This is a genomic window from Pseudomonas cremoris, from assembly GCF_014230465.1.
The window spans coordinates 283,382-398,724 of record NZ_JAAXCY010000007.1; the positions used below are offsets into that span (position 1 = coordinate 283,382).

Genomic DNA, 115,343 nt, shown 5'->3' on the forward strand with positions numbered 1-115,343 from the left:
TGGTGTTGATGGACGTGATGATGCCGGAGATGGATGGATACGAGGCTACCGCCTTGATTCGACAGGACCCGCGCTGGAAAAAACTGCCGATCATCGCTGTGACGGCCAAGGCCATGAAGGACGATCAGGAGCGCTGCCTCGCGGCGGGTTCCAACGATTACCTGGCCAAGCCGATTGATCTGGACCGTCTGTTTTCACTGATTCGTGTCTGGCTACCGAAGATGGAACGCATTTAAGTGGAGCGAAGTTTTTTGGAAAAAAGCAGCGATATTGAGCTGCGCCTGTTGATCGAGGCGATTTACCTCAAGTACAGCTACGACTTTCGCGACTACTCCGGTGCGTCGGTCAAGCGCCGCGTGGCCCATGCCCTGCGCCAGTTTGACTGCGCGACCATCTCGGCGCTGCAGGAGCGCGTGCTGCACGATCCGGCGGCATTCATGCAGTTGCTGCAGTTTCTCACCATTCCAGTGAGCGAGATGTTCCGCGACCCCTCGCACTTCCTTGCGATCCGCCAGGAAGTCGTGCCGCTGCTCAAGACCTACCCGTCGATCAAGATCTGGATCGCCGGGTGCAGCACGGGAGAGGAGGTGTACTCCATGGCCATCCTGCTGCGTGAAGAAGGCTTGCTGGAGCGCACCATCATCTACGCCACCGACATCAACCCGGCGTCGTTGGACAAGGCCAAGCAGGGCATCTTTTCCCTGGAAAACGTACGAGCCTACACCGCCAATTACCAGCAGGCCGGCGGCCAACGTTCATTTGCCGACTACTACACTGCGGCTTACGATTACGCGATCTTCGACAAGACGCTGCGCGAGAACGTGACCTTTGCCGATCACAGCCTGGCGACGGATAGCGTGTTCTCAGAAACTCAATTAATTTCGTGTCGTAACGTACTGATTTATTTCAACAAAAAATTGCAAGACCGTGCATTTGGATTGTTTCATGAGTCGCTGTGTCATCGCGGCTTCCTGGTGCTGGGCAGCAAGGAAACCCTGGATTTTTCCGCTTACGGCAAACAGTTCGAACCCTTGGTTAAACAGGAACGGATCTACCGAAAACTATGAATGAAGCGGCTGCCAACCCGGCATCGGTTCCGGGCATAGAGGCTATCGTGATCGGCGCATCCGCAGGCGGCGTCGAGGCTTTGCTGTCGGTGTTTGGCGAGCTGCCCATGGGTTTCGGTTTGCCGATCATTACGGTGTTGCACCTGCCCGATGAACGCCGCAGCCAATTGGCGGAGGTGTTTGACCGCCGCGTGAACATGCCGGTGGTAGAGGCGCGCGACAAGGAAGTGATCACGCCTGGCACGCTGTACTTTGCCGGGCCCGGTTATCACCTGTCGGTGGAACATGACCGTAGCCTGTCCCTGAGCCAGGAAGACCGGGTGCACCATTCACGACCTGCGATCGACTTCCTGTTTGCATCCGCCGCCGATACCTATGGCAAGGGCCTGCTGGCCATTTTGCTGACGGGCGCCAACCAGGATGGCGCGCGCGGCCTGGCCCATGTCAAACAACAAGGTGGAACCACCGTGGTGCAAGACCCCAATGAGGCCCGTGTGGCCGTCATGCCACGCGCAGCCCTGGCGCTGCAGACACCTGACCACATTCTTACGTTGAGCCGGATTGGCTCATTGCTGGCTTCCCTGGAATATTCCCCATGTTAAGTACTGTCCAGGCCAAACTGCTGATCGTCGACGATCTGCCGGAAAACCTGCTGGCCCTCGAAGCGCTGATCAAGCGCGAGGACCGCCAGGTGTTCAAGGCATTGAGCGCCGACGAAGCCTTGTCCCTGTTGCTGGAGCACGAGTTCGCCATGGCGATTCTGGACGTGCAGATGCCCGGCATGAATGGTTTCGAGCTGGCCGAATTGATGCGCGGTACCGAGAAAACCAAGAACATCCCGATTGTGTTCGTCAGCGCCGCGGGCCGTGAACTCAACTACGCCTTCAAAGGCTATGAAAGCGGCGCCGTCGACTTCCTGCACAAGCCGCTGGATATTCACGCGGTCAAGAGCAAGGTCAATGTGTTTGTCGACCTGTACCGCCAGAGCAAGGCGATGAAGCAGCAAGTCGAAGCGCTGGAGCGTAGCCGCCGCGAGCAGGAGCTGTTGCTGACGCGCCTGCAAGCGACCCAGGCCGAGCTGGAACAGGCCGTGCGCATGCGTGATGACTTCATGTCCATTGTCGCCCACGAAGTGCGGACGCCCCTCAACGGGCTGATCCTGGAAACTCAATTGCGCAAGATGCACCTGGCCCGGGACAACGCCGCTGCGTTCACCCTGGACAAGATGCACGCCATGGTCGACCGCGATGAACGGCAGATCCAGAGCCTGATCCGCTTGATTGAAGACATGCTCGATGTGTCGCGTATCCGCACCGGCAAGTTGTCGATCCGCCCGGCGCGGTTTGACCTGGCCACGTTGGTCCGCAACCTGGTGGAGAACTTTGCACCACAAGTGGCGGCGGCGGACTCTTCCATGCACCTGGTGGCCGAAGGCTCGGTGGAAGGTAATTGGGATGAGTTTCGCATTGAGCAGGTGGTCACCAATCTGTTGACCAACGCCTTGCGTTACGGGGCCAAGAGCCCGGTGGATGTGCGGGTGTATACCGAGCACGGAGAGGCGCGGGTCGAAGTGCGTGACCGTGGCATCGGGATCAGCGAAGAGAACCAGAAGCGTATTTTCCAGCAGTTCGAGCGCGTCTCCGCCAGCCATGTAGCGGCTGGCCTGGGCCTTGGGCTGTTTATTTCCGAGCAGATCGTGGCGGCCCACGGCGGCACCATCGAGGTCGAGAGCCAGATAGGCGAGGGCGCCTTGTTCCGGGTGTGCCTGCCCCTTGAGGTGTCGGCATGAAATCAATCGTCACCTCGACGCAACCTCTGCGTGACCCCATGGTCGTAATTGCAGCAATTGACCGGACAAAGGCTTCCCATGAGTGAAGATGCACAAGATGTCGTTCTGATCGTCGAGGACGACGAATCCATTATGTTTGTGCTGGGTGAATACCTGGCAGGCCTGGGCTATCGGGTATTGAAGGCGATCGATGGGGAGCAGGCTTTCGAAATCCTCGCGACCAAGCCGCACCTGGACCTGATGGTCACTGATTACCGCTTGCCGGGTGGCATTTCGGGGGTTCAGATTGCAGAGCCTGCGATCAAACTGCGGCCGGAATTGAAGGTTATTTTTATCAGCGGCTACCCGCAGGAAATTCTCGACTGCAATAGCCCGATCACGCGCAACGCACCGATCCTGGCCAAGCCGTTTGACCTGGACACGCTCCAGGAGCACATCCAACGCCTACTGGCGTAGTGAGCGGGCTTTCCCCGCGCTGGGTGGCGAAGCCGCCCTAGACCCTGCCTCACCGACCTTGCAGAAATAATGCGGCGGCTTTATTGGGGCGGCTTCGCCACCCAGCGCGGGCAAGCCCGCTCACTACACGCTGCGGATCATTTCGCGGACTTTGGCCGTGAGCAGGTCGAAGGTGAAGGGCTTGGTGATCAGTTGCATACCCGGGTCCAGGAAACCACCGCGTACCGCCGCATGTTCGGCGTACCCGGTGATGAACAACACCTTCAGCTCCGGGCGAATCTGCCTCCCGATCTCTGCCAGTTGCCGACCGTTCATGCCAGGCAGGCCGACATCGCTGATCAACAGGTCGATACGTTGGTCGGACTCGATGATCGGTACCGCCGTATCGGCGTCACCAGCTTCAACAAAGGCATACCCCAATTCCTTGAGCACCGCACTGACCAGCACACGCACTGCGGGGTCGTCCTCGACGATCAGCACGGTTTCACCGGCGTTGGCGAATGGCAGCAGTGCGGGATCAGCGATTTCGTTTGCAGTGACTTCACCCATAAAGCGCGGCAGAAACAGGCTCACGGTGGTGCCTTTGCCCACTTCACTGTGTAGCGACACATGTCCGTGGGACTGGCGCGCAAAGCCGTAGATCATCGACAGGCCCAAGCCGGTGCCTTGACCAATGGGTTTGGTGGTAAAGAACGGATCGAACACGCGGCTCATCACGCTTTCGGGGATACCGCAGCCGGTGTCGCTGACGCTCAGCTCCACATAGTCACCCGGCTTCAACGTGCCATACGCGGCAGTGAATACGCTGTCCAGATGACGGTTGGTGGTTTCCACCACCAGTTGCCCCCCGCTGGGCATGGCGTCGCGCGCGTTGATCACCAGGTTGAGCAGGGCGCTTTCCAGTTGATTGGGGTCGGCCTCGGCGGTCCAGAGTTCGCCGCTCAGGCGCATCTCCAGCTTGATGCTTTCATTGATGCTGCGTTGCAGCAACTCCCCCATGGCCGTCACCAGCTGATTGATTTCCACGGGTTTGGAGTCGAGCGATTGCCGACGGGAAAACGCTAGCAATCGGTGAGTGAGGCCAGCCGCTCGGTTCGCCGAGGTGACGCCCAGGTCGATCAGGCTGTCGAGATCGTCCAATTTGCCACGTGACACGCGCCTGCGTAGCAGTTCCAGGCTGCCGATGATGCCGGTGAGCATGTTGTTGAAGTCGTGGGCGATGCCGCCAGTCAATTGGCCAACGGCTTCCATCTTCTGTGATTGGCGCAGGGCATCTTCGTTATGGCGCAACTGCGCGGTGCGCTCCTCGACCTGTTGCTCGAGGGTTTCCAGCGTGCGCTGCAGGCGCAGTTCGCTCTCGCTCAGGTCGATCAAGCGGTCCCGTGCTTCGTATTGCCGGCGGCGGCCGCGCAGGGCGGCGCTGACCAGGCTAATCAGAGTTACCGGGTGAAACGGCCGCTCCAGGAAGGTCACGTTGCCCAGCAAGGCGCTCAGGTGAGATGAACTACTTTGCTCACTGCCGCCGTGGTGGGTCATCAGCACGATAGGCAGGTCCGACCAGGCGGGTTGCTGGTGCAGGTGGTGGAGCAAGGGCTCCAGATCAACCCCACGCAGCGCTTCGGCCGCAATGATCAGCACGCCACAGCCGTACTCCAACGTGTCGCAGAGCATGTATAAATCGGTCGCGACGACGCCACTGTAACCCGCCTCGTTGAGCATCATCAGCGCCAGCGAGCCGTCACGCCCCAGGGGCGCGAGAATAATCGCACGCTCGGAGACGGGAGTCAGCATGGTCACTATCCCAGGTCCTTGAGCAGTGGCGATCCGGCGCCCATGTAAGTGGGAATACCGCGCAGCACTCCTTGGAAATTGTTCAGCGGTTCACCGACAGTCATGCCGCGGCTGCCGATACGGTATTCACGAATGGTCGATTCATGGGAGCCAGTGCGCTTCTTGATGATCGAAATGGCACGGCGAACTTCACCGATCGCTTCAAAGTAGCGCAGCAGGATCACCGTGTCGGCCAAATAGGTAATGTCCACCGGCGCCTGCATATCCCCCACCAGACCGTGTTGGGCAACGGTCATGAAGGTGGCCGCGCCACGACGATTGAGGTACAGCAGCAACTCGTGCATGTGCAGGATCAGCGCGTTTTCTTCGGGCATGGCTGCGGTATAGCCGTTGATGCTGTCGATCACCACGGTTTTGATCCCAGCCTCATCCACGCAACGGCGCACACGGTGAGAGAACTCCCCAGGCGACAGCTCGGCGGCGTCAACTTGCTCAATCAGCAGGTTGCCCGTGGCTTGCAATGCCTCCAGGTCAATCCCCATGTTCTTCATGCGTTCAAACAGCAGGCCCAATTCTTCATCGAAGATAAACAACGCAGCTTTTTCGCCACGGGCAACGGCAGAGGCGGCGAAGATCATTGAGATCAGCGACTTGCCCGTACCGGCAGGCCCCAGGATCAGGCTACTGGAGCCGGTCTCGATACCGCCGCCCAGCAACGAATCAAGTTCCTTGATGCCACTGGTCAGCGTTTGGCGGTTGTAGCCGCCGCGGTGTTCGGCCGCGACCAAACGTGGGAACACATGCACGCCGTCTTGCAAGATGGTGAAGTCATGGAAACCACCCCGGTATTTCTGGCCACGGTATTTCACCACCCGCACCCGGCGACGTTCCGCGCCGTAGTTAGGGGTAAGTTCTTCCAGGCGAATTACGCCGTGGGCCACGCTGTGCACGGTTTTGTCGAGGGATTCGGTGGTGAGGTCGTCCAGCAGCAATACGGTGGCGTCATAGCGCACAAAGTAGTGCTTGATCGCTAGGATTTGCCGGCGATAGCGCAGGGAGCTTTGCGCCAGCAGGCGGATTTCGGAGAGGCTGTCCACCACTACGCGAGTGGGTTTTACCCGTTCGACCACTTCGAAGATCTGCCGCGTGGCTTCGCCCAGCTCAAGGTCCGAGGAGTACAGCAAACTTTGCTGGTGCTCAGCGTTGAGCAGACTCTCCGGCGGTGTGAGTTCGAAGATATGGATATTGTCATCCAGGTCCCAGCCGTGGGACTTGGCGCCCTGGCGCAATTCGCGCTCGGTCTCGGACAGGGTGATGTAGAGCGATCGTTCGCCATTTTTGGCGCCGGCTTGCAGGAAGTGCAGGGCGACCGTGGTTTTACCGGTGCCAGGCTCACCTTCCAGCAGGAACAGGTGGCTGCGCGATAGCCCGCCGGAAAGAATGTCGTCCAGACCTTCGATACCGGTGGCTGCTTTTTCACTGAACAGCTCATTGGATGTAGACAAGGAGTGCCCTCGGGTCACGTACGAATAGAAAAGCGCGCCGCCCTGGGCGCGCCATATTCACTTGACCTTAGTGGCACCTAGCCTTTCCGCAATTCGTAAAATTTGTACAACACCCCGGCGGCTGTCAAAGACCTTGTTGCAACGCCGGGTCATCCGGATTTTGCTGCTCAAGCTGCGCCAGCAGTACCTGGACGTTTTGCAACTGGCCGCTTTCGGTCCAGTAATTGACCAGCAGCACTCGCGCCTTACGGTTGGCTGGGTGGCGCTGAATGATTTCTTCCAGCTGGCGCTGCGCGGCTTCCAGTTCCTGCTGGGCGTGCAGGGTGGTAGCCAGGTCGTAGCGGTAATCTTGGTTGTCCGGCTCCAGCTCCACGGCTTTTGACAGGCCAAGCAAGGCATACGGACGCTCGCCATGGTGCAGCAACCACATGCCCAAGGCGTGTTGGAGATAAGCAGATTCGGGATGGGCGGCCAACTGGCGTGCCAGCAATTGGCGCGATTCTTCGGACTTGCCTTGTTTGTCCAGCAATTCGATCTTCGCAACCACGGCCTGGAGATTGTCCGGCTCCAGGCGCATGGCTTGCTCCAGGGCGTTTTGCGCATCCGGCAGCAGGGCACTGTGGATGTACAGGCGCGCCAGTTGAATCCAGTTTTCGGCGGTTTCGGGCTGGGCCTTGATTTTCTTCACGAACTCATCGAGTACTTGCTGCAACGGCCCGAAGTACAGCCCCAGGGTGTCCGGGGACAAGCCGAGCAAGGCATTGGCAGCGGCAAACCGTACGCTTTGTTCAGGGTCATCCAGTGCCGGGCCCAGCAACAGGGTGCGCTGGCCGGAAGGCACCAGGCCAGCGATGCTGTGGATCGCGGCTTCGCGCACCATCGGCGAGTCGCTGGTCAGGTCTTTGTCGGCAAGCTTCAAGGCTTGGGGGCTGGGGTAGTTAGGCAGTTCGGCATGCAGTGCGGCGCGGCGCTCCGGTGACAGGTCCGGGCGCCCCAGTTGCTGGTACAGCACCCGTGCTGCCCCTGGCTCGCCGTTACGCGCTTGTTTCAGGGCTTTGGAGTAACCATGGGCTATCGCGGGTGGCACCGCGACCTGGGTGGACCGGTTGAAATGCCAGGTGAGCAACACAACAAACAACAGGGCGCACAGGCCGATGATGGAGTAACGGCGTGACTTTGACATGCAGGCGTCCGAGCGATCACAAAGCCGCCAGCTTCGACCAGACCACGGCGAGTGTCAAACCTGCGTCAGGTGAGTACGTATTCCACCGGCTCCAGCACCGGGGGCAGGTCGGTTTCACCGAGGGCGGCGAGCACCTCTCGTTCCACAGTGCGCACAATGGCATTGCAGGGGAGGTCGTTTTCGTCGAACCCGAACGGGTCTTCGAGGTCATCGCCAATTTCATCGAGGCCAAAGAACGTGTAGCTGACGATCGCGGTAAAGACCGGCGTAAGCCAACCCAGCGGCTCGGCCATGGCAAACGGCAGCAGGATGCAGAACAGGTAAATGGTGCGATGCAGCAGCAAGGTGTAGGGGAAGGGCAGCGGCGTGCTTTTGATGCGTTCGCACGAGGCTTGCACCTGGCTAAGGCTCACCAACCGCGCTTCAAGTTGGGTGTAGCGCCATTCGCTGATCACACCTTGCTCTGCCAGCGCGGAAAACCGAGCCCCGACTTTTTGCAGCACGTTGTCCGGGAGGTTTGGGTGGTTGGTATCCACCTCAAGCCAAGGCTTTATCGCCTGGGCTTCATCTTCAACGCGCAAACGTGCGATCAAGCCATGGGCAAAACCACATAGACCGCGCAGCAAGCCTGCGCGCTCTGCCGGATCGCTGAGCACCTGGGTTTCGCGAATCAGCGAGCGTACATCGATGATCATCTGCCCCAGTTGCTTACGACCCTCCCACCAACGGTCATAGCAGGCGTTGTTGCGAAAACTCATGAAGATTGACAGCGACAGCCCCAGCAGCGTGAACGGCGTGGCGTTGACCTTGGAGAAGTATGCGGGGTGCAGGGTTTCCACCAGCACGATCACGGAGGCCAACAGCGTAACCAACAGGCTGCGCAGGGCGATGCGCTTGGCGATCGACCCTTTGAGGGAAAACAGGATACCCAGGAGGTTGGGTTTGGGGCGGACAATCATCGCAGGAAGGGCTTCTTCGGTGGCGCAGGCCATCAGGTTAGAAGCCTGCGCGCAGGGCGTCCAATCGCTTGGGCTGACTAACTGATCAGCGGGATCGATGACTGGCCAAAGCAGTCAGGCATATTGAAGGCTTTGACCATTGCTGCGCTGGCGTGCCGGGGCGAGTATTTGGCGATTCGGACAGTCCAAGGACATAACAATAATGCAGATTGAAAACAAGGTCTTCCTGGTCAGCGGCGGCGCTTCGGGCCTCGGTGCGGCCACTGCTGAAATGCTCGTCGCGGCAGGTGCCAAGGTGATGCTGGTGGACTTGAACGCCGACGCAGTAGCGGCCAAGGCCAAGCAGCTGGGGGAAAACGCCCGCAGTGCGGTGGCAGATATCAGTCAGGAAGCCGCTGCCGAAGCCGCAGTGCAGGCGACCGTCGCAGCCTTTGGTGGCCTGCATGGCCTGGTGAACTGCGCTGGCGTGGTGCGCGGCGAGAAGATCCTCGGCAAGAACGGCCCGCATGCATTGGCAAGCTTTGCCCAAGTCATCAACGTCAACTTGATCGGCAGCTTCAACCTGCTGCGCCTGGCGGCTGCGGCCATCGCCGAAACCGAAGCGAATACCGATGGCGAACGTGGCGTGATCATCAACACCGCCTCGGTGGCAGCGTTTGACGGGCAGATCGGCCAGGCAGCGTATGCCGCCTCCAAAGGCGCGATTGCCAGCCTAACGTTGCCCGCCGCCCGCGAACTGGCGCGTTTCGGTATCCGCGTGATGACCATCGCTCCCGGCATTTTCGAAACCCCGATGATGGCGGGCATGACCCCGGAAGTCCGCGATTCCCTGGCCGCCGGCGTTCCATTCCCGCCGCGCCTGGGTAAACCTGCCGAATACGCTGCACTGGTGCGGCATATCATTGAAAACAGCATGCTCAATGGCGAGGTGATCCGTCTCGACGGCGCCTTGCGCATGGCGGCCAAGTAAGGAGTATTTGCCATGACTGATCCCATCGTAATTGTCAGCGCCGTGCGTACGCCTATGGGCGGGTTCCAGGGCGACCTCAAGGGCCTGACGGCGCCACAGCTGGGCGCTGCCGCGATTCGTGCGGCTGTTGAACGCGCCGGTATTGCCACCGATGTCGTGGATGAAGTGTTGTTTGGCTGCGTGCTGCCCGCCGGTCTCGGCCAGGCGCCAGCACGGCAAGCCGCTTTGGGCGCAGGGCTGGACAAGTCCACCCGTTGCACCACCCTCAACAAAATGTGCGGTTCGGGCATGGAAGCGGCGATTCTCGCGCATGACTCTCTACTGGCTGGCAGCGCCGAGGTGGTGATCGCCGGTGGCATGGAAAGCATGTCCAACGCGCCGTACCTGCTGGACCGCGCTCGCAGCGGTTACCGCATGGGTCATGGCCGTGTGCTCGATCACATGTTCCTCGACGGCCTTGAAGACGCCTACGACAAGGGGCGCCTTATGGGCACATTTGCCGAGGATTGCGCCGAACACAACGGCTTTACCCGTGAGGCCCAGGACGCCTTCGCCATCGCCTCCCTGACCCGTGCGCAGGAAGCCATTGCCCACGGCAGCTTCGCGGCCGAAATTGTCCCGGTGCAGGTCACCGTGGGCAAAGAGCAGAAAACCATCCTGCACGACGAGCAGCCGCCTAAAGCCAAGCTGGACAAGATCGCCAGCCTGAAACCGGCGTTCCGCGAAGGGGGGACGGTCACTGCGGCCAACTCCAGCTCGATTTCCGACGGTGCGGCAGCGCTGCTGTTGATGCGCCAGTCCGAGGCCGCCAGGCGCGGGCTCAAGCCACTGGCGGTGATCCATGGTCACGCAGCGTTCGCCGATGAACCGGGACTATTCCCAGTAGCGCCGGTCGGCGCGATCCGCAAGCTGATGACCAAGACCGGCTGGAACCTTGACCAAGTGGACTTGTTCGAGATCAATGAAGCCTTCGCTGTGGTGAGCCTGGTGACCATGAGCAAACTGGAAATCCCCCACGACAAGGTGAATATCCACGGCGGCGCTTGCGCCTTGGGCCATCCGATTGGCGCGTCGGGTGCTCGGATCCTGGTGACCTTGCTCTCGGCCCTGCGCCAGAAAGGCCTCACGCGTGGCGTTGCGGCCATCTGTATCGGCGGTGGTGAAGCCACGGCCATGGCTGTCGAATGCCTGTACTAAGGACTGATCACCATGCTGCCCAATGACGAACAACTGCAAATCAGCGACGCCGCCCGGCAATTCGCCCAAGAGCGCCTGAAGCCTTTCGCCGCCGAATGGGATCGCGAGCATCGCTTTCCCAAGGAAGCCATCGGCGAAATGGCCGAACTGGGCTTTTTCGGCATGTTGGTGCCCGAACAGTGGGGCGGTTGCGACACCGGCTACCTGGCCTACGCCATGGCCTTGGAAGAAATCGCCGCCGGCGACGGCGCCTGCTCCACCATCATGAGCGTGCACAACTCGGTGGGTTGCGTGCCGATCCTCAAGTTCGGCAACGACCACCAGAAAGAGCAGTTCCTCAAGCCCCTGGCCAGCGGCGCCATGCTCGGCGCCTTTGCCTTGACCGAACCCCAGGCCGGCTCCGACGCCAGCAGCCTGAAAACCCGCGCACGCCTAGAGGGCGACCACTACGTGCTCAATGGCTGCAAGCAGTTCATTACCTCCGGGCAAAACGCCGGGGTGGTGATTGTGTTTGCGGTGACCGACCCTGCAGCGGGCAAACGCGGGATCAGCGCATTCATCGTGCCGACCGATTCGCCGGGCTACACCGTGGCACGTGTCGAGGACAAGCTCGGCCAGCACGCGTCGGATACTTGCCAGATTCTGTTTGAAGACGTGAAAGTTCCGGTGGCGAACCGATTGGGTGAGGAGGGCGAAGGCTACAAGATCGCCCTGGCCAACCTGGAAGGTGGCCGCGTGGGTATTGCTTCGCAAGCGGTTGGCATGGCCCGCGCCGCCTTTGAAGCAGCTCGCGACTATGCGCGTGAGCGTGAAAGCTTCGGCAAGGCGATCATCGAACACCAGGCCGTTGCCTTTCGCCTAGCCGACATGGCTACGCAAATCGCCGTTGCCCGGCAGATGGTGCACTACGCTGCCGCGTTGCGTGACAGCGGCAAGCCGGCACTGGTCGAAGCGTCCATGGCCAAGCTGTTTGCCTCGGAAATGGCCGAGAAAGTCTGCTCGGCCGCCTTGCAAACCTTAGGCGGTTACGGTTACCTGAGCGACTTTCCCCTGGAGCGGATCTACCGCGATGTGCGGGTCTGCCAGATTTACGAAGGCACCAGCGATATTCAACGCATGGTCATCTCACGCAATCTCTAAGGAGCCGATACATGAGTTACGAAACCATTTTGCTCGAAGTTCAGGGCCGCGTCGGGCTGATTACCCTCAATCGCCCGCAAGCCTTGAACGCGTTGAACGCCCAACTGGTCAGCGAACTGAACCAGGCGCTGGATGGCCTGGAAGCCAACCCTGAGATTGGCTGCATTGTGCTGACTGGTTCGAAAAAGGCCTTCGCCGCCGGTGCCGATATCAAGGAAATGGCCGAGCTGACCTACCCGCAGATCTACCTCGACGACCTGTTCAGCGACAGTGACCGCGTGGCCAACCGCCGCAAGCCGATCATCGCCGCAGTCAATGGCTTCGCCCTTGGTGGCGGCTGTGAGCTGGCGTTGATGTGCGACTTTATCCTGGCGGGCGACACGGCCAAGTTCGGCCAACCGGAAATCAACCTCGGCGTACTGCCAGGCATGGGCGGCACCCAGCGCCTGACCCGCGCCGTGGGCAAGGCCAAGGCCATGGAAATGTGCCTGACCGGCCGTTTTATCGATGCGGTGGAAGCTGAGCGCTGCGGGATCGTCGCCCGTATCGTACCGGCAGATGAACTGCTGGAGGAGGCCTTGAAAGTCGCCACGTTGATTGCTGGCAAGTCAGTGCCGATCAGCATGATGGTCAAGGAAAGCGTGAACCGCGCATTTGAAGTGAGCCTGTCGGAAGGCGTGCGCTTTGAGCGTCGCGTGTTCCACGCGGCGTTTGCAACGCTGGATCAGAAGGAAGGCATGGCGGCATTCGTAGCCAAGCGCACGCCCGACTTCAAGGACAAATAACCCGATCTCCCAGGCACAGGAGATCAAAGTGTGGGAGCGGGCTTGCTCGCGAAAGCGGTGGTCCAGTCGGTTGATGTACTGGCTGATACTCCGCCTTCGCGAGCAAGCCCGCTCCCACACAAGCTCGCTCCCCTATCAGTTCTGTGGTGTGCGTGATTAAAGTTGGTAGTGCTTGAGCTCGCGAGCAATCACCATCCGCTGAATCTCGCTGGTCCCCTCATAAATCTGCGTAATCCGCGCATCCCGGTAGTAGCGCTCCACCGGGTAATCTTCCAGATACCCATACCCGCCATGAATCTGCATCGCTGACGAGCAGACCTTCTCCGCCATTTCCGAAGCAAACAGCTTGGCCTGGGAGGCTTCCGACAGGCAGGGTTTACCGGCACTGCGCAGGCGCGCCGCGTGGAGGATCAACAGGCGGGCGGCATTCAGGCGGGTTTGCATGTCGGCCAGCAGGTTAGCCACGCTCTGGTGCTCGATGATGGCTTTGTCGAACTGCACGCGGTCACGGGCATAGGCCAGCGCCGCTTCGAACGCCGCACGGGCGATGCCCAGGGCTTGGGCCGCAATGCCAATGCGACCGCCTTCCAGGTTCGACAGCGCGATAGCCAGGCCTTTGCCACGTTCACCGAGCAAGTTGGCTTCGGGCACTGTGCATTGGTTGAGGGTCACGGCGCAGGTGTCTGAGGCGCGGATGCCCATCTTGTGTTCGGTGCGGTCTACCACAAAGCCTGCAGTATGGGTGGGTACCAGGAACGCAGAGATACCTTTCTTGCCCAGTTCCGGGTCGGTCACGGCAAACACAATCGCCAGCTTGGCGCGTTTGCCGTTGCTGACGAACTGCTTGGCGCCATTGATCACCCACTGGCCGTCGCGCAGTTCGGCGCGGGTGCGCAGGTTGTGGGCTTCGGAGCCGGCTTGCGGTTCGGTCAGGCAGAAGCAGCCAATCGCCTGGCCGCTGGCGAGGTCGGCGAGCCAGGTCTGTTTCTGTTCGGGTGTGCCGTAGTTGAGGATCGGCCCGCAACCCACTGAATTATGGATACTCATCAGCGCGCCAGTGGCGCCATCCCCGGCGGAAATCTCTTCAACGGCGAGGGCATACGCCACGTAGTCGACGTAGGTGCCGCCCCATTCTTCGGGCACCACCATGCCCAGCAGACCCAGCTCACCCATCTTCGCGACCAGGCGGTCGTCGATCCAGCCGGCTTTCTCCCACGCTTGGGCATGGGGGGCGATTTCGCCACGGGCAAAGTCGCGGGCCATGTCGCGGATCATCACTTGTTCTTCTGTGTATTCAATATCTTGCATGGCTTAGTTCGCAACCTGCTCGAAGTGATGAAAGAAGCTCTCGACATGGCTGGCGTCCAGCCCGTCGAGGGTGGGAGGGTTCCAGCGCGGGGTCTTGTCCTTGTCGATGATCAGGGCGCGCACGCCTTCGATCAGGTCGCCGCGTTCGAACCATTGGCGATCCAGGTGCAGTTCCAGGGCAAAGCATTGCTCCAACGGCAGGCGTCGACCACGGCGTAGCATTTGAAGGGTCACGGCCATGGCCAGGGGCGAACGGGTTTGCATCAGGTTGGCGGTGGTCACGGCCCATTCATGGCTGTCGGCGACCGTGACGGCCTGCAATTGTTCGACGATGCTCGGCACATCTGGCAGGGCAAAGAAGTGGTCGATGGCCGGGCGCAAGGCTGCCAGCGGCGCGTCTGGCAGTTGCTGCACCGCCAGTTTGGCAAGCAGGCCTTGCAGGTCTTTGAGCGGGGAATCGTGCCAATGCAGGCGGTCGAGTTTCTGGTTCAGGTCGTTAAGCTTGGCACTGTCGATGTACCAGTCCGCCAGCCCGCAATACAGCGCATCCGCCGCACGGATTTGAACCCCGGTAACGCCCAGGTAAGTCCCCAGTTCGCCGGGGATGCGTGACAGGAAATAGCTGCCGCCCACGTCCGGGAAGTACCCGATGGCGGTTTCCGGCATGGCCAGGCGGCTGCGCTCGGTGACTACGCGTAAGTCGGCGCCTTGCACCAGCCCCATGCCGCCGCCCAGTACAAATCCGTCCATCAGCGCGAGGACGGGCTTGCGGTAGTGGTGGATGAGCAGGTCGAGTGCGTACTCCTCGACGAAAAAGTCTTGGTGGAGCGTGTCGCCACTTTTAAAGCTGTCATACAGGGAACGGATGTCGCCGCCGGCGCAAAAGGCCTTCTCGCCAGCGCCGCGCAGGACGACGGCGTACACCGCCGGGTCATCGGCCCAGGCCTGCAGCAGACGGGTGAGGCTGCGAACCATGTCCAGGGTAATGGCGTTCAAGCCGGCGGGGCGATTGAGGGTGAGGTGGCCGATGTGGTTGCGGACGTCGGCCAGCACCTCTTCTGAACCTGTATCGATGCGGCGTGCCTCGGATGAAACCTGAGCAGTCATCTCTAACTCCCTGCTTTTATTGTTCTTTATCAAGAGGTTCGCGGACGAACCATCTCGTGATCGTACCAGTGCAAATTTGCCCAGTACAACCCGGAATCATGCAGGTCGTTTTTGCATTTATGCAGCGCGTTCGGCCAACACTTCACCGATGCTGCGGCGCCGCGCATGGGCTTCAGCGGTATGGATCAGCTGTTCCAGTTCAGTGGGCTCGATATCGTAGAACTGCTCCATATCGGCCAGCGCCAGCTTGAGGTCGGCGGCGGTGATTGCAGCGTCGACCGGAGTCGGCGTACTGCCAAGGGGTGTTGCCGGTGCCTCAATGGCGCCTTTGGGATAGCGCGTGCGCGTGGCGTTGTTGTACGCCAGGGCGCAGATCAACAGCGCGCCGGCACCGAGCATCACCGCCCCCAGCTCGGACCACCCCAAGGCCGCAGACGCTGGATCGGCCAGTACCAGGCTCATGGCCAGGCCACCCGCTGGCGGGTGCAGGCAGCGTAGCCAGCAGATCAAGATCACCGTCATACCGGCTGCCAGGCAGGCACTGCCCAAGGTACGTCCCAGCACGCGGGCTACCAATAAGGCCACCACGCCTGCGCACAGGTAACTGCCGATGATCGACCAAGGCTGCGCCAATGCGCCGGAAGACACGGCAAACAACAGCACTGCCGAAGCCCCCAACGGGCCAAGCAGGTGCAGGGCGACGTCCATGCCGAAGACTTGGCCGCACAGCCAGACACTGAGCATTGTGCCCAACGCCATGCCGATAGCGGCGCGGCTCCATTCAGTGGGGCGGGTATTGATAGCAGCGGGGAACCAGCGAGCGAGCATCGAGAGGGAGTCCATAAACGGCAGGCAAAAAAAAGGCTCGTCTGGTCGCCCGGAAAAGCCCTTTGAAAGTTCCAACATTTGGGGGAGGAACCTGCGCAGTGTGCCGCGCTGAATAGCGCGACGCCAATGCATATTAATGAGGGTTAAATGCAAAAATAATGCAGTTATAGCGTGCCCCGCGCCGGCATTGCCGGCGCACAGCGTCAAGGTTGCACAGGTTTAGCCAAGTGCAGCAGCACATACGGGTCCTTGTCGAACTCGCCGGTGAGCGTCGGAGTGAGACCGCTAAAGCGCGGGTCTTTCAACAAGGCGAAGTCCGCAGCACTCATCACCAGCCAGGCCGGCGCCACTATCGGGTTCAGGTCCGACGGTTGTTGCGTAAACAGCGGTACGCGGTCGCAATCGTAATTGACCATGAACTTGATCGCTTTGGCGTCCTTGCCCAGGCCATGCAGGATCACGGGGGCGCGATCTTGCTGAACCTGTGCTTTCACCGCCAGGCTGAACGTTCGGGTGTCGTAGAGACTGCGCTCCAACGGCTCGACAATCACGATATAGGTGGTCCAGATTGCCAGCACCGCAATCAATGCAGGGCCTACAGGGCGCAGGCGCGGTTTGAACACCGTCAGCAACGCCAATACCTGCAGCACGACCAGCACGCTAAGAATCGGCGCAAGACTGCCCAATTGCTCGGCGTAGCGACGCCGTACCATCCACAACCCGACCGCCAGCAACGCGGGCAGCAGCACCCAGATACCGAGCATCAAGCCGCGCAACCAAGCGAACAGCCGGCCTTGTGCGACCTGGAAAGGATACGCAGCAATAATCGCCGCCATCGGCAACATCGGCAGCACATAACGCGCCTTCTTCGCTTGCGGGATCGACAGGCCAAGCATTACCAACAGGCCTGCCGCCGCGCAGTACAGCACCAGCTGCAACGCCGGGTCTGGTGTACGTCGCCCGCCGACTGCCACGCCAAGCAGTACCAGCAATGCCAGTGGGTAGGCGAGGGCGTAGTTGCCCAGCGAGCTGGTGAAGTAATACAACGCGCCGCTGGAGCCTTCGCTACCGTCCATGCGCCCCAGGAACTGCATGCGAATCACGTCTTGCATGAACGTGTCGCCGCCGCTGAGTTTGGCCAGCAACAACAGCAAGCCCACACAAGCGCCCAGCAACGCCAGGGCCAACAGCCCGAAGCTGAACAGCCGGCTCCATTGGCGGTTGATCAGGTAATAGCTGCACAACATGCCGGTAGGAATCACCAAGCCGATCGGCCCGCGAATCGCAAAACCGAGGATCAGCAGCAGATACAACCAGTGCAAACGCTTGCCGGCACCGAAGTGATCATGGCTATAACCGAGGTAGAACACCGCCAGGGCGACGGCCGCGAGCATTTGGTCGAGGGACACCGCGCGGGTTTCGCTGATGAAGGTGCTGCTGAGCAACAACATCAGTACGCTGAGCACTCCCCAGCGTGGCGAGTAGGGCGCGGTCAGGCGATACACCAGGATGACGATGATGGCCGAGGCCATCGCCGTCGGTAACCAGGCCGTGAGGCTGGTGACCTGGTCAAATGGCAACGACAGCAGCCAGGTCAGTATCGTCGAGGTCGCCAGGTAATCGGCATACGGCTGGCCGTACGTGGTCGGGAAGAAGCTCGGCCCATGGCGCAGCATCTCCTGGGCGAACACCACGAAACGCGAGTCGAAACCGATGATTGCCTGGTGCCAGTTACCGGCGATAAACAGCAACAGCGCCAACAAGCCCAAGCCGAGGGATTGCTGGCGAATGGTTGCATTCAGCAGGGGCGGTTGGGCTTTGTTCACGTCTCAGGCTTCCACGACCTGATCTGCCGATTGAGCCACCCACTGTTGCTGGGGAATCGGCAGCTGGCACGAATCGCCACGGCCAATCGGGTAGTACTGGAAGCCTTTACGGGCCAGGCGTTCGCCGTCGTACAGATTGCGACCGTCGAAGATCACCGGGGTTTTCAAACGCTGGTGGATCAAGTCGAAGTCCGGGGCCTTGAATTGCTGCCATTCGGTGCAGACGATGAGCGCATCGGCGCCGCTCAAGGCTGACTCGGGAGTGCCCAACAGGGTCAGGCGAGATTCTTCGCCGTAGATACGCTGGGTTTCCTGCATGGCTTCCGGGTCGAACGCGCGCACGTTGGCGCCGGCGGCCCACAGCGCTTCCATCAGAACGCGGCTTGGTGCGTCGCGCATGTCATCGGTGTTGGGCTTGAATGCCAGGCCCCACAAGGCGAAGGTCTTGCCCTGGAGATCGCCCTTGAAGAACGCGTTGATTCGCTCAAACAGCTTGCTCTTTTGGCGTTGGTTGATGGCTTCCACCGCTTCCAGCAGGTCGCTGGAGCAATTGGCTTCCTTGGCGCTGTGGATCAGGGCGCGCATGTCTTTCGGGAAACACGAACCGCCGTAGCCGCAGCCGGGGTAGATAAAGTGGTAACCGATGCGCGAGTCGGCGCCGATACCCAGGCGCACGGCTTCGATGTCCGCGCCCAGGTGTTCGGCCAGCTCGGCGATCTGGTTGATAAAGCTGATCTTGGTAGCCAGCATGCAGTTGGCGGCGTACTTGGTCAGTTCGGCGCTGCGCAGGTCCATGAAGATGATGCGGTCGTGGTTGCGGTTGAACGGCGCGTACAGGTCACGCATCACGTCGCGCACCTCTTCACGCTCGCAGCCGATGACAATGCGGTCCGGGCGGCGGCAGTCGGCAACCGCCGAGCCTTCCTTGAGGAATTCCGGGTTCGAGACGATATCGAACTCCAGGTGCCGGCCAGCAGCGTGCAGGGCTTTTTCGATGTGCGCGCGCAGGGTGTCGCCGGTGCCGACCGGTACGGTGGATTTTTCCACCAGGATCACTGGCTCGATGCGGTGGCGCGCTACGGCATCGCCAACCGACAGCACATATTTCAGGTCAGCCGAACCGTCTTCATCCGACGGTGTACCCACGGCAATGAACAATACTTCGCCGTGTTCAACCGCGAGTTTTTCGTCGTGGGTAAAGTGCAGTCGCCCGCTTTCCAGGTTCTCTTTGACCATGGCCGCCAGCCCCGGCTCGAAGATGGTCACATGGCCTTTCTGCAGCGACTCGACCTTGTTCTTGTCTACGTCCATGCAGATGACATCGTGACCGACTTCGGCCAACACAGTGGCCTGCACCAGGCCGACGTAACCGCTACCAAATACACTGATTTTCATGGGGCATTCCTGGGACTTGTAGTACTAGCACGGCGAGAGTTGATAACCAGAACACCGAGGACGACCAAGGCCACCCCCAGGGTTTTTGAAAGCGAGAAATGTTCGTTGAACACCGGCAGGCTGGCCGCCAGCAGGTACACCAGCGCGTAGCTGATGCTCAGCAGCGAATAGGCGCGGCCCAGCGGCAGGTGCTTGAGCGCGCCGAGCCAGCAAAGCATCGACAGCGCATAGGCAAAGATCGCCAGGATCACCACGCCAAGGGCACCGAGGTCGATGGCATTGCTGTTGAATGCGCTGAGCCATTCGGTAGGCAGCGGCAAGCGCGTCATGCTCCAGCGCATGCCCAACTGGGCGGCGCTGACCAGGCCGACACTGCCCAGGGCCAGGGCAAAGCCTTGCGTGCGGCTCATACCTGGCGCCCCAGCAACACCACGCCGGCTATCACCAGCACCACGCCGAGCCAGTGGCGGCCATCGATGTGTTCGTGAAAGACAAAGCGTGCCACCAACGTGACCAGTACGAAGTTCAGACTGAGCATGGGGTAGGCAATGCCCACCTCCAGGCGCTGCAACACCAGCAACCACACCAGCAGGCCCAGGCCCAGGCAGATCAATGCTGCCCACAACCAGGGTGAGCGTAGTTTCAGCGCCCAGCCATCAGGCAGGTCGCGCCAGCTTTCCACCGCAAACTTCTGCGAGACCTGGCCCATGCACGTCAGCAAGCAGGCCGCCAATAACAGGAGCAGGGTGATCATTGCCCAGCCTGCGGGAAGATCAGAATCACGATATTGCCTTGTTCATAACGCTTGCCGTCGTTGGGCAACAAGGCAACTTCGGCAATCTCATCGTCACCTTTAACCCGCATCACCACACCGACCGGACCTTTTTTGCGTGCGTCGCTCATCCATTGCTGGACGTGGGTGGTGTCGATCTTGTGATGGGTGGCATCCGCGTAAGTCAGGCCGTATTTGACTTCACCGACGGTGTTGTAGAGGGTCACGTCCGGACGAGCCAAACGCCAGGACAGTGCAGACGCAGCGCCGAGATCATTGCTCAGCAAGGCGGTGGCCGGTTGCAGTTCCTGCAGGTGATCGATGATGAATTGGTCCGGGGTCTTGTTGTAGACCACCGAGTGCGGCAGTGCGGCAGGCACCAGCGCCACCAGCAACCAACTGCCGATCACTGGCGCGGCCCACAGTTTCAATGGACGCGCGGCCTGCAGCAGGTTGGCGATGATCCAGCCGAACAGGAACACGAACACCAGCACCAGGCTGAGGGTTTCCTGGCCATGCTCGTACACCGGTTTCTTCAATTGGAACCAGGTCAGCGCCAACAGGCCGAGGATACCGACCACCAGGTTCAACCAACCGTTGATGCGCAAGGCACGGCTGCGGCCTGCGGCAAGCTTGTCGGCCAGGGTCGAACCCATCAGCAGGGCCAGGGGCAGCAGGCACGGCATGATGTAAGAGGGCAACTTGCCCTTGGCCAGGCTAAAAAATGCCAGCGGCATCAGCAGCCACAGCAACAGGAAGGCTGTTTTTGGCAGACGCTTTTCTTGCCACGCGTGCTTGACGGTGGACGGCAACAGGGCGACCCAAGGCAGCGAGAACGCGACCAGCAGCGGCAGGTAGTACCAGAACGGCTCGGCGTGCTGGGCGTCTTCACCGGCAAAGCGTTGGATATGCTCGTGCCAGAAGAAGAAGTTCCAGTAATCCGGCTCTTGCAGGTGCACCGCCAGCGCCCACGGCAGGCTGACCACAATCGCCACGACCACGGCGACCACGCCATAACCCAGCAACTCACGGAAGCGTTTCTGCCAGATTGCGTAGGGCAGGGCGATCAGTACCGGCAACAGCCAGGCCAGGAAGCCTTTGGTCATGAACCCCATGCCACAGGCAAAACCCAATAACGCCCAGGAACCCAGGCGGCCATTACGCGTGGTGCTGTCGAAGCAAAACCACAACGCCACGCCGGTCAGGTTGACCCAGAAGGTGAACTGCGGGTCAAGGTTGGCGTAGCCACCCAAGGCCGCGACGCTGACAAAACTCATGTACAGCACGGTGCTGACCAGCGTCTTTTGCGGGTCATTCCACAAGCGGCGCGAGACCAGGTACACCAGCAGGATGCTCAGACCGGTACTCAGCGCCGAGGCGAAACGCACGCCAAACAGGTTCTGGCCGAAAATCGCCTGGCCCAGCGCGATCATCCAGTAACCCGCCGCCGGTTTTTCAAAGTAGCGAATGCCCATGAAGTGCGGCGACGCCCACTTGCCGGTCAGCAGCATTTCCTGGCTGATCTGCGCGTAGCGGGTTTCATCGGGAATCCACAGGCCATGGGTGGCCAGCGGAATCAGGTAAAACACAGCAAACGCCAACAGGAGCAGGGGCAGCGCCCAACGCCGGATCATGCCTGTTGTACTCCGAGCCAACCCTCGCGGCCGGGCAAGGCGCCACGCACCAGGTGTTGCTGGGGCAGGGTGGTCAGGTCCGCCGGCAACAGGTCGCCCAGCGGTTTGAAATCGATACCGCGCTGCCCTGCCTGGGCGAGCAACTGGCGAAAATCGTTGGCCATCAGAATCCCTTCTACTTCTGCGTGGATCGTGTAGACGTTCAGTTTCGATTCGGCGAAGCGGTCGAGAATGAACCCATTGAAGTCTTTGGCAGCCACCACCGGCCCGACGACTTCGTCGAAGGTCGGCAGGTCTACCGGAATTTGTGGGGTGCCCGCGCTGCCATCGGCCAGTGTTGGCCTGAACAGGCTGGTGCCCCGGCAATCGCTGTTGTAGCGAAAGTTGAACCCTTGCTTGGCTTGCACCACACGCTCATCGGCACGCCAGCCGGCGGCCGCTGAACAGTCGATGCGTTCACCGAGGATGTCGCTGAGGGTGTCGACGCCACGGCGGATCTGTTCGATCAGCTGTGCTTCGCTCCAGCGCCCGGTGTTGGCCTGCCAGCCGTGGTGATCCCAGGCGTGCAGGCCGACTTCGTGCCCGGCGGCCTTGGCCTGGCGCATCAAGTGCCCCAGGTCACGGCCAATCGGCTTGCCCGGCCAGGCAGTGCCGGCCAGTAAGATATCCAGGCCATACAGGCCTACGGCATTGGAACGCAGCATCTTCCACAGGAACTGCGGGCGGATGAGACGCCACAAGTGGCGTCCCATGTTATCCGGCCCGACGCTGAAGAAGAACGTCGCTTTCACCGAGGCTTCATCCAGGGATTCGAGCAACCGCGGCACACCTTCACGGGTGCCACGGTAGGTGTCGACATCAATGCGAAGACCTGCCTGCATCAGCGCTTGTCCGCGATTTCGAGCATGGCTTCTTTCAGGAAGAAGTCGAGGGTGTTGCCGATGGTCTCGCTCATCTCAACGGTTGGCTCCCAGTTCAGCAGGCGCTTGGCGTTTTCGATGCTTGGCTTGCGGTGCGCCACGTCCTGGTAACCGGTGCCGTAGAACGCCTTGCTCTCTACGTCGCGGAAACCGGCGAACGGAGGGAAGTTGCTGCGCAGTGGGTGAGCTTCGAACTGACGCAGCAGTTCCTCGCCCAGCTGACGGATGCTGGCTTCGTTTTCCGGGTTGCCGATGTTGATGATCTGGCTGTCGCAGACACCGTTTTCGTTATCAATGATGCGTGCCAGGGCTTCGATGCCGTCGGCGATGTCAGTGAAGCAGCGCTTCTGCTCGCCACCGTCGAACAGACGAATCGGCGTGCCTTCCACCAGGTTGAGGATCAACTGGGTGATGGCGCGGGAGCTGCCGATACGTGCCGAATCCAGGCGGTCCAGGCGCGGGCCCATCCAGTTGAACGGACGGAACAGGGTGAATTTCAGGCCTTTGTCGCCGTACGCCCAGATCACGCGGTCCAACAGCTGCTTGGAGACCGAGTAGATCCAGCGTTGCTTGTTGACCGGGCCGACCACCAGGTTGGAGGTGTCTTCGTCGAAGTATTGGTCCTGGCACATGCCATAGACTTCGGAGGTCGATGGGAAGATCACGCGCTTGTTGTACTTGACGCAGTAGCGAACCAGTTTCAGGTTTTCTTCGAAGTCCAGCTCGAACACGCGCAACGGGTTACGGGTGTATTCGATCGGCGTGGCGATGGCCACCAGCGGCAGGACCACGTCGCACTTCTTGATGTGGTATTCGATCCACTCGGTGTGAATGCTGATATCGCCTTCCACGTAGTGGAAGTTCGGGTGGCTGCGCAGGCGCTCGATGGCGTCGGAGCCGATGTCCAGGCCGTAGATTTCGTAACGGTCGTCACGCAGCAGGCGCTCGGACAGGTGGTTACCGATAAAGCCGTTCACACCCAGGATCAGCACGCGGGTACGACGTGGCTTGCGGCCGGACTCGGCGCCGCGCAGCACGGAGCCGTCAACCAGGCCCAATACGTCCGCCAGGGCAGGGCCGGCCAGAAACAGGCCGTCTTCGTTGCGCTGGCCGAACTTGATCACCAGGGAGTCTTCACCGCAGGCGATGCGCAGCGGGTTAACGCTGATCACACGGCCAGGCGCGAGGCCTTCGTTGCCCTTGGCGACTTCGGCTTGCCACACGATCAGCTTGTGCTCGCCCACGGCGCAGAAAGCGCCCGGGTACGGTTGGGTCACGGCACGAACCAGGTTGAACAGCTCTTCTGCCGGTTTTTTCCACTCCAGCTTGCCATCGGCAGCCGTGCGGCGGCCGAAGTAGGTGGCTTGGCTTTCGTCCTGGGCGGTTTCGCCCAGTTTGCCAGCGGCCAGTTGCGGCAGGGCATCGCGCAGCAGGTTGGCGGCGGCGTCACGCAGCTTGGCGTGCAGGGTGAGGCCGGTATCGCTGCGGTCGATGATGACTTTTTGCTGGGCCAGGATCGCGCCGGCATCGGCACGCTTGACCATGCGGTGCAGGGTTACGCCGGTTTCGGTTTCGCCGTTGACCAGTACCCAGTTGGCAGGTGCGCGGCCACGGTATTTCGGCAGCAGCGAACCGTGCAGGTTGAACGCGCCTTTGCTGGCAGTGGCCAACAGAGGCTCGCTCAGCAGGTTGCGGTAGTAGAACGAGAAGATGTAGTCCGGGTTCAGCTTGGCAATACGCTCGATCCACAGTGGGTGGTTGGCGTCTTCCGGCGCGTGCACCGGAATGCCGTTGCGGGCGCAAAGCTGGGCGACGGAACCGTAGAAATTGTTTTCCTTGGGGTCATCGGCATGGGTAAACACGGCAGCAATGTCGTAGCCGGCAGTCAGCAGGGCTTCAATACCTGCACAGCCAATATCGTGGTATGCGAAGACAACGGCTTTTGAATTCATGACGAAACCTGATCGGAAGGAGAAGTAGAAGTGGAGGTGTGGGAGGACGCCAGGCCGTCAACCACGACGACTGGGGCCGGCGCTGCGGGTTGGTTGCGCAGCACTTTTTCGATAAAGAACCGAGGGCGAGCACGCACGTCGCTGTACATGCGGCCCAGGTATTCACCCAGCAAGCCCATGCCGATGAACTGGCCACCGGTGAACACGAACAGCACCGCGAACAGTACGAACATGCCGTCGCCAGCCCATTGGGCACCAAAGGCCAGGCGCAGCACGATCAAGGCGAAGGCGAACAGCACGCCCAGGCCTGCCAGGCTGAAACCGACGATGGACAACAAGCGCAGCGGGGTGGTGGTCATGCACGTCAGCAGGTCGAACATCAGGCTGATCAGGCGCATGGCACTGTATTTGGATTCGCCGTGTTCACGCTCGGCGTGATGCACCAGGATCTCCGTGGTGTGACGGGCAAAGCCGTTGGCCAGGATCGGGATGAAGGTGCTGCGTTCGCGGCAGGCGAGCATGGCATCGACGATGGTGCGGCGGTAAGCGCGCAGCATGCAGCCGTAGTCGGTCATGGCCACACCGGTGGAGCGTTGCACGGCCAGGTTGATCAGGCGTGACGGCCAGCGGCGGAAGGCTGAGTCCTGGCGGTTGTTGCGCACGGTGGCAACCACGTCGTAACCCAGGGCAGCCTGCTCGACCAGGCGCGGGATTTCTTCGGGTGGGTTCTGCAGGTCGGCATCAAGGGTAATCACCACCTCGCCCCTGCATTGTTCGAAGCCGGCCATGATCGCCGCGTGCTGCCCGTAGTTGCGGTTGAGGATCACCGCGACCACGTTGCTGCCGTCTTCTGCGGCGGCGTCTTCGAGCATTTGGGCCGATTTGTCGCGGCTACCGTCATCCACCAGGATGATTTCGTATTCGTAGGCCAGTTGCTTGCAGGCTGCAGTGGTGCGACGCAGCAATTCAGGCAGGCTCTCTTCTTCGTTGTAGACCGGGATGACGATCGACACGCAATGAATAGGGTAGGGTTTCAAGAATTCATGACCTCGGGGGTTAGAGCAACTTGGAGCGTGAAGACAGCAGTAATCAGGGGGGGCTAGCGCCTTAACTGATTAAACGTAGCGTGGGGTGGCGATTATTCATTCGACTTTCCTGAGACGGGCAATAGGATCTTCCATGGCGGTGACTGGATTAAAGCTCAAAAAACGCAAAGGTAAAGCGTAATCAACAGGTTAGTCGGGGAAAACGCGGTTCGTTCTCAAGTCCTGAGGCCAAGATTAAGCGGAAAAATGTTGAACGAATATGAAAGGCAGATGAAAAACTCGTTTATTTGACAGGTAGACAGCTAGGGTTCAGCTAAAGATTCAACGCGTTACGCAGGGTTCGCGCCCAATCCAGGCGCCCTGTCATGCATACCCGCTTTTCGTGAAGAATCTTCTCTGCAATGCGCCTCAAGTGCCGGTAAAGTAAGCCATCTCTTGCCAGGGTACTCGGATGAATAGCGTGCAGCTTTTACGCGGCCAGTTGCGGCCGGTGTTGATGGGGTTGTTGATGACCGTGGCGTGTGTCACCACGGTGCGGGCCGATGAAGGCGTGGCGCTCACTAGCATCGACCAGGTGCCCGACGGCGTGGAAGTGCGTGGCAAGCAAATCGCCGCCTATACCTGGGATGATCGCCAAGGCAAGAACCTGTTGGTACTCGCCGAGCAAGTTAGTGAGCGCGACGACGACGGCACCCAGTCGGCGTTCGTCTATGCCGCCCAATACCTGATCGACGGCAACCGCCCCAAGCGCGTGTGGATGCTCTATGACGATGTGCAGCATTGCGAATTCGACGCCGCGCTGCGCTTTGACATGGCGGCGACCAAAGTCACCGACCTGACCGGCGATGGCATCACCCAGGCCACCGTGGGCTATTCGCGCACCTGCACCAGCGATGTCAGCCCTAACGAATTCAAATTGATCATGCACGTGGGCAAGTCGCAGAAATTCCGCCTGCGCGGTGTCGACCGTTATGGCGCGAGCTGGTGGGACGAGGAGGCCGGCGCCTTGCGCGGCATGCCGCTGCCCAAGGATTGCAGCGTTGCCGCCCAGCAAGCGTTGGTCAGCCAATACAAGGAGCAGGGCACCGAGTTGCCGTTGCCGGGTTGTTATGGCGAAGAGAAGGACTTTGCCAAGGCGCCGGACGCTTACCTGACGTTCATGCGCCAGCATTGGTTCGCCTTGATGCAGAAGCAGGACACCGAATGGAGCCAGACCCAGACTCAGCCGCAAGCACCTACCGAGGATGACGACGTCGCCCCGTGACTTTGCGCGAAGGCCGCTCGTGGGTTAGACTCGGTCTTCGCCAACTCACTAAATACCTCGATTAAACAAAGGCTTGTATGAGGTATTTAATCCAAAGGCTGATCTATATTGACTGAGTCCATTCGCAACCCGCTGACCCTTTACCTCACCCGCCTGGCGCCCTCCAGCCAACTGACCATGCGCTACGTGCTGCAAGATGCAGCCGACCGCCTGGGCTATGAAGACATCAACCTCGAAGACATCGACTGGCACCTGTTGCAGCCCGAACACGTGATCGCCCTGGTGGCGGCATTGCGCGAGGACGGCTACGCGCCGAACACCTCGTCGTTGTACGTGAACGCCGTGCGTGGGGTGATGAATGAGGCTTGGCGGATGAACCTGATCGACCAGGAACATTTGCTGCGCATGCGTACGGTCAAGGCCGCGCCTGGAACCCGTCTGGGCCAAGGCCGCAACCTGCGCCGCACGCTGATTCGGGAGATGATGGAGGTCTGCGCTGCCGACCCCAGGCCCCAAGGGCTAAGGGACGCGGCGGTTATCGGGATTCTCTACGGCTCGGGCATGCGCAAGTCGGAGTCGGTCAACCTTGACCTGGCTCAGGTCGATTTTGATGAGCGCAGCCTGCGGGTGACCGGCAAGGGTAACAAGGAGCTGCTCAAGTACGCACCGGATTGGGCGTTCGCCAAGTTGCAGGCTTGGTTGGACTTTCGTCGTGGGCAACTCAAGGAAGGCGAACAGGACGATACGTTCCTGTTCAATCGCATCCGCCGGGGCAGCCATATCACCCGGGAACGCATCACCAAACATGCGATTTACTACATCGCTCGCCAGCGCGGCGAGCAGGTCGGCGTGAAGATCATGCCTCACGACTTCAGGCGCTCATTCATTACGCGGGTGATCGAAGAGCATGACCTGTCGATTGCCCAGAAGCTGGCGCACCACACCAATATCCAGACCACTGCCAGTTATGACGTACGCGATGACAATGAGCGGCGCCGTGCGGTGGATCGGTTTGACCTGTAGGCAAAATCAGCCGTGCTGGCAGGCATCGCCCAGCCGTACATAGTCGAGTTCGTGCCGCACGCCCTGACTGTCCACATACACCACATGGCCCTTGACCGGGCCACAGGTGGTCGATGCGGCATTGGTATTGCGCACGGCCTTGGCGATATCCAGGTCTTCTGAATAGTCATCGGCCTGGTTGACCGGCGTCGTCGCCCCTGCGGCGGGATCACCCTGGGCGGCGGCGAAGGTGCTGAGCAGGCTTAACACCGCGATAAACAAATAACGCATGACGATCTCCAGCACCGGAACGGTGGCGGCTTGACTGTGGTCGTCATTCTATTAAGCCCAGGCGCCGGCCAGAACGGATTCCGGCCAATAGCGGTCATCAGCGAAAACAATACAAGCGAGCGCTAGGAGGAGGGCGGGGGGCTCGCGAGGTGCGCCGGCAGGCGACTCAGCGTCCAGATCACCGTCAGCAGCGCGGCGACTGCACACAGCGCGATGCCGATCAGCATTGGCGCGGGCGTGTGATCGGCGTACACACCGACCAACGTCATGGACACCGCGGCCGTAATCATCTGGATCGCCCCCAGCAGTGCCGAAGCAGAGCCTGCGACGGCGCCATGATCTTCCAGCGACAGCACACCGGCTGCCGGCAGTAGCAGGCCAAGAAAGCCAAAACCGATAAACAACAACGTCATCATCAGCGCGAGGCTGTCGACCCACAGCGTAGTGACGGCCAGCAACACCATTACCGCCGCCACGGCCATCACCGACCAGCGAATCACCGGTGCCAGGCCGAAACGCGCGCTCAGGCTTGCGGTGAGTTGGCTCATGGCAAAAAACGACGCAGCGTTGACCGCGAACCCCAGGCTGAACTGCGTGGGCGTCAGGCCGTAATGTTCGATGTACACGAACGGTGCGCTGCCGATGAACACAAAGAACGTCGCCAGGCCAAACCCGCTGACCACCGATAAACCGGTGAACACCGGGTCACGCAACAACGCGCCGTAGCTGCCGAATGCACTGCCCAGCGTCTTGCCCAGGCGGCGTTCGGCTGGGTGGGTCTCCGGCAATTGCACGACGGTCATGACCAGGCACGCCACAGCCACCACGGCGAGTGCGGCGAACACCTCGCGCCAGCTCCACAGCGAAATCACCAGGCTGCCGGCCAAGGGCGCAAGGATCGGCGAGACGCTCATCACCAGCATCAACAAGGCCATCAACTTGGCGGCTTCATGACCGGTGTAGAGGTCGCGCACGATCGCCCGAGGAATCACCATCCCGGCGCACGCGCCGAACGCTTGCAGAGCCCGAAAACCGATCAGCACTTCAATGGTCGGTGCCAACGCGCAGCCGACACTGGCCACCGCAAAAATCGCCAATCCTGCATAGATAGGTGGCTTGCGCCCGAACACATCGCTGATTGGGCCGTAGAACAGTTGGCACACACCAATGATCATGAAGAACACCGTGAGGCTCATCTGCACCGCAGCCGGCGAGGCATGCAGGCTGGCACCGAGGGTCGGCAATGCTGGCAAGTAACTGTCGATGGCGAACGGGCCGACGGCGGTGATCAACCCCAGCAACAGGGCAAGGTGGGCGATGCTTCGAGACATGGACGTTCCGGGGGCAGTCGTGCAAAAGAGCGCCAGCTTATGTTTCGCGGCGGTGGCATACAAGCCTGATTGACGCTGACCAGTCCCTGGCGTTGAATGGGCCCCGTCATTTACCACCCGCCAAGGAATTGCAGTGCTCAGAAACGTCACCGACATGGATTTGCGCCTGTTGCGGATTTTTTCCGTGGTGGTCAAGTGCGGCGGGTTCACGGCGGCGCAGGCCGAATTGAACATGAGCCAATCGAATATCAGCACGCATATTTCCGGCCTGGAAAAACGCCTGGGCTACCGGATTTGCGAGCGTGGTAAAGGCGGCTTTCGCCTGACTGAAAAGGGCCAGCGCATTCTTACCGCGTCAACGGCGTTGTTTGGTGCCGTGGATGCGTTTCGTGATGAGGCGCAGGATTTGTCGGGGCGTTTGGTCGGGGATTTGTACCTGGGACTGGCGGACAATATTGCTACCTTGCCAACGGCACGCATCGACGCAGCCATCGCGCGTTTTTATCAGCGTGAACACGATATGCACCTGCATATTTTCGTCAACTCACCGACAGAGCTGGAGCTGGCGGTGATTGACGGGCAGTTGGACATGGCCATCTCCTATTTCAGCCGGCCCTTGCCGACGCTGACCTACCAGCCGTTGTACAGCGAAGCGATTGGTATTTTCTGCGGCCAAAAGCACCCGCTGTACGCGGTACCGTTACCCAGCCTTGAGCAACTGCAAGCGTGCGACTGGATCAAACATGGCTTCCTGCCTGCCGACCAGACGCTGCCGGTGACACCCAAGCGCGCATCGGCCACCGCCTATCACATGGAAGCGGTGGCCCACGGCGTATTGGCGGGCACCCACTTGGGTTATCTACCGGCCCATTACGCCGCGCCGTGGATCGCCAGCGGCCACATGCGCGCGCTGCACCCCGAAACGCTGCATTACGCGGTGCAGCACAGCATGATTACCCATATCGGGCATCCCCAAAGCGAAGCGGTGCGGGCGTTCATCGATGACCTACTGGCGGAACACCGCGGGTAGGTCGCCGTGCACAGCGTTGCGGTAGATCTGGCTGTAGGCGTGGGCATCCAAGGGTTGGGCATTGGTGTCTGAGGACGAGATATCGGCCACGGCCTGCTCGCCGACCCAATCAGCCACGTCGGCATCCAAGCCGATTTCACGCAACGTATGGGGAATCGCCAATTGTCGGCGCAGCTGCAGGACCCACTGCACAAAACCGTCGAAGTCCGCCTGTGGCAGTTCCAGGTAGCGCGCCAGTCGCGCAATATCACGGCTGATCACCTCACGATTGGCGACCATCACGTAGGGCAACAAGATGGCGTTCAACAGCCCATGGTGCTTGTGAAAACGCGCGCCCAGCGGATGGGCGAGGGCATGCACACCGCCCAAGCCTTTCTGGAAGGCCACAGCGGCCATGGCCGACGCCACGAGCATGCCTTCGCGGGCCAACAGGTCCTGGCCATCGGCGTAGGCCGCGGGCAAATGTTGTTGGATCAGGCGCACGCCTTCCACTGCGACCCCGGAGGACATCGGGTGATACAGCGGCGAGCAGAACGCTTCGATGTGGTGGGTGAGGGCGTCCATGCCCGTCGCAGCGGTAAGCGCCGGCGGCAGGCCCCGGGTCAGGATCGGGTCGAGAATGACCGTGGCCGGCAGTAACTCGGGATGACTGATCACCTGCTTGATCTGCTGGTCGCTGAGGGTCAGGACTGCTTCGCGGCCCAGCTCGGAGCCGGTGCCTGCCGTGGTGGGCAAGGCAATCAGTTTGGGCAGGTCCAAACGAGGGAAATCTGCCAGGCTTGGGTAACGGCTGATCACCTGGGACCATTCGAAACGCGCCAGCCCATGCCGATCGACCGCCGCTAGGCTGATGCCTTTGGCCGCATCCATGGCGCTGCCGCCGCCCAACGCAATCAATGAGTCATGGTCCCCAGCCTGGAACGCCGACACGCCCAATGCGACATCGTCCAGCGTGGGGTTGCCGTGGATATCACTGAACACCGCAAACGGAATATCCGCCTGGGTTAAATGCGCTTTCAGCAGTGCCAACGGTTCCAGGGCGAGCATGCCGGGGTCTGTCACCAGCAAGGGCTTGCGCATTTCCAGCAAGGCGCAGCGCTCGGCCAGGTTCTCCAGCGCACCAGGGCCGCAGAAGATTTCCGTGGGGTAATTCCAATAGTGAATCGCAGACATCTGAAACTCCGTGTCCAGGTTAATAGGTGCGCAGCTGCGGGGTGACGGTGCGTAGTGTCGGCTTGGCCCAGAACAGGTAGATCAACCCAAGCACGGCAAGGATCGAGAACACCAGGATGACCGCCCACACCTGGAACCATGGCGCTCCAGGCGGAGCGAGTGCTTCGCGGGGCCAGGCCACGTTGATGCTTTCGAACACCAGCCATATAAAGGCGGCGATGTTGACCGCCAGGCCCCAGCGCCCCAGGCTGAAAGTGCCGGGTTCGGGTTTCCAGCGGCCATTAAGACGGGCGAGCAGGGCGCAACTCACCACGATCAGGAACACAAAGAAGAAGCCGCCACTGCCAAAGGCAATCAAGGTGCCGACGGCTGTGGCATTCAGGCCCAAGGCGAGGCCGAAACTGGCGAACAGGGTGCTGAACACCATGGCGGCGAACGGCACTTTGCGTTTGTCGACTCGTCTTAACAGTGCCGACGCCGGCAGGATCTCATCCCGCGCCATCCCGAATACGGCGCGACCGATATAGGTTTGCACCGACACCACGCACGCAATGAATGCCACCAGCACCACCGCCACAAACGGCCGTTCGGCCCAGGCGCCAAACGCATCCACCACGGCAGGTGTGACTGGGTCGATCACCTGGCCTGAGACCATGCCGGCCGTGTCGGTGTAGGACAGAGTGACGGCAAACGCGGTGAGCATGACCGTCAAGCCCACCAGAATCATGGAGCGCAAGATTGCACGGGGCGTTGAGGTGCGGGCGTCTGCCGTTTCTTCGGACACTTGCGAGCAGGCATCGAAACCAAGGAACGCCCAACCACCGACAGCCATGGCGGTCAGAAAGCCCGGCAAGTAAGCGCCGTCGGAACCTTGGCTTGACGTCAGGCCCTCCAATAGCAAGGCGAACGAGTGGTTGCGGAAAAACAGCAGCAACAACACGCCGATACCAATCGAGGCAATGGCTTCCGCGACGATGCCCGCGTTGACGAAGTACTTGAGCGGGTTGATCCCGAACAGATTCACCCCCAGGCCCAGTACTAGCAGCACAGCACCGCTGAACACTTGTGCATTTGCCGAGGGCGGTTCACCGGTAAAAAACAGCCACAACCAGAACCCACCCAAGTAAGCCACGGTGGTCAACGAAGCCAACGCCGAAGCCAGGTACATGAACCCGGTAAACCAGGCCAGGCGTTCTCCCGCCAGACGCTTGACCCACTGATAGCAGCCTCCGGCCAGCGGATATTGCGAGGCGAGTTCGGCGTAAACCAGTGCCACCAGCAGTTGCAAGGCAAGGCAGAGCGGCACTATCCAGACCCAGGAAGGGCCCGCGTTCATCGCGCCCAGTGACATGACTGAATAGATGCCTACAACAGGGGACACGGTGGCGAAGCCCACCGAAAACGAAGACCAGAGCGAAAGCCCCCGGTGCAGTTGTTGGTCGTAGCCTTGGCTGTGCAACAGGCGCTCATCGGCGTTTTGCCGGTCAGACAAATGAGAGGACATAGGTATTCCTTGGGTCGGCAGACACATTATTTTTAGGATCGCCCTTGTGGCCAGGGCGTACCGACAACACATGCTCCATCACGGGGAGGAGTGGGGAGAGCTTAAGAGACGCAAACATTTGGATAAATCCATATGTTTGAAGACTGGCATTTGGATTTTTTGATGTATGAGGGTAGGAACTCAATATATAACTAAACTAAATGACTATTTAGTTTAGTTATAATTTTATTGAATATAAGGCGAGCAGATCAGGGTGCTTTCGAGTCACTGCCGCCGACACTCAGGATGCGTTTATTCACGGAATAACCCGCCACGCGCCATTGGTTATCGTCTTCACGCAACACGACCTTTTCGGTTGCAGGCCCAGTAGAAAAGGTCGAAATGCACTCCACGATTGCATAACGTCCGGCCGGTGCATCAGGCATCTGAGTAGTAAACCCGATATGCGCGGAATTACGCTCCACAAAAGCGCCCAGCCCAAAGCGCATGGCATTGATGCCATGAGTCCAGACCACCTCGGAAGTCGATTCCTTGAGCGACGGACTGGAGACCGCCCAGGTCTGATCGGCGTGGCCTGAATCCAGCAAGCGCAAAAACTCGACCGTGACATTGAACACCTGACGCTGTTCCTGTTCAGTAGCGGGCTCGAAAGCCAGCACCTTGGGTGGTGTTTTGTTGAAGCTGACATCACAGCCTGGCAGCAGCAGCAATGATAAAAGCACAGCGCAGAGTTGCTTCATGCAAAACCTCCAAGGGTGGTGACGTCCTTGGAGCGAGTAAAGATGAAGATCGCCAGGATCGCCATTGGCTGAGGTTTGAGTGAGAGAGTGAGCTTGAAATCTGCTGGGGACTGGCCGTGAATGTGTAATATGATATTACGCATAATGTATATTATGTTAAATCATGTAAATGCCTTACCCCCTCCAAACACCAACCTGCTCCTCATTAGTGACGAAGCATCATCTACCCCCTGAGGAATCATCGTTTGTCCCCGCTACGGCGCTGAAATCTAATCCATCGCAAATAACTAACAAAAACGACTGCGATGGAGCAGATTCAAACATGACCCCTACGTATTCCTTGTTGACCTTGGGCGCTTCGATCCTGTTGATCGTCGTGCTGATCGGTAAATTCCGTGTCCATCCGTTCCTGTCACTCATCGCAGCAAGCCTGCTTGTGGGCGTTGGGACAGGCATGGCGCCCACGGCAATCATTTCGGCATTTGAAAAAGGCATGGGCAGCACGCTCGGCTTCCTTGCCGGCATCATTGGTCTAGGCAGTATTCTCGGCAAGCTCCTTGAGGAATCTGGCGGCGCCAAGCGCATTGCGACGACGCTCTTGAACGTGTTGGGTGAAAAAAATGCGTCTTGGGCCATGATGCTGGTCGGGTTCATCGCCGGTATTCCGGTGTTCTTCGAGGTTGGATTTGTCCTCCTGATTCCGCTGATTTACGTTGTCGCCCGCCAAACCCGGATCAACGTGTTGTACCTCGGTGTGCCGTTGGCCACTTCGCTGATGGTGGTTCATTGCGTTCTCCCTCCGCATCCGGCTGCCACGGCCATCACCGGGATGCTGAATGCCGACATTGGCAAAGTGATTCTCTACGGGCTTATCGTCGGCCTGCCGACGGCTGTGATTGCCGGGCCAATCTGGGTAAAACTGACCTGCGCTCGGCAGGCCCCCGAGGGTCAGGCGCTGTTCCTGGCCGCCCGTAGCGATGTGGTCATTGACGACAGTCAGGCACCCAGTTTCGGTATTGCCATGGTAACGGTGCTGTTGCCGTTGGCCCTGATGGTTGGCAAGACACTGGCCGCGCCTTTATTAACGAAAAACTCGATGGCGCTGGAGTGGGTCTCGTTCATCGGTAACCCGCTGATTGCGCTCGCGCTGTCGATTTGTTTTGCGTACTGGTCCCTTGGCCTGCGACGCGGACTGGGCATGAGCGCCCTCCTCGATCTGACCAACCGTTGCTTCCCGCCATTGGCAGGCATTCTCTTGGTAATTGGCGCTGGCGGCGCGTTCAACGACATGCTGGTCGGCAGTGGCATTGGCAAGGTACTGGCGGACGTGCTGGGACAGTCGCACATCAATCCGATCATTCTGGCGTGGCTGATCGCTGGATTGATGCACTTCGCGATCGGCTCCGCCACGGTCGCCATGATCAGTACGGCCGGCATGATGCTGCCAATCCTGGGCCAGCACCCTGAATACAGCCCAGAGATCCTTGTGATTGCCATCGGCGCAGGTGCGATTGGCTGGACGCATGTCACGGACTCTGCGTTCTGGGTGGTGAAGGAGTACCTGGGTATTTCCTTGTCCGAGGCCATCAAGAAATTCACCGGCGCCACCATCCTCGCCTCCTCCGTGGCGCTGGTATTTACGCTGATACTTTCCAGATTTGTGTGATGCCCCCCTCTCCACCCACCACTTTTCGCAAGGGAATCCCCATGATTCACGGCAAGACACTCGACGCCTGGTATGCAAGCCACCCCGTTATCGAAGCACTGGTTTCACTTCAGGAAACCACCTGGTTCAATCCAGCAATCGCACCGGCGTCCTGCGCATTGGGCGATGTGGGGTTGAGCCAGGACGACGTCAAGGCTGCCAGCGACCGCCTGCGTCGCTTCGCCCCCTACATCGCCAAGGTGTTCCCGGAAACAGCAGTAACGGGCGGAATCATCGAGTCGGGTATTCAAACCCTCAAGAAATTCCAGCAAACGCTCCTGGGTGAAGCCGACCTGCTTGATGTAGGCTCGCTGTGGCTTAAAAAAGACAGCGACCTGCCGATCTCCGGTTCGATCAAGGCCAGAGGAGGCATCCATGAGGTGCTCAAGCATGCTGAAGACCTCGCCCTGCAAGCGGGATTGATCACACTGGAGGACAACTACGCGGCATTGGCCAGCGACGCTTCGCTGGCGTTTTTTAGCCGCTACAAGATTGCGGTCGGTTCCACGGGGAATCTTGGGCTGTCCATCGGCATCATGAGTGCCAAACTCGGCTTTCAGGCTACCGTCCATATGTCGTCGGATGCCCGCCAATGGAAGAAGGATAAGCTGCGAGCCAGTGGCGTGACGGTGATCGAGTACGCGTCCGACTACAGTGTCGCGGTGGAAAACGGACGCCTGCAAGCCGAAAAAGACCCTGCCTGTTACTTCATTGACGACGAAAATTCGCCCCATCTATTCCTGGGCTATGCGGTTGCCGCCGAGCGGTTGGCGCAGCAGTTCGAAGACGCAGGTGTGCGAGTGGATGCCGATCATCCGCTCTTCGTGTATTTGCCCTGCGGAGTGGGCGGCGGCCCTGGAGGCGTTGCTTTTGGCTTGAAATTCGCTTTTGGCGACGCGGTGCACTGTGTGTTCGCAGAGCCGACCCATTCTCCCTGCATGTTGCTTGGGGTCTACACCGGCCTGCACGATGAGGTGAGTGTCCAGGAGTTTGGCATCGACAACATCACCGCCGCAGACGGATTGGCGGTTGGCCGTCCCTCCGGCTTCGTGGGAAAAGCGATGCAACGTCTGATCGATGGCTACTACACCGTCACGGATGAAGAGCTTTATCGCCTGATGTACCTGGCTCATGAACTTGAACAGGTCAAGCTGGAACCCTCGGCCTTGGCCGGCGCGCCCGGTATTGTGCGGGTATTGAGGGATGAAGCGTATCTGGAGCGCATCGGCGTCTGCAAACAAGCGTTGGGCAACGCGACGCACTTGATTTGGGGGACCGGCGGAAGCATGGTACCCGCCGCAGAGTTCGCGGCTTACCTTGATAAGGGCCGTGCCCTGCAACATTCTGCACTGTAACGACGGCGCACCGCACATCGACGGCGGCTGACTGGAAGGAGGAAATGCAATGCCGGAACTTGGTCTGACGAACGCTTCGAAGCTCAACGGAACCCATCTGTCCAACCTGCACACTTTTCTCGTTGCCGCCCGTCATCTCAGTTTCGCCCGTGCGGCGCAAGAGCTGTACCTGACCGCCAGCGCAGTCAGCCATCGGATCGCGCGTCTTGAGGAAGACCTGTCGCTCAAGCTTTTTCACCGACTGCCCAGAAAGGTCGAGCTGACCGATGATGGCGAGCGGATTTTCAAGGTCATGCAACAGACGATGGATAAGCTCTGCGAGGCTGTGCAGGAACGCTCCCATGCTCAAATTGAGGGGCAACTGTGCTTCTATGCCAGGCCTTCGGTCGCGCAGTGTTGGTTGGTTCCCAGACTGTCGGATTTCACGGCGCGCTATCCCGGTATCCAGCTGGATGTCCGGGTTGGCAATGAACCTATCGACTATCGAACCCGGCGTATTGACCTGGTGCTGTGTTATTCGAACGGTGAACACCCAGGCCTCGAAAGCATTCGGCTGATGCCGGAGCGTATTGCGCCCGTGTGCAGCCCGCAATACGCCCAGGCGCATGGCTTGATGGGGCATCCGGAACGCCTGTCACACTGCACTGTGCTGCACGATGTCGCAGCGTGGGACAACATTTCCTTCGACGCGGAATGGCGTCTATGGCTTGACGCGGTTAGCGGGCCTGCTGAGCTTCCCAGCCGCTTCATGACGTTTGACCGCTCGGACCTGAGTACCCTGGCGGCCATCAATCACGCCGGCGTGGCGATTGGCCGGGAGCAATTGGTTCGCAAGCGAATTGAGGACGGTGAACTGGTGCTGCCCTTCGGTGGATTCAGCGAGGCGTTCAACTATGGCTACTATCTGGTTCATCCTGCGCACGAGACGATGCCTAAAAGGCTGCAGGCGCTGATCGACTGGCTCATTGAACAGGCGGGTTGATGTATGGATTCACAGCTTAATCCTGAACCAGGAAAAAACACCCCACAAAACATAACGTTTTGCTGTGAGTTACTTACCCAAGTTTTGATTCATCAAATTATCTAGAACAGAGAATTCATTGGCGGCCTGCCATTCATGCAAATGCTTGCAACCCTCGGAATTAACGTCCGCGAGATTGCTGCGTGGGTCGCATATCGTCAACCATTTCTGCTGTAGCGTGGGATACTTTATAAAGTCCTCCCTTGTAGGTGGTTGACAACCGGATAGGCTAAGAACGGATATCACTATTGTCACGGACGCGCCAAAGCCAATAGAGCATCTTTTAAGATTCATATACCATTTTCCGTAAACTAGAAACTTTCAGCGTTATGAACTGCACTAACAAGCATCGCTAGTTGCTCAGGGCACAGTGGGACTATATGATCAAAATGGACTGGTAAAAAGGTCCATCTACAGCTAATTTCATGGAGCCATTGGGTCGTGGGGACGCCCTTCGACCGCTTGAGGCGACATTTCGCCGTGGGAGCTCCCGTGCAGGCTTGAGCTTGTCGCTGGCCTGCAACGCAGCCAAAATGCACGCAAATGGATGCTTGAATATTTGGGGTTCACCGTTGACGTCTACAAACAATCCTTTGGAAGTTCTGATCACTAAAGCAGCATACGAATTCATGACGGAGTTCGCGCAGGCAAGGGCGTTGTTCAAGGATGAAGATGCACGGAACAACCTGACACACGCTGGTGAATTTGGTGGCTATCGGGAACGGATCGTTGGGGCACTCATCAAGAAGTTTTTGCCCAAGCATTTTTCCATCGGCGACGGCTTTGCGGTTAACACAGCGTCAAGTCGAACAAAACAGATCGACCTGATGGTGTACGACGCGCAAATCACGCCAACACTCGAATCCGCAGGCACCAGGTTCTTTCCTTATGAAGCGGTAGTGGCTCTTGGGGAAGTAAAGTCGACGCTGGACTACAAGGGCTTGAGAACAGCCATTGACGTGATGCGTGAGAACAAGAGAATCAGAGAATGCGCACCCCACAACCCATTCCCCATCAGGCCGGCTGGGCTGTCTGAGTCTATCGTTCATCACCTGACGACGGTCGAGCCTGCCGAATTCAATAAGTGGCGGGATTTTACGCACTTGGAACAAGCACTCAGTGATTTCAAAAATGGCGTGACGCCAAGCACGCCTACTGAAAGCCAGAACCATAAAAGCCTGGTGTTTAATCCAAAATATTTTGAAGAGTTGAACGTAGTGTCCTTTCTGGTGTGCGACCAAATTACCGGTTTTCACAACATGGACAACATCAGGCTTGGCCAGATGCTATACACGCGAGATACCGCTAATGAACATATCGGCTTCAACCTCATTCTCAGCATTCAGGACGGTTTGATTTTACATTCCAATCGATTGGCTGGCGGTTCGGGACTCACACCTTTCCCCAAGCATCGGAACTACAAATCCATCATCTCTATTTTGAAGGCAGAACCCGATGATGTTTCGCATATCGTGACATTTGTATCGATGCTATTGCACGCGATCTCCCGTACCGCGATTTTCGAGTTCTCGCCCCTTCCCTATCTGGCTCAGCTTAACGAAACGGTAAGGACCTCGACTAAGTTCAGGAACCTTTACGAATAGCAGGCGGGGCCGATAGGAATAAGGCTTTACGCTTATGGTGTTGTTTGGCTGTCGGTTGCCCGACAGCTGCCTGACTTTTTCGGCGCCTACCCGATTTGCCCAAACCTCGGAATCTCCAACCCCAAACTCTCGCGCAACGTCGTCCCTTCATACGCCGTGCGATACACACCACGCGCTTGCAGCAACGGTATGACCTCGTTCGTAAACCGCGTGAACTGCTCCGGGTGGCCTATATAGATGTTGAACCCATCCACGGCCCGGGCTTCAAACCACTCCGCGATTTTCTGAGCGACCGTATCCGCCGTCCCAACGAACGCGCCTGGGCGCAGTTGGCGACCGAATTCAACGGCCTGACGCAATGTGAAGCCCTTCTCCCGCGCCTGATCGGCGATGCGTTTGGCCGCGGTAAAAAAGCTGCTGCGGGCGGCCTCCAGACTTTCCTGTGGAAACGGCGCATCCAGGTCGTACTGGCTGAAATCATGCCAGCCGAAATTGCGTCCGAACTCCTTCAATGCCAGTTCAAAGCTGTGATCGGCCTGGTGATAGTGCTGCTCAATTTCCCGTGCATGTGCGTCGGTGTCGCCCACGTAGATCTCGGCACCGGGCATCACCAGTAACTGTTCTGGGTCGCGTCCATGCTGCTCTGCCCTGCCCTTTATATCCCGGTAAAACGCCTGCCCCTGCTCGATGCTGGCGGCGTGGGTGAAGATCACATCGGCCGTGGCGGCGCCGAGGTCGCGTCCTTGTTCCGAGTCGCCGGCCTGGAAGATCACCGGCTGGCCTTGGGGTGAGCGTTGGATGTTCAACGGGCCCACCACCGAAAAATGCTCGCCCTTGTGATTCAGGCTGTGCAGTTTGCTGGGGTCAAAAAATTGGCCGGTGCTTCTGTCGCGTACGAAGGCATCGTCTTCGTAGGAGTTCCACAACCCCTGAACCACCTGGACATGCTCCGCTGCACGCCCGTAACGCGTGTCGTAATCGTAGTGTTCGTCGCGGCTGTAATTGCCCGCCGTGCCAGCATCGCCGCTGGTGACGACATTCCAGCCCGCACGGCCTTTGCTGATCAGGTCGAGGGAGGCCAACCGCCGCGCCACGTTATACGGTGAGTTGTAAGACGTCGTCAGCGTGCCGACCAAGCCTAAATGCCGTGTGCTTACGGCCAGCGCGGATAAGAGCGTCAGCGGTTCCAGGCGATTGAGGTAGTGGGATGGCGACCCTGGCGTGATGAATTGGCTGTCGACGATGAACATCAAGTCGAACAGCGCCGCCTCGGCCTGGCGGGCAATGTCGATGTACCAATCGACGTTCACGCTGGCGTCGACCGGCAATTGCGGGTCAAGCCACAGGTTATGGCGGCCGGGGCCGCCACACCCCATGGTCAAGGCCCCGAGTTTCAGCTGTCTTTTGCGCATGTCTGAGGGATTCCTTGAAGTGTTCAGGGCTGTTTTTGGGCCACGGTGGGTTGCAGCGATGCCGCGAATGAGTCATCGAACAGGCTGGCAGCCGAGTACGACTTCACCAGGCCTTCGGCGGCGAAAAAGTCCACGGTCTTTTGCGCGTCTACCGGTGACTCAGCCGTCACGGGTTCGACCGTCGTACGTGCGCGGGCAAACCAGGCGCGCGCAATGTCAGCATCCGCACGCGTGCGTTTGGCCCAGGCATCGGCATATGCGTCGGTATTGGCCGGGCTGAGACGGGTCCATTCACGGGCTTTTTTCAGGCGTTGGAGAAAATCACTGATTTGCGCGCGCTTGGCGTTAACGGCCTTGGCATTTGCCGCAATGTAGCTCTGGGCCGGGATCAACCCCTCAGCCGTTGCAAGCACCCGCGCACCTTGGCGCTCCTGCTGCGTGACGTAGGGTTCCCAAGTCGCAATGACGTCAACCGAGCCGCCTTCCAGTGCGTGGGAAGCATCCAGCGCGCTGAGGTAACGCAGCTCCAGCGAGCCGCGTGGCACGCCGGCTTTGTCCAGGGCGGTGAGCAACAACTGCTGACTCCAGGAGCCTTTCCAGATCGCCGCGCGTTTGCCCGCTAGGTCCGCCAGGCTGTGGATCGCCGAATCCTTTTTCACCAGGATGGCCACGCCATCGAGATTTTGCCGGGTGACGGCGACGACCTTGATCGGCGCACCCAGTGCGCCCAGGAACAGCACCGGCGCATCGCCGAGCAAGCCGATATCCAGGCTGTTGGCGTTGAGTGCTTCGGCCACCGGCGAGCCCGCCGTAAATTGCTTCCATTCAAGGGTATAAGGCAGGTCATCCAGCACGCCGGCCGCTTCCATCACGGCCTGGGCGTTGTAGCTCTGGTCGCCCACCACCAGCGTTTGCGCGTGCGCAGTCAGGCACAGCAAGGTGGCGGCGATACCGGTCGCCAGTTTTGAAAGGTAACGCACGTGTGTCTCCAGATGCCTTCGTAGACAGTTCAAGTCGATCCGCGCGCACGGTCTCGGCAGTATTCATGGGGTGCATACAATGAAGTCACGGCTACCCCATGTAAAATACTAATAACGCATAACGTAATTCAATAATAATGCGCGCAGCGCATTTATTAGGCGATCGGTCGTTTCACCACATTGCGTAGCGCCATGCACCACCTACACTGATTCAAATCCGGCTGTCGCTAGCCCATTTCATGCGGATAAACCTGATTCACCGGCACCCTTTGCTCGACAAAAAACAGTTAACCAACTGATTAATCAGAGTAACCATGAAAGAGCAGCTTCGGCAGCGAGCATCAGGACCGCAACATGTGGCGTACCTGCGCGATATTTCCCGACGACCCCACCTTCTGGCGCCCTTGAGCCTGCTGTGCATTGCCTTGGCCGGCTGCACGGTCGGGCCGGATTTCAAGCGTCCAGAGGTGCCGGCGAACGCCGACTACTCGCGTGAAAAACTCACCGCCACTGCTCAGGCAGACATCGACGCGGGCGGCGCCGCACAACGTTTGATCGCAGGCATGGATATCCCCGGCCAATGGTGGACGCTGTTCCGCTCCCCCACGCTCAACGCGTTGGTCGAGGAAGCGCTGCGCGCCAACCCGGATGTCAGTGCCGCCCAGGCCGCACTGCGTCAGGCCAACGAGTTGGTGTACGCCGACCAGGCGTCGCTGTTCCCCTCGGTCAACGCCAACGCCTCAAAAACCCGCGAGAAAGTCTCGGGAGTAACGGCGGGCTTGCCGGAGTCGCCGATCCTGACGGTCAGTTCTGCATCGCTGAACGTCTCGTACGCCCCGGATGTGTTTGGCGGTACCCGCCGACAAATCGAGTCCACCACCGCGCAAGCCGAGTACGAACGCTTTCAGCTGGAGGCGACGTACCTCACCTTGACCGCCAATGTGGTCAATACCGCCATCAGCCTGGCGTCTGCGCGCGATCAGGTCGCCGCCACCGAGACGATCATCCGTTTGCAAAGCGACCAGCTTGACGTTCTTCAAGCCCAGCGACGCCTGGGCGCTATCGGTGACAGCGACGTGCTCACACAGCAGACGGCCCTGGCACAAACCCGTGCGACATTGCCGCCCCTGCAAAAGCAATTGGCACAAACGCGTAATCAGTTAATGGCGTATCTGGGCCGGTTTCCAAACCAGGACCGTGGCGAAGCGTTCAACCTGGCCTCCCTGCACTTGCCCGAGGAATTACCGGTCAGCCTGCCCTCCGCCATCGTCGGCCAACGGCCTGATGTGCGTTCTGCACAGGCTCAACTGCACCAGGCCAGCGCCAATATCGGCGTGGCCGTTGCCAATCAGCTGCCGCAGTTCAGCATTACCGGGTCGTTGGGCTCTACGGCGGCGAGCGGGACCAAACTGTTTTCCGCGGGCACCGGCGTTTGGAGCCTGGCCGGCGCGATAGCCCAACCGATATTCGATGCGGGGGCGCTCGAACACCGTAAGCGTGCGGCTGTGGCGGCCTATGACGAGTCGGCGGCGCGTTATCGCGGCACCGTGATCACCGCGTTCCAGGATGTGGCCAACTCGCTCCGTGCGCTGGAGGCCGATGCCGATGCCCTCAATCAACAAGTGGTGGCTGAACGCTCTGCGCAAGCCAACCTCGACTTGGTCCAAGCCCAGTTCAAGCTCGGCGCGGTGGCGTACATCAACCTGCTGAACGCCCAGCAAAGCTATCAAAACACCGTGCTCTCACGCGTCAAGGCGCAAGCCGCGCGTTACAGCGACACCACTGCGCTGTTCCAGGCATTGGGTGGCGGCTGGTGGAACCGCACGGACGTCGACCCGGCGACCAAGGGCAAACCCGATCGCTTCGGCCTGCCCACGTGGCAGGAGATCATGCCGGCCAGCAATGCGGCACGCACCGAACCCAATCTTTGAAACAGTGAGAACCCCCATGGCCGACGTCACGACTGCCTCTCCCCTGCCCCCCGCACCCAGTGCCCGCAAGCGCCGCCTGTGGCGGCCGATGCTGATCATGGTCGTGGTGGTGCTGGTGATTGTCGCGATCATTGCCGGGGTGAAGTTCGTGCAGATTTCGGCGCTGATCGCCCAGTCCAAACAACCGTTGCCCGCCGCCGTCGTGACAGCCTTGAAGGTGCCGTTTGAGGACTGGCAGCCCAGCGTCACCGCCGTGGGGTCGATGAAGGCAGTCAGGGGCGTGGACGTGACCACCGAAGTCGGCGGCATCGTGCGTACCCTCGGCTTCAAGCCCGGCCAGGAGGTGGCGGCCCAGGCGCTGCTGGTGCAATTGAATGCCGACTCGGACATCGCCCAGCTTCACTCACTTGAAGCCACCGCTGACCTGGCGGTGATCGTGCTCAAGCGCGACAAGGCGCAGTTGGCGGTCAACGCCATTTCCCAGGCCCAGGTCGACACTGACACCGCAGACTTGAAAGCCAAGCTCGCCGCCGCCGAACAACAGCGCGCACTGGTCGAGAAAAAGTCGATACGCGCGCCGTTTGCCGGACGCATCGGGATTACCGGCGTCAACCCCGGCCAATACCTCAACCCTGGGGATAAAATCGCCACGCTGCAGACCTTCGACCCCATCTACATCGACTTCACGGTTCCCCAAACCCAGCTTGAATCCATCGCCATCGGGCAAACGGTGTCGGTGACGGCCGATGGTCTTTCCAATCAAACCTTCAGCGGCCGTATCAGCACCATCGACACCCAATTCGACGCCACCACCCGCAATGTCACCGTAGAAGCCACCGTCGCCAACCCCAAGCAAAGCCTAGTGCCCGGCATGTTCGCCCGCGCCGTGGTCAACTCGGGAGGCACACAGCGTTACCTCACCGTTCCGCAAACGTCGGTCACCTACAACCCGTATGGCACCACGGTGTTCATCGCAACCTCAAGCAAGAATGACAAAGGCGAAGAAGTCCTTACGGCGCAGCAAACCTTCATCAAGACCGGGCCGACCCGTGGCGACCAGGTGGCGATTGTCTCCGGGGTGAAGGAAGGCGATCTGTTGATCACCAGTGGCCAGATGAAGCTTAAAAATGGCTCGCCGGTGAAGATCGATAACAGCGCCGCGCCGTTGAACGACCCCGCTCCGACTCCCCAAGAACACTAAGGGTGTCCCATGAAATTTACCGATACCTTTATTCAGCGACCGGTCTGGGCCGTGGTCGTCTCGCTGTTCATCCTGATTCTGGGGCTGCGCTCGATCTTTGAATTGCCGGTCAACCAATGGCCGCGCACCGAAAACACTGTGGTCACCATCACCACCGCCTACTACGGCGCAGACGCGTCCACCGTTGCCGGGTTCATCACCCAACCGCTTGAATCCGCCATCGCACAGGCGCAAGGCATCGACTACCTGTCTTCATCCAGCATCACCGGGGTCTCGACCATCACCGCCACCTTGCGGCTCAATTACGAAGCCAGCAAAGCCCTCACCGAGATCAACACCCAGGTCAACTCGGTTAAGAACCAATTGCCTGCACAGGCCCAGGAGCCGGTGTTGACGGTGGCAGTCGGGCAAACCACCGACGCCATGTACCTGGGTTTCTACAGCGACACGCTGCCCACCAACAACATCACCGATTACCTGGTACGCGTGGTCAAGCCCAAGCTGGACTCGATCCAGGGCGTACAAACCGCAGAAATCCTCGGCGGGCGCCAGTTCGCCCTGCGCGCCTGGCTAGACCCCGACAAGCTGGCGGCGCACAACGTATCGGCGCAGGACGTGTCCACCGCGCTGGCCAACAACAACTATTTGTCTGCCGTTGGCTCTACCCGAGGGCAAACGGTCACCGTGGACCTTACCGCCGGCACCGACTTGCATACGGTGGACGAGTTCAAGCGCCTGGTGATCAAGCAAAAAGGCGATGCCCTGGTGCACCTAGAGGATGTGGCCACCGTCACTCTGGGCGCCGAAAGCTACGACAGCAGCGTGGCGTTTTCCGGCAAGCGCTCGGTGTTCATCGGGATCAAGGCGGCACCCAGTGCGAATATCCTGACCGTCGCCGACAGCGTTCGCGAAGTGTTTCCCGAGCTGCAGTCCCAACTGCCCAGCGGCGTACGCGGCGAAATCGTCTACGACTCCACGGAGTTCATCAACACCTCGATCTACGAGGTGGTGAAGACCCTGGTCGAGGCCATGATCATCGTGTCAGTGGTGATCTACCTGTTCCTCGGCTCGTTCCGGGCGGTGATCGTGCCGTTGGTGGCGATCCCGTTGTCGCTGGTGGGGACCTTCTTTGTCATGTACCTGCTGGGCTACTCCATCAACCTGCTGACCCTGCTGGCGCTGGTGTTGGCGATTGGTTTGGTGGTGGATGACGCGATTATCGTGGTGGAAAACGTCGATCGGCATATCAAGGAAGAAGGCAAAGGCGTACTGGAGGCCTCGCTGGTGGCGGCGCGGGAACTGGGTGGGCCGATCCTGGCGATGACCGTCGTGCTGATTGCCGCCTACGTGCCCATCGGCTTGCGCAGCGGGCTCACGGGGGCATTGTTCAAGGAGTTCTGCTTCTCGCTGGCGGGTGCAGTGACCGTTTCTGCGGTGGTGGCGCTGACGCTTTCGCCGATGATGACCTCCAAGTTGTTCAAGAGCGGTCAGGAAGAAGGTCGCTTTGCGCGCAAGCTCGATCAGTACTTTGACTGGCTGCGCGGGCGTTACCACCGGGTGTTGTCGGGCGGTTTGAACATCTGGCCGGTGCTGGTGACCTTTGGTTTTGTGCTGTTCCTGCTGGTCGCCGCCAGCGGCATGACGGCCAAGAGCGAACTGTCGCCGACCGAGGACCAGGGGCTGGTGTTCATGCAGATCAAAGGCCCGCCCACCGCTTCGCCGCAACAGATGGAGCGCATTGCCGACCAGGCGTTCCAGATCGCCAACAAGGAGCCGGAATACGCGCAAATGTTCCAGCTCACTGGCCTGCCCGCTCTCAACCAAGGCCTGGGCGGCGTGCTGCTCAAGTCGTGGGGCGACCGAACCCGCTCCCAGGCCCAACTGATCCTGGACCTCCAGCAAAAATGGAACCAGGTGCCGGGCGCAACCGTCGCTGCCTTCCCTCTGCCGTCGCTGCCGGGGGCACAGGGGTTGCCGGTGCAGTTTGTGATCACCACCACCGACTCGGTGGAAAACCTCAACGAAGTCGCCCAAGCGGTGATGGCCGAGGCGCAGAAGCAACAGCTGTTCTGGTTTGCCGACAACGACCTGAAACTCGACAAACCACAGGCCCGCCTGGTGGTCGACCGGGAAAAAATCGCCGCGCTGGGCATGACCCAGGCCGACGTCGGTGCTGCGCTGTCTGCGGCATTGGGGGGCAACTATGTGAACTATTTCTCCACTGCCGGGCGTTCGTACAAGGTCATACCCCAGGTATTGCAGGTTGACCGCCTGAACCCGGACCAGATACTCGATTACTACATCCGTACGCCCTCCGGCACCATGATCCAGGCGCGCACCGTGGCGCATATCGAAACCACAACGCAGCCGGAGTCGATCAACCACTTCCAGCAACTCAACTCGGCGACGATCTCCGGTGTCAGCGGCGTGGCCCAGGGCGAGCTGTTGGCGAAGCTCAACACCATCCTCACTAACGTTGCGCCCTCGGGCTACACCTCGGACTTCTCGGGCGAGTCGCGCCAATTCATGCAGGAGTCGGGTGGTTTCGTCGGGCTGTTGCTGTTCTCGATCCTGATCGTCTACCTGGCGCTGGCCTTCCAGTTCGAGAGTTTCCGCGACCCTGTGGTGATTCTGTTCTCGGTGCCCCCGGCGCTCTTTGGTGCACTGGCATTCATCACTATGGGCTTTGCCTCCATCAACGTGTACACCCAAGTGGGGTTGGTCACGCTATTGGGGTTGATCACCAAGCACGGGATTTTGATCGTGCAGTTTGCCAACGAACTGCAGCGCGCAGGGCACAGCAAGCGTGAGGCGATTGAAGAGGCTGCCGGGGTTCGGCTGCGGCCGATCCTGATGACCACCGCCGCGATGGTACTGGGCGTGGTGCCGCTGGTGTGGGCCTCGGGGGCCGGGGCTGCGGGGCGGCATGACATGGGGTTGGTGATCTTTGCGGGGTTGTCGATTGGTACCTTGCTGACGTTGTTTATGGTGCCGGCGATGTATATGTTTATCGGCGAGACGCACCATCGGGAGGCTGAGCAGCCAGCGCCTGAGTATCAGGCCTGAGGGGGAACAGTATGTGCATTACGCATAGCCCATTCTCAAACGTCATAATCCTACCTTTTCCTACATGGTAGTCTCACACGTCTACCAATAGGCGTTGATCGCACGCAGTCAATGGCCCCAACCAGGAAAGATCATGCCGAAAAAGTCTCACACAGCCCTGCGCCGTAATTTTCGTGAACTGCTTGCAACGCCAACGTGCGTTGAAACCGCTTCTGTATTTGACCCGATGTCTGCACGTATTGCCGCTGACCTGGGTTTTGAGGTTGGCATCCTGGGGGGCTCCGTGGCCTCGCTACAGGTACTGGCAGCGCCTGATTTTGCGCTTATCACGCTGAGTGAGTTCGTTGAGCAGGCCACCCGCATTGGCCGAGTCGCCCAACTGCCGTTCATTGCCGACGCCGACCACGGCTACGGCAACGCCCTGAACGTGATGCGCACCGTCGAAGAGCTTGAGCGCGCCGGTGTGGCCGCATTGACCATTGAAGACACCCTGCTGCCGGCACAATTCGGGCGCAAATCCACGGACCTGATTTCCATCGAGGAAGGCATCGGCAAAGTCCGCGCCGCGCTGGAAGCCCGCGTAGACCCGGAACTGTCGATCATTGCCCGTACCAACGCTGGCGTGCTGCCGACCGAGGCGGTCATCGAGCGCACCCTGGCGTATCAAAAAGCCGGTGCGGACGGGATTTGCATGGTGGGCGTCAGTGACTTCGACCACCTGGAAAAGATCGCCGAAAACCTGACGGTACCGCTGATGCTGGTGACCTACGGTAATCCCAAGCTCAATGACGCCCAGCGTCTGGCCAGCCTTGGCGTACGCATCGTGGTTGCGGGGCATGGCGCTTACTTTGCCGCCATCAAAGCCACCTACGACAGCCTGCGCGCTCAACGTCAGCTGACCCACAGCACGTCGAACCTCAGTGCCACCGAGTTGACCCACACCTACACGTTGCCAGAAAGCTACGTGGCGTGGGCCGAAGAGTTCATGGACGTCAAAGAGTAATCCTGCAAGCGGTGAATACCCTCCTCCCAAGGGCTCACCGCTGCGCTGTCCTGCCTCAGGCCAGCGTTAGGAACACGGCCGACGTCCACACCCTCGATTGATCCCGCTGCCGCGCGCAGATAAACAACGGATGTTCCCGCCCCGGTTGCAGCTTCAACCCGGCCAGCTCGATGCTGCCTTGCAGTTCCCGTGGTAACGGCGCCGCCGTCATACGCTCCAGCGACACTTTCAGCTCCGCCCCCGGCAAGTCCACGACCTGTGGTTGAGCCAGCAAATTCTCGCCCGTCACCTCCATCAATACCGTTGGCGCATGCACGTAAGGCTGCGGCTCGGAGGGGTCTCCCACCTTGATGTAATTGTCGATCCGGCTGTTGATCTGCAGGTTCGCGCCGGCCAGTTGCGAGAGGTCGATTTCGATGCTGTCGGTGTCGCCGTTAGTGTCGGTGCGGAACGCCAGCGTCGTGGCGTCCTTGCGCCACACGGTCTGCTCCGGGTGGTCGAGGCCAAGGGCGCGGAAACCCTTGATGACCGCACCCGTCACGCGAATCTCGCCGGTCCAGTAGGCACCGCGATAACGGTCCTTGATCCGTGCACCACCCAGGCGCACGCGGATGCGCTGCTCGGACAAGCCCAGTTCCTCGTGCAGGTTACGTGACCAGACCAGCCGGTCGCCGTCGAACAGGTCCACCTGTTCCCAACCGGCTTCGCCCAGCAGTCGGTACTCCAGCGTCGCGTCAGCCTCGGCGGTGAACACTTCGCCCATAAAATGCTCACCCTGGCGCAGGCTGGCAAAAGACCGCTCGCCCGTGGTGGCAAAGGTGCGCCGGGCCCGCAGCGCCTTGCCCACGCTGGCGCGGTCAAAGTTGTCTGCAACCACGCCCGTCAAACCGCCACGAGAGCCAAACACCGCCGTGGCCGGCACACCGCCGCCGCAACGGCCCTGGTGTTCGTCACTGTTGGCCGCCGCGCCCACGCGGTAGCCACGCTGCAGCGCTTCGGCGTACACCCAATGGAATTGCCCCCAGGCCGAACCCACTTCGATCAAGCGTTCGAGTTCCGGGTGGTGCCAGTCGAGGTTGCAACGGCGGCCACCGACATGAGGCATCATCAGATGGCCTTCCGGGTCCTTGGCATAGGCGGCGTACAGCTCGTCTACCGGCCAGGCACCCGGCTTGATGGTGCCGGCGGTGAATTCATTCCATTCAAACGAGCGCACCAGCCGCCCCTGGTTGTCGAAGGGAAACTCGGGTTTGCGGTCGTGCAGGAACACCACGTTACGGTCGCCGCCCGCACAGGAATTACCGCACCACTCGGTGCCTGGGTAGCACACAAAACGGCCAGCTTCGTTCAGTTCGTGGATCAGCTTGACGGCCTGGTCCCAGCGTTGCTCCGTGATATTGAAGTCGTTGGCGGTGTAGCCAAGGATATCCAGCCCGGCCACATCGCGGCCGTAACTGAGGTTGTACAGCGTGTCATTGGTGCCCACGGTGTCATCGGAGTGCACGTGCAGGTCGGCGTAAAGCGGGCGCAGTGCCGTCCCCTCCGGGTCCACCGTGACAAAGGCTTGCGCGCCACGGACACCAGCCACTTCGGCGGACAAGCGCCACTCACCGACTTCACCGAGCTTTACGCCTTCCAGCCGCGCAATCGCCCAGCCCTCAGTGGCCAATTCAAACGGTTGCGATGAAGCCTCACCTTGGGGGTCAATCAGCGTCAGTACACCTTCATGGGGCACATCCCGGCAGGTATTGCCCCACGCATCGTCCACCCGCAGCAACACATCAAACGCTTCATCCGCGCTGACCAACCGAGGAGCAATCAACTGCACACTCTGCGCCGGGCCAGGCACGATATCCAGCAACGGGTCGCCCGGTACTTCGGCAAATTTGGAACTGCCCAACGGGTCGATAAACAGGCGGAAGCGGAAGTCCTTCTCGACAAAACTCTGCACCCGCGTACCCGCGCCGCCCTGGCGACGGTCGCCGAGGCGCAGGGTGATGGTGTCACCGGGGTTGAGGTAGCCGTCGACGATATCGATGATGATCGCTTTCTGAAACGGCCGTTCATGGCCCTTCTGGTCAAAGCGCACCTTGAGGTGCTGCACGGTCGCCTGGCTCTGGCCGGGCACCAGTTCGCCCGCCTGGTATTCGGCACTCACGTAGTTCGGGCCCGCCGGGTTCGACGTTTGGAACAACGCCCAGTCGGAATAGAACTTGAACGCCAGCTTCAACCAGGCACCGTCCGCCAGGCCGCTGCCGCCCACTTCGTAGACCAGGGTGATTTCATCCCATTGGCCGGCGACTACCGTGCTGCGATCACAGCGGATACTGCCCAGGAACGGGCGCTTCTTATTGCGTTCGTACAGGCCTTGGGGGGCGATGTAATGCCCGGCTTCGCGGGGATCGAAAACGTTGCTCACTTGACACCTCGTGCAGTGGTCCACTGAAGGTTCGAATAGGTCGGGCGTGGCTTATTGCACGCGCCATTTCTGGTAGTGACGCTCGATGCGCCGGAATACAAAACTCTCCATCAGCCAGGCGATCAGGCCGATCATCACGATGCCCAGCAGCACCTGGCTGCTGTTGCCGATCTGCCCGCCGGTGGAGACCATCCAGCCAATGCCTTGGGACGCGCCGATCATTTCCGCCGCGACCAACGCTCGCCAACCCTGGCTGAAACCGATGCGCAGGGCTGCCGTCACAAACGGCAGCGACGCCGGCAAATACACATGCGCCAGCAGCTGCCATTGATTGGCGCCAAGGGTGCGAGCGGCGCGCACTTCGCCGCCGCGAATGCTTTGCACGCCCTCCTGGATCGTCACCGCCATGGGGAATACCGCCGCGATAAAAATCACCAGCACGATGGACACATAGCCCAAGCCAAAAATGATCATGATCAACGGCGCCCAGGCGATGGGCGGAATCGCCATGAACAGGCTGTTAAGCGGCGAGATAAAGTCGCGAAACCGCGACGACAACCCACCGGCAGTACCCAGCAGGATCGCCACGATCACCGCCGCAAAAAAACCGCCGACTTCTTCCAGCACGCTGGCACGCAGGTGCTGCCACAACGAACCGTCCGCCAGCCAACGCACGGCTTCACGCGCCACGTCCCACGGTTGCGGCAGGATGTAGGTGGGAAAACGGCTGGCCAGGGCGATCCAGATCAACAGCAGGAATGGGAGCGAAGCCCATCCCCAATTGGGTTTTGGCAAATGCATGAGTGACTCAGCGCGAGGCTTTTTCCAGGTAGGAGGTGTCCACGATCTGCTCGGTCTTGAGCGTCTTGTCGATAAAACCGAGGTCGTAGGAGTAGTTCATCAGGCGCTGGATAAACTGGATGTCCGAAGCTTCAAGGTTGGCGGACCAGCCGAGGCGTGTACGCGCTTGGGCAACGATGGCTTCGGGGGTGATGGTCTTGCCGTCGACACCCTGCACCGCTTCAAGCTTGAAGACCTCGGCGATGATGCGGTTCGACTCGTCCGGGTTTTCGTTCAGGAAGGCGATGGCCTTGCGGTGTGCGCGCAGCAACTTGACCACGTCGTCCGGACGTTCCTGCAGGGTTTTCGGCAGGGCGATCACTACGTACCACGGGTAATTCGGCAACGCTTTGTTCACGTCCAGCAGCACCCGGCTGGAGCCGCGCAGCAACGATTGGCTGACAAAGGGTTCCCAGGAAAACGCGGCATCCACGATGCCGCGCTCCAGCGCCGCATTCATGTTGCCCGGCGGCATGTCGATGATGTCCAGGTCCTTGTCGGGGTTGAGTCCGGCCTTTTCCTTGAGCACGTACCCGCGTAGCAGCACGTCCATACCGCTGCCCTTCTTCACCCCCGCGAGCTTTTTGCCCTTGAGTGCTTCCAGGCTGTTGATCGGGCTCTTGGCATCGACGATCACCGCCGCCTGGCCATAGTTGACCTTGGCCAGGATGCGGCTTTGCAACCCACGGGAAAACCATTGGTACACCGGCGGTGTGCCGACGTAAGCCACGTCCAGCTCACCGGCCGCCAGCGCCTGTTGGATCACCGGGCCATCGCCGAGGGCCTTGAGGTCGACGTTGAGCCCCTCCTCACGATAGAAACCCTCTTTATCGGCGATCAGTGCCGGTGCGTTGGCCATGGCGAACACATAACCGATGCGCAGCGGTTTCTCTTCGGCGGACACCCCGCCCGCCAGCGCAGCAACGGTTAATGAAAGGGCAAGCAGGGAACGTTTGATCATGCGGTTAGCTCGGGTTGACGGGTGGGGGTCGAAGGCATGTCCATGACCTGGGCAATGCGCTCCATCAATTCATTGCGGTAATCGAGAAAGGCCGGCAGGCGGCGGGTGTGCAGGTTGGAGCGTGGGCGCGGCAGGTCGATGTTCAACTCGCTGTGTATGCCGCCGGGCGCGATGTTGAGCACGATCACGCGGTCGGCCAGGAACACCGCTTCATCTATGTCATGGGTGATGAACAACACGGTCTGGCCCAACTCGGCCCAGAGACGCAGGGTTTCTTCATTCATGCTGTTGCGGCTGATGGCGTCCAGCGCGGCGAACGGCTCGTCCATCAGCAAGACGCTGGGCTCCAAGGCCAGGGTGCGGGCCAGCGACACTCGCTGTTGCATGCCGCCCGACAGTTGATGCGGCAAACGCTCGGCGGCCTGCTCCAACCCCACCAGGCGCAAGTACTTCAGCGCGTGCTCACGCTGCTGTGCCTCGCTGGTGGTTGCATTCATACGCAGGCCAAAGCGCACGTTCTCCAAGGCGCTCAGCCAGGGAAACAACTGCGCCGACTGGAACACGTAACCCAGCTCGGCCAACTCCGGGCGCACCGCCGCCTGGTTGATGCGGATCTGGCCGTCCTGTGGCTGCTGGAACCCTGACAACAGGTTGAGCAAGGTGGTCTTGCCGCAGCCCGACGGGCCGAGAATCGCCACGAACTCCCCGGGTTTCGCGCTCAGGCTGAACGAGGAAAATACCCGGTGCCCATTGGGGTAGCTGAAGCTGATGGCATCGACCGTCAGCGCGTCGGCCGCAAATGCAGAGGTTTTGGGCATGGCAAGTATCGTCGGGTCGTTTACAATGGGATTGCTCGATATAATACGTCTTAATACAAGTTGTCCCAATAACCTATTTTTATAACCTTAGAAGCGAAGGCGCAGGCGCCCCGCTCCGAGGTCATGGAAGCCGACAGTGCCCACCTCAATTCTTCGCGACAGCAGCACCTCGCTCTATGAACAGATCGCCCATCGGTTGCTGGAAGAAATCCAACGCGGCGACTTCGAACCCAGTGGCAAGTTGCCCTCCGAGGCCGAGTTGGGCCAACGCTTTGGTGTGAGCCGCGTGACCGTGCGCCTGGCCGTGGGCAAGCTCAGTGATGACGGTGTGGTAGAGCGCAAACAGGGCAAAGGCACCTTCGTCGCAGCCAAACAGGTGCGCCACGGCCTGGATGCGCTGCGCAGTTTTCATGAAGCGCTATTGCTGCAGGGGCTGAAGCCGAGCATGCACGTCATCAGTCATACCGAGCAGGCGATGCCCGAAGGCTTGCGTGAGTTGTTCGACGGCGCAGAGCGTTGCCTGCTGCTGGAGCGGCTGCACTACGTCGATGAAGAACCCATCGCCTTGGGCCGCAGCCATTTACCGGCAGCATTGGCCACTGTGGTGTGGGCCGAGGTCGAGCACCAGCCGATCTATTCCGTGCTGGAGCACGTCACCGGCCAGCCCGTGACCCGCGCCGACCTGGCGATTCGTGCGCAGGAGGCGGATAAAGCCCTGGCCACGGCGCTGAACGTCAAACGCGGTGCGGCGCTGTTGGTGATGGAGCGCACGTCGTATTTCGCCAACGGCCATTGTTGCGACCGCACCACGTTTTATATCCGCCCGGAGCGTTACGCCTTTGTGTTGAGCGGTGTATTCAAGAACTGAAAAACCGGTTGGCCGGCCGAGGCAAACCCAGGTTCTCGCGCAACGTCGTGCCTTCATACTCGTGCCGGAATATCCCGCGCCCTTGCAGTTCGGGCACGACTTTATCGACGAAGTCATCCAGCCCACCCGGCAGCCACGGGAACATGATGTTGAAACCGTCGCTGCCCTCCTCCTCCAGCCATTGCTGCATCTGGTCTGCAATGCCGCAGGGCGTGCCGACAAACGACAAGCCGGCATAACCGCCCAGGCGTTGCGCCAATTGACGCACGGTGAGTTGTTCACGGTCCGCCAAGGCCAGTACGCGCTCGCGGGAGCTTTGGCTGCCGTTGGTCTCCGGGATGCTTGGCAGGAATTTATCCGGATCAAACTTCGACGCATCCGTGCCCAACGCGACTGACAGTGAGGCGATAGCGCTCTGTTCATGCACCAGGCTGTCGAGGTGCGCGCGGATGCGGCGTGCTTCGTCCAGAGTATCGCCAACGACCACAAATGCGCCGGGAAGGATTTTCAAGTGGTCCGGGTTACGTTGGATCAGGCGCATGCGGCGCTTGATGTCCGCATAGAACGCCTTGCCCTCCTCCAAGGTGCCCGGTGCCACGAAGATCACCTCGGCGGTTTCTGCCGCCAATTGCCGCCCAGGCTCTGAAGAGCCGGCCTGCACGATCACCGGCCAACCTTGTACCGGCCGGGCGATATGCAGCGGGCCGCGCACGCTCAGGTAGCGGCCTTTGTGATCCAGGGTGTGCAGCTTGTCCGGGTCAAAATAGATGCCGCTGTCGGCATCGCGGATAAACGCGTCATCGGCCCAACTGTCCCACAGCCCGGTGACCACGTCGTAGAACTCACGGGCGCGGGCGTAACGCTCATCGTGGGAATACGCCTCGTCCAGGCCAAAATTCAACGCAGCATCGGGGTTGGCAGTGGTGACGATATTCCAGCCGGCACGGCCATTGCTCAGGTGGTCGAGTGAGGCAAAGCGCCGGGCGATATGGAACGGTTCGTCGTACGTCGTCGAGGCTGTGGCCACCAACCCGATATGGTCGGTGGCCTGGCTCAGGGCGGACAACAGCGTGAAGGGTTCGAAAGACGTGGCGGTATGGCTGCGCTTCAACGCCTCGGTCGGCATATTCAGCAAGGCCAGGTGGTCGGCCATGAAAAACGCATCGAAGCGCCCACGCTCAAGGGTTTGTGCAAAGCGCTTGAGGTGGGCGAAGTTGAAGTTGGCGTCCCGAAACGCGCCGGGATAGCGCCAGGCGCCGGTGTGGATACTGGCTGGGCGCATGAACGCGCCCAGTTTGAGTTGGCGTTGTGCGGGCATGGGGCACTCCCTGAAAGTAAGCGCCCAACAATGTCCGCACCGGTTTGGCCTGTCCAATAATCAAACGTGCTGGCTTATGCCTTGGTGATCAAAAGTCATAACGCGCCGTCGCGCCCAACGTACGTGGCGTACCCAACACGCCGGTATAGGCGCCGTTCGGCGAGTTCCACAGGGTGGTGTAGTAGGTTTTGTCGAAGGCATTTTTCAGCCACAACGACACGTCCCATTGCCCATCACCCCAGTTTCCGCGCACGCCGGTCGACAGGTTGACCAGCGCATAACCCGGCAACTGGGCTTCGCGGGAATCGTCAAGGGTGCCCACGGCATGGGAGCGCCACGCATAGTTGCCATTCACATAGGGTTGCAGGCCGTTGTCGAGCTGCCATTGGTAGCTGGCGGTGGTGTTGTAGATCCACTTCGATGCACCGACCACGGCGTGCCCGCTCAAGTCACAGGCGGCGGGCGCACCTGGGCGCAGGGCGACTTCGGCTGGGCATGGCGCGTCCTCATACGACAGGTAGCGCACATCGTTGAACGAGCCGTTGACGCTGAGGGTCAAGCCACGCACGGGCCGCCAACTGCTCTCCAGCTCCAGGCCACGACTGCGAACCGTGCCCGCGTTGGTGAGGTAGCTGGTGAGGTTGGCATCGTCGTAGGCGTTGGTCTGGTAGCCGTGTACCACGGTCCAGAACAGGTTGGCGTTGAGCGTCAGGCGTTGGTCGAGCAGTGTGGTCTTGACGCCCAGTTCGGCGTCGTTGGCGCGTTCGCTGCCGATCAACAGTGAGTCGGCCCCGGCGACCGGTGCACTGGCCACACTGAGGTTGACGCCACCGGACTTCTCACCGTGGGACAACGAAGCGTACGCCAGCACGTGTTCATTGACATGCCAGGCCAGGCTGGCCAGCGCCGAGGGGCTGAAGCTGTAGAGGCTCAAGTCGCCGGAGCCGTACGCCCCTACTCGCCCGGCCCTGGCGGCAGCGGCTGCGCCCGTCACCGTAGCGCCGCCAACGGGAGCGTCACGCGTGACATTCGCCTGTTTGCGTTCGTAGGTGCCGCGCAGGCCCAGGCTGAAATCCACCGTGGGTGTCAGGTGCCAAGTCCCTTGGGCAAACGTGGCAAAGCTGTCGGTATCGACGGTCCCATGGCCGACGCTGGTCACATTATTCAGTGCGCCTTGGGGCGTACCGTTCCAGGTATCGGCCAACGGGCCGTAATCGGTGAACACGGTATTGCGCATTTCCTGGCGGAAGTAATACGCGCCCAGCACGTAGTCGAAGTGTTCGCCCACCGGCGAGGCCAGCCGCAGTTCCTGGGAATACTGCTTGTCCCGCGCGGACTGGCCGACGTTGTGCATCACATCGACATTCAGTTCGTCGTCGTTGCGCGGGGTGAAATCCCACCAGCGATAGGCGCTGATGGAGGTCAAGGTAAAGTCGCTCGGCAGCGTCCAGTTTGCCTCCAGCGAGGTGCCGCCCTGGAAGACCTTGACGCTCTGCTCGGCATCCAGGTTGACCCGGCGCCCACTGACCAGTGTCGCGCCCACGGCGGCGGCGCGTTGCTCGTAGCGGTTGACACCGTTGATGGTCGGCCCGGTACTGAACAACGAGCGGGTACCGGCGCTGGAGTCTTCCTCGTTGTAGTCGGCGAGCCAACGCAGATTGAAATCCTCGTTGGGCTTGAACAGCAACTGCGTACGAAAGCCCTGGCGCCCACCGCCGCCCAGGGTGTTGCCATCGTATTCGTTCTTCACATAACCGTTTTCATGGGTGCGATACGCCGCAATCCGGCCCGCCAGTGTATCGCTGAGCGGCCCGGAGAAACTTGCCTGGGTTTGCGCATAACCGTCCTCGCCCACCGAAGTCGCCAGGCTGTCCTGCGGGGTGAAGCTAGGACGTCGGGTGGTGATATTCAGCACCCCCGCCGTGGTGTTCTTGCCAAACAAGGTGCCTTGGGGCCCGCGCAGCAGTTCGATCTGCTCCACGTCCAGCAGGTCGAACACCGCCATGCCGGGGCGCCCGAGGTACACGTTGTCCAGGTAGATCCCGGCGCTGCCCTCCAAGCCATCGCTGGCCGGGTTGTTGCCCAGCCCACGAATCGACAGGCTGGATTGGCGCGCATGCATAAACGCCACATTGACGCTGGGCATGGCCTGCTGCAAATCCTGCAAGCGATACAGGCGTTGCTCCTCAAGGGTTTGCGCGCCAAGCACGCTCATGGCCACGGGCACTTGCTGGGCGTCTTCGGCGCGGCGGCGCGACTCCACCGTCACCGCTTGCAGCACGGTGTCGGTGTCGCCAGGTAGCGCCTCGGCGGCAGCCGGTAGCGCGTGTATCAACGAGCATAAGCCCAGTGCACCCACAGTCAGGTGGCGCGAATAAAGCAGAGTCATCGCAAGTTCCTTAACGCAAAGATGAGTCGATACTTCGCTGCGCGTGGCCTGCGTGAGCGTGATCGTTGCTGTCGTTGTTCAGTCACGCAGCCATGGGAGGTCCTGGCGCTGGTAACGGTGGGCGCGGAAGATCGCGTTGTTTTCCCCCGGCAGGTAGCGGCGGGACGCTTCATCGGGATAGGGGGCGAAATGCGGGTTGATGTACTCCCACACCACGTCGCCGGCCGGGGTAACTTCGAACAAGCGTCCGAAGTTGGCCTCGGTCACCAGGGTGTTGCCGTTATGCAAGCGTTGCGCGCCGCCCATGAACGGCGTGAAGAACGCGTAGCCTGGGGTGTCGGCGTATTGCCATTCGATACGCTGCTTCAGTGGGTCTATTTCAAGGATGCGCGAGTGCGGCATGCTGATATGCGGACGGGAAATACCGTTGTCGAACACCAGCACATTGCCGTTTTCCAGTTCGCTCGGGCAGTGCTGCTGCGCTACCAGGTCGTGGCCCAGGCGCCACAGCACCTCACCGCTGCCGCGCTGGATAGCAACCACCGAAGAGACGCTGCGCAGGCTGAGAATGACCTTGCCATCGCGGCCCGGCGACACAGCATTGGTCATTGGCCAGTGGTAGCGTTCGAACGTGTCGTGCAGCGGGTAATCCTCAGGTTTCAGGTGCTCCCAGCTGCGCCATTCCCATACCACGTGGCCCTGGCGATCGACTTCCTTGACCACATCGGCATAGATCACGCCGCCGGCGGCCTCGCTGCCGGGGATCCCGCCGACGACTCGGCTGGCCAGTTCCGCACTCAATGGCTCGACGGTGGTGTACAGCAGGTGGCCGTTGTCCAGCCACTGGGCATCGTGATGGTGCAACAGGTCGGTGTGTTCCCATACCACTTCGCCTTCGGGAGTCACTTCGCTGAACGCACCGCCATGCCACACCGACCAGCCCGGGAACAGCTCGGGCGAGTCGGGGTGGTTGCCGTTGTAGCCGAGGTTACCATTGGGCAGGATCACGGCATCGCGCCCCGGGCGCTGGGGCAGCTTCCAGCGATGGACAACTTCGCCGTCGAGGTCGATCAGAAACACCTGGCCGTCGGCGGTTTGCGGGGCAAACAAGGTGTAGCCGCCGGCGCTGCGGGTGCGGTCGACGCCGATAAGGCCGGTCTTCTGGCGCTTGAGTGTGGTGCGGTGCATGGCTTTTCTCCGGGTGCAGGAACCCCTGCCGGGCGTACACCGGCAAGGTTGAAAACGATCAGTCAGTTAGGGGATGGCAGTACGGCGTTGAAGCGCGGGTCGAATATCTGCCCGACGTCCAGCGGTCGTGGGATCACGTGTTCGGTCGCGAACGTGTCCGCCAGGCGCTGTTGCAAGGCGATGACCGCCGGATCAATGGGTACGTAATTCAGGTTCTGGTGGGCGAGCATGTCGCGCACCAACGCCACCGGCAGTCGCGTGGTCTGGGCGAACACCTCGGCCCAGGCGTCCGGGTGTGCGGTGGCCCAGGCTTGGGCTCGCGCCAGGCGTGCCAGCAAGTCGCCGGCCTGGGCGGCACGCTCAGGGTCGGCCAGGGCCTTGAGGCTGGCCACGGTAAAGTTCTGCCCGGTTTCCGGCCATGGGCCGCCGTCCACCAGGATGCGTGCGCCACGGGACGTTGCCTGGCCCACAAAGGGGTACCACACCGACCAGGCCTCCAGACGGCCGCTGGCGAAGGCGTTTTGTGCGTCAACCGGGCTGACGTAGGCGATGTTCACATCCCTGGAGGTCAGCCCGGCCTGGCGCAGCGCCGCCAATAACAGGTAATGCCCGCTGGTGCCTTTGGCGACCGCCACGCGCTTGCCTTTCAGGTCGGCAACCTGCTGGACAGTCGACCCTTCGGGCAGCAACAGCGCATTGTTGTTCTGCGCACCACTCGCCACACCAATGATGCGCACATCGAACCCGCCCGCCTGGGCAAAGATCGGCGGAGCGTTGCCCACCACACCGACGTCGATGGCGCCGGCACTGAGGGCTTCGAGCAGCGTGGTCCCGGCGGTGAACGGGTGCCACACCAGGGCGTCCGGCAAGTCCTTGTCTTCGCCTGCCGCGTGCAGCATGGCTTGGATCAACCCGCTTTGATCGCCCACGTGCAACGCCGCCGACACCGGTTGCACGATCAACAGCGTCGCCAGGCACGCCATCCCAAGCAGGCGGCGCAGCAAGGGGTGCTTGGCAGCGTGTGGTTTTAGCGTCATTGTCGTGCCCTCATTTTTGCGTTGAACCCAGTATGTCGAGGCTTGCCGTGCCGCTCCATGCCAAACACCCCTCCTTTACTGCCACATCGGACACCGCTACGCGCACGGTCGTCGTGCTGGCTTTCGACGACCTGCTGTTGCTCAACGCCGCTGGGCCGCTGGAGGTGTTTGCGGCGATCCCACGTTTGCTCGGTGGCGACTTCGCCTCACAGCCGCCGTATCGCTTGCTGCTGGCTTCGCCGCTGGGCGGGCAGATCACGTCGGTGTCAGGGATCAGCGCCACCACCCTGTCATTGCAACAGATCGACCAACAGGCTCCGGTGATCGATACGCTGATCGTCGCGGGTGGCCCGGGCATGGCCGCGCTGGAGGCCAACGAGCAGGCCTGCGCCTGGCTAAGCCAGCGAGCCACGCACATCCGCCGCCTGTGCTCGATCGGCACCGGTGCCTTTGCACTCGCCGCTGCCGGCCTGCTGGATGGACGCAAGGTGGTGACCCATTGGAAGTTCGCTGAGGAATTGCAGGCGCGTTACCCCAGGGTCATCTGCCAGACCGACGCGCTGTACCTGCACGACCACAACCTATGGACCTGCGGTGGAGCCACCGCCGGCATCGACCTGGCATTGGGGTTGGTGGAGCACGATCTCGGCCCCCACGTGGCACTGTCCCTGGCACGTTATTTCACGGTGTTCCTGTGGCGCTCGGCGGAACAACCGCAATTGAGTGCCTCGTTGAAAGCCCAATCCACCGCCTTGCGCACCGACCCCGATGTGCGCCTGGCGCGCTTGCATGCCTGGATAGCGGGGAATCTGAATGGCGATCTGCGGGTGGAGCGTCTGGCCGAGCAATTCGGCATGAGCCCGCGTCATTTTGCACGGGCCTACGTGGCCGCCACTGGCGAAACACCGGCTCAAGCGGTGGAGAGTTTACGCTTGGAGGCCGCCTGCCGTGTGCTGGCGACCACCAGTGAGCCGATCAAGCGGATTGCCGAAACCGTAGGCTTCGGACGTGAAGAACGCATGCGACGTGCCTTTCAAAAACAACTGGGTACCAGCCCGCTCGGTTACCGCCAACAAATGAAGGCGGCGCCCGCCAGCCTGCCCCCGTTCCCGATGGGCATCGCCCTGCAAGGGTTGGCACACTAAGTTCAACTAAGCCCCCCAACTTAAAACGACAACAACGAAAAAATCCGCCGCAGACTCTGCGGCGGCAACCAAAGGGTAGTGTCGAAGCAGAGCGGCTAAGACAGTTCCAACGCTACACCCAGCGCTGTTTAAACAACGTGAAGTTTAATTAATCGAATTTCATCCGGCGCCTGGCTGCGGGCCTTTGAAACTGGGCATAGAATCGGCTTCGGCAACCACGCCAAACACAATAAAAAACTGTAACGCCTCACTTACAAACACCTGCCAATAGAACTTTTTTCGCTGTCAACAAGTGCGGTGTTTCTGTGCACGCGTTCATTATCCTGGGGAAGTTAATAACATGATCAAACAGTCGAGCCTGTTAGCGCTGGCGGTGTGCGCCGGTATCAGCCAAATGGCATTTGCCGAGTCCGTGACGGACCAGGCGGACTCCAAGGGATTTGTCGAAGGCAGTAGCATCACCGGGCTCTTGCGCAACTATTACTTCGACCGTGACCGCCAAAGCGGCAAGGCCGACAACCGCGACTGGACCCAGGGCGCCATGCTCAACTACGCCTCGGGCTTTACCCAGGGCACCATCGGTTTCGGTGTGGATGCCTACGCTTACGGCGGCGTGAAGCTGGACGCCACCCATGCGGACGCCGGCACCGGCGACTTGCCGACCGACCGCCATGGCGACCCGGAAAACGCCTATGGCTCCGTGGGCGCGGCGGTGAAGATCAAGGTGTCCAAGACCGAGTTGAAATTCGGTGACATGCAGCCCACCGCACCGGTTTTCGCCACCGGCGGTACGCGCCTGTTGCCGCAAACGGCCACCGGTTTTGACCTGACCAGCAGCGAAATCGCCGGCCTGGACCTGGAAGCCGGGCACTTCACCAGCACCAACAGCGGCATGACCAGCAACCATGACCACGATATCTATGCGACCTACGCCAATATCGCGGCCAACAGCGCCAGTTTTGTCGGCGGCAAATACACCTTTACGCCGTCGCTGAGCGCGACCGTGTATGCCGGCGAACTGGAAGACATCTGGCGCCAGTACTACACCAACCTCAACTATGTGATCCCGTTGGGGCATGACCAGTCCCTGGCCCTGGACGGCAACCTGTACCGCACCCTCGACACCGGCAGCGCCAAGGCTGGGGCGATCAACAACACCACGTATTCGTTGGCGGCGGCGTATTCGTTCCTGCAGGCCCACACGCTGACGCTGTCGTTCCAGAAAGTGCATGGCGACACGCCGTTTGACTACATCGGCACCGGCAACAATGGCGCAGGCGAAGGCGGCGACTCGGTGTTCCTGGCCAACTCGGTGCAATGGGGCGACTTCAACGGCCCGGGCGAGCAGTCGTGGGGGATCCGTTATGACTTGAACATGGCCAGCTATGGCGTGCCCGGGTTGAGCTTCATGAGCCGTTACATCAACGGCTCGGATATCAATGGTACTCACACCCCCGCCAACAGCGCCTATGTCGGCGACTACGGTGCCGACGGCGCGCACCACGAGACGGATGTGGAAGCCAAATACGTGATCCAGAGCGGCCCGGCAAAAAACCTGTCGCTGCGGGTGCGCGATGCCATCGTGTCGTCGAATGCCGACCAGGGCGACGGCAAGTTGAACGAGTTGCGTCTGATCGTCGATTACCCCTTTACCCTGCTCTGATCACTGCGGTTAGGAGCCCAACCGCTGGCGCATCCCCGCGCTGGCGGCTGGGCCGGCCTGGATCACGCAGTCTTCCAGCGGCACACACTGGCCTTGGGCATTCGCCATCGCCGGTTGCACCGGCAGCCCGGTAGCGCGCTCGACCACCTCGACACTGGTGCCTTCTTCGGCAAAATGCCGATTGCCCCAAGCCACCAACGACATCAACACTGCGCTGAAATCCTCGCCCTTGGCCGTCGGCACATATTCGTAGCGTGGCGGTCGCTCGCTGTACGGACGACGCTCCAACATTCCCGCCTCAACCAAACCATTCAGGCGGCGCGTCAACATGTTCGGCGCGATGCCCAGGCTGCGCGAAAACTCATCGAAACGGCGCAGGCCGTGCAGCGCGTCGCGCATGATCAAGATGCTCCACCACTCCCCTACCCGCTCAAGGCTGCGGGCGATAGGGCATTCGTCACTGACGAGGGATTTGCGTTGCATGCGAGTTCCTGTGCTCCGGTACAAAGTTGTGTGACGCCATGTTACTTTCATGATGATAGTGACGTCCATAGGGTCTGTACCCTCAACGCAACTGGAGTCGATTGATCATGAGTAAACGCATCGTTGTGACAGGCATGGGCGCGCTGACGCCACTGGGATCGAGCGTGGAATCCACCTGGAAACGCCTGTTGGACGGACAATCGGGCATTCGGCGCCTGCCGGAAGACTTGATCGGCGACCTGGCGATCAGCATCGGCGGCCAGGTACAGAGCGTATTGCAGGACCCCGAGGCCGGATTTGATCCGGACCGCCTGCTGGCCGCCAAGGAACAGCGCAAGATGGACCGCTTTATCCTGTTTGCCCTGGCGGCGGCGGACGAGGCCATGAAACAAGCGGGCTGGGCGCCGCACACCTTGGAGCAGCAGGAGCGCACGGCAACCATCATTGCTTCCGGTGTCGGCGGCTTCCCGGCCATTGCCGAAGCGGTGCGTATCACCGACAGCAAAGGCCCACGGCGCCTGTCTCCGTTCACCATTCCATCGTTCCTCAGCAACATGGCCGCTGGGCATGTGTCGATCAATTACGGCTTGAAAGGCCCGCTGGGTGCGCCGGTTACGGCCTGCGCGGCGGGTGTGCAAGCGATTGGCGATGCCGCGCGGATGATTCGTGCCGGTGAAGTCGACGTGGCCGTATGCGGCGGTGCCGAAGCGGCAATCCATCGCGTCAGCCTGGCAGGCTTTGCGGCGGCTCGGGCGTTGTCCAGCGACTTCAATGACACGCCGCCGCTGGCCTCGCGGCCATTCGACCAGGCGCGCGACGGCTTTGTAATGGGCGAAGGTGCTGGCATCCTAGTCATTGAGGAACTCGAACACGCCTTGGCCCGAGGCGCACAGCCCATCGCCGAACTGGTGGGCTACGGCACCAGTGCCGATGCCTATCACATGACCGCAGGCCCCGAAGACGGCGACGGTGCGCGTCGTGCCATGGTGCAGGCATTGCGCCAAGCCGGGGTCGATGCGTCTGCAGTGCAGTACCTGAATGCCCATGCCACCTCGACGCCGGTGGGTGACAAAGGTGAACTCGCGGCGATCAAAACGGTGTTTGGCGCCGTCGGCAGCCCCGCCATCAGCTCGACCAAATCCGCCACCGGCCACTTGCTGGGCGCGGCAGGTGGTATCGAAGCGATCTTCACCGTACTCGCCCTGCGCGACCAGATCGCCCCGGTGACACTCAACCTGGAAAACCCCGATGCCCTCGCGGAGGGCTTGGACATGGTGCGCGGCGCCGCACGGCCAATGGCGATTGAATACGCGCTGTCCAACGGCTTTGGGTTTGGCGGTGTGAACGCCAGCGTGCTGTTCCGTCGCTGGGCGTAGTTTGCCCCGGGGTTAGTTTTCGGGGACCATGGGCGCCTTTCTGAACCTGTCCATCAAGAGGCGCGCCCATGGCCAACCACGACCTGTCCTACACCCCTGATCCGGATGCCGACTCGATTTCGTCCGACGTGATCGGCTTCAACGGCATCCTGGTTTCCACCCAGATCCCCACCCGTGCCGACGGCAGCCTGGAACTGGGCGATGTCACGCTGCAAAGCGAATGCACCCTGCAAGCACTGAAAGTGGCCCTGGAAAAGGCCGGCAGCTCGATGGACCGGGTGATGCACTTGACCATTTACCTCACCGACATGGCTGACCGTGCTGCGTTCAATGAAGTGTACAAGCGCTTCTTTGCCAAGCCGTGGCCCGTGCGGGCGGCGGTGGGTGTGGCCTCCCTGGCCGTTGAAGGCATGCGCGTTGAAGTCACCGCAATGGCCGCAAAAGCCTAAACCTGTGGGAACGGGTTCTATCACCTACCCAGCCAGCCCTGTGGTAGGTGCCCCCCCAGCATTTCACAGCTACAATGCGCGCCTCGACCGTGACAAGCCTGACTAAAAAAACTATGTCCTTGCCCAAGCATCACCTGGAATTGCTCAGCCCTGCCCGCGATGTTGCCATTGCGCGCGAGGCTATCTTGCATGGCGCCGACGCCATCTACATCGGCGGGCCGAGCTTCGGCGCACGCCACAACGCCTGTAACGAAGTGAGCGAGATCGCTTCACTGGTGGAATTCGCCCGTCGTTACCACGCCCGCGTGTTCACCACCATCAACACCATCCTGCATGACAACGAGCTGGAGCCAGCGCGCAAGCTGATCCATCAACTGTATGACGCCGGTGTCGACGCATTGATCGTGCAGGACCTGGGCGTGATGGAGCTGGATATTCCGCCCATCGAGCTGCACGCCAGCACCCAGACCGACATTCGTACCCTGGGTCGCGCCAAGTTTCTCGACCAGGCCGGGTTCTCGCAGTTGGTATTGGCCCGCGAGCTGAACCTGCAAGAAATCCGCGCCATCGCCGACGAAACCGATGCCGCTATCGAATTCTTCATCCACGGCGCGCTGTGCGTGGCGTTCTCCGGGCAGTGCAATATCTCCCACGCGCAGAACGGCCGCAGCGCCAACCGTGGCGATTGCTCCCAGGCTTGCCGCCTGCCGTACACCTTGAAAGATGACCAGGGTCGCGTCGTGGCCTTTGAAAAGCACCTGCTGTCGATGAAAGACAACAACCAGAGCGCCAACATCCGCGCGCTGGTCGAAGCCGGCGTGCGTTCGTTCAAGATCGAAGGCCGCTACAAGGACATGGGCTATGTGAAGAACATCACCGCCTATTACCGCCAGCGCCTCGACGACGTGCTTGAAGACCGTCCGGACCTGGCCCGCGCGTCCAGCGGCCGTACCGTGCATTTCTTCCTACCCGACCCGGAAAAAACCTTCCACCGTGGCAGCACCGACTACTTCGTCACCGACCGCAAGGTCGACATCGGCGCCTTCGACACGCCGACCTTCACCGGCTTGCCGGTGGGTGTGGTGGAAAAAGCCGGCAAGCGCGACTTGCAGGTGGTCACCCATGAGCCGCTGTCCAATGGCGACGGCCTCAATGTGCTGGTCAAGCGTGAGGTGGTGGGTTTCCGCGCCAACATTGCCGAGCCTAAAGGCGAGTTCGAGGAAGACGGCGAGAAGCGCTACCGCTACCGTGTCGAGCCGAATGAAATGCCGGCTGGCCTGCATCAACTGCGCCCCAACCATCCGCTGAACCGCAACCTGGACCATAACTGGCAACAGGCGCTGCTCAAGACTTCGTCCGAGCGCCGTATCGGCTTGACCTGGGCCGCTCGTTTGCGAGAGCAGCAGTTGGAAGTCACCGCGACCAGCGAAGAAGGCATCAGCGCCAGCGTTACCCTGCCCGGCCCGTTCGGCGTGGCCAACAAGCCGGAACAGGCGCTGGACACCCTGCGCGACCTGCTCGGCCAGTTGGGTACCACCGAATACCACGCCACCGACATCCAGCTGGATGCACCGCAGGCGTTCTTCATCCCCAACTCGCAGCTCAAGGCGTTGCGCCGCGAAGTGATCGAAGCGTTGACGGCCGCCCGGGTGGCTGCGCATCCGCGTGGTGGCCGTAAAGCCGAAACCACACCGGCGCCGGTCTACCCGGAAGCGCACCTGTCGTTCCTGGCCAACGTCTACAACCAAAAGGCCCGCGATTTCTATCACCGTCACGGTGTGAAGCTGATCGACGCCGCCTTCGAAGCCCATGAAGAAACCGGCGAAGTGCCGGTGATGATCACCAAGCACTGCCTGCGTTTCTCGTTCAACCTCTGCCCTAAACAGGCCAAGGGTGTCACGGGCGTGAAGACCAAGGTTGCGCCCATGCAGTTGATCCATGGCGACGAAGTGCTGACCTTGAAGTTCGACTGCAAACCCTGCGAAATGCACGTGGTGGGCAAGATCAAGGGGCACATCCTCGGCCTGCCGCAACCGGGCAGCGGCGTAGCTCACTTCAACCCGGAAAACATCATTTTCCAGGGTACCCACTGATGTAGTGAGCGGGCTTGTCCCGCGCTGGGGGGCGAAGCCGCCCCAATAAGACCGCCGCAGTGTGTCAGGTAGGCTGCGGTGTCGGTTTTTTAGGGCGGCTTCGCCCCCCAGCGCGGGCGGTGCGACGATTCGACAAGCCCGCTCACTACAAACCAGCCGCGTTGCAATTTCGCGCTGGAATTCTGGAATCAAACGCAGAGTGATGCCACCAAAGGTTGATGCTTTCGCGAGTGATACCTTCATGCCAAATCCCATCCGTTCGCTACCTCCTTTACCCACTCCTGCGTCACTGGCCTACCGTCAAACTCCCGCAACACCCAACAAGCCACGCACCTTCAAAATCGATGATTCTGGCCCACAGCCCAGCCAACTGCTGGCTGCGGACGCAAGGAACTTGGAACAGTTATGCAAGCAGTTGCAAACCCTTTCGCCCCATCAGGCCTCTGCCAAGAACCCGTTTTCAGTGGAGACCCTGCTAAAGGGCACGACACTGTCTATTGACCCTGAATCCTCCTATGCGCTGGCCTATACATTGGCTCCAGGAAAAGCCGTCAACTTGCATCGGTTCATTCAAAACAATGGGTGGCAGGTGCCACGCACGCTGGATGAAATCGCTAATTTGGTGGCGACGCTACGTCAGCCCGAACCGCTGAGCCCATTACTCGGTGACTTGGCCGGTGCGCTGTCCTGGCCCGTGCCCCTTCGGCGTGTCGACCTAGCTGAGGACACGCCCCCGGATACCGCTCACACTGCAAGGAACTTGTTTGTCGAGTTGACCCGAGGTCGAAGCTGGTCAGCGGTAGAGTTGGCCAACCCACGTAAAGTGATTGCCAAGATTCTGGAGTCACCCACCGCCCAGGCATTGGGCAAAAAAATGCTGCAACGCTACCGAGGCTTAAGCACGCCAACAGGTGCCAATGACTTTGTTCTGGCGGCGCTTCAACACTCCCTGGACAAAGCTCCTAGCCGAACGTCGGTGGCAGGTTTCGACTTGGCGCGTAGTGACCACTGGGGTAAATCTCCGGCCACGGTGGTCCAAGGGCTGGCCAAGCACCTTATTGAGCACAAACTCTCACCTCCCGAACTGGCCACAGTGGCTGCCACGTTGTTGCTCGCTCATCGGGAGCCGGCCTTTCTCGTCCAGAACCTGCCAGATACGTTGACCTACGGCTCCCACAATTGGGTCACCTTCAAAACGGCCGTCGCCCGTATCGAACATCAGGCTCCCGGCTCGACGGCGTCAATGGCCTACGCCGACATCATCGCCCGTGGCAACTTGGCGCCGATTACCGCTGAAGACGCCGAGGTTGAACGCGCCGCGCAGCATGCCGGCTTGAAGGATTGGGGCGTTGCCAATGGGTTGATCAAGCGCAACCCGGACGACCATTACAGCGATATCGAGATGCGTCGATTGCTTGAGGCCTACAACACGCAGTTGGATGAATTGAATGGCGCGGTCCTTGCCCTCGCCACGCCCGTGCCAAATTTGGCACAGCGAGCACTTGCTGAACTCAAACGTGTGTATGGCGAACACCTGCCACTCGAAGAAAAATGCATCACCCTGCGTCACAGCACGCCCAGTCATAAAGGGCCGTACTCGGTGCTGGACTTATACCAGGCGGGGAAGTTAGTCATCAGCAACAACGCATGGGTCTCATCGAACGCGCAAATGCCCTACAACGTGATCCTGGCACACACTGCGAAACTTGCCGATATCAAGCAACTCACCCAAACCTTCGACACTGACCTGAAGGACTACTTCAGTGAATTGAAGAAAGCCATCACCAGCCAGGTCAAGTACATGATTTCGGCCCTGCCTCTGGCCGATAGAGAACACATCGAACACGGAGATCTCCAGCTGTTCAAATTGTCTACCGTGCCCAATCGCAACCTGGCCGCGCATCAGCACGAAGATATCGTTGACACCTTGCTGTTCAATGTCGGGGCACCCCGCCTCAATTTTGAAGTGGCCCTGGGTGCTGGGGGCATCATCGCGCGCCCGGAATTCGGCGAATTGCGTAAGCCCGACAATCCTTACCCTGAGTTTGCGGCGCCCTACGTCAAGGTCATCCCATTCAAGCCAACAGATGACTACGCGAGCATTGTCCGTGAGGCGCGCACCGATACCATGCAGGCCACGCATGCCCGCACTGATCAACGTGGCGGCGCTGTACCAAACAGTTTCAACAGCCAACGCACGGCCTACCTGGCTGACGCGACATTGGCACAGATAGATTTCGAAAAACTGGCCAGCCGCGCTCGCGGTGCAACGACATTCCAGACCGAACAAACCCCTCTCAAGACGGCCCACGCCATCGTGACCGGGCTAATCCCGTTCTACAGCGCGATCAGCCATTTCATTGAGGGTAAGTACAGCAAAGGCAGCGCAGATCTGATCCTGGATCTACTCGGCTTCATGATGGGTGCAGGGGCACTGGCAAAACTGGGGAAAGTCGCCAAAACCACTGCGTCAATCAGCTCCAAGCTGCTGCAAACCGCACGTATCCTTGGGCGCGTAACCATTAGCGCCGTCAACCCCGTCGATGGTTTGGGGGACTGGGTCAAGGGAGGGATTCGTCTTGCCAAGCGTGGCGTCAAACAATTCAAGCGTCTTGTGCCAAACAACCACCCTGCGACGTTCAAGGCTTTGAATGATGGACAGCACGTTGCCAAGGGCACGTTGAAGACAAAGGACGGCATCACCCTGGAGGCCTTGGCAACCTATGAGCACAGCTCAGGCCAGTGGTATCACTACAACGCCAAGACCAGATCGGCCTATGGTCTACCCATCGACTTCAACCCGCATGCCGTCGGATTGACCAGGAAAATCAGCCATAGTCGGCTGCTGGACAGATTGGAATTGATTCACGCCAGACTGCCAGGCTTTAAGGGGGTCTGCTATGAGAACGCAATGAAGGTCGGCCTGGCGGAGGGCACGGTGACCTCCAAGACCGTCAATGCTGTGTTGGATGCAACCACCAATGCCAAGACTGTCGGAACACGGTACACCTCGGCGTACAAAGATCTGATGGGCATTGCCCGCCACAACATAAAGAAAAAATTCGACCCTGCGCTCATCAGCGAATCAGGTTTTTTCAATTTCAAACGCGCGGGAGATGCCGAGCCGTTTTCCCATACCGTTTATATCCAACGTACCCGCACCAACGAACTGGTTATCTTCAACAGTAATGACCTCAGCCTGGACTTGGCCATGGCCGGCCGACATCAGACGCCGGTAACGGCAGGTGGCTGCCAGGTGTATGGCCTGGATGAAAGCGGCGTGGCCTATTTGCAGAAATGGTTGGATGGACCGCCTACCAGGGAGTTCGTATTCACCCCAGCCAGTGCGTTGAATGCCAATGCACTGCGCCAAGGGAGTGGAATCACATAGAACCCCCCAGCTCGCTCCTACGGGGCGACCACCACCAGCCGCGCTGCAACCCGGCAGCTGCCAGCAGAATCGCCGCCACACCGAGCCATTGCAGCCAGCCCAGGCGATGCCCGAAGGCAATCCAGTCGACGAGAATTGCCGCAATCGGGTAAATGAACGACAGTGCTCCGGTCAAGGCCGTCGGCAGTTTCTGGATCGCCCCGTACAGCAACACGTACATCAAGCCAGTGTGCACCACCCCAAGCGTCACCAGCGCCGCCCAGGCATTGGGCGCAGCGGGCAAGCTGTTCCAGGGCACCAAGGGCGCCAACAGCACGGCCCCGGTTGCTACCTGGATCAACGCCATCAAATGCGGCGGCACGGCCTTCAAACGCTTGATGATCAGCGCCGCAATCGCATACAAAAACGCCGCGCCCAATGCCAGCGCGATCCCCACCAGGTAATCACCACCACTTTGCTGCTCGCCATGAGCGGTAACAATCGCCAGCATCCCGAGAAACGCCACGCTCAGCCACGCCAGCTTCTGCACCGTGATCTTTTCACCCAGAAACAGGGCCGCCAACATCACCAGCATGAACGGCTGGACGTTGTACACGGCCGTGCTGATGGCGATGGACGCATGGGAGTAGGATTCGAACAGCAGCAGCCAGTTACCGACGATGGCGACGCCGCTGAGCATCGCCAGCCCGACCTTGGCCCAACTCAGCAGGTCCAGGCGCAGGTAACCGAGCAAAGCGCACACCAGCAATAACGTCAGCCCACCGATCACGCAGCGCCAGAACACCACTTCGATCACCGACACGCCCGACACCAGCACAAACCAGCCGATGGTGCCCGAGATCAGCATGGCGGCGACCATTTCCCACGTACCGCGACGGATAGATGTGTCCACGATTGATGCTCCTCAAGTGAGGCGCAATTATGGCAATCTGCTTGGGAGCCGCTCCAGCGACTAAAAAAGGCAAAACCTGAAGATGACCTTTTCTTATTAGGCAGACATCATGATTGACACCATCGACCAGCAACTCATCGCCGCTTTGATGGACGACTCGCGCCTGTCACTCAAGGCCCTGGCGGGGATTACCGGGTTGTCTTCGCCCAGCGTCGGCGAACGTTTGAGACGCCTGGAAGAACGCGGCGTGCTGACCCACTACACCGTCGACATCGACCCCAAGCACTTCGGCTATCTGCTGCAAGCCATCGTGCGCATCCGCCCCCTGCCCGGTAAATTGCAGGAGGTGGAACGGCAAATCCAGGCGATCCCGGAGTTCACCGAGTGCGACAAGGTCACCGGCGATGACTGTTTTATCGCGCGCCTGCACGTACGCACCATGGAACAGCTCGACACCCTGCTCGACCGACTTAACGCCTACGCCGAAACCAATACGGCCATCGTCAAGAAAACCCCCGTGAAACGCCGACTCCCCCCGTTGGCTGGCGTGTAACGTTACGGCGTAATCGCGACCTTCATCACGCCGTCGCGCTGGTGGGCGAACAGCTCGTAGGCGGCCTCGATGTCATCGAGCTTGAAGCGGTGGGTCACCAACGGCGAAAGGTCGACCCCACCGCTGGCCACCACCGCCATCAAGCGGCGCATGCGTTCCTTGCCGCCGGGGCACAAGGTGGACACGATGCTGTAGTCGCCAAGGCCAGCGCCAAAGGCGTCGTACGGAATGCGCAGGTCGCTGGAATACACCCCCAGGCTTGAGACCCGTCCGCCCGGGCGCAATACGCGTAGCGCTGATTCAAACGTCCCTTGGGTGCCCAGCGCCTCGATCGCCACATCCACGCCACGGCCGTCCGTCAGCGCCATGATCTGCTCGACGACATCGCCTTTATGGAAGTCGACGATATCGGTTGCGCCGAGGCGCTTGGCAACGCTCATGCGCTCACTGACGCCATCGACGCCGATAATCTTCGATGCACCCTTCAGCCGCGCACCCGCCACGGCACACAAGCCAATCGGCCCCAACGCGAACACCACCACCGTATCGCCAATATTCACGTCGCCCCGTTCGGCGCCGGAAAAGCCGGTGGACATGATGTCGGGGCACATCAGCACCTGCTCATCGCTCAGGCCATCTGGGATCGGGCACAGGTTCGCCAGCGCATCCGGCACCAATACGTATTCGGCCTGGCAGCCGTCAATGGTATTGCCGAACTTCCAACCGCCCGCCGCGCGAAAGCCGTGGCGGGTGTCAGGGCCGTCCTGGGAGCCGCAGCCGCACAAGCAGGCATAGCTTTGACCGCTGGGGGTAATAGCCCCGGCGATCACCCGTTGTCCTTCGACAAACCCGCGCACTTGGGAGCCGAGCCGCTCGATCACGCCGACCGGCTCATGGCCCACCGTCAGCCCTTTGGCCACGGGATATTCACCGCGCAGGATATGCACGTCGGTGCCACAGATGGTGGTGGTGGTGATGCGCACCAGCGCATCGAGGGGGCCGACTTCGGGAATCGGCTTTTCATCCAGGACGATGCGGTTTTTTTCAACGAAGACTGCTGCTCTCATGGTTGCCATGTGACGACGCTCCTGCGTTGGGCGGCTGGATAGAACCCTCAGACTGCATCCAGTTGGCACGACAAACGTTGATCGTAGTCAACCCACCGTGGCATGCCATGACCGGGTGTCGATCTTATGCCGCCGACAGCCCAATCTCTGCGCGCAGGCATTCAATCAAGTCGCGGTGGGTGGCACTGAGCGGCTGCGCACCGCTGATCAGCGCCAGTTCCGAAGGCGGCACGGGCGGTAGTTCCTGGCAGATTCGGTGGCTGGGCAACACGGCGCTCATGGGCAGGATGCTGATGCCCAGGCCCGACGCGACGGCGGCCTGGATGCCCGTCAGGCTGTGACTGCCGAATGCCACGCGCCAGCTGCGTCGCGCTTTGTCCAAGGTACGAATGGCCCGCTGGCGGTAAATGCACCCTTGAGGAAACAACGCCAGCGGCAGGGTTTCAGCCTGCAGGTCCTGACCCTGGCCACACACCCACACCAACGTCTCCGGCCAATGGGCATGGCACTCGCCGCTGCCGGCTTCGCGCTTGACCAGGGCGATATCGATGTCCCCCTTGTCGAGTTGCCGACGCAGCTCTGTGCTCATGCCACTCACCGTTTCGAGCCGCGCTTGCGGGCGGGCGCGGACGAAGCCGGAAAGTATCGAGGCCATGCGCGTGGCATCGAAGTCCTCGGGTACGCCCAGGCGCACCGGCACTAGGCGGGTGTCGGTGTTCAAGGCATCACGGGCCTCGCGGGACAGGCTTAACAGGCGCCGAGCGTACTGGGTCAATAACTCACCCTGTTCGGTGGGGCTGACATGCTGGCCGGAACGGTCGCGCACCAGCAGCACTTGGCCGATGCTGTCTTCCAGCTTGCGAATCTGCTGGCTGACGGTGGACTGGGTACGGTGCACCCGCTCGGCGGCACGGGTAAAGCTGCCTTCATCCACCACGCAGACCAGGGTGTGCAGTAACTCAAGATCAAACATGGTGGGGCCTCTCATATCGAGAAATCAACTGTGATACAGAGGTTAATTTAATTTCCAACTGACAGCCAGGCTTCCTATGCTGGGTTACATCCTCCATGACCCGACAGGTGACCCATGCCACTCGAACATTCTCCTCGCCCGCTGTGGCTGACCTTTGACTGCTACGGCACTCTGATCCAGTGGGATGAAGGCCTGCGTGCCGCCATCGACCGCATCCTGGATGAAAAAGGCGAGCACCAGGTCGATCGGGAAACCTTGATCAGCGTCTACGATCATCACGAACACGCCCTGGAGCAAACGCCGCCGCATCGCAACTTTCGCACCCTGGCAGGTTTGAGTTTGCAACGGGCCTTACAAGAGCTGGGGCTAACGGCCAACGAGCACGACGGCGCACTGCTCACTGACAGCATCAGTGCCATGCCGCCGTTTCCCGAAGTGGTGGGCACGCTGGGGCAGCTCAAGGCGTTGGGTTACAAACTGTGCATCGTCTCCAACACCGACGATGACGTGATCAGCGGTAATGTTGCGCAACTGGGCGGCTATATCGACCGGGTCATCACCGCCCAACAGGCCGGCGCCTACAAACCCGACCGTCGCTTGTTCGACCATGCTCATCAGCAACTGGGGGTAAGCCTGGACCAAGTGGTGCACATCTGCGCCAGCCCCCACCTTGACCACGCGGCGGCACGGGATATGGGTTTTCGCTGCGTGTGGATCGACCGAGGCACAGGCCGCCAATTGCTGGCCGACTACACCCCGGATGCGATCCTGCCGACCCTCGATGGCGTGCCTGGACTGTTCAAGTCCTTGGGGTGGTGAGCCATGGCCCATACATTTACACCCACTTCCTCCAGCCCACGGGCCGGGCGTTTCGACCTCGACAGTCGCGCAGTCATCGATGCCCGTCTCGAGCTGGCCGCCTGCCTGCAGCTGGCGGCGTTGCACGGGATGGAAGAAGGCATCTGTAACCACTTTTCGGCCACGGTGCCGGGGCATGACGGGCTGTTTTTCGTCAATCCGTTTGGTTATGCCTTTGAGGAAATCACCGCCTCCCGTCTGTTGGTGTGTGACTTTGCCGGCAACGTGATCGATGGCAGCGGTACCCCGGAGGCTACCGCGTTTTACATCCACGCCCAGTTGCACCAATTGCAGCCGCGCATCAAGGCGGCATTTCATACCCATATGCCCAATGCCACCGCCCTGTGCCTGCTGCAAGGACCACCGTTATTGTGGCTGGGTCAGACGGCGTTGAAGTTCTACGGGCGCACGGCAGTGGACGAACACTACAACGGGCTGGCCCTGGATAACCGCGAAGGCCAGCGCATCGCCGAGGCGCTGGGCGATGCCGACATCCTGTTCCTGAAAAACCACGGTGTCATGGTGGCCGCGCCAAACATCGCCGAAGCCTGGGATGACTTGTACTACCTGGAGCGGGCCGCCGAGGTGCAGTTGAAGGCGATGGCCAGCGGGCGGCCACTGCAGTTGATCGACCCCACGGTGGCTCAGCTTACCTACGAGCAAATGCGTGAAGGCGACCCGGCCAGTGCACGGGCACATCTGGACAGCGGGATGCGCCGCCTGAAAAGGCTGGGGTCGCATTTCGATACCTGACTCCCACTCATCCAAATGTAGGAGCTGGCTTGCCTGCGATAGCGGTGTGACTGACTGGCACGCCGCTATCGCACACTATGGATCCAGCGGCCCGCCGTTGTAGCCCTCGGATAAACGTGTCCCGGTGAATTTCGCCACCACCGAACCCTGCGCTACCAGGCGCTCGCGGTGGCCGGTGACCATGCGGCCGGTTTGCGCGGCGTGCAAGATTACTTCGGAGTGGGGATCGCCCGGGCGACCGATGATTCGAGCGAAGCGTTGCCCCTCCTCAACGTAATCCCCCAGGCCGATTTCAAACACCAGCACGCCGGCGCAGGGCGCAAGGATGGTTTCCATGCAGCCCATATCCACCACGTCGCCCTGCCATTCGGCGATGTCGGCCACTTCGTCGATCACCCCACTGATGCACAGCCACGCCCACAGGCCATCGGCATCTTGCTTGGCCAGCGCATCGCTGACGTCCGCTTGCCCGCGCAATTCAATCGTGGCCGTCAGGCGCGGTGAGCCATGGTTGATGACCGTTTCTTCAAAAGAGCCGTCACCGCCTTCGTCCCACACGATGACTACCTCGGCTTGCAACGCCGCCGCCAGCGCCAACCCCTGCTCCGGCCAGAAACGGCGGTGGATGTAGAGATACGGCAGCGCTTCGTCGTCAGTGTGCAGGTCCAGCATCAAATCGGCATCGAGGGCCAATTGCGCCAGGCTTTTTTGCCATTGCGCGAAGTTGTTGGCCGGGCGCTGCAGGGCCAGGGATTGGTCGAAGCCACGGTTGAAGTTCTGCCCGGTGGCCTCATGAAAGCGCCCTAACACGCGGCCCTGACGAAACTGCCCGATGCCAAACGGATTGGCTTGCGGCACCACCGTGACGGTGCCGCGCAGGCGCCCTTGGTCTTGGCAAGCCTGCAAACGCGGCAGCAGCTGATGCAGCACCAGCATCCCGGCGATTTCATCGGCATGCACACCCGCTTGCAGGTGCACGCGGGGCCCGCTGCCATCACCGTCAAACCGCCAGGCGCCGATATGCAGCCGGTTGCCAGCGTCACCGTTCACATGCCACGAAAGGTCTTTTGCCATGCCTTGCCCTCCTCTGATCAATTAATCGGTAGAGATTGAACAGCCGTTCAACTAACCTGATGATTCCGGTCTTCCATCAAAGGCGATCCCGTGACTGTCGACCCTCCCAAACTGCGCCGCGCCGGCCCCGACGAACGCCGAGACTTGCTGGTCGCTGCCACCCTCACCTGCCTGGCTCGCGACGGCCACGCGGGCATTTCCGTGCGGCGTATTGCGGCTGAAGCCGGGGTGTCCGTGGGGTTGCTAAACCATCATTTCGGCAGCATCGACGCGCTGATTGCCGAGACCTACCACAAGCTGGCCAACGAGCTGACCAGCGCCCTGTGGGAACAGGTCGAGCACGCCGAAGGTGCTGCCGCGCGCCTGGATGCGTTCCTCAGCGCGTCGTTTTCGCCACGGGTGATGGACCCCGACCTACTCGGCGTGTGGGTGGTGTTCTGGAGCCTGATACGCCACTCCCCCCACGTTAACCAATCCCACGAAAACAGCTACCACGCCTACCTGGCGCTGATCCAACAGCTGCTGGACGACTTGGCCCGCAGCGAAAACCTGGTGATCCACGACAGCCGTTTGGCGGCCATCGGCTTATCGGCGATGCTCGACGGACTCTGGCTTGAGGGGTGTCTCAACCCCGGCACCTTCAGCCCCGCCAACGGGCTGCACATCTGCCGCTGCTGGGTACAGGGGCTGCGTCACGGAGCATTCGGCGCCGACCACGTCCTGTGACACCGGATGCCGCGCACTGAGCATGGCCAGGGTGCCACTGATGGCGATCAGCACCGCGCCAATGATCAGCGAGCCGTCCATCACGGTACCCCACACCAGGCTGGACAGGATGAACGCCCATATCAGCCCGGTGTATTCGAACGGCGCGAGCAAGGTGGCGGTGGCACGTCGGAAACTCGCAAACAGTAGAAATTGCCCAATACCGCCGACCATGCCCGCCGCCAACATCCCCAGCCAGGCGGATGTCGGTGCCGGGGTGTGGGTCCAGGGCAAGGTCACCGCCATGCAGATCACGAACACCACGTTGGTGATCAGCATCTGTTCCAGCACCGAAGTCGCCGGGTCGACCTGGCGCAGCTGGATATAGGTAAACGCCCAGCACAGCGCCGCCGCCAGGGTCAGGGCGATGGGCACCGGGTCGAGCATATTGCTCGGGCGACACGCGATGATCACCCCGACAAAGCCGATGACCAGCGAAATCCACTGGCCACGGCTGGCGCGCTCCTTGAGGATCAGCGCCGCGAGCAACGTCACCATGATCGGCGCGGAGAAATACAACGTGGTCATTTCCGCCAGGGTCAGGTCCTTGGCGGCGGTGTAATACAACAGCCACGCCAGCAACGACAGCAGCCCACGAATGACCAGCAAGCGGCGGCTGACCGACGTCCAGGCACGGCGCAACAACCCCCAGCGCCCGGCAATCACGCAGGCCGCGACCACCACCAAACTGCGCCAGAACAAAATGGTAAACACCGAATAATCGGCCACCAGCCACTTGATCACCGCGTCCTGCAACGCCAGGAACAAATAGGCCAGGGAGCACAGGGCGATCCCTTGCAGCGAGCGGTCCTGGTTCATCCGGCCGACCTGCGCAGCGGCGTTCCGCGCCGTTCGGCGATGGCATACACGCCTTCGATCAAAAAGGTCAGGCACAGGTACACCCCCGCGACCAACAGCAATGGCTGGTAAATCTGCAAGGTTTGCGCGCGCACCACGTTGGCCGCGCCCAGCAGGTCAACCACGGCGATCGTCGATGCCAATGCAGTGGACTTGAGCAACATCACCGTTTCCCCGGCCAGTGTTGGCAACAACAGGCGCATTGCCCGTGGCAGGCGCACCCGCAGCAACGCCTGGCGCGGTGTCATGCCAAACGCCGAGGCGGCTTCCATCTCACCCTTGGGCACCGCCAGCAGGCCGCCGCGAATCACCTCCCCCACATACGCGCCCACCGACAGCACCAGGGCAAACACGATGTACCAGTAGCCGTCACGCAAATACGGCCACAGGAAACTGCTGCGGATCATCGGGAACTGCGCAAACAAGCTGCCCAACCCGTAATAGAAAATGTAGATCTGGATCAGCAACGGCGTGCCCCGCAGCACACTGGTGTACGCCAGTGCGCTGCGGGCCAGCCATTTACGCCGCGACAAACGCGCCAACGCCACCAGAACCGCCAGGGCAAAACCCAGCACCGCCGAAATCACCAGCAGCGACAAGGTGGTCTGCAAGCCCTTGGCGATCAGGCCCGCGTAATAGCTTATCCATTCAGGCATGTGCCCCTCACTCGACAACCGGCATCCAGCGACGAATACGCCGCTCCAGACGTCCGGACAGGTAGTTGGAAGCCAGCGTCACCAGGTAATACAGGGCGGCGGCCGTGAGGTAGAACAACAGGTATTGCCGGGTCGAGCCCGCCGCTTGCTTGGCGGTGTACAGCAGTTCGTTGGTGCCGACCACGCTGATCAGTGCGCTGTCCTTGATCAGGTTGATCCACAGGTTGGACATGCCCGCCAAGGCGTACGGCGCCATGATCGGCAACGTCACCCGACGGAACAGGCCAAACCCGCTCAAGCCGAAAGCCCGTGCTGCCTCGATCTGGCCGTGGGGAATCGCCAGGATCGCCGCGCGGAAAATCTCCGACGCGTAGGCGCCCTGCACCAACCCCAGCACCAGGATCGCCACCAGCGGCCCGCTGATATTGACCTGCTCAAAGCCCAGCCACAGCATCAGCGCGTTGAGGCCCATGGACCCTGCGTAATACAGCAGCAGGATCAACAGCAGTTCCGGCACCGCACGAAACACCGTGGTGTAGCCGCGCATCAACAACCCGATCGGGCGCGGTGCACTGAGCTTGGCACAGGCCACCACCAGGCCGATCAACAAGCCGACCACAAACGACCCGGCGGAGATCTGCAGGGTCATCCATAACCCTTTGAGCAACGCGTTGCCCCACCCTTGTTCGCCAAAGCTGAGTAGCTCGAACATCATTCGCTCTTCTGGGCGATTTGCTGGTAGGGGCTGTCACAGGTCTTACTGACAAACGCCGGGGTATCGCTGCGCTTGCATGGGCTGACCGACAGGCCGAAGTAGTGTTGCGACAGGTCGTCGTAGTCCTTGCTGACCAGTAATTCACCAATCGCTTTGTCCAGACGGGCCTTGAGCGCGGTGTCTTCCTTGCGCAGCCCTGCGCCAACGCCACGGCCGATGATCGGGTCGTAGGGCACGCTGGCGATATGCGCCAGGCCGCTGGCTTCCGGGGTCTTGACCATCATGGCGATGGCGGTGTCGTCGGCCATCATGTAATCGATTCGTCCAGCAATCAGGTCCGCGTTGGCTGATTCCTGAGTGTCGTAGTACTTAAGGTCGGCGATTTTTTCGTAGTACTTCTTCAAGTAGTTGGCGCTGACGGTGGAGATCTGCACGCCGATCAGTTTGCCCTTGAGGCCCGCCGGCGAGATCTCCACTTCGCTGCCCTTCGGCCCGGCGACGCCCAGCAGAGAGTCGTAATAGGCGCGGCTGAACGCGATCTGTTTTTCGCGCTCATCGGTCACTGACATTGACGAGAAGATCACGTCGATCTTCTTCGCCAGCAACGACGGGATAATGCCGTCCCACGCCACTTCCTTGATCTGGCATTCGGCTTTCATGCCTTCGCACAGCTTGTGGATCAGGTCCACCTCAAAGCCGGACCACTGGCCGTTGCCGCCTTTCACGGTGAACGGTGGGTAGGGTTCGGCCGCGACCGCAAACACGATGGGTTTCTCTGCCGCCAGGGTAAAACCTGCGGCCAACACCAACACTGCACTGCTCAACCACGTTGCCATGCGTTTGGATTTCATGATTTTGCCCCGTCTTTTTATGGAGTTAGCGAGTTTGATGCGCGTTGACGAACTGTCGGCAACGCTCACTGCGTGGGTCGATAAACACCGCATCCGGCGAGCCGGTTTCTTCGATCATGCCTTGGTGCAAGAACGCCACTTTCGACGACACATCCCGGGCGAACGCCATTTCATGGGTGACCAGGATCATGGTGCGGCCCTCTTCGGCCAGGGAGCGGATCACCCGCAGTACCTCGCCCACCAGTTCAGGGTCGAGGGCCGAGGTGGGTTCGTCGAACAGCATGACTTTGGGACGCATGGCCAGCGCGCGAGCAATCGCCACCCGCTGTTGCTGGCCACCGGAAAGGAACGCTGGGAACTCATTGCGCTTGGCGGCCAGGCCAACGCGGTCGAGCAAGGCTTCGGCGCGTTCGGTGGCCTCGGCGCGGCTTTCGCGCAGCACCTGGGTCGGAGCTTCGATCAGGTTTTCCAGGACTGTGCGGTGCGGCCACAGGTTGAAGTTCTGAAACACCATACCCAGCGTTGAGCGAATGCGCACCAGCTGTTTGGCATCGGCCACCAGCGGCGCGCCGGGACGGCCATAGTTGAGTTTGATGCTCTCACCGTCCACGTGGATGCTGCCCTGGTCCGGCACTTCGAGCATGTTGATGCAGCGCAGCAATGTGCTCTTGCCCGAGCCGCTGGCGCCGATCAGCGAGATAACCTCACCTTCGTGAGCCGTGAGGGATATGCCCTTGAGCACTTCGATATTGCCGAAGCGCTTATGCAGGTCGATGACCTCGATCATCTTCTTGGCTTGCGCTGGCTGCACCACTTCGATTCTGGGCGCAGCCGCGATACGCGGCTCGCCCGCCAGCTTGGCGACAAACTGTGCGATGCGCTGGCAGGCTTCGGCCAGGCGCTCTTCGCCGAGGGTAAAGGACAAGCGCACAAAACCTTGCGCCGGCTCGCCAAATGCAGCGGCGTCGAGCACTGACACGCCGGCTTCACGGAACAACCGCCAGGCAAAATCCAGGGAACTCAAGCCAGTGCCGCGCACATCCACCAACACAAACATGCCCGCTTGCGGCGCCTGCACCGTGATCCCCGGGCACGCGGCCAGGCCAGCCACCACCAGGTCACGCCGGCGCCGATAGATCTCGCGCATGCCAGCGGTCACTTCATCATGGGCCAGCACCGCGGCGGTGGCCGCTTCCATCACAAAGCCCGGCAGCCCATACAGCATGCTCAGCACCAGGGTTTCGGCGTGGGCGACCATCTGCGGGTTGGCGATGATCCAACCGATACGCCAGCCGGTCATGGCATGGGACTTGGACAAACTGCCAATCACCACGCAGCGCTCAGCCATGCCCGGCAACGCGGCGAGGCTGTGGTACTCGCCATCGAACACCAGGCTTTCGTACACCTCATCCACCACCACCCAGAGGTCGTGGGCGATGGCCAAATCGGCGATAGCCTGCAACTCGTCGCGGCTCAGTACCACGCCGGTGGGGTTGTTGGGGTTGGAGAAGAAAATGGCCCGAGTACGTGGCGTAATCGCGGCGGCGAGCGCCTGCGGATCGAGCCTGAAGCCCGATTCCGGCGAACATCGCACGCGCACCAACGTCGCGCCGCTGGCTTTGAGCGTGGCCTCGTAGGTGACGTACATCGGGTCAAGCACCAGCACTTCATCGCCCGCTTGCAGCAGACACAGGGACGTCACGAACAACGCGTTCTGCGCACCGGCCACGCTGATGACGTTTTCGGCAGTCAACGGGCGCGCCAATGTCTGGCTGTAACGTGCGGCAATCGCCTCGCGCAGTGCCGGGCGGCCGGGAATTTCAGTGTAGTGGGTGTCGCCTTCGCGTAGTGCGCCGATGGCGGCATCGGTGATAAAAGAGGGGGTGGCGAAATCCGGATCGCCGACGCTGAGGATGATGATGTCTTCGCCCTGGCTGGCGGCGTGGAACGCGGCGTGGTGGATGTCCCAGGCGGCTACGCCCTGCCCTGCAATTCGTTCGACGAAGGGGGAAAACCGCATGCCAGAGCCTCTCGTTCAAGAAGAAAAAGCGCGAACCCGTTTGTTGGCAAACGGGTGGATGCGGTCAACATAGTTCAAACTGAACAGTCGTTCAATGGGTAAGTTTGGACCCGTGTCGTTTATCGTCCAAAGAGGTCGTTAAGCGCCTTGTTGCGGTTTCATCAAGCCACACTTGACGTCCTGAAGTTCCTCGGTCGAGCCCAGATTCCATTCCCTCAACGCCAGGTGGGTGGCGAGCAGCACAAAGCCGCCGTCGCCCAGCGGGGCCATCAGCAAACTGTAGCCGCGCATGGAATCGCCTTGTGCATCCACGTAGTCACGCAGCAGCGCCAGCGGGTCCTGCGTGTCTGCGTCTTGCGTCGACAGTCTGCGCGCCGTGTAGGTATGCCCGTGCAGTTGGGCAGGCAACACTTGCCAGTGCTCGTCGAGGTGTGCGCCTGACTGATTGATCGCGGCAAACACCTCCGGGCGCAGGCAGGCGATGTGCACGTGCAACTGGTTCTGGGAACGGCCATATCGGGAGTTGATCGCCACTGAAACAAAGCGGTCAGGTACGGGGGTGGAAAGGCCAGCGGACAACACGCTGCGGTACTTCCAGGCCAATGCCACGTAATGCGGCAGCCATGGCTTTCCCAGGGCCGGGTCTTCGATGCCGGTGACTTTGTCGGTGGGAATCAACAGGTCCTGCAGCGGGCCGTTGCGGTCCTTGAGTAGCGTAAAGCCACGGTCCAGGTCCACGGCCAGGCAAGGGGCTGGATTGTGCTGCTGTTGCTGGTCGGGGACGCACTGCTGGCTGACGATCTGCCACAGGACGTCGGGGTTGCCTCGCCACTGCAAGGCTGCAAGCATCAACCCGCCACAGAGCAAACCACCCGCGAGGGTGAAAACAGTACCGCGCCTCATGCATGAACCTCGATGTACAGGGATGATGGTGTGAGCTGCCGACATCCCTGTCGCAGGGTTAACGCTCGGGTGGCGCCAGGAACTCGGGGCCAACTGGGTCTTTAATCGTAGCGGCCAGAATACGGTCGATATGTGTCAGGTGATCGGGCGATAACCGCCAGCCAAACACCTCTTCAAAGCCGCGTAACTGCTCGGGCCGGCGCGCGCCCCACAGGGCGATCGTCGGGCCTTGGTCGAGCACCCAGCGCAAAGCCAGGGCAAGCACCGATTTACCGTGGTACTCACGGGCATACACGTCCAGCGCAGCAACGGCCGCCAGGTACTGCTCGAAACACGGCGGCTTGAATTTCGGGTCCAGCGTGCGCACATCGTCACCGGCAAACCGCGTGGCGGCATGCATGCTGCCGCTGAGCAGCCCTCGGCACAAGGGGCCATAGGCCAGTACCACCAGGGAATGCAGCTTGGCGTACGGCAGAATGTCGCTGTCGATGGCCCGTTCGAACAGGTTGTACGGCGGCTGCACGGTGGCCAGCGCCGTGTACTGGCTGAAACGATCCATTTGCGCGGTGGAATAGTTGCTCACCCCGACCGCGAGGATCTTGCCTTCGGCACGCAGGCGCTCCAGCTCTTCGGCGGTTTCTTGCTGGGCCACCAAGGGGTCGGGCCAATGCACCTGGTACAGGTCGATGTAGTCGGTTTCCAGGCGTTTGAGCGAGCCCTCGACCTCTTTGCGAATGCGCTGGGCCGTGGCGTTGCGTTGCACAGTCCCCGTGTCCCACTGCAACCCGGCCTTGGTGGAAATCACGGCCGAGTGACGCACGCCACGCAAGGCTTTGCCGATCAGTTCTTCGGACAGGCCAAAGCCATACACCGGCGCGGTGTCGATCAGATTGATGCCGATGGCCAGCGCATGGCGGATGGTCCGGCTGGACAGCTCGTCATCCGCGCCGCCCCACAAATGTCCGCCCATGGACCAGGTACCCAGTGCGATTCGCGAAACCGCCTTTTCGATACCCGCAATCCGGATGGTCTCGACGTACATGAAAAAACACCCCTGCCCACGATAAAGCTTAGAAAAGCAATTACTCTAGATCATCCACGGTTGAATAGGGCTCAACGCCGCATGCAACCGAATGCCTACAAAAGAGACTTGATATGCCTGTTTTCAACCGTTCCGAGCTGGCTGATCTCAATGTGTTCATGGCTATCATCCGGCGGCGCAGCTTCCGCCATGCCGCCCATGAGCTGGGAGTGACCACCTCGGCGTTAAGCCACACCATGCGCAACCTGGAAACGCGCCTGGGCGTGAAACTGCTCTACCGCAGCAGTCGCGCCGTGGAACCGACCGATGCCGGCACCTTGCTGGCAGAAAAACTCAGCCAAGGCTTCGCCACCATCAAGGATGGGCTCGACACCTTGGAGCTGTACCGCGAGGCGCCCATCGGGCGGTTGCGGCTTAACGTGCCGCGCGATGCGGCGGTATTGTTGCTGGCACCGATCCTGGGCGATTTCTGCGCCGCCTACCCGCAACTGCGCCTGGACCTGATCGTGCAGGACCAGATGGTCGACATCATCGCCGAAGGCTACGACGCCGGTATCCGCTACGGGGCCACGGTGCCGCAGGACATGGTTGCCGTGCCGCTTACCGGCGCGCTGCGCTGGATTACCGTCGCCTCCCCCGCCTACCTTGCGCGCCGAGGCATCCCCCAAGCCCCCAAAGACCTGCAGCAACACTCCTGCATCCGCATGTACCTGGGCGACAAGACCGCCTACAAGTGGGAGTTGGGCAACGGCCCGCGCCAACAACGCCTCGACGTGCCCGGCCACTTCAGTGCGGCGGATACCGAAACCATCGTCAATGCGGCGTTGCAGGGTGTGGGAGTTGCGTATTGCCTGTCCAACCGCGTGGAACAGGAGCTCAAGGACGGCCGACTGGTGGCGGTGCTGCCTGACTGGGCGTGCATCGGCGAGCCGCTGTGCATGTATTACCCCAGCCGCCGGCAATCGCAACCGGGGTTGCGCCAATTGATGGACATGATCCGCATGAAAACCATCGGCACGCAGTTGATGGAGCCACATTGAACCTGCATCGAGCCGGCGCCCTTAAGCCTGGATAGAGAGCAGCCAGGATCCCCACGATGACTCCTGCTGCTGGGCGTGGGCATCGGCCCTTGGGTGTGGACCTGTTGAGTTGGACATTAAGGGTTCCGCACGCTGCACGCTGGATGGAACACACCTCTTCTAACCGCCCTGGGTGTCGATGTCGGCATCCGTTTCAGTCTTGATCTCAGGCTCCGGCTTGAAGTCGGGGCTGTAGTCGTTTTCCCGAGCCTTGGGGTCGCTGGCCGGTTTTGGGTCTTTGGGTGCATCGGCGGCAGTACTTGGCGCCGGCTCACCGGCATCGATGGCGGGGTCATTGCGGTCGTTGGTATGGGGGTCGCCTTTTGTGCTCATGTGTCACCTCTTCGCTGTTCCTGAAAAACTCTTCCTGCGTCTAAGTAAGGTCTCGTGCAGAACGGTGAAGTTCCAATTATTCAGAAACCCTGATGGCCTGTACCGGCAATATCCAGCAACCGTGTGCGACCCCCAATATGGAATCAAGTGCGGCATTTCAGACACGCATCAGTAATAGGGAGAGATCAAACCTTCCGATTTGCCTATGAGCGTCACTGACGAGTGCCTGAACGATGACGACCGCCAACCTTTCTCACACAGTTCAACAACTGCCCAACCCTCTTCCCAACTTAGCGCCCAAGCAGGCGAGACAACCGACCACGCCGCCAACCCATGCCCTGTCGTCATCTGACGCCCCCGATAGCCAATTGGCGGCGGCCTATCGAACGGCCCTGCTCAAAACAACGGGCAACGCGGTCCATGACGCGCAGGTCGACGTTGTTGGGCTGCCTCCCAGAGCGCTCTTTTCCCAGTGCTGGTCGCTGTTAGGCCGCGCAATCCAAGGCTCGAAGTTCAGCCAGTGGATGACTCGAGCCGGCGTAGAGCCTGACTCGATGGTGATCACACCGGGAAAGGGGAGAGTTTCGTTCCGGCTTAAAGGTGATCCCAAGCAGGTTGTGCACACACTGGGCCGCCATAACCCGGAGTTTGCTGCCGCAAGTAGTGAAGTCATGGCAATCGCGAAAATCATCACGGCGGGCAACCCAGACGCGAGTTTGAAGCCGCCGTTAAGCCCACGGAGCAATCGTGCGCCGCTTGAAGTGGTAAGACACTTTCAAAGAGAGCCACAAACACCGACTCGCGCCGCCATAGCCGCTCGTACAGCGGAGCTATCGCGCAACAATGCGTTTATCGAACTACCCATGCAGCGTCATGAAGCGTTGCACAGGAGCCGCAGTGAAACAGTGCTTGAACAGCACCATGCGGCCTTGGCTGATATCGATGGCCGATACCGAGTGGGTGGCAAGTTACGAGAGCTGTCTGAACATGTCGAGGCAACAGGCGCCAGTGTCGACATCGCCTCTGAGCTTACGAAGCGCAAAGTCAAAATACCCTTCGATAGCAGCTATCAACCGGACAATGCTGACACAACAAATCGTGTCAGCCTCAAGCAGTATCTGGATGACCACCAACTGGACATCCCCACCCACCTGGAACAGCTGAACAACCTCGCCACCGCATTGATGACGGCCACCCCCCATGCGCCGGCAAACGGTAGTTATTCGGGAGCACTGGGGTGGCCTGCGCCTATCGACTCATCGGTTTTTCAGGCACTCCAGACGGCTATCAACCAAGGCAATGTTGGTGATAGCAACTTCGGCGCCTTCAAGAACGTGCTTGAGTATTTGTTAGATAAACGGCCAGTTTCCGCGTCCGAAGCGCGCGACCCGCGCCACCTGATCGACAACCTGTTGAAGTCGCCCAAGGGCAAAGCGCTCGGCGCCGCCCTTCAAGCTCATTTCCAAGCACAGTCGATCAAGGGCTCCGCCAATGATTGGTTGCTGGCAAGCATGAGCCTGACAAAGGACGAAGCAATCCCCGCGGCTGTCGCAGGCTCGCGCACAGACATCGAGGGGTTTGCATTGATGTCCCCCGACAACGCAGGCAAGACCGCCTCAGCGGTTGTGGCGCAGTTGCACGTCGCGTTGCAATTGAAGGGCAAGGCCAGCACCGCTCAATCGGCCGCCCTTTATGCCACGTTGCTGCTGTCCAGCCGAGCCCCGGAGTTTCTGGTCAAGGACATACCGCCGGTGGTGGTCGTGGGCTCCCACGCCTGGGTCAGCTTTGTCACTGCCGTGGAACGTATCGAAGCGAATGCGCCGGGCGCGACTGCGACGATGAGCTATGCGCAAGTCATGCTTCACGCTGGCATCGCGCCCGTCACGGCGCAGGAACATCGAGTCGAATACCTTGCACAGAATGCGGCGCTCAAGCAGTGGGCGGTGATCAACGGCATGGGCCTGCCAGCGACCGACGACGCGATGCACGCCGTGCGCACTGCGTTCGATGCGCAGATTAAGGAACTGCGTGACGCTTCCAGCGTTTCGCTGACGTCGCCTCCTACGGTCAGGAACCTGGCACTCGAAGCGCTGAAAAAAGCGCTGCCAGCGATGGACCCAACACAGTTCGAAAACAAGTGCATCACGTTGCAACCGGCCTACCGGACCTTTCCTGGCCCTTATTCGGTGCTGGACCTTTACGTGGACAGGCGCGCGTTATCCGCTGAGTTTCCAGGCCCGGCCCATGCCGTAGAACAATTCGGCCAGACACACCTGATGGCAGGCCTGCCCAGCCAGGCTATCTACGAGCATACGCAGCACGTCACCTCCAAAAAAAGTATATGGGTGTCTTCCTCGACTGCCGTCAATGTCAATGAGGTACTCAAAACGCTCAAGACACTCCCCGATATCGCCCAGCCATTCGACAGTGCGTTTTCAACCTTCGCCACAGACGTGGAGAAAGTCACCAAGACTCAAATCAAGCATCTGATTTCAACGCTACCGTTGGAGGACCGCCAGAATCTGGAATACGGCAAAATCACCGTTGCCAAGGAGATGGACCTGGCTAAGACCAACACCCAGCAGCCCAGGCGTTCGCGCACCGCTGAAGGCAGTGTGCTGGTCAAGACGCAGCGCAACGGTCAGGTCCACACCTACGAGATAAATCGTTTAAAGGGCGAAATCATCAGGCGCCGGGACTTGGGGGACTTCCCCACGGGAGAGCGAGACCTGGGCGGTCGTCACGCTTATAAAGCGTTTGAGATCATTACGCCTGACGGGGCGTATACCCCCGGCGTGAGCGATGAGCGCAATGCCGCCACGGGAATTGCCAACAGTTTCAGCAGTGAACGAACCGCCTTTATCGCTGACGCAATCGTCAAGGACCTGGACTTGCCTGCGCTGAAGAAACAAGCCAAGGGGCTGACCACTTTTGACACGGAGCGACCTACCCACGAAGCGGGGGTGGAGTTTGCCCTGAACCTGATCCCCCTTCGGTCATCGATCGTCAAGTTCCAAAAAGGTGATTTGGCCGAAGGCCTCAACGACCTGGGCATGGACATATTCGGCTTTCTGATCGGCGTGGGAACGGCGGCCAAAGCGGGCAAGGCCGCGATGACCGGAGCTTCCGCACTGGGCAAGGCTGCGCAGGTGGCGAAGATTATTGGCCGCACAGCCATTGGGAGCTTGAACCCCGTTAGCGGTATCGATGACCTTGCGCGTGGCGTATGGGCTGGCGCACGCAAGATGGCGGGTGCAGTGCACGAGGGCATCAACTATCTGCGCGGAGCCGCACGCCATGTGGATTTACTGGGTGTGATCAAACGGCACGACATCGCACAGGGTACCTTCAAGTCCGCGCAGGGCATCAGTGAACGCAAGGCCATGGCTCAGTTCGATGAGACTTCCCAGCATTGGTACGCCTATGACGCGCACGAAGCAGGCCTATGGAAAGCCACTGGAGAATTTCGTTGCCGAACACTCAAGCCCTGTTTCCAGCAACGCAAACAGCCTGCTGCATACGGGGTTGTCACAAGACAATGTGGTGAGCATGGGGGGGCGCATGAAGAACGTGAAGTTCATCGGCCCTGAGATCCATACCTTCGAGGACACTTACAAAGGCACCAAACGCCTGAATGTTACCGTGCATGGCGATGCCCCCAGGCCCGGAAACCTGTTTCTCTTCAACGGGACCAAGGCTTACATTGACGATGTGCCCTACGACGCCAAAGGCTTGCTGGCGCTATTGAAAAGTGAAGGTGTGTCGCCTGAGCAATTCGATAATGTCCGTCTGCTGGTGTGCTACGGCGCAAACGGTATCAGCAAGTCATTTGCCAAGGATTTCCAGAAACTCATCAAGCGCCCCGTCAAAGCCTTCGAGGGCGAAGTGATGCTCAACTACGGTTCGACAGCCGTTACGGCGGATCGCATGGAAGTGTTGAAGGAGACCGCCCGTATGTTTCCGAATGCCCAGTCGCAGCACATTCAACGGATGGCGGACTGGAGACTTCGCAAGGAATTCAAGGCTGGCGCTCCCCATGATGTGCTAAAGGAGCATGGCAAAAAAATCATCATCGACGTCACGCCCTTGGAAGGGCTGCCATCCTTCAAAACAGGCCGTATCAACTATCGCCCACGCCATTACTCTTGAGGGTCCAGCTCCCCTGGCTCTGGCTCCTCGATCAGCGGTACCTCTGCATCGTCCATCAGCGATCCAGGGTCTTCATTGCCGGGATCGTTGAGCTCTTCCTCCAGCTCTTCTTGCGCCGCACCTGACATGACAACCTCCTCATGAACCCGGATTGTCCACCTGGATATAAAACGCGTACGCCCCCAGCAACAGCCAGAACACCATGAACAGCCACGGCGCACGCATTGAGAATAGCAGCGACTTGCGATAACCCTTGTGGGAAGACTCGGTCTCGCAGAACAGCGGCGAGTCATCGTAGGCCAGCCCCATCACCGGTTCACTACGCAGCAATTCGCTCTGTTTATAGTGCCAGTGGTCGATGATTTCGTACGCCGCGCGGATGCCGGGCCAGGCGTTCAGCGAGCTGAGAATGCCCAGCAGCACCAGGAACACCGGCACCACCATCGTGAACAGCTTGCCCCACTCCGGGTTCAAGTTGCCCATGCCAGACACAAAGGCGATCACCAGGAAGGATTGCGCCGTGAGGTAGGCATCGGTGCGGTTGGCCAGGATGGTGGTTTCGTATTGGATCTCACGGCGATAGAAGTCGAGGCGGTCTTTGGGCGAGCCGAAGATCTTCGCGTTATGTTCGCTGTGGTCGGTCAGGGCGGCCTCAGGGGTTTGGGGCGAGATGATTCTGGGCACGGTGGTGCTCCACAGAAGGTCGAGTCCTGTTAGAAGAACCGGCGTTGCGTGAAGTTCAGTTAGTTTTCGCACCAATACGGAGCATTGTAGTGAGCGGGCTTGCCCCGCGCTGGGCTGCGCAGCGGCCCCAAAAAACAGGAGCGCTACGCACTCCAGCGCGGGGCAAGCCCGCTCACTACAAAAATAGAGGTTTCGGCACAGGCATTGCTTTATCCATTCACCACTGCCCGCACACAGGAGCATTCGTTACCCCCCGACCCAGAGCCGACCCCATAAGAAAGTAAGGACCAGGCCCGTTGGCACCCTCTGCCACGGCCTTATAAAAATGCGTTTTTTGAAACGGCAGTGCCACCCAAGCGTCCCTCGGCACTGACAAGGTACTGGAATGGCTCGATCTTTCTTTGATGAAATGAATGACGCAAACGGCGCGTGCCGTGCGCACTACCAGGATTTCTCCCGCTGGCTGGCGAATACGCCGCCGGAACTGCTGGCCCAACGGCGTCGCGAGGCCGATTTACTGTTCCACCGCGCAGGAATCACCTTCACCCTCTACGGCGACGAACAGGACACCGAGCGCCTGATCCCCTTCGACATCATCCCCCGCAGCATCCCCGCCAGTGAATGGAGCGTGATCGAACGCGGCTGCATCCAGCGCGTGAATGCGCTGAACATGTTTCTTGCCGATATCTACCACGACCAACGCATCATCAAGGCCGGGATCATTCCGGCAGATCAGGTCCTGGGCAACGAGGGCTATCAAAAGGCAATGGTCGGCCTGGACCTTCACCGCGACATCTACTCGCATATTTCCGGCGTGGACCTGGTACGCGATGGCGACGGCACCTACTACGTGCTTGAAGACAACCTGCGCACCCCCAGCGGCGTGAGCTACATGCTCGAAGACCGCAAGATGATGATGCGCCTGTTCCCCGAGGTATTCGCCAAACAGCGCATTGCGCCGGTGGACCACTACCCCAACCTGCTGCTCAAGACGCTTAAAAGCTCCAGCCGCCTGGACAACCCCAACGTGGTGGTGCTGACCCCTGGCCGCTTCAACAGTGCATTCTTCGAACATGCGTTCCTCGCCCGGGAAATGGGCGTGGAACTGGTGGAAGGCGCCGACCTGTTCGTGCATGACCTCAAGGTATTCATGCGCACCACCGACGGGCCAAAACCGGTGGACGTGATTTACCGGCGTATCGACGACGCCTTCCTCGACCCCAAGGCCTTTAACCCGGAGTCGATGCTCGGCGTACCAGGCTTGGTCGCGGCTTACTGTGCGGGCAACGTGGTGCTGGCCAATGCCATTGGCACCGGCGTGGCCGACGACAAATCCATCTACCCCTATGTGCCGGAAATGATCCGCTTCTACCTGGACGAAGAGCCGGTGCTGCAAAACGTGCCGACCTTCCAATGCCGCAAACCCGATGAGCTGTCCCACGTACTGGCGCACTTGCCGGAGCTGGTGGTCAAGGAAACCCAGGGCTCCGGTGGCTACGGCATGCTGGTGGGGCCGGCCTCAACCGCCGCCGAGATCGAGGACTTCCGCCAACGCATCAAAGCGCGCCCCCATGCGTATATCGCCCAGCCCACGCTGAGCCTGTCCACCTGCCCGACCTTTGTCGAAAACGGCATCGCGCCCCGGCATATCGACCTGCGGCCCTTTGTACTCTCGGGCAAGGAAACCAGATTGGTGCCTGGTGGCCTTACCCGCGTGGCCTTGAAGGAAGGCTCGTTGATCGTCAACTCGTCGCAAGGCGGCGGAACCAAGGACACCTGGGTGGTGGAGGGCTGAGCATGTTGAGTAGAACCGCCGCAGATCTGTACTGGATGTCCCGTTACCTGGAGCGCGCTGAAAACCTGGCGCGCATGCTTGAAGTCAGCTACTCGCTGTCGCTGATGCCCCAGGCCGGGCGCAGTGATGGGCTGGACGAACTGGCAATGTCGTTGCTCAGCAGCGGCACCCTGGACAGCTACCTGGAACGCCATAAGCAACTGGACGCTGAACGCATGCTGCACTTCTTCGCCCTCGACGAAGAAAACCCGGCCAGCATCTACAACTGCCTGCGTGCCGCCCGGGGCAATGCCCACGCGGTACGCGGACGCATCACTGCCGATATGTGGGAGAACCTTAACGCGACCTGGCTGGAAATGCGCAGCATCGCCGCCGGCGGCCTGGCGCGGCATGGCATCAGTCACTTCTGCGATTGGGTCAAGCAGCGTTCACACCTGTTCCGCGGCGCGACCTCCGGCACCATCATGCGTAATGACGCCTATCGGTTTATCCGCCTGGGCACCTTCGTCGAGCGCGCAGACAACACGCTGCGCCTGCTGGATGCACGCTACGAGATGTTTGGCGAGGAGTCGGAAGAAGTCAGCGACTTGTCGGCACGCGGTTACTACCAGTGGAGCGCCCTGCTCCGTGCGCTGTCGTCGTTCGAAGCGTATACCGAGCTATACCCCAATGCATTGAACGCACGCTCGGTGTCCGAGTTACTCCTGTTGCGCAGCGATGTACCGCGTTCGTTGCATGCGTGTATCGAGGAACTGAGCCATATCCTGTCGGATCTTCCCGGCAGTTATGGCCGCGCAGCGCAACGCCTGGCCGCCGAATTCGAGGCGCGGCTGCGGTACACGGGGATTGATGAGATTCTTGAGGATGGCTTGCACAGTCGCCTCACGGACTTTATCGACACCGTGCGTGAACTGGCACGGGCGATACACAGCTCTTACCTGGAAGTGATTTAAGCCACACAGAGAACCAAAAATGTGGGAGCGGGCTTGCTCGCGAATGCAGTGTGTCAGTCAATAGATTCATTGGCTGATTTACCGCATTCGCGAGCAAGCCCGCTCCCACATGGGTTATTGGTGTTTCACCAGCACCGGCTCAGCGCGGTATTGATCGGGAAACAACTTTTTAAGCTGTGCCACTTTAGGCAGGTCATTGATCACGATGTACGGATAGGACGGGTTCTCGGTCAGGAAGTCCTGATGGTAAGACTCCGCTGGGTAGAACGACTTGCCCATTTCGATCCGGGTCACGATGGGTTTATCGAACGACTTGGCGGCGTCCAACTGGGCGATATAGGCCTGGGCGACTTTTTGCTGATCCGCATTCTGCGCAAAGATCGCCGAGCGGTACTGGGTGCCGGTGTCCGGGCCTTGGCGGTTGAGTTCGGTGGGGTTGTGGGCGACTGAGAAGTAGATCTGCAACAGTTTGCCGTAGCTGATCTTGCTGGGGTCGTAGGTGACGGAAACCGACTCGGCGTGGCCGGTATCGCCTGCGCTGACCGATTCATATTGGGCGGTATTCGCCGCGCCACCGTCATAGCCGGAGACGGCGTTTTTCACGCCCTGCACGTGTTGGAACACACCTTGAACGCCCCAGAAGCAACCGCCGGCGAATACCGCGGTTTGCAGGTTGCCCGGGGTGGCGGGCAGGTCCAGCGCCGGGGGGGCGATCACCACGGCGTCGTCGGAAGGGCCGAAGGAGAAGGCGTGGGCTTGGCCAATGAACGCGGTCAACGCAAGCACGGATAACATTTTGAGCAGTTTCATCGATATCACTCCAGAACGCTCCCACACTGATTGGGTTATCAATTCAGAAATGGGTTAGCCAAAGGTGAAGGCGTAGGCCGCCACGTTGGGGTCGAGGAATTCGATGGTGAACGTGCGGTCCTGCACGGCACCCGACTGGCGCACCAGCTGATACAAGCGCTGCTCAGTCACCGTGCCACTGCCATCCGGTGCCACATCCGTACCGTGGGCGTCGCCCGGTGCCTGGCCGTCAATCGTTACCTTGAAACGCACCGGCTTGCCGTCTGCGCCAGGCCCCAGTACCAGGTGCAGGTCACGCGCATGAAAGCGGTAGACGATGCGCCCACCGGCCTGGTCCAGGGTGACTTGCTGGCCACCCACATTCCATTGGCCCTCCAGGGTCCAGTTATTCAGGGCCAGGGGGCCGGACTTGACGAAGTTTTCGGCACGTTGCAAGCCCAGGTAGGTTTCCGGCGACTGCACCTCGTTCAGGTCCGGTGCCTGTTGCACGCCCTTGGCGTCCGCTTCGATCAACCCGCCCGCCACATTTTTAGCGCCGGCCTCACGCAACAATTGCTGGATAACGCGCTCCGACTCGGCGTAATCGCCTTCACCAAAATGGTGATAACGAATCTGGCCCTTGGCGTCGGCAAAGTAATGGGCCGGCCAGTATTGGTTGTTGAACGCGCGCCAGATCTTGTAGTTGTTGTCGATGGCTACCGGGTAGGTGATCCCAAGATCCTTCATGGCCTTGGTGACGTTGTTCACGTCCCGTTCAAAGGCGAATTCCGGCGCGTGTACGCCAATCACTACCAGGCCCTGGTCACGGTACTTCTCGGCCCAGGCTTTGACGTAGGGCAGCGTGCGCAAGCAGTTGATGCAGGAGTAGGTCCAGAAATCCACCAGCACGACCTTGCCCTTGAGCGCTTCGGCAGTCAGTGGCGGGCTGTTGAGCCATTGCACGGCACCGTCCAGCGGCGGCAACGCACCTTCGATCGGCAGCGTGTCACTGCCATGGTTGGCGGCCATCATCATCGCCCCACCCTGCTGGGCCGGCTTGGCGCTCAGGCGATCCACCAGGCTTTGCTCCAGGCCACCGGTCGAAGCCGTCGACAGCCGCGACAACACGCCGGTGTCCAGGCCCAAGGCGATTGCCGCCACACCGGCCAGCATCAATGCACCCAAGCCGCGGCGCAGCCATTCACCGGCGCCGAGGGATTTTTTCATCACACCAAAGACTTTACCGCCGACCAACAGCGCCAGAGCCAGGGAGGTGGCAGCCCCGGCGGCGTACGCCAGCAGGAGCAAGGTAGTACCGATGCTGGCGCCCTGCAGCGCGGCACCGGTCAACACCAGCCCCAGGATGGGCCCGGCGCACGGTGCCCACAGCAACCCGGTGGCCACGCCGATGAGGAACGAAGCGCCCGGACGCGGCTTGGCGTCGGCCCCGGCGGCTTCCGAGAGGCGACTGCCGGCGGCCACCAGGGGACGGGTCAGGCGTTCCGACAGTTGTGGAAACAATAGCGTTAAGCCGAACAGGGCAACGCACAGCAACGCGAGCCAGCGCCCGTATTGATTGACCTGCACCACCCAACCGCCGCCCACCGCCGCCAGCGTGGCCACTAGGGCAAATGTCACCGCCATCCCCGCTAACAGCGGCAAGCCACTGCGCAAAAACGGCTGCCCGGTGCGAGCGAAGACAAAAGGCAGAACAGGCAGGATGCACGGGCTGACGATTGTCAGCACGCCGCCCAGATACGCGAGAACCAGGAGCCACATGGGATCGAACCTTATACGAATGAAAAGACATCGGCTTATGCCGCCGTAAACGTCATGGCCGCGCCATTCATGCAATAGCGTAGGCCGGTGGGCTGCGGGCCGTCGTCGAACACGTGCCCTTGGTGACCGCCGCAACGGCGGCAGTGGATTTCCTTGCGCACCACGCCATAGGAGGTGTCGGTGTGGCTGGCGACGGCGTTGTCCAACGGCTGCCAGAAACTCGGCCAGCCGGTGTGGCTGTTGAACTTGGTGCTTGAGGAAAACAGCGGTAACGCACACCCGGCACAGGCAAACAAGCCGGCGCGGTGTTCGTCGTTGAGCGTGCTGCTGTAGGGCCGTTCGGTGCCCTCCTCGCGCAGGATGGCGTATTGCTCGGCGGTCAACAGGCTGCGCCATTCGGCGTCGGTGTGGTTGACCTCGAAGGTTTCAGCGGCGTCGGCGTCGCTGACCAGGTCGAGCTGCTTGAGCAGGCCACCGGCCAGGACCGCGACACCCAGGCCACCACCGGCTAGCAGTAGTTGTCGACGTGAGTACATGTGTTTCTCCTCGATGCTTGACCGCGCTCTTGTAGTGAGCGGGCTCGCCCCGCGCTGGGCTGCGTAGCGGCCCCAAAAATCTGGGAGCGCTGCGCACTCCAGCGCGGGGCAAGCCCGCTCACTACAACCGCAGCAATGGCGCCATCCTGAGCCCTGTACGGTCGCGGAATCCTCACGCAGAGTTAAACAATTCGTGATAACTACACTGTTGCAAAACCCGCACAATGCGCGAACCACAAGCGAAGGTTTCTCTTACATGGATCAGCCCAAACGAGTCCTGGTGGTCGAGGACGACGCCCACATTGCCGACTTGATCTGCCTGCACCTGCGCGACGAACACTTCGAGGTGGTGCACAGCGCCGACGGCAGCGAAGGCTTGCGCCTGCTGGAGCAAGGCGGTTGGGACGCGCTGATCCTCGACCTGATGCTGCCCGGCGTCGATGGCCTGGAGATCTGCCGCCATGCCCGCGCCATGGCACGCTACACGCCCATCATCATTACCAGCGCCCGCTCCAGCGAAATGCACCGCATCCTCGGCCTGGAACTCGGGGCCGACGATTACCTGGCCAAACCCTTCTCCATGCCCGAACTGGTGGCGCGGGTCAAAGCGCTGCTGCGCCGGGTGGACGCCATGGCACGCAACCTAAAGATGGACGCCGGCAGCCTCGACCTCGGCCAACTGTTCATCAACCCGCTGACCCGCGACGCCACGCTGCAAGGCCAACGCCTGGACCTCACCCCACGTGAATTCGACCTGCTGTACTTCTTCGCCCGCCAGCCGGGCAAAGTGTTCTCGCGGATGGACCTGCTCAACGCGGTGTGGGGCTACAGCCATGAAGGTTATGAGCACACGGTAAACACCCATATCAACCGCCTGCGCGCCAAGGTTGAAGCCGACCCGGCCAACCCGGCGCGCATCCTCACGGTGTGGGGCCGTGGCTACAAGTTTGCCGAGAGCCCGCCATGAAGCTCACCCTCACCCAGCGCCTGTCAGTGGTGTTTGCCGTGTTGCTGGTGATCTGCAGCGGCACCTCGGCATGGCTGCAAGTGCGCTCCAACCGCATGCACGAGTTGGAGGTGGTACAAGGCCTGTCCCGCGACCTGGCTGCGCACATTGCCCGCGATACTCAGTTGATGGATGCCGATGGCCTCAAGCCTGATGCCGTGCGCAACCTGTTCAGCCAACTGATGTTGGTGAACCCGAGTGTCGAGGTGTACCTGCTTGATATCGACGGCCGCGTGGTCGGCAATGCCGCGCCCAGCGGGCACTTGCTGCGTGATCACGTAGACCTGGCACCGATCCGGCGTTTTCTCAGCGGCGCCATGCTGCCGATCCTCGGCGATGACCCGCGCAGCGTCGATGGGCGTAAGGTCTTCAGCGCCGCACCACTCAAGGCCGGCGGCCAGCAAACCGGTTTCCTGTATGTGGTATTGCTGGGCGAAGCCCATGATGCCTATGACGCCAAGGACGCCACCGGCATGGCGCTGAAAATCGCGCTGTGGTCCATCGGCCTGGTCGCCCTGCTCTGCCTGATGGCCGGCCTCATTGCCTTTGCCTGGATCACCCGCCCGCTGCGCCAACTCACCGACAAGGTCGGCCAGTTCGATATCAACGGTGCGCCCAAACCTGCGCAAGCGGTCACGCCCAAGCTCGAAAGCAGCGATGAAATCGCCGTGCTCGACCACGCCTTCGTGCAAATGGAAAACCGCCTGGGCGAACAATGGCGGGCCATCACCCATCAGGACCAGGAGCGTCGGGAAATGGTCGCGAATATTTCCCATGACCTGCGCACGCCATTGGCGTCGTTGCATGGCTATCTGGAAACATTGTCCCTCAAGGATTCGAGCCTGAGCCCTGAAGAACGCCGTCGTTACTTGGGCATCGCCCTGGACCAGAGCCGCAAGGTAGGTGGGTTGGCGCAGTCGCTGCTGGAATTGGTGCGGCTGGAACACGGTTTTGTGCAGCCGGTGATCGAAGGGTTTTCATTGCCGGACCTGGTGCAGGATGTGTTTCAAAAGTTCGAACTGGCCGCCGAGGCTCGCGTCATTACCCTCACCGCTACCCTGCCGCCACAGGTGCCGACGGTGTATGCCGACTTGGGGTTGATTGAGCGGGTGCTGACCAACTTGCTGGACAACGCCTTGCGCCATACGCCGATGAGTGGCGAGGTTGAAGTCATCCTGTCGCCCGGTACGGATGGCGTGACCGTCACGGTCAGCGACAGCGGCCCGGGCATCGATGCCGAGCTGCGCGAAGGCTTGTTCCTGCGCGCCTTCACCATCGGCGGTGCACGGCGCGACGGTGGCCTGGGCTTGCGTATCGTGCATCGCATCCTGCAATTGCACGGGCGCAGTATTGAGTTGGTTGATCGCCCTGGGCGCGGTGCTACGTTTGCGTTCTCGCTAGAAAGTCGAGCAACAACGCGTTGACCTGTGCACCTTGCTCGTTCTGGATCCAGTGACCGCAGTTGGCCAACACATGCTGCTCCAGGTTGGGCACTGAGTGGGGCATGCGCTTGAGGGTGTGGGCTTCAAACACGCCCACCGGGTCGCGGTCGCCAATCAGGAACAACGTGGGTTGCAGCACTTGCTTGCCGGCAAGGAACTCGGTGTGTTGCCAATTGCGTTCGAAGTTGCGGTACCAGTTCAACGGCCCGCGAAAACCGTGTTCGGTAAAGGTCTGTACATACACGTCCAGATCCTGCTGCGTACACCAATCGGGCAGTTCGCCCGGCGGCGCAACGCCTTCAAGCAAGGTTGCGCTGGCCGGTTTGTGTTGCAGGAATACATCCTGATCCTGCATGAACAGCCGCAGGGTGCGTTCGATGTCGGCGTCCAACTCCTGCTCGGCCACGCCTTGTTCCTGGAAGTACAGAATGTAGTTGAAGCGATCCGCGTACAGCTCGCGCATGATCTCGATCACTGGCCGCCGTGCCCTTCCGGCGAACGGCACCGACATGGTTACCAATAAGGCGACGCGGTCGGGCTCAAGCAGCGCTAGGTGCCAAGCCACTACGGCTCCCCAGTCATGCCCCACCATGGTCACCCGACGGTGGCCCAATTGGTCCATGGCGGCCTGGATGTCGGCGCAAAGCGTCAGCAGGTCATAATCGCCCACGGCAGGTGGCGAACTGGATTGACCGTAACCGCGCATCTCTGGGGCCAATACCCGGTAGCCTGCCTGGGCCAATGCCGGGATTTGTTCGCGCCAGGAATGCCAGCATTCGGGGAAGCCGTGTAGTAACCAAAGAGGTGGGCCGGCCTCGGGGCCAGCGGTGTGCACGCTTAGGGAAATGCCGTTAACCATAAGCTGCAGTTGTCGAATCACATCCATCATGGCTCCTGATTTAGGCCTCTGTGTTCAGCATGATGGCTTGATTGTGCTTGAACCACCTCCATTGCTTTACGGAATGTCTGTTCATCAGGGTCGTCTGGTCGGAACGTTTTTCTTCCCGCTCAGGTCGCTGTAAAGGTAATCGCACTCATCAGTTGAACACCCAGAAAATGAAGTCTATTGCTGCCGGCCACGCGCTGCATTATGTACCCCGCGGCGATAGTGCCAGAGGTAACAGGCCCAACTTTTATGAACTCTACATGCATTCTGCGCTGCAGCGGATTAACACCATTGGATGCTTCTCCATTCGTGTTAGGGCCTAAGCCTCCACCATTGAAGTAATCAGACGAGTTCGTAGGGATGGTGTACCTAACAAATCGCATACCTATCCCTTTTACATTTGTTGGGAAAATATTCGACGCCGTACTGGGCTGGGGTCCAATCAAGTTCACGTTACCCATATTCCAATTGGTTCCTGTTCCTCTAGTTTCAGCGCTCGCCGCCAATTGGTTAGTTTGGGCCACCACCGTATTATTTGGCGTACCGGAAGGGACCGAAACCTGGGTTGAGGTGGGTGTAACTTTATAATAGCTAGTTGTGCCGGAAGAAAACCTTACCGTACCGGTTAGAATCGGATTTTGAACGGCAATCGACAACGTTGGAGACGCGGGCGATGCGACGGTGCCACCGTCGCGTTTTACGTTATAGGAAAAATTCAACGTTTTTCCGATGCTCTGAGTAATCACCGACTGAGGGACTGAAATTGACTGCGCTCCCAAACTTGTAACCTTTTCCCCCTGAGATCCCGTGCTGCCACCGCCCCAGACTAAAGTAATATCGTCCCCCACCCACATTCCCGCATAGTGCGGTACAACAACGGTCACCCCGTTGATAGGTTTAAGTAAGCTCAACGCATTGTTATAGGGATCGGCCTCATTGACCGTGGGCGCAATCGACAAACTCGGAGGTCGTGTATCCGCGATGGTGTAGTTTACTGCCGTTAAGGTAATTGCATTTGCCTCCACGGTGGTGCCATTCAGCGACACCTTAAACAGTAGGCTCAGGGTTTTATTGCGGCCCAACTCACTGAAGTAACTTGCAGGAATAAGCTCCTCATAAAATCCGTTATTGAACCAGCCCGCTGTCACCGCGTTATTGGGCAGCGTCCAAACCGTGCGATTATGGACAGCATTGTTCTCCTTGAAACCACTGAGCACCATGGCTACCGGCTGAGACTGGGCAATAAATGGCCAGGATCCCACATGCAGTGTTCCTCCGGAGGTCACTGCGCTCAAATCCAGAATTTTCGTAGTCTGATTAGCCTGATTGATGCGCAGAACTGTCTTTTGCAATTCAGTCACAGGAATCGGCGTCACCGTCACCGTCAAGGTCGCCGATGGGCGAGTTACACCGCCACGGGTCACCTCATATTTAAGTGTGAACGTCTTGTTCGCATTGCCAATATTCGCGGCTATAGCGGTCTTGGGAATATCAAAAGTCTGCACGCCGCTGGCCAAACCGTTCTTCTCGGCAATTACCGGCGACCCGGCACCGGCGGTGCCAACCATCGTGACCTTGATCTTGTCGGTGGTGTACATCGGTGTGAATGCTACCGAGGCCGTGCCTCCGGCTTGTGCGTCCAAAGGTGCCATTGTCGCAGTGGTTGCACCAGTGACCGTTGCCGGGGTCAGCTTCGGCACGGGAAACTGTGCCGGTAGACTATCAATGGTGTACTCCACCTCCGGAAAGACGATCGCGTCGGCTTCCACTTTGCTGGTACTCATCGCGGCCTTGAACGCCATGGTCAGTTTCTTACCATGGCCCAAGTCTTTCAGGCTGTTATACGCAATGGTTCCATCCAAGAACCCGGCAGCAATCCAGTTTGGATTCACCGCTGCCCCGCCGGCTCCGTTCCAAACCACGATAGGTGTAATGGCGGTTCCATCATTTTTCTGCCCGGTCAGCTTGAGCCATACCGGAAAAGTGGAGGTGATAAATGGCCAGACACCGACACGAGTCGTGGCCCCCGCCGTCACTGTGCTTAGGTCCAATACCTTGGTGGCCTGGTTGGCCTGAAGAATCTGCATAACGGTTTTTAACAGCTCTGCCTGGGGAATCGGCGTCACCGTCACCGTCAATACTGTCGAAGCTCGTGTCACACCGTTACGCGTCACGTCATACTTCAACGTGAACGTCTTGTTCGCATTGCCAATATTCGCGGCTATAGCGGTCTTGGGAATATCAAAAGTCTGCACGCCGCTGGCCAAACCGTTCTTCTCGGCAATTACCGGCGACCCGGCACCGGCGGTGCCAACCATCGTGACCTTGATCTTGTCGGTGGTGTACATCGGTGTGAATTGTACCGAGACCGTGCCTCCGGCTTGTGCGTTCAAAGGTGCCAGTGTCGCCGTGGTTGCACCGGTGACCGTTGCCGGGGTCAGCTTCGGCACGGGAAACTCAACGGGCATTTGGATGGTGTTGACCGTGTATTGCACGAGTGGGAACGCAACCGCCTCTGCCTCCACTTTGCTGGCACTGAAGGCTGCCTTCAACTCGACCATCAACGTTGTGTTATTCCCCAGCTCCTCCAGATAGGTACGCGGGAGCGGCCATTCAATTTTCCCTGTGGAAATCCAATTTGAATTGACGGCTGAACTGCCAGCTCCATTGAACAACAGATGATCATGCGTAACGTTACTGGCGGTTTTGCCCAGGAATCTCAACCAAACAGGCCGGGTATTGAAGATAAATGGCCAAATCCCCACATGGGCGGTAGCGTTGCCCGTAAAAGTACTCAGGTCTAACACTTTGGTGGTGGCGTTGGCTTCATTGAGTTTGATAACCGTCTTCGCCAATTCGGCCATCGGTATCGGCTTTACCGTTACCGTTAATGTCGCCGAGGTCTTTGGCGTGCCTGCACGGGTCACCACGTAATGAAACTTCAAAGTGGTGGCCTGGCTGCGAATATTGGCGGCGATGGCCTGGGCAGTGAAATCAAACTCCACCATCCCCACGGTCTGGTTACCGAACTTGGCAGGGATGTCCGGCGAGCCACCATTGCTGGTACCGACCACGGTCACCTTGATGGAGTCCTCATCGCGCATGCCCGTGTAAGTCACCACAAGCTGAGTGCCCGTTTGTACCTTGAGCGGTTCCAGCTCGGCGGTATTTGGACCGGTGACGTCCGCGCCCAACAAAGTCGGTGCCAGCAAATCGCTCAGGGTCCGACTGATCAACAACTCGGTGATTTGTGAATAGCGCGGCAACTCTGTGCCACGCTTCAACGAATAGAACACGGCCACCGTTTCGTTAAGATTGTTGGTCAAATAGGACTTATCAATATCGTGTTCAGTGGTGGTGCCACTGACGGCGACCTGCACCGGCACTTCAGTTCGTGCACGACGGCCAATCCAGAACATCCTGATCCAGTCACTGCGCAGCGTCTCGGTATAGGTCGAAAACACCTTGGCGTAATCGGTGATGTCATCCGGGTTCAATTGCCCTGCAATGGCCTTGGCGATAATGGGCACAGGCATGGTGCGTACAAGCACGCCTACCACTATTTGCAGGCGCAGGGACTCCTGAGGCTTGTGGCTGCCTTTTCGGGTGAATGCATAAAACACATCAACCAGGTGGCCCTCAAACCGTTTGACTTCAGTTTCGGGCACCGTGAACTCCAGTTCCCCGGCCGGCGTAGGCGCAACGTCATCAACTTCGCGTCCCATCCGAAATTCGATACTGTTATCCGGGCTGCTGACCCGGAAAACGACTTCAATAAGACCATCCTTGGACCAGCTCTCTTGTAGCGGAAAGTAAACAGTGGCATTGAACGCTGGGTCGAGGTGACCGCCCAGGTCTTCCCGGATCTTCGGCGCGGGCCATCTGATGACTTGGCCGAAAATGTCCAGATAGAGTTTTTGCGAAGGTTGCTCACCGCCTGCACGCTGGTACAGCGCATGTACGCTGGCGGTTCCATCAGCAATAGCTTCGACCAGGGCATTGTCGACTGTGAACGTATAAAGACCCGGGCCAACCAATGGCTTGATAGCGGTATGCGGAATCGGGTTTCCTTCGCTGTCTTTGCCGTCCCAGATGAGCGTCACATGGGAGAATGCACCTGTCTCGGCGCTGGTGACCCAAATCTGAACCTCCACGTCCCAACTGCCCAGCTCGGACAAATCGATACGATTGGGGTGGGTGTCCGGATACGCCAGCCAGGGTGCCTCTGGCCGTACCTCGCTGAGATGTACGTCAATCCAGGCTGAAACCGACCAGCGCGCTCCTTCTGCCGGGAGGTTGCCCCCCGCGTCGCGTACCTGATAAGCGACGCGAGTCAGGGGGTTGTTGCCAGCCGCCTTGATCGTCTCATAGTCAACGTTGACGACAATATCTCGCCCCTCCTCCCCAGGCAGGACGCGGTGTTCAACCGTGCGGGAGCCCCACACCAGCCGAATCAAGTCATAAGGGCGCATGTACTGCCAATACCGAACAGTGATTTTGACACCGGCCTGTGCAACGGCTTCGCTCACACCGTTAAGCACCACCCCCGGTGGAATCTCGTACATCAACCCCTTGTGACCGGGCCCCGGCCCGGGGTCGCCACCGGGTCGATTCAAACGCACGCGTACTTTGATCTCCTCGGTTTCAGATGTATTGCCACCGCCGCTACGCCTCAACTTGGCATAAACCGGATTAGCCCAAAACTCGACCACATTGTGCTGTGGGACCGTGAGGGGGATGAGTGCCTGGTCTGTATCCTCCTCACGAATCGGGGTGGACGCCACAGGTACATTTCGGTTGGTCCAATAGAGCGTGGCAATGCTGCCTGCCCCGACGCCATCCTTGGGGTTGATGAGGTAGACCACCAGTGGGCTTTCGACATTACGCAGGCCAATCCCACCCGCCGCGCCTTCGGTATCACCCTCGAAAACGGGCTCCATGTCGGGGATGAATATTGGTGGTAGCAAAGGGGCTTTCGGCGCTTTCTTCTTGGCCATGACAAGTGTCCTTAGGCAGCTTTACAGAGGCTTGGCCTATCAAACGCCTGAGCGTTGTGTCTTAGCTACTGTCAGAGTTGACAGGTGGCGACGAACGGTTTTCACGCTCTGGCATGGCTGACCGCTATTGATCGGTACCTGTCAACTCTGACAGTAGCCATCCATTTTTTTACGGTATCTGATAGTGGCAGGGCAGCAGCGACACCTATCAGGAGACCCGTCATGACAGCCAAAAAGACACCCGCCGTAGCCAAGGCGACCGCAAAGCCTGCATCGGTCAAAACAAAGGTCCCGCTTAAAACCACTGCCAAGCCCAAATCAGCAGCTCCCCCCAAAAAGGCTACGACAGCCAAAAACCTACTGAAGCTCAAGCCCAAGAAAAACCCGAAAAACCTCGACCGCCTCTACATTCCCGGCATGACTGAAGGCATTGATGGCTACGACGCCGGCATTCCGGCGTGGCTATTTGCATTTGGCATGACGATCCAGGTGGACAAGAATTGGAATGCAAAACCTGGCGATGTGATCACCGTGGGTAAACTGATCAACCCCACGACCGTTGAGCTACTCGCTATCAAAAAGCTAGAGCCCGGCGAAGAAACACACAATTATTATTTCTTCGCGGCTGATCAGAAGGACCTCCCCGACGGACCGCATGCCTTGGTTTACGTTGTAAATTATCAGGGTGGGAGCGAGTACGACATCTCGTATGCACTGGAAACTTATGTAAAAACCGACTACCCCGCTGGGGATGACGATGACCAAATTGAACCAGGCCATTCCGGGCTTCATTTCAGCGTATCGGAGACTACGATTACCCCAGGCAACGCCCATAGCATTAAGGTCACCGTCCAGCCTTACAAGAACCTGAACCCGCTGGACCAGATTATTCTTCATTGGGGGCACGTCATCATTACCCAGCAGGTCGCGGGCGTCGTCAACCCAACGGTGATCAACGTGACCTATCAGGACATTGTCGACGGCGGCGACAGTGATCACTTTCAAGTGTGGTTCGAAGCCATCGACATCGTGGGCAACGTATCCACTCCCGGCTCGGCAAGCATATTCGTCAAAGTTGCACTTGATACCTCAAGGCTCGACGGCCCTGCCCTCGTCAACGCGGGACCGCTGGGTTACGTCGATCTTGAAGTGCTGGACGAACGGCCTCTTGAACTGCAAATGTTCACCCCCTCAAGCATCGGCCTCAAGGACAGTATTTATGACGTCACGTGCCGGTTCTACCCGCCCAAAGGTGGGGTAAAGGAGGTTCACAAGTTTGTTCCCATCACAACACCCGGCAGGCCGTACTCTGCGTTTTTCGACTACTTGGATGTACGTGCGGCGGCTGAAGGGCGAATTGATACCAGCTTCGTCTTGCGCAGGGGCACTGCGCCCTTCGAGATCTACTCTAAAAAGACCACCGCGCAGGTCAAAGGCAGCATTGTTCGACTGGAGGCGCCTTTTATCGAGGGTTACCCCACTGACCATATCGGGGATAACCCCGCGCATGTCATTGCATCTATCCCCTACTACCCCTGGCGCCAGTCAACCGACAGGATCTCGCTGATCCTGCGATATGTGCGGGCGCTCAACGACGTCATCGTGCACATTGACACACAGGTTGTCGGGCCCTCTATCCCTCCCGGCGCGCCTGTGAGACGCGTGATCGAGCGGGCACAGTTGCAGATGTTCAAGGGCTATAGCCTGGAGCTGTACTACGTGATCTCCACCGGTTTCACCAAGGCGCGTGCCATCGACCTCAACGAGTCGTTACGTCGCGTGGTGACTATCAGCTGAGTGCCCACCACTTCGGCAACAACTGCCGCACCCGCGGCGCCCCAAACCGGTCATCAATCAACATGACCACCCCACGATCGTGCTGGCTGCGGATCACCCTCCCCGCCGCCTGCACGACCTTTTGAATACCGGGGTACAGATAGGTGTAGTCGTACCCCGCGCCAAAAATGGCGCCCATGCGCAGTTTCATCTGCTCATTGACCGGGTTCAGTTGTGGCAGCCCCAACGTGGCGATGAACGCGCCGATCAAGCGACTGCCCGGCAAGTCGATCCCCTCGCCAAACGCCCCGCCCAACACCGCAAACCCCACGCCCTGGCTGTGTTGGGTGAACTGATCGAGAAACGCTTGGCGCTCGGCTTCGCGCATGCCGCGTGATTGCTGCCACAGCGGGATATGCGGGTATTGTTCGGCGAGCAATTGCGCCACCTGTTGTAGGTAATCAAAGCTTGAAAAAAACGCCAGGTAGTTACCCGGCTTTTTGGCGAACTGGTCAGCGATCAACTCGACGATGGGTTCAAGTGAGGCACTGCGATGGGTAAAGCGCGTCGAGATTTCACCGACGATACGCACGTGCAATTGCTCGGCCTTGAATGGCGACTCCACATCGATCCACGCCGTGTCCTGTGGCAACCCCAGCAGGTCGGCGTAGTAGTGACGTGGGCTTAACGTTGCGGAAAACAACACGCTGCTGCGAGCAGCGGTCAAGCGTGGGCGGATAAATTCGGCGGGCACCACGTTGCGCAGGCACAGGGTCGAACTGCTGCGTTTACCGCTGAGTTGGCGCTTGCTGATATCGAAGATGAAGTGTTCGTTGAATAGCTCAGCGACCTTGGCGAACTGCAGTGCATCAAAGTAAAAGGTTTGCAGGTCACCGCTCAATGCTTCGGGGTGATCGTTAAAGTGCTCGCCCATGGCGCTGGTGCACAGGCTCAGGGCTTGCAGCAGCTTCTCTGGCCGGGCGGCGTAGGCCTGGTAAGGCGCAACCTGGTCTTTGTGCTGCGCGTTCCATTCACGGTTCAGGCGCTGCAGCGGCTTCTTCAACGACTCTGGCGCAGTGTCACGCAGGGTCTTGAGGTGGTACTGGTCGAGGCTCGCGCTGTACATCGAACGGGCGCGCTCCACCAGGTTGTGGGCTTCGTCCACCAGCACGGCGACGCGCCATTGGTTGAGCTGGGCCAGGCCGAACAGCATGGCACCGAAGTCGAAATAGTAGTTGTAGTCGGCGACTACCAGGTCGGCCCAGCGGGCCATTTCCTGACTGAGGTAATAGGGGCAGATGTCGTGGGCCAAGGCCACATCCCGTAGGTTGCGCTGGTCCAGCAGGCGCACCTGGGACGCCGCGATGCGCGCGGCGGGCAGGCGGTCGTAGAAGCCCTTGGCCAATGGGCAGGAATCACCGTGGCAGGCTTTGTCCAGGTGTTCACAGGCTTTGTCCCGGGCCACCAGTTCTAATACCCGCAACGACAGGTCTTGATTATTGGCGTACAGCACCTGGGCCGCATCCAGGGCGAGCTTGCGCCCAGGGGTCTTGGCGGTGAGGAAGAACACCTTGTCCAGTTGCTGGGGCGCCAAGGCCTTGAGCAACGGGAAGATCGTGCCGATGGTTTTACCAATGCCCGTGGGGGCTTGGGCCATCAGGCAGCGGCCGGTGCTGACGGCCTTGTACACCGACTCGGCAAGGACGCGCTGGCCGGTACGGAAATCGGCATGAGGGAAGGCCAGGGTCTGTGCGGCGCTGTTACGCGCTTCGCGGTGCTGCATCTCCCGTTGGGCCCAGCCCAGGAACAGCATGCATTGCTGGTTGAAGAACACTTCCAGCTCAATGGCCTGGAAGTGTTGGCTAAGTAAGGTTTCGCCTTCGCCAACGATATCGAAGTACACCAACGCCAGGTTGATCTCCGCAAGGCCGAGCTTCTGGCACATCAACCAGCCATACACCTTGACCTGGGCCCAGTGCAGTTGCCGGTGGTTGGCGGGTTGGGCGTCCAAGTCGCCGCGATAGGTTTTCACTTCTTCCAGGCGATTGGCGTCCGGGTCGTAACCGTCCGCCCTGCCCCGCACCTTGAGTTGCTGGTATTCGCCCTCCAGTGCCACTTCGTTCTGGTAATGCTGGCTGCGGCGCGAGGCCACGGTACGATGACCGGCAATGCCTTCCTGGGCACTGGGCGACGGGGTAAAGCGCAGGTCAAGGTCGCCAACCTTGGCGGTGAACTCACACAGCGCCCGCACGGCCACGCTGTAACTCAAGCCGTTTGCTCCGCCCAGCGCACGTAGCAGACCGTGACTGGCATCTGATACTCACCGCAGAACTCCAGCCAGCGCAGTTGGTTGTCTTGCAGGCGGTCGCCGGGGCCCTTGACTTCGATCATGCGGTAGGTCTTTTGCGCCGGCCAGAACTGGATCAGGTCTGGCATGCCGGCGCGGTTGGCGCGGATGTCCAGCAGCAAGCGTTCGAACCAGTAGCGCAGGTGTTCGGCGGGCAAACATTCCAAGGCCTGGTCCAGCAGTTCTTCACTGAGCAGGTTCCAGAACACGAACGGCGACTGTATGCCCCATTTGTCCAGGTAACGCTGGCGGACAGTGGCCTTGTAGCGCTCATCCTGCAGTTGCTCGAAGCACGCGGCGAACAACGGCGCACGGCGCTGATGGAAGTCTTCACTTTGCAGGTCCGCCGGGCCACGCTGGAATGGGTGGAAAAACGAACCCGGCAACGGCGCGAAAATCACCTCCCAGCACAGCAGGCCAAACAGCGAGTTGATCAGGCCGTTTTCCACGTAATGCACAGGCCCATCCGGCTCACTCAGGTGCGCCTGCACGCAGTACTCCACCGACATCAAAGGGTCCGGCAGTGCAAGGTCCAGATCTAAGCGGGTAACGGGGCGGGGCTTGACCTTGGGCAGCGCCGGCTCGCCGAGTTTTCGGCGCAGTCGCGGCAGGACCCGCAGCAAGTGTTGCTGCTCGGCGGCACTTTCCGGCGCGTGTTGCGCTTGGCTTGCCAACATCATGGCCTGGGCGAAATCCTCTTGGCGTTCCAGTACGCGGATCAGCCGTGAACGTGCGCCGGGGTATGCACAGGTGCGGTAGATCTGCTGCGCCAGGTCTAATTCGGCGATGCGCTCGCAATACTGCCCCACCTGGAACAACAGCTTGGCGCGGCGTTTTTCCAACCAAGGGTTGTCGGTGCTGAGTGTTGCGATATCGGCCAGCACGGCCTCCAACGCTTCGCCGGCCTCGAAGGCCTGCTGGCACTGATGCAGGAATAGAAAGCCGTGCACGTCATCACGGCTGCGCAAGCCACGGGACTCGGCGCAGAACTCGACTTTTTCGTAGGTGTAGATGCCCAGGTCGGCCAGTACGAACTCGGACCAATCCTGATGCAGGTTGCCGAAAAACATCAGCCGCAAACGGTCGCACAGCTCCATCACGCTGAGGCTGTAGAGCGTATCGGCGAGCTCGGGACACCAACCAGAAAAGCTGCGGCTTTCGGTGAATTGCGCCGCCAAGCCTTCAAACCAATCGGTTTTGTTGCCCTTGGGCTGCTCGATCCACGGCTTGAATGCACTGAAAACCTCTGCCTTTTGCAGCAAGCCGAACAGCTCTTCAAACGCCAGCGGGGATTGGTCCAGCACCCAACCCAATTCCAACAGCGGCCCTGCGGCGGCATGCGTACAGCCGATCTCCACATAATTGAGCTTGCCCGCACGAAAGTGCACACCTTTGCGCATCACCATGCGCACCAACAACGCCTGGGAAGCTTGCGGCAAGCTGTCAAATTGCTGAATGAAATGTGCTTCGTCTGCGTCAAGCAAATCGGCATAGCGTTGCCCCAGCCAATGCAGGACCTGGCGGAAGTTATGCAGGTAATAGAGCGGGTCGTCGAGGGGATTGGCCATGGCGCACGGTGATCAAATACTGGTTATGCATACAGAGTGCCGCCACCTAGCCCGTGTTGCAATCGGTAATAGATAAATGGCGCACGCAACTTTTTGTATAAAAGTGATCAGATGGGGAAGTCGATGGCGTAAAATTTGTGACCCCGCAGCTCTGGCGCGGGATTTTTCAAGGTTAAAGGTATAGGTAATGAACATGAAGAATTTGGGTCTGCCACTGGTTGCACTCACTTTTCTGTTTTTGAGCGGTTGCGCAACGCAAACCGTGGTGACACTGCAAAACGGCACACAGTATTTGACCAAGGATCTGCCCAAGACCAACAGCGCTGACGGCTTCTACGAATTCACCGACATCGCCGGCAAGCGGGTACGCGTAAAGGCCGCCGATGTGGCCACCGTCATCAAGGAAAAGTAAGCCCTGTAGTGAGCGGGCTTGCCCCGCGCTGGGGGGCGAAGCCGCCCTAAACAAAACACCGCGTTCTGCCTGACAGACCGCGGTGTTTTTTGTTGGGGCCGCTTCGCAGCCCAGCGCGGGACAAGCCCGCTCACTACAATTCAATACCGGTAGTACGGGTGGTAATACGGGTGATAGTAGGGATGGTAGTAATACGAGTGGTAGTACGGCCGGTAGCAGCACGGCCCCGGATAGGCCGGGTACACCGCACACCCACCCAACCCCAGCAGCACCACGGCGCACAGTAACAATCGAAGCCGGGACATGTTCAGTTCCTCCCACGTAGCGCGCGATAACAACTCGCAGGTACGCCTTTAACGTGTGAGCCCCCAGCATTCCGTCGCCGCCATCAGTACTGGCTACGTGAAGATTTATTCACCGAAGGATTCCCCATCGACCCTGCGTTTAACCGGTAAGCCGCCTTCATCTTCGAACGCGGCAGAACGGAGAACCACCGCCATGGCACGCCTGTCCCCAGCGGTACGCGCGCTGTTACTCATTCCCTTGACCCTGGCTGCCCTGGCGAGTGCGCCGGTGTTTGCCGACACCATCATCATCCGCCAGCCTCCGCGGGTGATCGTGGTGCAACCCCCTCCGCCGCCGATCTATTACGGCCACTGGGGCTACGGGCCTCGGCCTTACTACTATTACCCGCATCACTATTACGGTTATGGCTACCCTCACCGGCCGTACGGGGGCGGCTGGCGGGGACAGCATTGGCGTTGAGGCGTCAGCTGATCACCACGCCGTCGGCCCATAATCCGCCATGGCCGACGCCCACCAGCGTGACCGAGTCGGCGCCAAACGTGAGTACCGTGTCGGCGCCGACCACTTTGGCGTGGTCACGCAGGTCGGTGCTGCCGTCTGCATCCTTGAACACCAGCTTGTCGGTGGGCTGGTAGCCAATGATGCGGTCGTTGCCAAAGTGACCACTGAACAGGAAGGTGTTGTGGCCACTGTTGTCGCGAATCGTGTCATTGCCCTTGCCGCCCTCGATAAGATCCGCGCCCTTACCCCCCTGGATCAGGTCGTTGCCGTCGCTGCCGATGATGAAGGTGTTGCCTGTGTGGGGCTCGGCGTTGCGGTTCAGGTCCTGCACCCAGGTGTTGGCGCGTGCCGGGTCGGACAGGTTGGCCACGATCACCGTGGAGTCGCGGCTCATTTGCTCGTAGAAACCGGACTCAACGATGCGCGTCAGGCCGTTGCCATAACCGGTCGGTAAATGGGAGATCCAGGTCGGCAGGTTGGCGATGGAAAACGGCAGCACATTCCACAGCGTCGAGGCGTAGTGGTCGTTGAAGCTGACGATATTGTCGGTGGTCGACTCATGGGGTTTGTCGTGTACGCCCAAGGACGACAGGTTGAAGGATGAACCGTCCAGCGCGCGGAATACCGGGTCGTTTTCATAACCGATGTTAAGCACCTTGTCGCCTGCGCTCTGGGTCGGCGAGGCATAGGCGACATAGTTCGCATCCTTGTAGAACCCTGACCATTGATCAGTACTTAAATCGGCCATGCTATTGACCGCCAGGCCGCCCAGGCTATGGCCGCTGACCACTATGTCCTTGCCGCTCAAGCCATGGCCAATGGCATAGTCGGCGACGCTTTTAAGCAGCCCACCAAAGGCTTCGCCCGCGTAGTTCTTTGCGTAATCCTTGGGCCCCAGTGCCGCCAGCAGGTCACTCACCAGGTCGCCGATGGAGTCGCTGATCAGGCTTTCCCTCGGCCCGGAGGTGCCGCGAAAACCAATGCCGATCTCCAGCAGTTTCCCCGCGTCATCGTACTTGCCCAGCACCTCCACTTGCGCGGTGGTGTAGCCGGCCTTTTCGCCGAAGAACGTGCCCCGTGCATCAACCTTGCCGCCATACCCCAAGGCGCTGGCGCTGATGGGCGTCCAACCGGCTTTTTGCACGGCCTCCAGGGCGGCTTTTTCCGAATCCGGGTTCCAGGGAATGCCCGGTATCACCCCTTGAGAATCCGTGCTGCCCAGCAGCGCCCCCACCAACGTCGCCGGCAAACCCAGGCCCAGGCCATTGTGTTGGTAGCCCACGGCAAAGCCGTTATCCAGGTTGTGATAGCTGTACAACGTGATTGCCATGGCATCGGCAAACAACGCTTTGGAGCCCTCGCTGCCGAGGTTTTTATAGTCAAAGATTCCCATGGTAGTGCCTCTCTGATCGTTCCCACGCTCTGCGTGGGAATGCTGCCCAGGACGCTCTGCGTCCGTAATTATCGTTGCGGCGCACCAAACGCTTCATCCACCTTGGCCAAATCGGTGTCGCGCAGGTTGCCGGCGTAGTAGTGCAATTTGGTCCAGGCCATCAAATAGTCATAACGCGCCTGCGCCAGGTCGCGGCGGGTGCTGTAGAGCTGCTGCTCGGCGTTAAGCGCATCCAGGTTCACGCGCTCGCCACCCAGGATGCTTTGCCGGGTCGACACCACCAGCGCTTCGGCGGAGGTCAATGCCTTTTGATAAGCGCGCAACTTGCTCACCCCCGACAGGCAGGCGCTGAACTGGCGGCGCAATTCGATCAAGGTTTCGCGCGTCTTGCCCTCCAACTCATATTCGGCCTGTTCCATGGCGCGGCTGGCCTGGCGGGTGGAGGCCGAGATGCCACCACCGGCGTACAGCGGCAGGCTGACTTCCACACCTATGGTGTTGGTGTCGTAGCGTTGGTTGTAGGTGTTGCCGCTGTCGGACTCCTGCTGGCGCGAGCTGGCATACGCCGTGACCTTGGGCAAATGCCCGGCGCGGTTGCGTTCCACCTCAAAGCGCGCCACTTCCAGGGCCTGGCGTTGGGAGGCCAGCGTCGGGTTGTTGCTGATCGCCAGCTCATGCCAGGTGTCGTAATTGGCCGGGGTCAAGGTGAACGCGGCGAAGCCTTGATTCAGCGGCGCCAAGTCATGGATGTCCACACTGGGCACGCCGATCAAGGCGCCCAACTCCCTCAACGAGGCGTCCTGTTCATCCAGTGCCTGGATCTCCTCGGCCGTGGCCAGTTCGTAGCGCGACTCCGCTTCGAGAATATCGGTGCGGGTGCCCTCGCCCTGTTGGAACAGGTGCTGGTTCTGCTGGAACTGTTGTTCGAAGGCCTTCTTTTTGGCGCGGGCG

Annotated in this window: 95 protein-coding genes and 1 pseudogene (2 of these 96 running past the window's edge); 41 read left to right on the forward strand and 55 right to left on the reverse strand. The window is 60.2% G+C overall.

Translation table 11 applies throughout. The features are described from left to right. The 5 genes from HF257_RS19335 to HF257_RS19355 form a co-directional block, all read left to right on the forward strand. On the forward strand, positions 1-236 hold the end of the coding sequence (locus HF257_RS19335) for a response regulator (RefSeq protein WP_185706086.1). Its footprint begins 3,262 nt before the window's first position; the window shows 236 of its 3,498 coding nt (coding positions 3,263-3,498); its start codon lies beyond the left edge, outside the window; the stop codon is at positions 234-236. Then, positions 237-1,067, forward strand: a complete 831-nt coding sequence (locus tag HF257_RS19340; RefSeq protein WP_012724198.1) for a CheR family methyltransferase — start codon at positions 237-239, stop codon at positions 1,065-1,067. Continuing rightward, a complete protein-coding gene (locus HF257_RS19345) occupies positions 1,064-1,669 on the forward strand; it encodes a chemotaxis protein CheB (RefSeq protein WP_185706088.1) in 606 nt (201 codons plus the stop codon). Before HF257_RS19340 ends, HF257_RS19345 begins: the two co-directional genes overlap by 4 nt. Next, a complete protein-coding gene (locus HF257_RS19350) occupies positions 1,663-2,856 on the forward strand; it encodes a hybrid sensor histidine kinase/response regulator (RefSeq protein ID WP_185706090.1) in 1,194 nt (397 codons plus the stop codon). The genes HF257_RS19345 and HF257_RS19350 overlap by 7 nt, the downstream gene beginning before the upstream one ends. A gap of 78 nt (positions 2,857-2,934) precedes the next feature. After that, positions 2,935-3,312 (forward strand): response regulator, encoded by a 378-nt coding sequence (locus HF257_RS19355; protein ID WP_003217591.1) that lies wholly within the window; start codon positions 2,935-2,937, stop codon positions 3,310-3,312. A 123-nt stretch (positions 3,313-3,435) separates the two neighbouring features. Here HF257_RS19355 and HF257_RS19360 read toward each other — a convergent pair whose 3' ends face one another. From HF257_RS19360 to HF257_RS19375, 4 genes are all read right to left on the reverse strand, one after another. Further along, positions 3,436-5,109, reverse strand: coding sequence for an ATP-binding protein (locus HF257_RS19360; protein WP_185706092.1), 1,674 nt, complete (start codon positions 5,107-5,109; stop codon positions 3,436-3,438). Beyond that, positions 5,109-6,608, reverse strand: coding sequence for an ATPase domain-containing protein (locus HF257_RS19365; protein ID WP_185706094.1), 1,500 nt, complete (start codon positions 6,606-6,608; stop codon positions 5,109-5,111). Before HF257_RS19365 ends, HF257_RS19360 begins: the two co-directional genes overlap by 1 nt. A gap of 124 nt (positions 6,609-6,732) precedes the next feature. Next, complete coding sequence (locus HF257_RS19370; protein ID WP_185706096.1) at positions 6,733-7,791, reverse strand: HEAT repeat domain-containing protein; 1,059 nt, start codon at positions 7,789-7,791, stop codon at positions 6,733-6,735. 65 nt (positions 7,792-7,856) lie between these two features. Next, positions 7,857-8,750 (reverse strand): bestrophin family protein, encoded by an 894-nt coding sequence (locus tag HF257_RS19375; RefSeq protein ID WP_185706334.1) that lies wholly within the window; start codon positions 8,748-8,750, stop codon positions 7,857-7,859. 202 nt (positions 8,751-8,952) lie between these two features. On the opposite strand from HF257_RS19375, the gene HF257_RS19380 reads away from it, so the two are divergent. From HF257_RS19380 to HF257_RS19395, 4 genes are read left to right on the forward strand one after another with little or no spacing between them, the layout of a single operon-like run. Further along, a complete protein-coding gene (locus HF257_RS19380; RefSeq protein WP_185706098.1) occupies positions 8,953-9,720 on the forward strand; it encodes an SDR family NAD(P)-dependent oxidoreductase in 768 nt (255 codons plus the stop codon). 12 nt (positions 9,721-9,732) lie between these two features. After that, a complete protein-coding gene (locus tag HF257_RS19385) occupies positions 9,733-10,917 on the forward strand; it encodes an acetyl-CoA C-acyltransferase (protein ID WP_185706100.1) in 1,185 nt (394 codons plus the stop codon). A gap of 12 nt (positions 10,918-10,929) precedes the next feature. After that, on the forward strand, positions 10,930-12,057 hold the full coding sequence (locus HF257_RS19390; protein ID WP_185706102.1) for an acyl-CoA dehydrogenase: 1,128 nt from the start codon (positions 10,930-10,932) through the stop codon (positions 12,055-12,057). An 11-nt stretch (positions 12,058-12,068) separates the two neighbouring features. Further along, positions 12,069-12,842, forward strand: a complete 774-nt coding sequence (locus HF257_RS19395; RefSeq protein WP_185706104.1) for an enoyl-CoA hydratase — start codon at positions 12,069-12,071, stop codon at positions 12,840-12,842. A 156-nt stretch (positions 12,843-12,998) separates the two neighbouring features. On the opposite strand, the gene HF257_RS19400 is transcribed toward HF257_RS19395, so the two are convergent. The 11 genes from HF257_RS19400 to arnC all read right to left on the reverse strand — a co-directional run bounded on the left by HF257_RS19400 (position 12,999) and on the right by arnC (position 25,621). After that, positions 12,999-14,150, reverse strand: a complete 1,152-nt coding sequence (locus tag HF257_RS19400; protein ID WP_185706106.1) for an acyl-CoA dehydrogenase family protein — start codon at positions 14,148-14,150, stop codon at positions 12,999-13,001. Positions 14,151-14,153: 3 nt separating this feature from the next. Then, the gene (locus HF257_RS19405; protein ID WP_185706108.1) at positions 14,154-15,257 is read right to left on the reverse strand and encodes an enoyl-CoA hydratase/isomerase family protein; all 1,104 of its coding nucleotides are present in this window, start codon (positions 15,255-15,257) and stop codon (positions 14,154-14,156) included. 117 nt (positions 15,258-15,374) lie between these two features. Next, positions 15,375-16,085 (reverse strand): HPP family protein, encoded by a 711-nt coding sequence (locus tag HF257_RS19410; protein WP_185706110.1) that lies wholly within the window; start codon positions 16,083-16,085, stop codon positions 15,375-15,377. Positions 16,086-16,288: 203 nt separating this feature from the next. Further along, a complete protein-coding gene (locus HF257_RS19415) occupies positions 16,289-17,911 on the reverse strand; it encodes an ArnT family glycosyltransferase (protein ID WP_185706112.1) in 1,623 nt (540 codons plus the stop codon). A gap of 3 nt (positions 17,912-17,914) precedes the next feature. After that, a complete protein-coding gene (locus tag HF257_RS19420) occupies positions 17,915-19,306 on the reverse strand; it encodes a UDP-glucose dehydrogenase family protein (RefSeq protein WP_185706114.1) in 1,392 nt (463 codons plus the stop codon). Further along, on the reverse strand, positions 19,303-19,716 hold the full coding sequence (gene arnF, locus HF257_RS19425) for a 4-amino-4-deoxy-L-arabinose-phosphoundecaprenol flippase subunit ArnF (RefSeq protein WP_185706116.1): 414 nt from the start codon (positions 19,714-19,716) through the stop codon (positions 19,303-19,305). Before arnF ends, HF257_RS19420 begins: the two co-directional genes overlap by 4 nt. Next, positions 19,713-20,060, reverse strand: a complete 348-nt coding sequence (gene arnE, locus HF257_RS19430) for a 4-amino-4-deoxy-L-arabinose-phosphoundecaprenol flippase subunit ArnE (protein ID WP_105697370.1) — start codon at positions 20,058-20,060, stop codon at positions 19,713-19,715. The genes arnF and arnE overlap by 4 nt, the downstream gene beginning before the upstream one ends. Continuing rightward, positions 20,057-21,712: a lipid IV(A) 4-amino-4-deoxy-L-arabinosyltransferase gene (gene arnT / locus HF257_RS19435; protein ID WP_185706119.1), complete on the reverse strand. Its 1,656-nt coding sequence runs from the start codon at positions 21,710-21,712 to the stop codon at positions 20,057-20,059. The genes arnE and arnT overlap by 4 nt, the downstream gene beginning before the upstream one ends. Further along, a complete protein-coding gene (gene arnD, locus HF257_RS19440) occupies positions 21,709-22,593 on the reverse strand; it encodes a 4-deoxy-4-formamido-L-arabinose-phosphoundecaprenol deformylase (protein WP_185706122.1) in 885 nt (294 codons plus the stop codon). Before arnD ends, arnT begins: the two co-directional genes overlap by 4 nt. Next, positions 22,593-24,584 (reverse strand): bifunctional UDP-4-amino-4-deoxy-L-arabinose formyltransferase/UDP-glucuronic acid oxidase ArnA, encoded by a 1,992-nt coding sequence (gene arnA / locus HF257_RS19445; RefSeq protein ID WP_185706124.1) that lies wholly within the window; start codon positions 24,582-24,584, stop codon positions 22,593-22,595. Before arnA ends, arnD begins: the two co-directional genes overlap by 1 nt. Beyond that, entirely contained in the window at positions 24,581-25,621 is a 1,041-nt protein-coding gene (gene arnC / locus HF257_RS19450) for an undecaprenyl-phosphate 4-deoxy-4-formamido-L-arabinose transferase (RefSeq protein ID WP_185706126.1), read from the reverse strand. Before arnC ends, arnA begins: the two co-directional genes overlap by 4 nt. A 460-nt stretch (positions 25,622-26,081) precedes the next feature. On the opposite strand from arnC, the gene HF257_RS19455 reads away from it, so the two are divergent. Next, on the forward strand, positions 26,082-26,894 hold the full coding sequence (locus HF257_RS19455; RefSeq protein WP_185706128.1) for a M949_RS01915 family surface polysaccharide biosynthesis protein: 813 nt from the start codon (positions 26,082-26,084) through the stop codon (positions 26,892-26,894). 108 nt (positions 26,895-27,002) lie between these two features. Continuing rightward, positions 27,003-27,917: a site-specific integrase gene (locus HF257_RS19460; RefSeq protein ID WP_185706130.1), complete on the forward strand. Its 915-nt coding sequence runs from the start codon at positions 27,003-27,005 to the stop codon at positions 27,915-27,917. Between the two features lie 6 nt (positions 27,918-27,923). On the opposite strand, the gene HF257_RS19465 is transcribed toward HF257_RS19460, so the two are convergent. Together HF257_RS19465 and HF257_RS19470 are read right to left on the reverse strand one after the other, a co-directional pair. Then, positions 27,924-28,187 carry a DUF2790 domain-containing protein gene (locus HF257_RS19465; RefSeq protein WP_185706132.1) on the reverse strand — a complete coding sequence of 88 codons (264 nt, stop codon included), beginning with the start codon at positions 28,185-28,187 and terminating at the stop codon, positions 27,924-27,926. 122 nt (positions 28,188-28,309) lie between these two features. After that, positions 28,310-29,518, reverse strand: coding sequence for a multidrug effflux MFS transporter (locus HF257_RS19470; protein ID WP_185712109.1), 1,209 nt, complete (start codon positions 29,516-29,518; stop codon positions 28,310-28,312). Positions 29,519-29,651: 133 nt separating this feature from the next. On the opposite strand from HF257_RS19470, the gene HF257_RS19475 reads away from it, so the two are divergent. Further along, a complete protein-coding gene (locus tag HF257_RS19475) occupies positions 29,652-30,548 on the forward strand; it encodes a LysR family transcriptional regulator (RefSeq protein WP_185706136.1) in 897 nt (298 codons plus the stop codon). Here the strand turns inward: HF257_RS19475 and HF257_RS19480 are convergent. The 3 genes from HF257_RS19480 to HF257_RS19490 all read right to left on the reverse strand — a co-directional run bounded on the left by HF257_RS19480 (position 30,525) and on the right by HF257_RS19490 (position 33,965). Next, on the reverse strand, positions 30,525-31,721 hold the full coding sequence (locus HF257_RS19480; RefSeq protein WP_185706138.1) for an iron-containing alcohol dehydrogenase: 1,197 nt from the start codon (positions 31,719-31,721) through the stop codon (positions 30,525-30,527). The two genes, HF257_RS19475 and HF257_RS19480, sit on opposite strands and share 24 nt — an antisense overlap. A 19-nt stretch (positions 31,722-31,740) precedes the next feature. Beyond that, positions 31,741-33,225 carry an APC family permease gene (locus HF257_RS19485; RefSeq protein ID WP_408635710.1) on the reverse strand — a complete coding sequence of 495 codons (1,485 nt, stop codon included), beginning with the start codon at positions 33,223-33,225 and terminating at the stop codon, positions 31,741-31,743. Positions 33,226-33,473: 248 nt separating this feature from the next. Next, positions 33,474-33,965, reverse strand: coding sequence for a DUF4019 domain-containing protein (locus HF257_RS19490; RefSeq protein ID WP_185706140.1), 492 nt, complete (start codon positions 33,963-33,965; stop codon positions 33,474-33,476). 322 nt (positions 33,966-34,287) lie between these two features. Here HF257_RS19490 and HF257_RS19495 point away from each other — a divergent pair, with 322 nt between their 5' ends. From HF257_RS19495 to HF257_RS19510, 4 genes are all read left to right on the forward strand, one after another. Then, entirely contained in the window at positions 34,288-35,631 is a 1,344-nt protein-coding gene (locus tag HF257_RS19495; protein ID WP_185706142.1) for a GntT/GntP/DsdX family permease, read from the forward strand. Positions 35,632-35,672: 41 nt separating this feature from the next. Further along, positions 35,673-37,025, forward strand: coding sequence for a D-serine ammonia-lyase (locus HF257_RS19500; protein ID WP_185706144.1), 1,353 nt, complete (start codon positions 35,673-35,675; stop codon positions 37,023-37,025). A 49-nt stretch (positions 37,026-37,074) separates the two neighbouring features. Then, a complete protein-coding gene (gene dsdC / locus HF257_RS19505; protein WP_185706148.1) occupies positions 37,075-38,007 on the forward strand; it encodes a DNA-binding transcriptional regulator DsdC in 933 nt (310 codons plus the stop codon). Positions 38,008-38,675: 668 nt separating this feature from the next. Next, entirely contained in the window at positions 38,676-39,650 is a 975-nt protein-coding gene (locus HF257_RS19510; protein WP_233100296.1) for a DUF6602 domain-containing protein, read from the forward strand. An 86-nt stretch (positions 39,651-39,736) separates the two neighbouring features. Here the strand turns inward: HF257_RS19510 and HF257_RS19515 are convergent, their stop codons facing one another. Together HF257_RS19515 and HF257_RS19520 are read right to left on the reverse strand one after the other, a co-directional pair. Then, complete coding sequence (locus HF257_RS19515) at positions 39,737-41,062, reverse strand: LLM class flavin-dependent oxidoreductase (protein WP_185706152.1); 1,326 nt, start codon at positions 41,060-41,062, stop codon at positions 39,737-39,739. A 23-nt stretch (positions 41,063-41,085) separates the two neighbouring features. Next, positions 41,086-42,042, reverse strand: a complete 957-nt coding sequence (locus HF257_RS19520; protein WP_185706154.1) for an ABC transporter substrate-binding protein — start codon at positions 42,040-42,042, stop codon at positions 41,086-41,088. A 314-nt stretch (positions 42,043-42,356) separates the two neighbouring features. Here HF257_RS19520 and HF257_RS19525 point away from each other — a divergent pair, with 314 nt between their 5' ends. The 4 genes from HF257_RS19525 to HF257_RS19540 all read left to right on the forward strand — a co-directional run bounded on the left by HF257_RS19525 (position 42,357) and on the right by HF257_RS19540 (position 49,243). Beyond that, positions 42,357-43,973: an efflux transporter outer membrane subunit gene (locus HF257_RS19525; protein ID WP_233081308.1), complete on the forward strand. Its 1,617-nt coding sequence runs from the start codon at positions 42,357-42,359 to the stop codon at positions 43,971-43,973. Between the two features lie 88 nt (positions 43,974-44,061). After that, positions 44,062-45,174 carry an efflux RND transporter periplasmic adaptor subunit gene (locus HF257_RS19530; RefSeq protein ID WP_185706340.1) on the forward strand — a complete coding sequence of 371 codons (1,113 nt, stop codon included), beginning with the start codon at positions 44,062-44,064 and terminating at the stop codon, positions 45,172-45,174. Positions 45,175-45,183: 9 nt separating this feature from the next. Beyond that, positions 45,184-48,240, forward strand: coding sequence for an efflux RND transporter permease subunit (locus HF257_RS19535; protein WP_185706156.1), 3,057 nt, complete (start codon positions 45,184-45,186; stop codon positions 48,238-48,240). Positions 48,241-48,373: 133 nt separating this feature from the next. Beyond that, positions 48,374-49,243: an isocitrate lyase/PEP mutase family protein gene (locus tag HF257_RS19540; protein ID WP_185706158.1), complete on the forward strand. Its 870-nt coding sequence runs from the start codon at positions 48,374-48,376 to the stop codon at positions 49,241-49,243. Positions 49,244-49,298: 55 nt separating this feature from the next. Here the strand turns inward: HF257_RS19540 and HF257_RS19545 are convergent, their stop codons facing one another. The 4 genes from HF257_RS19545 to HF257_RS19560 are packed head-to-tail and all read right to left on the reverse strand — an operon-like array spanning position 49,299 to position 54,281. After that, positions 49,299-51,662 carry a hypothetical protein gene (locus HF257_RS19545; RefSeq protein ID WP_185706160.1) on the reverse strand — a complete coding sequence of 788 codons (2,364 nt, stop codon included), beginning with the start codon at positions 51,660-51,662 and terminating at the stop codon, positions 49,299-49,301. Positions 51,663-51,713: 51 nt separating this feature from the next. Continuing rightward, positions 51,714-52,463 (reverse strand): ABC transporter permease, encoded by a 750-nt coding sequence (locus tag HF257_RS19550; RefSeq protein WP_185706162.1) that lies wholly within the window; start codon positions 52,461-52,463, stop codon positions 51,714-51,716. Between the two features lie 7 nt (positions 52,464-52,470). After that, a complete protein-coding gene (locus HF257_RS19555) occupies positions 52,471-53,463 on the reverse strand; it encodes an ABC transporter substrate-binding protein (RefSeq protein ID WP_185706164.1) in 993 nt (330 codons plus the stop codon). Next, positions 53,460-54,281 (reverse strand): ABC transporter ATP-binding protein, encoded by an 822-nt coding sequence (locus HF257_RS19560; RefSeq protein ID WP_185706166.1) that lies wholly within the window; start codon positions 54,279-54,281, stop codon positions 53,460-53,462. The genes HF257_RS19555 and HF257_RS19560 overlap by 4 nt, the downstream gene beginning before the upstream one ends. Before the next feature lie 136 nt (positions 54,282-54,417). On the opposite strand from HF257_RS19560, the gene HF257_RS19565 reads away from it, so the two are divergent. Then, the gene (locus HF257_RS19565; protein WP_185706168.1) at positions 54,418-55,149 is read left to right on the forward strand and encodes a GntR family transcriptional regulator; all 732 of its coding nucleotides are present in this window, start codon (positions 54,418-54,420) and stop codon (positions 55,147-55,149) included. Here the strand turns inward: HF257_RS19565 and HF257_RS19570 are convergent. The 4 genes from HF257_RS19570 to HF257_RS19585 all read right to left on the reverse strand — a co-directional run bounded on the left by HF257_RS19570 (position 55,139) and on the right by HF257_RS19585 (position 61,081). Beyond that, positions 55,139-56,467, reverse strand: a complete 1,329-nt coding sequence (locus HF257_RS19570; protein ID WP_185706170.1) for an LLM class flavin-dependent oxidoreductase — start codon at positions 56,465-56,467, stop codon at positions 55,139-55,141. The genes HF257_RS19565 and HF257_RS19570 overlap by 11 nt on opposite strands. Before the next feature lie 88 nt (positions 56,468-56,555). Further along, a complete protein-coding gene (locus HF257_RS19575) occupies positions 56,556-58,856 on the reverse strand; it encodes a TonB-dependent receptor (protein WP_185706172.1) in 2,301 nt (766 codons plus the stop codon). A 78-nt stretch (positions 58,857-58,934) separates the two neighbouring features. Further along, positions 58,935-60,044: an aryl-sulfate sulfotransferase gene (locus HF257_RS19580; RefSeq protein ID WP_185706175.1), complete on the reverse strand. Its 1,110-nt coding sequence runs from the start codon at positions 60,042-60,044 to the stop codon at positions 58,935-58,937. Positions 60,045-60,106: 62 nt separating this feature from the next. Beyond that, on the reverse strand, positions 60,107-61,081 hold the full coding sequence (locus HF257_RS19585; RefSeq protein ID WP_185706177.1) for an ABC transporter substrate-binding protein: 975 nt from the start codon (positions 61,079-61,081) through the stop codon (positions 60,107-60,109). Between the two features lie 47 nt (positions 61,082-61,128). On the opposite strand from HF257_RS19585, the gene HF257_RS19590 reads away from it, so the two are divergent. Together HF257_RS19590 and HF257_RS19595 are read left to right on the forward strand one after the other, a co-directional pair. Beyond that, positions 61,129-62,226: a GlxA family transcriptional regulator gene (locus tag HF257_RS19590; RefSeq protein ID WP_332872214.1), complete on the forward strand. Its 1,098-nt coding sequence runs from the start codon at positions 61,129-61,131 to the stop codon at positions 62,224-62,226. A 340-nt stretch (positions 62,227-62,566) separates the two neighbouring features. Further along, the gene (locus tag HF257_RS19595) at positions 62,567-63,889 is read left to right on the forward strand and encodes an OprD family porin (protein ID WP_185706182.1); all 1,323 of its coding nucleotides are present in this window, start codon (positions 62,567-62,569) and stop codon (positions 63,887-63,889) included. A gap of 9 nt (positions 63,890-63,898) precedes the next feature. Here the strand turns inward: HF257_RS19595 and HF257_RS19600 are convergent, their stop codons facing one another. Continuing rightward, positions 63,899-64,372: a winged helix-turn-helix transcriptional regulator gene (locus HF257_RS19600; protein ID WP_185706184.1), complete on the reverse strand. Its 474-nt coding sequence runs from the start codon at positions 64,370-64,372 to the stop codon at positions 63,899-63,901. Between the two features lie 107 nt (positions 64,373-64,479). Here HF257_RS19600 and fabF point away from each other — a divergent pair, with 107 nt between their 5' ends. The 4 genes from fabF to HF257_RS19620 all read left to right on the forward strand — a co-directional run bounded on the left by fabF (position 64,480) and on the right by HF257_RS19620 (position 71,681). Continuing rightward, positions 64,480-65,748, forward strand: a complete 1,269-nt coding sequence (gene fabF / locus HF257_RS19605; RefSeq protein ID WP_185706187.1) for a beta-ketoacyl-ACP synthase II — start codon at positions 64,480-64,482, stop codon at positions 65,746-65,748. A 68-nt stretch (positions 65,749-65,816) separates the two neighbouring features. Beyond that, entirely contained in the window at positions 65,817-66,197 is a 381-nt protein-coding gene (locus tag HF257_RS19610) for a RidA family protein (protein ID WP_185706190.1), read from the forward strand. Between the two features lie 113 nt (positions 66,198-66,310). Continuing rightward, the gene (locus tag HF257_RS19615) at positions 66,311-68,290 is read left to right on the forward strand and encodes a peptidase U32 family protein (RefSeq protein WP_185706192.1); all 1,980 of its coding nucleotides are present in this window, start codon (positions 66,311-66,313) and stop codon (positions 68,288-68,290) included. A 241-nt stretch (positions 68,291-68,531) separates the two neighbouring features. Then, positions 68,532-71,681, forward strand: coding sequence for a hypothetical protein (locus HF257_RS19620; protein ID WP_185706194.1), 3,150 nt, complete (start codon positions 68,532-68,534; stop codon positions 71,679-71,681). Here HF257_RS19620 and HF257_RS19625 read toward each other — a convergent pair. Then, positions 71,674-72,573: a DMT family transporter gene (locus HF257_RS19625; RefSeq protein WP_185706196.1), complete on the reverse strand. Its 900-nt coding sequence runs from the start codon at positions 72,571-72,573 to the stop codon at positions 71,674-71,676. The genes HF257_RS19620 and HF257_RS19625 overlap by 8 nt on opposite strands. Positions 72,574-72,682: 109 nt before the next feature. Here HF257_RS19625 and HF257_RS19630 point away from each other — a divergent pair, with 109 nt between their 5' ends. Further along, positions 72,683-73,126: an Lrp/AsnC family transcriptional regulator gene (locus HF257_RS19630; RefSeq protein ID WP_185706198.1), complete on the forward strand. Its 444-nt coding sequence runs from the start codon at positions 72,683-72,685 to the stop codon at positions 73,124-73,126. 2 nt (positions 73,127-73,128) lie between these two features. Here HF257_RS19630 and HF257_RS19635 read toward each other — a convergent pair whose 3' ends face one another. Together HF257_RS19635 and HF257_RS19640 are read right to left on the reverse strand one after the other, a co-directional pair. Beyond that, entirely contained in the window at positions 73,129-74,202 is a 1,074-nt protein-coding gene (locus HF257_RS19635; RefSeq protein WP_185706200.1) for an NAD(P)-dependent alcohol dehydrogenase, read from the reverse strand. Positions 74,203-74,317: 115 nt separating this feature from the next. Next, a complete protein-coding gene (locus HF257_RS19640) occupies positions 74,318-75,166 on the reverse strand; it encodes a LysR family transcriptional regulator (RefSeq protein ID WP_185706202.1) in 849 nt (282 codons plus the stop codon). Between the two features lie 114 nt (positions 75,167-75,280). On the opposite strand from HF257_RS19640, the gene HF257_RS19645 reads away from it, so the two are divergent. Next, positions 75,281-75,985, forward strand: a complete 705-nt coding sequence (locus tag HF257_RS19645) for a haloacid dehalogenase type II (protein ID WP_185706204.1) — start codon at positions 75,281-75,283, stop codon at positions 75,983-75,985. Between the two features lie 3 nt (positions 75,986-75,988). Next, entirely contained in the window at positions 75,989-76,777 is a 789-nt protein-coding gene (locus HF257_RS19650; RefSeq protein ID WP_185706206.1) for an aldolase, read from the forward strand. 75 nt (positions 76,778-76,852) lie between these two features. Here HF257_RS19650 and HF257_RS19655 read toward each other — a convergent pair whose 3' ends face one another. Continuing rightward, positions 76,853-77,851, reverse strand: a complete 999-nt coding sequence (locus HF257_RS19655; RefSeq protein ID WP_185706208.1) for a M14 family metallopeptidase — start codon at positions 77,849-77,851, stop codon at positions 76,853-76,855. 201 nt (positions 77,852-78,052) lie between these two features. On the opposite strand from HF257_RS19655, the pseudogene HF257_RS19660 reads away from it, so the two are divergent. Further along, positions 78,053-78,481, forward strand: a pseudogene (locus HF257_RS19660) (TetR family transcriptional regulator C-terminal domain-containing protein); the annotation flags it as partial. On the opposite strand, the gene HF257_RS33345 reads toward HF257_RS19660, so the two are convergent. From HF257_RS33345 to HF257_RS19690, 7 genes are all read right to left on the reverse strand, one after another. Further along, positions 78,437-79,435: a DMT family transporter gene (locus tag HF257_RS33345; RefSeq protein ID WP_233081310.1), complete on the reverse strand. Its 999-nt coding sequence runs from the start codon at positions 79,433-79,435 to the stop codon at positions 78,437-78,439. The pseudogene HF257_RS19660 and the gene HF257_RS33345 sit on opposite strands and share 45 nt — an antisense overlap. Beyond that, the gene (locus tag HF257_RS19665; RefSeq protein WP_185706212.1) at positions 79,432-80,130 is read right to left on the reverse strand and encodes an ABC transporter permease; all 699 of its coding nucleotides are present in this window, start codon (positions 80,128-80,130) and stop codon (positions 79,432-79,434) included. Before HF257_RS19665 ends, HF257_RS33345 begins: the two co-directional genes overlap by 4 nt. Positions 80,131-80,137: 7 nt before the next feature. Then, the gene (locus HF257_RS19670) at positions 80,138-80,842 is read right to left on the reverse strand and encodes an ABC transporter permease (protein ID WP_185706214.1); all 705 of its coding nucleotides are present in this window, start codon (positions 80,840-80,842) and stop codon (positions 80,138-80,140) included. Continuing rightward, positions 80,842-81,696 carry a transporter substrate-binding domain-containing protein gene (locus HF257_RS19675; protein WP_185706215.1) on the reverse strand — a complete coding sequence of 285 codons (855 nt, stop codon included), beginning with the start codon at positions 81,694-81,696 and terminating at the stop codon, positions 80,842-80,844. Before HF257_RS19675 ends, HF257_RS19670 begins: the two co-directional genes overlap by 1 nt. 25 nt (positions 81,697-81,721) lie before the next feature. After that, a complete protein-coding gene (locus HF257_RS33450) occupies positions 81,722-83,716 on the reverse strand; it encodes an aminotransferase class I/II-fold pyridoxal phosphate-dependent enzyme (protein WP_185706217.1) in 1,995 nt (664 codons plus the stop codon). Positions 83,717-83,854: 138 nt separating this feature from the next. Then, positions 83,855-84,619: a CDP-diacylglycerol diphosphatase gene (locus HF257_RS19685; RefSeq protein ID WP_185706219.1), complete on the reverse strand. Its 765-nt coding sequence runs from the start codon at positions 84,617-84,619 to the stop codon at positions 83,855-83,857. A 58-nt stretch (positions 84,620-84,677) separates the two neighbouring features. After that, positions 84,678-85,661 (reverse strand): aldo/keto reductase, encoded by a 984-nt coding sequence (locus tag HF257_RS19690; protein WP_185706222.1) that lies wholly within the window; start codon positions 85,659-85,661, stop codon positions 84,678-84,680. A gap of 113 nt (positions 85,662-85,774) precedes the next feature. On the opposite strand from HF257_RS19690, the gene HF257_RS19695 reads away from it, so the two are divergent. After that, a complete protein-coding gene (locus HF257_RS19695) occupies positions 85,775-86,701 on the forward strand; it encodes a LysR family transcriptional regulator (RefSeq protein ID WP_185706224.1) in 927 nt (308 codons plus the stop codon). Between the two features lie 159 nt (positions 86,702-86,860). Here the strand turns inward: HF257_RS19695 and HF257_RS19700 are convergent, their stop codons facing one another. Beyond that, positions 86,861-87,073, reverse strand: a complete 213-nt coding sequence (locus HF257_RS19700; protein WP_185706226.1) for a hypothetical protein — start codon at positions 87,071-87,073, stop codon at positions 86,861-86,863. Between the two features lie 233 nt (positions 87,074-87,306). On the opposite strand from HF257_RS19700, the gene HF257_RS19705 reads away from it, so the two are divergent. Together HF257_RS19705 and HF257_RS19710 are read left to right on the forward strand one after the other, a co-directional pair. Further along, entirely contained in the window at positions 87,307-90,663 is a 3,357-nt protein-coding gene (locus HF257_RS19705) for a hypothetical protein (RefSeq protein WP_185706228.1), read from the forward strand. Next, a complete protein-coding gene (locus HF257_RS19710) occupies positions 90,635-91,222 on the forward strand; it encodes a hypothetical protein (protein WP_185706230.1) in 588 nt (195 codons plus the stop codon). The genes HF257_RS19705 and HF257_RS19710 overlap by 29 nt, the downstream gene beginning before the upstream one ends. Here the strand turns inward: HF257_RS19710 and HF257_RS19715 are convergent. Next, positions 91,213-91,350, reverse strand: coding sequence for a hypothetical protein (locus HF257_RS19715; RefSeq protein WP_185706232.1), 138 nt, complete (start codon positions 91,348-91,350; stop codon positions 91,213-91,215). The genes HF257_RS19710 and HF257_RS19715 overlap by 10 nt on opposite strands. A 10-nt stretch (positions 91,351-91,360) precedes the next feature. Continuing rightward, entirely contained in the window at positions 91,361-91,906 is a 546-nt protein-coding gene (locus tag HF257_RS19720) for a hypothetical protein (protein ID WP_185706234.1), read from the reverse strand. Between the two features lie 385 nt (positions 91,907-92,291). Between HF257_RS19720 and HF257_RS19725 the strand changes: the two genes are divergently transcribed. Further along, a complete protein-coding gene (locus tag HF257_RS19725; RefSeq protein WP_185706236.1) occupies positions 92,292-93,701 on the forward strand; it encodes a circularly permuted type 2 ATP-grasp protein in 1,410 nt (469 codons plus the stop codon). Between the two features lie 2 nt (positions 93,702-93,703). Beyond that, a complete protein-coding gene (locus HF257_RS19730; RefSeq protein WP_185706238.1) occupies positions 93,704-94,654 on the forward strand; it encodes an alpha-E domain-containing protein in 951 nt (316 codons plus the stop codon). Positions 94,655-94,768: 114 nt separating this feature from the next. Here HF257_RS19730 and msrA read toward each other — a convergent pair whose 3' ends face one another. From msrA to msrB, 3 genes are read right to left on the reverse strand one after another with little or no spacing between them, the layout of a single operon-like run. Continuing rightward, on the reverse strand, positions 94,769-95,464 hold the full coding sequence (gene msrA, locus HF257_RS19735) for a peptide-methionine (S)-S-oxide reductase MsrA (RefSeq protein WP_185706240.1): 696 nt from the start codon (positions 95,462-95,464) through the stop codon (positions 94,769-94,771). 54 nt (positions 95,465-95,518) lie between these two features. Next, entirely contained in the window at positions 95,519-97,222 is a 1,704-nt protein-coding gene (locus HF257_RS19740; protein ID WP_185706242.1) for a cytochrome c biogenesis protein DipZ, read from the reverse strand. A gap of 35 nt (positions 97,223-97,257) precedes the next feature. Continuing rightward, positions 97,258-97,758, reverse strand: a complete 501-nt coding sequence (gene msrB, locus HF257_RS19745) for a peptide-methionine (R)-S-oxide reductase MsrB (protein ID WP_185706244.1) — start codon at positions 97,756-97,758, stop codon at positions 97,258-97,260. 256 nt (positions 97,759-98,014) lie between these two features. Between msrB and HF257_RS19750 the strand changes: the two genes are divergently transcribed. After that, on the forward strand, positions 98,015-98,725 hold the full coding sequence (locus HF257_RS19750; protein ID WP_185706246.1) for a response regulator transcription factor: 711 nt from the start codon (positions 98,015-98,017) through the stop codon (positions 98,723-98,725). Then, positions 98,722-100,188 (forward strand): sensor histidine kinase, encoded by a 1,467-nt coding sequence (locus tag HF257_RS19755; protein WP_185706248.1) that lies wholly within the window; start codon positions 98,722-98,724, stop codon positions 100,186-100,188. Before HF257_RS19750 ends, HF257_RS19755 begins: the two co-directional genes overlap by 4 nt. Here HF257_RS19755 and HF257_RS19760 read toward each other — a convergent pair. Both HF257_RS19760 and HF257_RS19765 read right to left on the reverse strand, forming a co-directional pair. Next, positions 100,145-101,092, reverse strand: coding sequence for an alpha/beta fold hydrolase (locus HF257_RS19760; protein WP_185706250.1), 948 nt, complete (start codon positions 101,090-101,092; stop codon positions 100,145-100,147). The two genes, HF257_RS19755 and HF257_RS19760, sit on opposite strands and share 44 nt — an antisense overlap. A gap of 122 nt (positions 101,093-101,214) precedes the next feature. Beyond that, entirely contained in the window at positions 101,215-106,089 is a 4,875-nt protein-coding gene (locus HF257_RS19765; RefSeq protein ID WP_185706252.1) for a hypothetical protein, read from the reverse strand. A gap of 222 nt (positions 106,090-106,311) precedes the next feature. Between HF257_RS19765 and HF257_RS19770 the strand changes: the two genes are divergently transcribed. Further along, complete coding sequence (locus HF257_RS19770) at positions 106,312-107,886, forward strand: hypothetical protein (RefSeq protein WP_185706254.1); 1,575 nt, start codon at positions 106,312-106,314, stop codon at positions 107,884-107,886. Here the strand turns inward: HF257_RS19770 and HF257_RS19775 are convergent. Together HF257_RS19775 and HF257_RS19780 are read right to left on the reverse strand one after the other, a co-directional pair. Further along, entirely contained in the window at positions 107,879-110,134 is a 2,256-nt protein-coding gene (locus HF257_RS19775) for an ATP-dependent DNA helicase (RefSeq protein WP_185706256.1), read from the reverse strand. The genes HF257_RS19770 and HF257_RS19775 overlap by 8 nt on opposite strands. After that, the gene (locus HF257_RS19780; protein ID WP_185706258.1) at positions 110,131-111,780 is read right to left on the reverse strand and encodes a VRR-NUC domain-containing protein; all 1,650 of its coding nucleotides are present in this window, start codon (positions 111,778-111,780) and stop codon (positions 110,131-110,133) included. The genes HF257_RS19775 and HF257_RS19780 overlap by 4 nt, the downstream gene beginning before the upstream one ends. A 187-nt stretch (positions 111,781-111,967) precedes the next feature. On the opposite strand from HF257_RS19780, the gene HF257_RS19785 reads away from it, so the two are divergent. Continuing rightward, positions 111,968-112,192, forward strand: coding sequence for a YgdI/YgdR family lipoprotein (locus HF257_RS19785; protein WP_185706260.1), 225 nt, complete (start codon positions 111,968-111,970; stop codon positions 112,190-112,192). A 140-nt stretch (positions 112,193-112,332) separates the two neighbouring features. Here the strand turns inward: HF257_RS19785 and HF257_RS19790 are convergent, their stop codons facing one another. Beyond that, positions 112,333-112,497: a hypothetical protein gene (locus HF257_RS19790; RefSeq protein ID WP_176998315.1), complete on the reverse strand. Its 165-nt coding sequence runs from the start codon at positions 112,495-112,497 to the stop codon at positions 112,333-112,335. A gap of 193 nt (positions 112,498-112,690) precedes the next feature. Here HF257_RS19790 and HF257_RS19795 point away from each other — a divergent pair, with 193 nt between their 5' ends. Then, complete coding sequence (locus HF257_RS19795; protein WP_185706262.1) at positions 112,691-112,957, forward strand: hypothetical protein; 267 nt, start codon at positions 112,691-112,693, stop codon at positions 112,955-112,957. Between the two features lie 4 nt (positions 112,958-112,961). Here the strand turns inward: HF257_RS19795 and HF257_RS19800 are convergent, their stop codons facing one another. Together HF257_RS19800 and HF257_RS19805 are read right to left on the reverse strand one after the other, a co-directional pair. Then, complete coding sequence (locus tag HF257_RS19800; protein WP_185706264.1) at positions 112,962-114,392, reverse strand: polyurethane esterase; 1,431 nt, start codon at positions 114,390-114,392, stop codon at positions 112,962-112,964. Between the two features lie 68 nt (positions 114,393-114,460). Then, positions 114,461-115,343, reverse strand: partial view of a TolC family outer membrane protein gene (locus HF257_RS19805; protein ID WP_185706267.1) — the 3' portion only. 455 nt of this gene lie beyond the right edge of the window; 883 of the gene's 1,338 nt are visible here — the last part of the coding sequence; the start codon falls outside the window, past its right edge; it ends in the stop codon at positions 114,461-114,463.

Bases quoted from the DNA above. Each gene is read 5' to 3' on its own strand.
- HF257_RS19345 (WP_185706088.1), top strand. From the start codon at position 1,064: ATGAATGAAGCGGCTGCCAACCCGGCATCGGTTCCGGGCATAGAGGCT.
- HF257_RS19350 (WP_185706090.1), top strand. From the start codon at position 1,663: ATGTTAAGTACTGTCCAGGCCAAACTGCTGATCGTCGACGATCTGCCG.
- HF257_RS19355 (WP_003217591.1), top strand. From the start codon at position 2,935: ATGAGTGAAGATGCACAAGATGTCGTTCTGATCGTCGAGGACGACGAA.
- HF257_RS19370 (WP_185706096.1), bottom strand. From the start codon at position 7,791: ATGTCAAAGTCACGCCGTTACTCCATCATCGGCCTGTGCGCCCTGTTG.
- HF257_RS19375 (WP_185706334.1), bottom strand. From the start codon at position 8,750: ATGATTGTCCGCCCCAAACCCAACCTCCTGGGTATCCTGTTTTCCCTC.
- HF257_RS19380 (WP_185706098.1), top strand. From the start codon at position 8,953: ATGCAGATTGAAAACAAGGTCTTCCTGGTCAGCGGCGGCGCTTCGGGC.
- HF257_RS19385 (WP_185706100.1), top strand. From the start codon at position 9,733: ATGACTGATCCCATCGTAATTGTCAGCGCCGTGCGTACGCCTATGGGC.
- HF257_RS19390 (WP_185706102.1), top strand. From the start codon at position 10,930: ATGCTGCCCAATGACGAACAACTGCAAATCAGCGACGCCGCCCGGCAA.
- HF257_RS19395 (WP_185706104.1), top strand. From the start codon at position 12,069: ATGAGTTACGAAACCATTTTGCTCGAAGTTCAGGGCCGCGTCGGGCTG.
- HF257_RS19400 (WP_185706106.1), bottom strand. From the start codon at position 14,150: ATGCAAGATATTGAATACACAGAAGAACAAGTGATGATCCGCGACATG.
- HF257_RS19405 (WP_185706108.1), bottom strand. From the start codon at position 15,257: ATGACTGCTCAGGTTTCATCCGAGGCACGCCGCATCGATACAGGTTCA.
- HF257_RS19410 (WP_185706110.1), bottom strand. From the start codon at position 16,085: ATGCTCGCTCGCTGGTTCCCCGCTGCTATCAATACCCGCCCCACTGAA.
- HF257_RS19420 (WP_185706114.1), bottom strand. From the start codon at position 19,306: ATGAAAATCAGTGTATTTGGTAGCGGTTACGTCGGCCTGGTGCAGGCC.
- arnF (WP_185706116.1), bottom strand. From the start codon at position 19,716: ATGAGCCGCACGCAAGGCTTTGCCCTGGCCCTGGGCAGTGTCGGCCTG.
- arnE (WP_105697370.1), bottom strand. From the start codon at position 20,060: ATGATCACCCTGCTCCTGTTATTGGCGGCCTGCTTGCTGACGTGCATG.
- arnT (WP_185706119.1), bottom strand. From the start codon at position 21,712: ATGATCCGGCGTTGGGCGCTGCCCCTGCTCCTGTTGGCGTTTGCTGTG.
- arnD (WP_185706122.1), bottom strand. From the start codon at position 22,593: ATGCAGGCAGGTCTTCGCATTGATGTCGACACCTACCGTGGCACCCGT.
- arnA (WP_185706124.1), bottom strand. From the start codon at position 24,584: ATGAATTCAAAAGCCGTTGTCTTCGCATACCACGATATTGGCTGTGCA.
- HF257_RS19455 (WP_185706128.1), top strand. From the start codon at position 26,082: ATGAATAGCGTGCAGCTTTTACGCGGCCAGTTGCGGCCGGTGTTGATG.
- HF257_RS19465 (WP_185706132.1), bottom strand. From the start codon at position 28,187: ATGCGTTATTTGTTTATCGCGGTGTTAAGCCTGCTCAGCACCTTCGCC.
- HF257_RS19470 (WP_185712109.1), bottom strand. From the start codon at position 29,518: ATGTCTCGAAGCATCGCCCACCTTGCCCTGTTGCTGGGGTTGATCACC.
- HF257_RS19480 (WP_185706138.1), bottom strand. From the start codon at position 31,721: ATGTCTGCGATTCACTATTGGAATTACCCCACGGAAATCTTCTGCGGC.
- HF257_RS19485 (WP_408635710.1), bottom strand. From the start codon at position 33,225: ATGTCCTCTCATTTGTCTGACCGGCAAAACGCCGATGAGCGCCTGTTG.
- HF257_RS19490 (WP_185706140.1), bottom strand. From the start codon at position 33,965: ATGAAGCAACTCTGCGCTGTGCTTTTATCATTGCTGCTGCTGCCAGGC.
- HF257_RS19495 (WP_185706142.1), top strand. From the start codon at position 34,288: ATGACCCCTACGTATTCCTTGTTGACCTTGGGCGCTTCGATCCTGTTG.
- HF257_RS19500 (WP_185706144.1), top strand. From the start codon at position 35,673: ATGATTCACGGCAAGACACTCGACGCCTGGTATGCAAGCCACCCCGTT.
- dsdC (WP_185706148.1), top strand. From the start codon at position 37,075: ATGCCGGAACTTGGTCTGACGAACGCTTCGAAGCTCAACGGAACCCAT.
- HF257_RS19510 (WP_233100296.1), top strand. From the start codon at position 38,676: ATGACGGAGTTCGCGCAGGCAAGGGCGTTGTTCAAGGATGAAGATGCA.
- HF257_RS19515 (WP_185706152.1), bottom strand. From the start codon at position 41,062: ATGCGCAAAAGACAGCTGAAACTCGGGGCCTTGACCATGGGGTGTGGC.
- HF257_RS19525 (WP_233081308.1), top strand. From the start codon at position 42,357: ATGAAAGAGCAGCTTCGGCAGCGAGCATCAGGACCGCAACATGTGGCG.
- HF257_RS19530 (WP_185706340.1), top strand. From the start codon at position 44,062: ATGCTGATCATGGTCGTGGTGGTGCTGGTGATTGTCGCGATCATTGCC.
- HF257_RS19535 (WP_185706156.1), top strand. From the start codon at position 45,184: ATGAAATTTACCGATACCTTTATTCAGCGACCGGTCTGGGCCGTGGTC.
- HF257_RS19540 (WP_185706158.1), top strand. From the start codon at position 48,374: ATGCCGAAAAAGTCTCACACAGCCCTGCGCCGTAATTTTCGTGAACTG.
- HF257_RS19550 (WP_185706162.1), bottom strand. From the start codon at position 52,463: ATGCATTTGCCAAAACCCAATTGGGGATGGGCTTCGCTCCCATTCCTG.
- HF257_RS19555 (WP_185706164.1), bottom strand. From the start codon at position 53,463: ATGATCAAACGTTCCCTGCTTGCCCTTTCATTAACCGTTGCTGCGCTG.
- HF257_RS19560 (WP_185706166.1), bottom strand. From the start codon at position 54,281: ATGCCCAAAACCTCTGCATTTGCGGCCGACGCGCTGACGGTCGATGCC.
- HF257_RS19570 (WP_185706170.1), bottom strand. From the start codon at position 56,467: ATGCCCGCACAACGCCAACTCAAACTGGGCGCGTTCATGCGCCCAGCC.
- HF257_RS19575 (WP_185706172.1), bottom strand. From the start codon at position 58,856: ATGACTCTGCTTTATTCGCGCCACCTGACTGTGGGTGCACTGGGCTTA.
- HF257_RS19580 (WP_185706175.1), bottom strand. From the start codon at position 60,044: ATGCACCGCACCACACTCAAGCGCCAGAAGACCGGCCTTATCGGCGTC.
- HF257_RS19585 (WP_185706177.1), bottom strand. From the start codon at position 61,081: ATGACGCTAAAACCACACGCTGCCAAGCACCCCTTGCTGCGCCGCCTG.
- HF257_RS19595 (WP_185706182.1), top strand. From the start codon at position 62,567: ATGATCAAACAGTCGAGCCTGTTAGCGCTGGCGGTGTGCGCCGGTATC.
- HF257_RS19600 (WP_185706184.1), bottom strand. From the start codon at position 64,372: ATGCAACGCAAATCCCTCGTCAGTGACGAATGCCCTATCGCCCGCAGC.
- fabF (WP_185706187.1), top strand. From the start codon at position 64,480: ATGAGTAAACGCATCGTTGTGACAGGCATGGGCGCGCTGACGCCACTG.
- HF257_RS19610 (WP_185706190.1), top strand. From the start codon at position 65,817: ATGGCCAACCACGACCTGTCCTACACCCCTGATCCGGATGCCGACTCG.
- HF257_RS19615 (WP_185706192.1), top strand. From the start codon at position 66,311: ATGTCCTTGCCCAAGCATCACCTGGAATTGCTCAGCCCTGCCCGCGAT.
- HF257_RS19620 (WP_185706194.1), top strand. From the start codon at position 68,532: ATGCCAAATCCCATCCGTTCGCTACCTCCTTTACCCACTCCTGCGTCA.
- HF257_RS19630 (WP_185706198.1), top strand. From the start codon at position 72,683: ATGATTGACACCATCGACCAGCAACTCATCGCCGCTTTGATGGACGAC.
- HF257_RS19635 (WP_185706200.1), bottom strand. From the start codon at position 74,202: ATGGCAACCATGAGAGCAGCAGTCTTCGTTGAAAAAAACCGCATCGTC.
- HF257_RS19640 (WP_185706202.1), bottom strand. From the start codon at position 75,166: ATGTTTGATCTTGAGTTACTGCACACCCTGGTCTGCGTGGTGGATGAA.
- HF257_RS19645 (WP_185706204.1), top strand. From the start codon at position 75,281: ATGCCACTCGAACATTCTCCTCGCCCGCTGTGGCTGACCTTTGACTGC.
- HF257_RS19650 (WP_185706206.1), top strand. From the start codon at position 75,989: ATGGCCCATACATTTACACCCACTTCCTCCAGCCCACGGGCCGGGCGT.
- HF257_RS19655 (WP_185706208.1), bottom strand. From the start codon at position 77,851: ATGGCAAAAGACCTTTCGTGGCATGTGAACGGTGACGCTGGCAACCGG.
- HF257_RS33345 (WP_233081310.1), bottom strand. From the start codon at position 79,435: ATGAACCAGGACCGCTCGCTGCAAGGGATCGCCCTGTGCTCCCTGGCC.
- HF257_RS19665 (WP_185706212.1), bottom strand. From the start codon at position 80,130: ATGCCTGAATGGATAAGCTATTACGCGGGCCTGATCGCCAAGGGCTTG.
- HF257_RS19670 (WP_185706214.1), bottom strand. From the start codon at position 80,842: ATGTTCGAGCTACTCAGCTTTGGCGAACAAGGGTGGGGCAACGCGTTG.
- HF257_RS19675 (WP_185706215.1), bottom strand. From the start codon at position 81,696: ATGAAATCCAAACGCATGGCAACGTGGTTGAGCAGTGCAGTGTTGGTG.
- HF257_RS33450 (WP_185706217.1), bottom strand. From the start codon at position 83,716: ATGCGGTTTTCCCCCTTCGTCGAACGAATTGCAGGGCAGGGCGTAGCC.
- HF257_RS19685 (WP_185706219.1), bottom strand. From the start codon at position 84,619: ATGAGGCGCGGTACTGTTTTCACCCTCGCGGGTGGTTTGCTCTGTGGC.
- HF257_RS19690 (WP_185706222.1), bottom strand. From the start codon at position 85,661: ATGTACGTCGAGACCATCCGGATTGCGGGTATCGAAAAGGCGGTTTCG.
- HF257_RS19695 (WP_185706224.1), top strand. From the start codon at position 85,775: ATGCCTGTTTTCAACCGTTCCGAGCTGGCTGATCTCAATGTGTTCATG.
- HF257_RS19700 (WP_185706226.1), bottom strand. From the start codon at position 87,073: ATGAGCACAAAAGGCGACCCCCATACCAACGACCGCAATGACCCCGCC.
- HF257_RS19705 (WP_185706228.1), top strand. From the start codon at position 87,307: ATGACGACCGCCAACCTTTCTCACACAGTTCAACAACTGCCCAACCCT.
- HF257_RS19710 (WP_185706230.1), top strand. From the start codon at position 90,635: ATGAAGAACGTGAAGTTCATCGGCCCTGAGATCCATACCTTCGAGGAC.
- HF257_RS19715 (WP_185706232.1), bottom strand. From the start codon at position 91,350: ATGTCAGGTGCGGCGCAAGAAGAGCTGGAGGAAGAGCTCAACGATCCC.
- HF257_RS19725 (WP_185706236.1), top strand. From the start codon at position 92,292: ATGGCTCGATCTTTCTTTGATGAAATGAATGACGCAAACGGCGCGTGC.
- HF257_RS19730 (WP_185706238.1), top strand. From the start codon at position 93,704: ATGTTGAGTAGAACCGCCGCAGATCTGTACTGGATGTCCCGTTACCTG.
- msrA (WP_185706240.1), bottom strand. From the start codon at position 95,464: ATGAAACTGCTCAAAATGTTATCCGTGCTTGCGTTGACCGCGTTCATT.
- HF257_RS19740 (WP_185706242.1), bottom strand. From the start codon at position 97,222: ATGTGGCTCCTGGTTCTCGCGTATCTGGGCGGCGTGCTGACAATCGTC.
- msrB (WP_185706244.1), bottom strand. From the start codon at position 97,758: ATGTACTCACGTCGACAACTACTGCTAGCCGGTGGTGGCCTGGGTGTC.
- HF257_RS19750 (WP_185706246.1), top strand. From the start codon at position 98,015: ATGGATCAGCCCAAACGAGTCCTGGTGGTCGAGGACGACGCCCACATT.
- HF257_RS19755 (WP_185706248.1), top strand. From the start codon at position 98,722: ATGAAGCTCACCCTCACCCAGCGCCTGTCAGTGGTGTTTGCCGTGTTG.
- HF257_RS19760 (WP_185706250.1), bottom strand. From the start codon at position 101,092: ATGGATGTGATTCGACAACTGCAGCTTATGGTTAACGGCATTTCCCTA.
- HF257_RS19765 (WP_185706252.1), bottom strand. From the start codon at position 106,089: ATGGCCAAGAAGAAAGCGCCGAAAGCCCCTTTGCTACCACCAATATTC.
- HF257_RS19770 (WP_185706254.1), top strand. From the start codon at position 106,312: ATGACAGCCAAAAAGACACCCGCCGTAGCCAAGGCGACCGCAAAGCCT.
- HF257_RS19780 (WP_185706258.1), bottom strand. From the start codon at position 111,780: ATGGCCAATCCCCTCGACGACCCGCTCTATTACCTGCATAACTTCCGC.
- HF257_RS19785 (WP_185706260.1), top strand. From the start codon at position 111,968: ATGAACATGAAGAATTTGGGTCTGCCACTGGTTGCACTCACTTTTCTG.
- HF257_RS19790 (WP_176998315.1), bottom strand. From the start codon at position 112,497: ATGTCCCGGCTTCGATTGTTACTGTGCGCCGTGGTGCTGCTGGGGTTG.
- HF257_RS19795 (WP_185706262.1), top strand. From the start codon at position 112,691: ATGGCACGCCTGTCCCCAGCGGTACGCGCGCTGTTACTCATTCCCTTG.
- HF257_RS19800 (WP_185706264.1), bottom strand. From the start codon at position 114,392: ATGGGAATCTTTGACTATAAAAACCTCGGCAGCGAGGGCTCCAAAGCG.